This window comes from Ruegeria pomeroyi DSS-3 (assembly GCF_000011965.2).
GTDB lineage: Bacteria > Pseudomonadota > Alphaproteobacteria > Rhodobacterales > Rhodobacteraceae > Ruegeria_B > Ruegeria_B pomeroyi.
Genome location: NC_003911.12, coordinates 1,332,793 through 1,442,977 on the forward strand (window position 1 = coordinate 1,332,793; position 110,185 = coordinate 1,442,977).

Sequence of the window (110,185 nt, forward strand, 5' to 3'; positions counted from 1 at the left end):
GTAATCCACTGCCCGGTGGATATCGTCGATATCGCGCCGCGCCAGCAGGTCGGTGCGCTCGGCCATCCAGCGCTTGATCTCTCGCAGGTCCTCGGGGCTGAGCGTGCGCCCGCCCTGCGGCTTGATATCGCCGTTCTTGATATTGACCACCGCGATATGGTCCATCTCGATCCGGCGCTGGCGGTTCTCGGTGTCAACGCGAAACACAAAGGCGCCGTTGTCCCGGATCCGGAAGTAGTAGTCTGGCAATTCGGCGCCCATTCCGGTGCCTCCCGTTTCAGGTCAGTGACGCGCAAAAGCGCTGGATGCGGGTGCAGGCCTCGGTCAGGGCCGCGTCGGATGCAGCGTAGCTGACCCGGAAATTCGGCGAAAGCCCGAAGGCCGCGCCAAACACCACCGCCACGTCTGCCTCTTCCAGCAGCGCTGTGCAAAAGGTCTCGTCACTGTCGATCCGGGTGCCTTTGGGCGTCGTCTTGCCGATCAGCCCCGCGATCGAGGGATAGACATAGAAGGCGCCTTCGGGCGTGGGGCAGTCGATCCCCTCGATGGCGTTCAGCATCGACAGCACCAGATCGCGGCGCCGTTTGAACAGGGCGTTGTTGGGCGCCAGGAATTCCTGGGTACCATTGAGCGCCTCGACCGCCGCCCATTGGCTGATGGTGCAGGGGTTCGAGGTGGATTGCGACTGGATCTTGCGCATGGCTGCGATCAGTCCCACCGGGCCGGCGGCATAGCCGATCCGCCAGCCAGTCATCGCATAGGCCTTGGAGGTGCCGTTGCAGGTCAGCGTGCGCTCGTACAGGCCCGGCTCCACCTGTGCCGGCGTGCAGAATGCGAACCCGTCATAGGCAAGGTGCTCGTACATGTCGTCCGACATCACCCAGACATGGGGGTGACGCATCAGAACATCGGTCAGCCCTTTCAACTCGTCACGGCTGTAGCCCGCGCCGGTCGGGTTCGAGGGCGAGTTGAAGATGAACCATTTCGTGCGCGGTGTGATCGCCGCCTCAAGCTGCGCCGGTGTCAGCTTGAACGCGGACTCGAGCGCGGTTTCCACCACCACCGGCGTGCCGCCGCCCAGCAGCACCATGTCGGGATAGCTGACCCAATAGGGGGCGGGGATGATCACCTCGTCACCGGGATTGAGCGTTGCCATCAGCGCATTGTACAGCGTCTGCTTGCCGCCACTGCCGACCGAGACCTGGGCAGGCGTATAGCTCAGCCCGTGATCGCGCTGCATCTTGGCGCAGACCGCCTGTTTCAGCTCGATGATACCGTCGGGCGCTGTGTATTTGGTCTTGCCCGCCGCGATGGCGGCGGTTGCGGCATCCTTGATGTTCTGCGGCGTGTCGAAATCCGGCTCGCCCGCGCTCAGCCCGATGATGTCGCGGCCCCCGGCCTTCAGCTCGGCGGCCTTGGCGGTCATGGCGACGGTGGGCGAGGGTTTGACGCGGGACAATGTCGCAGACAGGAAACTCATGGCGGCCTCGGTTTGAATGTTGCGCGTCCCTGTCATAGGGTGCGCCCAACCGACGATCAAGCAGGTTGCGCAGGCAGCCGGAAAGGACCGCTATGAGTGACGAAACCGATTGGTACGGACCCGAGGCAGCCACCTTTGGAGATCGTCTGGCCGCGGCGCGAGAGGCCTCGGGCATGACCCAGGCCCAACTGGCCCGCCGGCTGGGGGTAAAGAAGGCCACGATCAACGGCTGGGAGGACGACCTGTCCGAACCGCGCGCCAACCGGCTGTCGATGCTGGCGGGGCTGCTCAATGTCTCGATCGTCTGGCTGATCACCGGCGAAGGGCAGGGCGGCGAGGCGCTGAACGAGACCGACGAAACCGCCCGCGACATGGCGGCTTTGCTGACCGAATTGCGCAGCCTGCGCGCCGATCTTCAGGCCAGCGGCCAACGTGCCGCGCGGCTGGAAAAGCAGCTGCGCCAGATCATGGAGCATTCCGCGTGAGCGAGAGCCGCGAAACCCGGATCAAACGGATGCGCATGCGCTCGATGCGGCGCGGCATCAAGGAGATGGACCTGATCCTGTCCGCCTATGCCGATCGCAGTATCGAGGCGATGGATGCGGGCGCGCTCGATCTTTATGACGCGCTGCTGCATGAGAACGACCAGGATCTCTATCAATGGGTCACGGGGCAGGTTTCTGCCCCGGACCGCTATCGGGATCTGATCGCGGATATCTCGCAAACGTTTCAAAAATAACACAGTTTTCAACTTAACTGATTCTTTGGGTTTTCGTCTCAGAGTGTTCGGCAAGCAGCAGCGAGTCGGAGAGACGGATGAGTATGGAGAGGCAGATCGCCCAGGCCGGCGCCAAAGGCTTCATGGCAAACTATCTGGAGGCGCTGTCGCTGGTCGAGCGGTTACACCGGCTGCTGCTCGATGTGATTAAGGACGAGTTCGAGCGGGTCGGCGTGCTGGAAATCAACGCGGTGCAGGCGCTCTTGCTGTTCAATATCGGCGATAACGAGGTGACGGCGGGCGAATTGAAAAGCCGCGGCTACTATCAGGGCAGCAATGTCAGCTACAACCTCAAGAAGCTGGTCGACATGGGCTATATGCACCACCAGCGCTGCGAGATCGACCGCCGCTCGGTCCGGGTCCGGCTGACCCAGCGCGGGCGCGAGATCCGCGACGTGGTGGCCGAGCTGTTCATGCGCCATGCCGAGGGGCTGCAAAGCCGGGGCGTGCTGGGTCCCGACGGGATCGAGGAGATCACCTCGGCCCTGAAACGGGTAGAGCGGTACTGGACCGACCAGATCCGGTATATTTATTGAGGCAGGACAGGCCACGGCAGGACAGGCGCGTGTAGCTGCGTCGCGGCGCGGGTGGGAAGGGCGGACAGAACCAGCCCCTCCAGCTCGCGCCGCAGCTTGCGCTCCATCGCCGCCTGATAGTCTTCGTACCCCAGCGCCACCTCGACAAAGGCATCCGGCCCCAGGATCACCCAGGCCCCGTAATAGGCCGATAGCTCTCCGATCTGGGTCTGGCGGAGGTCGGTGAAAGTGGTGCTGTCCGCCCCGATCACCAGGGCGTTGACGGTCAGGCCGCTGCCCTCGAGCGCCGCCTTTACCACGCGGGGATGCGGGCCCATGTTGTGTTTGCCATCGCCCGACAGGTCGAGCGTGCGCTTCCAGCAATCGGGCTGTTGGGCCAGCAGGGCGGCGCCGTGGTGCATCGCGGGGCCGATGGCGGTGCCCGGCGGCGCCGCGGCCCGGCGGGTGGTGCGCAGGGTGGCCGCGACCGTCTCCAGATCCGCAGCGGTGTCGATCTGGTGCCACGGCAGGATCAGGCGCTGAAACCCCGGTTCGCTCCATTCATAGACGGCCAGCCGGATCGGATGGCCGGGCATTGCCAGCAGCCGGGCCTGTACCTCGGGTGCCAGCAGCGCGGCGGCCAGCCCGTCGAGCTGCAACCGGTATTCGCGCCCATCGACCGAGCCGGACACATCCAGACCCAGTGCCAGCGCCTGCCGGCATCCGGCCCAGCCGGGTACCGGCAGCAGCAGGGCCAGCAGGGTCAGCAAGCGGATCATCGCAGCTCCCCGATCACCAGCCCGGACAGTTCCCGCTCCAGCTTGCGCCGCATGGCGCGCTCGAAATCGGCAAAGCCCTGCGCCACCTCGAGAAAGGCGCCGGGACCATGCAGGACTTCGGATCGGAAATAGGGGATCAGCTGGATCTCGGTCTCGTATTCGGCGCCGTTGATCGCCAGCCCGTTGACCGTGATGCCGTCAAACTCCGGGGTGGAATAGGCCGCGCGCGGGCCGAACCCCTCGTTATTCTCGCCATCGCCCGACAGGTCGATGGTGCGGAACAGACAGTCGGGGCCGCGCCCGAGCAGTGCCGCACCATAGGTCAGCGCGTGGCCCATCGCGGTGGGGGCTTCGGTCGTTGCACGGCGCGAGGCGCCCAGCCGGGCGGCGGCGGTTTCAAGATCGGTAGGCGTGCGGAGCAGGACCCAGTCGAGCAGCAGGTGCTGATCGTTCGGCCCGCTCCACTCATAAGCGGCAAGCGCCACCGGTTGGGGCGTCGAGAAGGCGGCCCGCACCACTTCGGGCGCACGCAGGGCGGCGGCCAGCCCCTGCCGCTGCAAGCGATCCTCGCGGGCATTGACCGAGCGCGAGACATCCAGCGCCAGGGCCAGCGCCAAGCGGCACTCGGCCGCCTGGACCGGGGGCGCCGTCACCTCCAGCGCACAGGCGACGGCGGCGGCCCGGTACATCACCAGTGGCCGGTGCTGTCCATGCTGACCCAGGGCTCGGCCGGGTCCAGCGCGGCACCGTTCTGCAGCAATTCGATCGAGATATTGTCGGGCGAGCGGATAAAGGCCATGCGCCCGTCGCGCGGCGGCCGGTTGATGGTGATGCCGTTTTCCTGCAGCATCGCGCAGGTGGCATAGATGTCGTCGACCCCATAGGCGAGATGCCCGAAATGGCGGCTGTCGCTGGGCAGCCCGTCATCGCCGTCCCAGTTATAGGTCAGCTCCAGCGGCGTCTCGTCCTGCCCGGGCGCGGCCAGATAGACCAGGGTAAACCGCCCCTCTTCACTGTCGTAGCGGCGGATTTCGCGCAGCCCGAGCAATTCGTAGAAGGCCATGGATTTTTCAAGGTCCTTCACGCGGACCATGACGTGCAGATATTTGAGCGGCATCGCTTGATTTCCTGTTCTGGGTGTCGCGTCGAAGCCTAGCGCAGTGGCCAGCAATGTCGAGACCGCCTAGAACGCGGATTGGATGCCGAAGTTCACCCCGAACCGGCGCGCATCATAAAGCGCGATGTTGCTTTCGGTGCGAGAGGCGCTGATGCGCATGGTCGGGTTGAAGCCGTAGTAATCTATCTTGTTGAAGATAAGCGTGAAATCGGCCTCGTACTTGTCTTCCTGCCGGCCATTGCGGTCATGCGGAGAGACGTCGTAATCGCGGCTGCGCGCCCAGAGTCCCAGCTGCGCGGTGGCGCCGAAGACCGGTTTGGCGAATGTGATCTGGGCGCGCAGCGCGATCTCGTCGAACTCGTCGGCGGCAACGTCCGAGGTCGCTACCGCCCCGGTCAGATTGGTCCAGAGCACGGTGCCGCCGCTGAGCGGCAGGGTATAGGACAGATCGGCGCGCACCGTGTCCTGATCGCTGCGGGTCACGCCCCATTGCCGTTCGGTGGCGATGCGGGCGTTGATCTGGCGGCCTCGCGCCAGCTTGTAGCTTTGCCCAAGACTGAACCGGGCGAACCGGGCATATTCGTTGCCGCCATACCAGCTCTGCCCGACATCGACGAAGAAACGGTATTCTCCGCGCCGGTCGAGATTGATGCCGCGCTGGCCATAGCCCAGCGTGTATGAGGCAAAGGAAAAATCGCTGGCGCTGGCAGTGGGGGCGATGGCCTTGGCCTCGGAGGACAGCGAATAGGCGCGCAGATCGACCGACAGGATCAGGTCATGCGCGCGGGTCGGCAGCTCGCGGAACCGGTATCTTGTGGTGACACCCAGCGCGTATTCGATCCCCGACAGAGCCCGGGCCGAACCGCCCAGCTGGTATTCCACCGGCTGACCATAGAGAACCTCGGACAGCTTGTAGTTCAGGAACGAGGAGCGTTGCGACGAACCGTTGTTGATGTTGCTGTCCGGCGTGATCGCAAAGGACAGCCGCGTCAGCCACGGATTGCGGGCACGTACATAGCGGAAATCGCGCACGGCGATGCGGCTCAACTCTTCCGAGGGGGCGTGTTCCACAGCGCGGCGCAGCCACCATTGCGCCAGGGTGCGGCGCTCATCCGAGGCAAGCGCCTGGGCCATGACCATCGAGCTTGCGAATTTTTGCTCGTCGGTTTCGGACAGCCGCCAGGCCTGCTGGGCCGAGCTGCGCGCCTCGTCAAAGCGGCCAAGCGTCCGCGCCGCACGAGAATGCACCAGCAGCGCCTGCCGGTCCGCCGGATCGCGCTGCAACAGGGCCTGCGCATAGCTGTAAGCCTGTTCAGGCGCCCCGATGCGGAGCGCCTGGACGGCGGTGGCGCGCAGTTCATCGGGGCTCAGTTTGACCGGCGCCTCGGCACCGGCCATGGAGGACAACAGCCCGGTCAGAAGAGCCAGAGCCGCGATGGGGCGGCGTATTTTTCCCCACGGCCGCACCACCGGCCTCAGTTGTAGACGATGAAGCCGCCGGTCTCGCGAACCGTGGGCGCCGCCGGGTCGCGGCTGGTTTCCAACACCACGACGCCGACGATCTCTTGGGCCTGATCCCCCGAGATGATCGCGTAGTAATTGCCTTCCTCGAACAGCAGGGCCTGGCCTTCGTTATTGACGAAATAGCTGGTCATCTGGCCCAGGATCTCGCCATTGTCGTCCATGACGCCGGGGCCGACCGTGAAGGTGGCGGTGGGAATCTCCCTGAGGGTGGCGTTGTTCTGGGTGTTGATCCGGTTCAGCGTGGTTTCGGTGACATCATTGCCCTGAAGGTCAAAGATGCGGCGATTGCGGATTTCGCCGCGTACCGCGTCACCCCGGGTGCCGGTGGTATCGTTGAAATCGTCAAAGTCGATGGCGATGCGGATATCGCCGGTGGTGTATTCCAGCGCGCCGATGCCATTATAGTCGCGCAAGCCCGCAACGCTGCCCGTGAACAGTGCCTGGCCGGTGGTGGGCAGGTTCACTTCGTTGTTGCGCTGATAGATGAAGCCGCCAAAACCATAGCCGACGTAGGCGCCGGTTCGCACAATGGCGAATTGCGTATTGCCCGAGGTCGAGACGCCATAGATGGCGCGGTGGCGGAACTGGTTCACCGGCTCGCCATCGAAACTGTCCAGAAACTGGGCATCCGCTTCGTAGACCGAATAGGGGCCAAGGCTGCCGACAGCGGTTCCGCGGGAATAGGTGTTGTCGCCGTCGAAACCCAGGTTGTCGACCGAGAACGTGTCATCGGCGGCATTATAGCTGACATCGCGCGCATAGCCGTTGCCGTTATAGGCCGTTTCGGTGCTGGTGGGCTCGCTCCTGAAGATGCCGGTCCTCGCGGTGGGAGAGGTTGTCCCCGGCGGAAGGGTGCGGTCGCCCTGGATCGGAGAGCCGGTATCGCCGCCCGTACCGCCGCCGCTCCCGTCTCCGGAGCCATCGCCAGTACCAAAAACGGCATCGGAGCCGCCGCACGCTGTCAGCACAACGCACGCTGCAACTGCAACGAGATGGGGTTTCATAACTGCCTGCCTCTGCTCTTTTGTCAGATAATTTTGGCCGATTGTCTGGTGTGGTCTTGCGAAAGTCAATCGCAACCTGAGCGGGTCGTTGGAAAGCGCTTCAGGGTGTCCGAAAAGCCATACTTCATATGGCGGTTTTGATGCGGCTCCTGGCCATATATAGTATTGTTGCGACTCATCTAGCGAAAGGGACCTTGATGCCGCTATCCTCTGAGCAACTGGCCGAGATCGACGCCCAGCGGGCGCATACCGCGCCGACCCGCCGTGTGGTGTCTCCGGGGATGGAGTCGCATCTCTATCGCGCGCATCCGGTGCTGGATCACGGCTTTGTCCGGGTGATCGACTATATGGGCGATGATGCGGCCATCTGCCAGGCGGCGAGGGTGTCTTATGGCACGGGCACGAAATCGGTGCAGAATGACGAGGGGCTGATCCGCTACCTGATGCGGCACTGGCACTCGACCCCGTTCGAGATGTGCGAGCTCAAGCTGCATGTGAAGCTGCCGGTCTTTGTCGCGCGTCAGTGGATTCGGCACCGCACCGCAAATGTGAACGAGTATTCGGCCCGCTATTCGATCCTGGATCGCGAATTCTATATCCCGGCGCCGGAACATGTGGCGGCGCAATCGGCGGTCAACAACCAGGGCCGGGGCGAGGCGCTGCAAGGGGAAGAGGCGGCGCGCGTGCTGGAGATTCTCAAGGCCGACAGCGCCCGCTGCTATGACAATTACGAGGCGATGATCGGGCAAGAGGGCCAGCAGGGCCTGGCGCGCGAACTGGCGCGGATGAACCTGCCGGCCAATATCTATACTCAATGGTACTGGAAGGTCGATCTGCACAACCTGTTCCATTTCCTGCGCCTGCGCGCCGATGCGCATGCGCAATACGAGATTCGCGTCTATGCCGAAACCATGTGCCGCCTGGTCGCCGACTGGGTGCCCTTTGCCTATAAGGCGTTCGAGGACTACCGGTTGGGCGCGGTGAACCTGTCGGCGCAGATGGTCGACAGCCTGCGCCGGATGCTGGCGGGCGAGGCGGTGACGCAGGAAACCTCCGGCCTTTCGGCGCGGGAATGGCGCGAGTTTCAGGACGTGATTGGCCGATAATTCGCCCGAAAGTTGAAAAAGGTCGGCTAATCTGTCATCCTCTCACCGTTTTCCGGGGGGAGGATAGATGCGTAGATCTTTTTTGGGTTTGTGTCTCGCCGTGCCGCTTGCCGCCTGTGTGCAGCATGCGGGAACGTCGGGTGGCGATACTGCCAGGCTGATATTCTTTGGGGGCGCCAATACCGAAAGGATGAACATCGTTCTGCCGGATTTTCCGACCGAACGCTGTGCCCTGCATAGACCTCGGCCAGTGTCGGCAGACGGAGACCGAGAAGCGGCGCTGTTGCGGACGGCGCTTTTGTCCATCGTGACAAACGTGCTGACCAATGCGGTGGTCGAGGGGGCGCGAAAATGGGCACAGCGCTATCAGGCGCGCTATGCTGGTTCAGCGAATTTCTCGAACTTCCGGATCGGCCGCACCACAGACGATATCCGCTGCGTCGGTATCATTCGCATGGGGCCCGAAAGTGCCGACAAAACCCGTCGCGATCTCTATTCGGCGATTGTTCTGGAACTGAAGGAGATCGGCGATGGCGCCATGTTCATCAGGCCGGTCTATTCGTATACGCCGGTGCTGAAGACCGCGACCAGCGTGCAAGCCAACGAGATCGGCTGGGCCGGGACTGCCATTACCGTGTCGGTGGCTGCAGTCAATGCGGAGGGCGAATTGGTCAGCCACTCGCAAAGCCTGGGGCTGAAACCTGCAAAGGCAAATGTCTCATCGCATCTGGAGAATGTCCGGCACACGGCGGTCCCCAAGATTTATTCCGACGGTCCCGAGGCGGGTTACGATACCGCGATCATGCCCTATTTTCAGGGGCGGCCAGTCACTTTGAGCATCGCCGTTACCGAGGTGGGCGCGGGCGCAAACGATGCCAAGGCCCTTGCCGGAGCAGTGGAGGCGAACAAGGGGGCGATCTCGACTCTGATCAGTGGGTCGCTACAGCGGGCATCCGATTGAGGCCCGAGGCGGCGATCAAGACAACAGATAACCGGCGGCCGCGCGGGCCGGCCGCCAGCTGTTGCATGACCCGGAGATCTCCGGGTGGTCCCGTTACAGTGGCTTGATGTCTCCGGCCATTTTGCGGCCGTCACGTCCGTCCAGCATTTCAAAGGACACTTTCTGATTGTCGGCAAGTCCGGTGAGGCCGGACCGTTCGACAGCCGAGATATGTACAAAAACGTCCTTGCCCCCGTCATCGGGGGCAATGAACCCGTAACCTTTTGTTGCGTTAAACCATTTCACGGTGCCGGTAGGCATGTCCCGTGTCTCCTTCTACCTTCCAGGTCACCCCTGTAATTGGCGGGGTCGCGAGCGGGCGACCGGACATGCAGACGACCGGTCCAGCATGAACACGCCGGACGCCGACAGGCCGGAAGCTCCGGCAACAAGATTACATGGTGCAGGCAAAAATCAAGAAAAAGGGGGTGCCAGCGCGAAAAATGCGCGATATTTCATCACCACGACACAGGGGGTGCCATGCTGATCTATGGGCTGAAGAATTGCGATACCTGCCGCAAGGCGTTGAAATCATTGCCTGATGCGCGGCTTGTCGATGTGCGCGCCGATGGCGTCGACCCGGCGGTTCTGAGCCGGGCCTGGGCGCAGTTCGGCGCCGATCTGCTCAATACCCGCTCGACAACCTGGCGCGGGCTGGACGCGGCCGAGCGCGCCGGCGCGCCGCTGGAACTGATCGCGCAATATCCCGCCCTGATGAAGCGGCCGCTGATCGAGGCCGGGGGGGAATTTTACCTCGGTTGGACCCCTGCCACCCGTCAGGCCCTTGGTCTGGGCTAGGCGCACCCTTATGTCGGACCGGTAGGGAATCACAGGAAAGAACCCAAGATGCGCAATGCGGCCCTTGTTCTGGGGATCATCGCCGGTCTGATCGGCATGTTGGTCGGCTTTTTCAGCTTTGGTTATGTCGAGGCGATCGAGCATTTCGGCGAGATCGACGGGCTGGCCGAGCAGCTCGAGAATGCCGATCTGGTGCAGATGACCTCGATCATCGCGCCGATGCTGGCGATTGCGGGCGGTGCCATGGCCCGGGCGCGGGCGCTGTGGGGCGGGGTGTTGCTGCTGGTGTCGGCGGCAGGGATGTATCACGCCTTTGGATTCAACGTGTTCACCATGTTTCCCATCGCCTTTGCTGCGGTGGGCGGCGTTCTCGGCGTGGCGGCGGGCAAGCCGGATGAGCCCAAGGCGCATTTCTGAATGATGCGGCCCACGCAAGACGCGTGGGCCGGCAAGGCGCTCAGGCCATGGCGGCCTGGGTGCGGCCGCGCAGCAGCGCATCGAGTGACAGCGCACCGGCGCCCTTGATCACCAGCAGGCTGAGGGTGAACACCCAGAACAGGCGCTGGTCCATGATCACACCGCTGGCCTGATTGTCGAACCAGGCACCCAGCGTGGCCAGATCGGTGGCGCCGTGGCCATAGACGTCGGTCAGCGACTGGACCACCACAAAACCGATCATTCCCAGCGCGGCCAGCCGGGTGAACAGGCCGATCACGATCAGCAGCGGCAGGATGAACTCGGCATAGGTGCCCGCCATGACCACGGCCCAATGGAACATCCCCAGTTGCGAGACGTCATAGCCGACCGCTTCGAGCTGTTTGGGGAAAATCTGGCTGTAGGCGCCGATCGAGGGGCTGAAGAGACCGAAGATGCCGTCGCCCAGCTTGGTCAGACCGGAATTCCAGTAATAGACCAGCAAGACGGCGGCAAAGGTGAACCGGGCAAATAGTGGCAACAGCCAATCTCCGGCGGTTTCCACCAGGCCGAAGACACGGTTATGGATCGAGACGAGTGGGTTCATTGTCTTGTCCTTGCTCTGTGAGTGAGATGATGGCGCCGCCCTGGAGCAGCAGGGCAAGCGTGGCGCCAAGGTCGAATTCGGGGGTCTGTTCGGCAGCGGCCTCGTAGGCCGCTCCGATGGTGGCGCCGCCTTGCAGCGCCGTGATCCAGTCGGCGCCGCCGGGGGGCAGCAGCTGCGGGATCGGGTCATATTCGGGCCGGGTGATCAGCACGTCCTGACCGCCGGGTTCGGGTTTGGGGGCGTCGTCCTCGGTGTTGAAACGCCAGATCGCGTGGATCGGCCAGGGCGAGCGCAACAGGCGCATGGCGGGGGCGAACTCCAGCCGCGCAGCCATCAGCGCCTCGGGGTCGATGGCCAGCGCCTGCGGGTCGATGGCCGTGCTGTCGGCGGCGTGATAGGCGTGACGCAGGGCCAGTTCCAGTCGCGCCACATCCGGCAGATAGCCCAGATGCGACAGCTGCTGCATCCCGGCGAGGAACTCGGGGAAGGCGGCGCCATAGAACATCATCAGCGGCGATGCGGGCGGATGGCGGCGCAGGAAGATGCCCGCAAGCCCGTCCATGTTCTGCGTGCCCAGCAGCTTGGTGATCACCGGAAAGGCCTGATGCATCGCCTCGGTCAGCGATACCGCCACATTGTTGCGATAGACATCGAAGCGACGGCCCGCTGGCCGTTCGCCCGCGTCGCACAGGCCCTGGGGCACCGCGCTGGCCGGGTCCAGCAGGGCGGTGTGGAACTGGGTTTGCGAGACGCTCATGCCGGGATGCGCTCCAGCGCCTGTTGCGCGCGCGCGGCCTCGGCCCGCAACACGGGCCAGTCCGGCACATCGGTATCCCATTCGATCAGGATCGGTTTCGGCCCCGAACGCTCAAGCACATGGTCAAGCAGCGCCCAGACCGGGTCGACCACCTCGCGCCCGTGGCTGTCGATCAGCAGCGGGCGGCCGTGGTCGTCGGTATCCTCGTCATGGCCGCCCAGATGGATCTCGCCCACATGCGCCAGCGGATAGGCGTCGATATAGCCCTGCGGCGAAAAGTCGAGATTGGTGGCCGAGACAAAGACGTTGTTGACGTCAAGCAGCAAGCCGCAGCCGGTGCGCTTTGCGATCTCGCGCAGGAAATCGGGCTCGGACCAGCTGCTTTCGGCAAAGGCGAGATAGGAAGAGGGGTTCTCCAGCAGCATCCGCCGCCCGACCACCTCTTGCACCTGGTCGATATGATCGCAGATGCGGGCCAGCGTGGCATCGGTATAGGGCAGCGGCAGCAGGTCGTTCAGGAAATGGCTGTCATGGGTGGACCAGGCCAGATGTTCCGAGAAACTGGCCGGGTTCAGCCAGCCCACCAGATGTTTCAGCCGGGCGAGGTGATCCGCATCCAGCGCGCCTTCGCCGCCGATCGACAGGCCGACCCCATGCACCGAGATTGGGAACCGCTCGGACAGGTGGCGCAGCTGCGCCAGCGGGCGGCCGCCATCGCCCATGTAGTTTTCGGCGTGGATTTCCAGCCAGCCCACCGGGCCGGGCGCCTCGAGGATTTCGGCGAAATGCTGCGGCTTGTACCCGACTCCCGGCATGGCGGGCAGGTGGGTATCGGTTCGCGAACTGTCCAGCATCTGTCCAATCCTTTGCGACAATCAGAGGGTGGGCAAGGGGGGAGAAAGAATAGGGGCGGGCCGATGCGCCGGCCCGCCCCCGCAATCTGGTGCCGGCTTATGCGGGCAGGTCGCGCTCCAGCGCTTCCAGCGAACCCTTGCGGACCGAGCCGTCTGCCTGGGCGGGCAGTTCCATGCTTTCGCAGGTGCCCGCATCGACCAGAGTCCAGGCATTGCCCTGGTAATCCACGGTCGAGGTACCGGCGCAGGTGGTGCCGGGGCCGGCGGCGCAATCGTTCTTGCCGGCCAGCGAAACGCCATAGCATTTCTCCTTGGCCTGGGCGCTGGCGGTGGTGGCGGTGCCAGCCAGTGCTGCTGCGACGGCGCCTGCGATGGCAAGGGTCTTTGCGGTGTTCGACATGTCGGTCATCCCTTCGTGATCGTGTGATATGTCTGCTTTGGACAGCTCAAAGGTAGTGTGCGGTGGGCGCCGTTTGAATTCACGACCCCGTGTCTCACATTCCCGTCAGAATTCTTGGGCAAGTGTTGCGGTAAACAAAGGGATTCTTGCGGCAAAGGCCGGAAATGTTACAGGCCAGCCCCCGGGGTGAGGGCTGGCCTGCGCGCTTTTCGTGAGAAATGTTACAGAAGGTCGGGGGGAGTCGCGGCCCGTCCGAGCTCGATTGTTACATCCGCCAGGCTCTGTACGCTGGTCTGTTTCTCACCCAGACGGCGCACGCTGACGGTGCGTTCCTCGACCTCGCGGTGGCCGACGGCCAGGATCACGGGCACCTTGCCCACCGAATGCTCGCGCACCTTGTAGTTGATCTTCTCGTTGCGGGTGTCGGCCTCGGCCCGGACGCCCGCGGCGCACAGCTCTGCCACCACTTCGCGCACATAATCATCCGCTTCCGAGGTGATCGAGGCGACCACCACCTGACGCGGCGCCAGCCAGAAGGGCAGCTTGCCCGCGTGTTCCTCGATCAGGATACCGATGAAGCGTTCGAACGAGCCCAGCGTCGCACGATGCAGCATCACGGGGCGATGCTTGGCCCCGTCGGCGCCGATATAGGTGGCGTCCAGCCGTTCCGGCAGCACGAAATCCACCTGATGGGTGCCGCACTGCCAGTCGCGCCCGATGGCATCGGTCAGCACGAACTCCAGCTTGGGGCCATAGAACGCGCCTTCGCCGGGGTTCAATTCCGGCTCGATCCCGGCGGCGCGGGTGGCCGACAGCAGCGCCGCCTCGGCCTTGTCCCAGACCGCGTCGGACCCGGCGCGGGTGTCCGGGCGATCGGAGAATTTGACCGAGAATTTCTCGAATCCCAAATCCTTGTAGATCATCGACAGGAAGTCGATGAACTCGGCGGTTTCGGATTCGATCTGATCTTCGGCGCAGAAGATATGACCGTCATCCTGGGTAAAGCCGCGCACCCGCATGATGCCATGCAGCGCGCCCGAGGGTTCGTAGCGGTTGCACGAGCCAAACTCGGCCATCCTGAGCGGCAGATCGCGATAGGATTTGAGGCCCTGGTTGAAGATCTGCACGTGGCAGGGGCAGTTCATCGGCTTGAGCGCGTTCACCGCCTTTTCGCGGGCGTGTTCCTCGTCGACTTCGACGATGAACATGTTTTCCTGATACTTCTCCCAATGGCCCGAGGCCTCCCACAGCTTGCGGTCGACCACCTGGGGCGTGTTCACCTCGACATAGCCGCCGCGCCGCTGCTGGCGGCGCATGTAGTCCTGAAGCGTGGTGTAGATGGTCCAGCCGTTGGGGTGCCAGAAGATCTGGCCCGGCGCCTCTTCCTGCATGTGGAACAGGTCCATCTCGCGCCCCAGCTTGCGGTGGTCGCGCTTTGCGGCCTCCTCCAGCATGTGCAGATGGGCCTTGAGCTTCTCCTTGCCGGTAAAAGCGACGCCATAGATGCGTTGCAGCATCGGGCGATTGCTGTCGCCGCGCCAATAGGCGCCGGCGATGGACATCAGCTTGAACGCGTCGCCGGGGACCTGGCCGGTGTGCTGCAGGTGCGGGCCACGGCAGAGGTCCTGCCAGTGGCCGTGCCAGTACATCCGGATCGGCTCGGTGCCAGGAATGGCCTCGATCAGTTCGACCTTGTAGGGTTCATTGTTGGCCTTGTAGAACTCGATCGCGCGCGTGCGTTCCCAGACCTCGGTGGTCACGGGCTCGCGCTTATTGATGATTTCCTTCATCTTTTTCTCGATCAGGCCGAGATCTTCTGGGGTGAAGGGTTCGGCGCGGTCGAAGTCGTAGTACCAGCCGTTCTCGATGACGGGGCCGATGGTGACCTTGGTGGCAGGCCAGATCTCCTGCACGGCGCGGGCCATGATATGGGCCAGGTCATGACGCACCAGCTCGTTGGCCTGGGCCTCGTCGGCCATGGTGTGAATGGCGATCTGCGCGTCAGTCGCGATCGGCCATTGCAGGTCCCAATGCTTGCCGTCGACGGTGGCCGAGATCGCCTTTTTCGCCAGCGAGGTGGAGATATCGGCGGCGACCTGCGCGGGGGTTACGCCGGCGTCATAGGATCGTGCATTGCCATCGGGAAAGGTGAGAGAGATCTGGGCCATGACTGGCGGCTCCTCGTCGGTTTGGCGCCCACTGAACGCCCGGTTGCGGGTTATGGTGTCCGCCCGATTTGGCAGGGGCCGCTGACGAAGTCAAGGCAGCAGACTTTCGCAGAAAGTCTGTGCCCAAAGTTTCGCGAAACTTTGGGCCGGCCGCGCGGTCAGCGCGCGGCAAAGATGGCATAGGCCATCAGCAGGGTGCAGACCCAGCCCGCGCTGAACAGGATCGGGCGCAGCGGCATCCGGGCATAGCCCGAGATCATGCCCGCCGCATGCAGCACCCGGACCCAGAAGAAGGCGATGGCGGTCCAGTAGGTGAGCGTCGAGAACCCGTTCATCAGTGCCAGGATCAGCACCAGCACCGCGAAGGGCATCGACTGTTCCAGCAGGTTCAGATGTGCGCGGTGCGCGCGCTGCACCCAGGGGCGCAGATTGGAAATCTGCGCCGGCCGGGCGAACGCCTCTTCCTGCGAGGGATCGGTGGCGATGCCGACCACGTAGGGGATCCAGAGCGAGGCGGCGAGGATCATCAGGCAGGTGAGAATGCCCAGTTCGGTGGGAAAGCTTTCCATCATGCGGCTCCTTTCAGCGCGGTTCCGGTTTCCAGATAGCTCTTGAGCGAGGCGGCCAGACGCGCCCAGCCTTCGCCGATCCCGTCCTGGCCGGCGGCGAGCTTGTAATGTTCGATGGTCAGCTTGCAGATCTCGCCCTGTGGTTCGATCAGATAGACCATTTCCGAGGTCGCGGCACCCGGCCCCATGAAAAGCGGTTCGAAACTCATCTCGATGCGTGATTTCGGATCCAGCCGCCGGGTCACCTGTCGCAGCATGGCGCCCCCGGCGGGGGTGATGAATTCGACCGTCTCGCCGGGCGAGACCTTGCCCTGCACCTCGTTGCAGAGGAAGTGATAGGCGGCCATCTGCTCTGTCTCGGTCAGCGCGGCCCAAAGCGCATCCTGTGTGCAGCGGATGAATGTCTGCATCATGAAATCGGGCTTTCCCATTCTGTTCTCCGTTTCCAATTTCTCTTTCAGCGCGGCCAGCCCCTGTGCCTGCGGTTGCAGGAAGGGCGCCACCCAGCGGTTGATCATGTCCTGCAGGGGCAGGGGGTTGAGGTAATGGTATTTGAACCGCCCCTCGCGCCGGGTGAGGACAAGATGCGCCTCCTCCAGCAGCTTGAGGTGTTTCATGACCCCGAACCGGGTCATGTCGAACTTGCTTTCCAACTCGCTCAGGCTTTGCCCGTCCTTCTGGCGCAGCTGGTCCAGAATGGCGCGGCGGGCGGGGTCGTTCAGAGCTTTGAAGAGTGTGTCCATGTCTGCACTATAGGTGATTCTAAAGTCACGTGACAATATGGTAACGTAATGACCCTTGCACCTGCCTGCAAAGCGTTGGAGGCTTGGGAAAAACGACCAGGAAAGGAAATGCCCGGTGAGCGATACTCTGACAACCGACCGGGGGCGCAGCATCGCCTATCACCTCTCCCCGGGCGATGGTCCCTGCATCGTGTTCCTCGGCGGGCTGAAATCGGACATGGAGGGTACCAAGGCCGTGCATCTGGAGGCCTGGGCGCGTGGGCGCGGGCATGGCTTTCTGCGGTTCGACTACTCGGGACATGGCGAAAGCTCGGGGATATTCGACGAGGGCGCGATCGGGGACTGGCATCAGGATACGCTGGCCGTAATAGATAGCCTGACCGAGGGGCCGCTGATCGTGGTCGGCTCGTCGATGGGCGGCTGGCAGGCGCTGCTGCTGGCGCGGGCGCGGGCAGACCGCATTGCGGGCATGGTCACCATTGCCGCCGCGCCGGATTTCACCGAGGACGGCTGGTGGGCCGGGTTCGACGCGGGCCAAAAGGCACAGCTGGCCGCCGAGGGCCGGGTGGAGCTGCCCTCGGACTATATGGAGCCCTATATCGTCACCCGCCGCATGATCGAGGACGGGCGCGATCATCTGGTGCTGCGTGCGCCGCTGCATCTGCCGTTTCCGGTGCGTTTCCTGCAAGGCACCGCCGATACGGCGGTGTCGGTCGATACAGCGGTGCGGCTTATGCAACATGCCACCGGGCCCGACATGCGCCTTTTGCTGGTCAAGGATGCCGATCACCGCTTCTCGGACGAGACCTGTCTGAAGATCATCGAGGATGCGGTGATCGACGTTCGGGGCCCGGCCTGATGCGGCGCCTGGGCCGCCTGTTGGGCCGCGCGCTGGCGCTGTTGGTGCTGGTGGCGGGGCTCGCCTGGTGGCTTGGCCCTTATGAACAGGTCGATCTGAAGGCACGCTTTGATCCGCGCAAGTTCGGCGAAGGTGTTCAGGTCTATTTCGAAAGCATCGAATCCCGCTTTGCCGATATCACTCCGGGGGTGGAAAAGCGGGTGATCTGGGCACCGGGGGGCTATGAGCGCCGGACCCCTTACGCGCTGGTCTATCTGCACGGGTTCTCGGCCACCTCCGAGGAGATCCGCCCGGTGCCCGATCACATCGCCCAGGCGTTGGGGGCCAATCTGGTCTTTACCCGGCTGCAAGGTCATGGACGTGGCGACGATGCGATGGCGCAGGGCAGCGCATCGGGCTGGATGCGCGACACCGCCGAGGCGCTGGCGGCGGGCCGTGCGGTGGGCGAGCGGGTGATCGTGATCGCCACCTCGACCGGGGCCACGCTGGCGGCGGCGGCGGCGCTTGACCCCGAGATGTCGGCCGATGTGGCGGCGATGATCCTGGTCTCGCCCAATTTTGGGGTGAACGATCCGCTGGCCTTTGTGCCCACCCTTCCCGGCGCGCGCTATTGGCTGCCCCGGCTGATGGGCGATGCGCGCGATGTGACCGGCCCGGATGCGGACAAGAACACCTATTGGACCACCCGCTACAGCTGGTCGGCACTGGTGCCGATGTCGGTGCTGGTTCAGGCGGTCGTCTCGCTGGATTTCGCGCAGGCCCGGGTGCCGGCGCTGTTCTGGTTCTCGGATCAGGATCGGGTGGTGCGCGCCGATCTGACCCGTGCGCTGGCCGGGCGCTGGGGCGGCCCGGTCAGGGTCGAGGCGGTTACCATGGGGCCGGGGGATGATCCGTCCTCGCATGTGATCGCGGGGGACATCATGTCGCCGGGGCAGACAGATATAGCGGTCGCGGGCATGCTCGCCTGGCTGCGCGAACAAGGAATTTATTGATGGACCAACGGGTTAGCCTGATCACCATCGGCGCCGAGGATATCGAGGCGGCTGCATCCTTTTACGAGGCGCTGGGCTGGCGCCGGGTCGAGACACCCGACGGGGTGATCGCGTTCGACCTGATCGGGCAGGTGCTGGGCCTTTACCCGCTGGCGGCGCTGGCCGAGGATATCGGGCTGCCGGTAGGAGAACTGGGGCAGGGGGCGATGACGCTGAGCCATAATTGCCCTGACCGGGAAACGGTTGATGCGCTGCTGAAGCGTGCGCAGACGGCGGGGGCCGAGATCCTCAAACCCGCGTCAGAGGTATTCTGGGGCGGCTATCATGGCTATTTCCGCGCCCCAGACGGCAGCATCTGGGAGATCGCCCATAACCCGTTTTCGGCACTTGGGCCAAACGGCGAGTTTCGCTGGAACGGATACGGCTGATGCGTCGCCCGGGCAGCATGTGGAGCCTTGAGACCCTGGGCCGCGTGCGCCTGTCGCGGCACTTTTTCATGCGCGACTTCCTTTATTCCGAGATCGGCAGTTTTCACGAGAAACAGAACATTCCCGACGACCCCGACCTGGCGATCGAGACCGGGCGGGCCTTTTGCGAAACGCTGATGGACCCGCTGGAGGAGACATTCGGCCGCATCGCGGTGCGATCGGGGTACCGATCGCCGGCGCTCAACCGGTTCGGCAATGAAAACCGGCTGAACTGCGCCCGCAACGATCATCCGCTGGAATGCCATATCTGGGACCGGGGCCGGGGAGAGGCGCGGATTGCCGGCGCCTCGGTTGTGATCCCCTGGTTTGCCGACCGCTATGCCCAGGGGCGCGACTGGCGCGATCTGGCCTGGTGGCTGCATGACCACCTGGAGTATTCCGAGGTCTGGTTCTTTCCCAAGCTCTGCGCCTTTAATCTGGTGTGGCGACCCAAACCGCTGCGCCGGATCGACAGCTATATCGCGCCGCGCGGGCGGCTGGTGGTGACCGGAGAGGAACCGCCGCTGCCACTGGCAGAGCGGCGCGCGGCCTATGCCGATTTTCCCGCCTTTCGCGGCATCGCCTATCCCTGACAGGGCTTGTCGCGCCGCGGAAAACGGCCCATTCTGCCGATGGTTGACGGGTCTGGTGCGAAAGGGAGGTATATGGGCGAGCCGCTGGTTTTCCTGCCCGGCATGTGCTGTGACGCGCGGCTGTTCGCGCCACAACTGGCCGCGCTGTCGCGTTCGCACGCGGTCACCGTCTGCCCGGTTGGACAGGCCGATCAGATCAGCCTGATTGTCGAGGACCTGCTGCCCATCCTGCCCGCGCGTTTTGCGCTGGCAGGGCTCAGCATGGGCGGCATCGTGGCGATGGAGATGATCCGGCGTGCACCCGACCGGATCAGCCGTCTGTGCCTGATGTCCACCGATGCCCAGACCGATACGCCCCAGATCGCCGCCGCGCGCGAGCCGCTGATCATCAGCGCCCGGGTCGGCAAGCTGGAACAGGCGCTGGGCCAGGTGCTGCGCCCCGAAAGCCTGGCGCCGGGGCCGGGCCGGTTGCAGGTGCTCGAGGTGATGCGCCAGATGGGGCTAGAGGCCGGGCCGGACCAGTTCGTGCGCCAGATGCGGGCGTTGCAGCGCCGCAGCGATCAGCAGGGGACCCTGCGCCGGATCAAGGTGCCGACCCTGATCCTGTGCGGCGCCCATGACCGGCTGACCCCGGTCAAGCGGCATGCCTTCATGGCCGATCTGGTTGCCCATGCGCGGCTGAGCGTGATCGAAGAGGCGGGTCATCTGCCCACGCTTGAATCGCCCGAGGTGGTGACCGAGGCATTGCAGGCCTGGCTGGCCGAGCCTCAGCGATAAAGCGCCGCGCGCCTTTCCTTGTCCAGCACTTGTGGCTTGACCACCGGTTCGCCGGTCGAGGTGTCAAAGAACGGCGTCTTGCGCCAGCGCCCCGACAGCCGCCCGGCCAGCATTCGCGTCAGCAGGCCATAGACGGCGGGGGCGATGTTGCGATGTTTGCGGCTGCCATCGGGCTGGGGCACAAAGCCATAGGCGCGGGTTCGACCCAGCGCGTCAGGATCGGCCAGCCGACGCACATTGACCCCGACAAAGGGTTTCTTGGGGGAATCGAGGGTCGTCGCCAGCGGGGTATTGCAGCATTTCGCGTACCAGCGGAACAAGCCCTTGGGTGATAGGCGCATCAGCGCAAGGTGCTCGGCGCCCCGGTCGATCACGAATCCATCCGGGCTGGTCTGAAAAATGTCGACCGGACCCGGGGCCGGGTCTGGCTGGCCGAAGTACAACTCGGCCGCGCGGCAATCGGGGCAGTGGCAGCCGACCCGGGTGCCAGCGCGGACCGCATCAGCGCTCAGATGTCCGGCCAGCGCCCCGCAGTCGCAGGCAAATTCAAGCTCGGTTGCCCGGGCCCGGCCCATGATCAGGCGGCGCTGTTCTTGTTGGCCGGGCGCAGCGATTTGCCCTTGCGGCTGTTGGTGTTCATGAAGTCGATCACCAGCGGCCGGATGTTGTCGCGCCAGCTGCGCCCGGCGAAGATGCCGTAATGGCCCGCGCCCGGCTCCAGATGGTTGGCCTTCTTGCTGTCGGCCAGCCCGGTGCACAGATCGAGCGCGGCGATACACTGGCCGGGGGCCGAGATATCGTCATTGGCGCCTTCGACGGTCATCACGGCGACATCGGTGATCTTGCTGATATCGACCTTGTGGCCATCGACGATGAATGCGTTGCGCGCGATCTCGCGCTTCTTGAACACCCGCTCGACGGTCGAGAGGTAGAATTCGGCGGTCATGTCCATGACGGCCAGATATTCGTCGTAGAACCGGTTATGGGCGTCATGGTCCGAGGCCTCGTCGCGCATGACCCGCTGGATCTGATCGGTGAACGCCTTGGAATGGCGGTCGGCATTCATCGACATGAACGAGGCCAGTTGCAGCAGACCCGGATAGACCATGCGGCCCACGCCCTTGTATTTGAAGCCGACGCGCTGGATCATCGACTGTTCCAGCTGGCCCATGGTGACGCGGCGGCCGAAATCGGTCACCTCGGTCGGGGTGGCGTCGGGGTCGACCGGGCCGCCGATCAGGGTCAGGGTGCTGGGCTGCGCCTTGGGGTCCAGCTCGGCCAGATAGGCGGTGGCGGCCAGTGTCAGGGGGGCGGGCTGGCAGACCGCGATCACATGGGTGTCAGGCCCCAGTTCGCGCATGAAATCAACCAGATAAAGCGTGTAATCCTCGACATCGAACTTGCCGGCCGAGACCGGGATATCGCGGGCATTGTGCCAGTCGGTGACATAGACCTCGCAATTGACCAGCAGGCTCTTGACGGTCGAGCGCAGCAGGGTCGCGTAATGGCCCGACATCGGCGCCACCAGCAGTACCTTGCGCGGTTGTGTCTCGCGCCCCGTGACGTTGATATGGATGAGATCGCCAAAGTCGCGCTCGACCACGGTATTGATCTCGACCAGGTGGTCCTTGCCATCCTCGCAGGTAAAGGTGCGAATGCCCCAGTCCGGCTTGACCACCATGCGCTGGAACGTGCGCTCGGTCACCTCACCCCAGGCGGACATCCAGTTGAAGACGGGGTTCGGAACCATCGAGAACAGCGGGTAGGATGCCATCGAATTGGCGGTCGCCCCCATCCATTGATTGGTATTACGAACGGTTTCCATCCAGTCGTAGGTCATCATGTAACGCATGAAACGGGCCTCCTAAGCCACACCTGGAGATTTCGGACCATTCGTCGCTTTGCCCCCCGCAATGCACGACGTTATTCTGCACAGCAGCGAGGTTAGGGGGGATTCCTTAAAATGACAACAAGTGAAGATATGCCGACGCATTTGACCGGCGAACAATTTGAACAGCTTAAGGAAAACATGACCAAGGTCGAGGAACTGTCCAAGCGGCTGGTCGAGATCATGGCTGGCAAAAAGCCCCATACCCCCGCGCTGGATGCTCCGAATCAAGAGCTTTTTGCAAAGGCAGCAACGGCCTATTGGGCCGAGGCCTGGCAGAATCCCGCCAAGTTGCTGGAACAACAGCTGGAATTCTGGGGCAAGTCGGTGCTGAACTTCGCCGAGGCCCAGCAGGCGCTGATCTCGGGCGGGGCCGAGGGGGACGAGGACGCCCCCAAGGACCGCCGCTTTTCGAACCCGATGTGGGACAACAACCCCTACTTCCGCTTCATCAAACAGCAATACCAGACCAATGCCGCCGCCCTGGCGCAGGCGGTCGCCTCGGTCGACGATCTGCCCGACAAGGACCGCAAGCGGCTCAAGTACTTCTCGCAGCAGATCATCGACATGATGGCCCCCACCAATTTCCTGGCCACCAATCCCGACGCGCTGGAACGCGCGGTCGAGACCGAGGGCCGCTCGTTGCTCAAGGGGCTGGAGAACCTGATCACCGATCTGGAGGCCAATAACGGCGAGCTGGTGGTCAAGCTGGCCGATGAAAAGGCGTTTCATGTCGGCGGCAATATCGCCACCACCCCCGGCGACGTGGTCTATCGCAACCGGATGATGGAGCTGATCCAGTACAAGCCGGCCACTGATACGGTGCACGAGATCCCGATCGTGCTGTTCCCGCCCTGGATCAACAAGTTCTACATCCTCGATCTGAAGGCACAAAACAGTTTCATCAAATGGGTGACCGAGCAGGGGTTCACCATCTTTGTGGTCAGCTGGATCAATCCGGACGCCAGCTATGCCGATGTGGGGATGGAGGATTACATTCAGGACGGGTTCCTGACCGCCATCGACGAGGTCAAGAAGATCTGCAAGGTCAAGCAGGTCAACGCGGTGGGCTATTGCATCGCGGGCACCACGCTGAGCCTGACGCTGTCGCTGATGAAGCAGACCGGCGACAAGTCGGTGAAATCCGCGACCTTCTTCACCGCGCTCACCGATTTCTCGGATCAGGGCGAGTTCACCCCCTTCCTGCAGGACGATTTCATCGACGGGATCGAGGAGGAGGTCACCCGCGAGGGCGTGCTGCGCTCGTGGATCATGGCGCGGACCTTCTCGTATCTGCGCTCCAACGACCTGATCTACAAACCCGCAATCCAAAGCTACATGCTGGGCGAAACGCCGCCTGCCTTCGATCTGCTCTATTGGAACGGCGATGGCGCCAACCTGCCGGCCAAGATGGCGGTGCAGTATCTGCGCGGCCTCTGCCAGCGCAATGAATTCGCCGGCGAGGGGTTCGACCTGATGGGCCACACGCTGCATGTGCGCGATGTGGATGTGCCGGTGATGGCAATCACCTGCGAGACCGACCATATCGCTGCCTGGAAGGACTGCTATCGCGGGGTGCAGAAGATGGGGTCGCGCTCGAAAACCTTTGTTGTGTCCGAATCCGGCCATATCGCGGGCATCGTGAACCCGCCCTCGAAGAAGAAATACGGCCATTACACCAATCCCGACCTCAAGGACGACGCCGCCACCTGGCTGGCCGAGGCCGATTTCAACGAAGGCTCCTGGTGGCCGATGTGGGCGGCCTGGCTGAAGCCGCGTGCGGGCAAGCAGATTCCGGCGCGTGACCCCGGCGATTCGCAGCACCCCAGCCTGTGCCCGGCCCCCGGCACCTATGTGGTGGCCAAGGCAAGTACCTGATTTCTCGTCATTTCCAAACTTTTTCTGCGGCGCAGCATTATTTTTCTTGAAATGCTGCGCCGCAGAAAGCATATTCCTCTCAAGCCGCAGGAAACGGGGTGGGCCCGGACCCGGCAATGAGGATTGAGACAATGGCAAAGACCCAAGACTTTACCGCGATCATGAAAGACATGATGGGCGCATTCCCCGTTGACACCAAAGCAATGGAAGACGCGTTCAAGTCGACCGCAGCCCTGAACGAGAAACTGTCGGGCGTCGCTCTGGAAGCCGCCGAGAAATCGGCCGAGATCTCCAGCAAGTGGACCAAGGAAACCCTGGCCAAGCTGAGCGACATGTCGAAAGCAAAGGCAGAGCCGGCAGACTATGCCAAGGCGATGACCGATTTCGCCAGCGCATCGGCTGAAGTTGCCGCCGAGAACATGGCCGCCTTCGCAGAAGTCGCCAAGAAAGTGCAGATGGACACCGTCGAGCTGCTGATGGCTGCTGGCAAGGACATCACCGAAGATGCAACCGCTGCCGTGAAAAAGGCCACCAACGACGTGACCGCCGCCGCCAAGAAGGCCGCAGCCGCGAAGTAAGACGACAGGCGGGGCGCACCGCTCTCCTCCCCCCTTGGTGCGATACCGCAGGGCAGGTCGAAAGACCTGCCCTTTCTTGTTGCGGGGCGCCGTTTTCCGGCCCGGAAAACGGCCTGGAAAATTCGTCGAATTTTCCCTCCCGGAATTTGTGCAAATTCCGGGGCCGCCTCTGGGGCGGCGGCATGCCGCGCCGTTTCTCTTTTCTTTTGTTCTGCGCTCGCATAGGCTCGCTGCAATGCGACAATAATGGGGAGTAACGTCGTGGCCGAACAGGAAAAACCGCTGCTGATCAAGCGTTATGCCAGCCGGCGTTTGTACAATACCGAGACCAGCGACTATGTCACACTCGAGGATATCGCCGGTTTCATCCGGGCCGGGCGCGAGGTTCAGATCGTCGACCTCAAGACCGGTGACGACCTGACCCGGCAATATCTGCTCCAGATCATCGCCGAACATGAAAGCCGCGGCGAGAATGTGCTGCCAGTCAACGTCCTGAACGATCTGGTGCGCAGCTACATGGTGCCGGGCGGCGGCATGATGCCCCAGTTCCTGCAAAGCTCTTTCGACATGCTGCGCGAAAGCCAGTCCAAGCTGATGGAGAACATGAACGCCATGAACCCGATGGCCCAGATGCCGGGGTTCGAGGCGCTCAAGGCCCAACAGGAGGCGTTCATCCGCGCCATGACCGGCGGGCTGGGCAGCACCTGGAGCGGACCGGGCAAGGAAGGCGAGGGCGACAAGGGCGAACAGGGCGAGGACCTGGACGACATCAAGAAACAGCTTGCCGAGCTGCAGCGCAAACTGTCCAAGCTCAGCTAAACGCCGCGCGCCTCAGGTGCCATAGGCGCGCGCGGGGCCGGTCACCTCGGTCATCGCGGCCAGCAGGATATCGGCCACAACATCCAGCTCGGCGCGGCTCAGCCGCACCGGCAGCCGCACGTCGCAGGCGCGCATCAACATGGCGCGGGTCTGCGGCAGTTCGGGCACCTCACCCAGAAACTGCCAGTTCCAGAAGGCGCGGGCATTGTCCTCGCTCAGGCCAAACACCTGCACCTTGACCCCGCGCCGATCCGCAGCGGCGGCAAAGGCGCGGATCTCGGCCTCGTCCAGCCCGACCAGGTTGAACTGGATCGAATCCGGGGCGCGCTGTTCGGGCGCCAGCGGGGCGGGGACGTCGATAAAGGGCGAGGTGTTCAGGCGGTCGGCGACATAGTCATGGTTGACCAGCCCGTCACGCACCCGCCGCGCCAGTTCGGGGATTTGCGGGCGGATCACCGCGGCGCTCAGGTTCGACATGCGCAGATTGTAAAGCGGCAGCTTGTTCTGCCAGCGGGCAAAGGCCTCGGCCAATTCGGGCGAGTTCTGCCCCTCGGGACCCTTGTGCTTCTTCCAGTTATGCTCGTAGGCGCCCGACATGATCACCGCGCGCGCCACCAGATCGGCGTCGTCAGTGACCAGGATGCCGCCTTCGCCGGCGTTGATCATCTTGTAGGACTGGAACGAGAAACAGCCGACCCGGCCGATGGTGCCGATATTGCGCCCGTGCCAGGTGGTGCCCAGCGAATGCGCTGCATCCTCGACCACCGGGATGCCGCGCGCATCGCACAGCGCCATGATCGCGTCCATGTCAGAGGTATGGCCGCGCATGTGGCTGATGATCACCGCCTGCACATCGCTCAGCTTGGCCTCGAAATCGGCCATGTCGATGCGATAGTTGGCGCCAACCTCGCACAGCACCGGCACGCAATCGGCATGTACGACCGACGAGGGCACGGCGGCAAAGGTAAATCCCGGGATCAGCACCCGCGCATCGCGCGGCAGGCCCAATGCCTTGAGCGACAGGAACAGCGCCGCTGAGCAGGACGACACCGCCAGCGCGTATTTCGACCCCAACAGGTTGGCGAACTCGGCCTCGAGCAGCGCAACCGGCGCATCCTGCGGCGCGGTATAGCGGAACAGGTCGCCCGATTGCATCAGCGCGTCGATGGCTTCGCGTGCTGTGGCGGGAATGGGTTCGGCGTCGTGAACGTTGGGTGGCAGTGTCATATTTGGGATTCCCGAATTCAACCTTTGGGAATTGTAAAACAGTTGCGTAACAGAACCAAGAAGATCCTGAATGGACATACAGAATTCCGCCGCGCAGGAAGAATGGGTTCCGCAGATCGAGTTGGTCCGCTGTGCGGGACGAGGACGAAGCCGCTGGCGCGGCAGGGCGCTTGTGGTGAGGGCGGCGCGGTGATCTGACCACGGGGATTTTGGAGATGGGCTTTTCTGTCTGACGATTGGGGTCTCTCAATCAACAGACAGGAGGGTCCCATGGTGGACACCAAGACAACACCGCTGCGTGCGCGGATGATCGAAGATATGCGGATCAAAGGGCTGGGCGAAGGCTCGCAGAAGGCGCATCTCAGGGCGGTTCGATATCTTGCCGAGTTCCTTGGGCGGTCGCCGGACACTGCGACGCCTGAAGACTTGCGCGCCTATCAGCTCCACATGGTCGACACGAACGTCACCCCATCGACCTACAACGCGCGACTTGTCGGGCTGCGGTTCTTTTTTGAAACGACGTGCAAGCGCTCTGAGAGGAAGGACTGCCTGCATTTTCGCACGGAGCCGCGCAAGCTACCCGTGGTGTTCAGCGCCGAAGAGGTGTCGAGATCCTCAGGGTCGCGCCTGGGCCGGGGCTGACGTATCGGGCGGCACTCAGCATTTCCTATGGCACCGGGTTGCGTGCGTCGGAGGTCTGCAATCTCAAGGTCACCGATATCGACAGCGACCGGATGCCGATCCATGTCGACCGGGGCAAAGGCGGCAAGGACCGCAAGGTGATGCTCTCGCCAGGACTGCTTGGCTTGTTGCGGGATTATTGGAAAGAAGCGCGACCCGATGGCTGGCTGTTCCCAGGCAAGCCCCGGATCAACCCGCTCTCACCCCGGCAACTCCATCGCGCCTTCAGTGCAGCCAAGCACCTGGCCGGGATCAAGAAGCCGCGCAGCCCGCTGCATGGTTTGCGCCACAGCTTCGCGACGCATCTTCTGGAGGCGGGAACGGATGTGCGCGTGATCCAGGTTCTGCTCGGCCATGCCAAGCTGAGTACGACGGCGCAATACACCCATGTGGCGACCAAGCCCCCTCTCGGGACATCGCTGCGCAATGCCCTGTCGGGCGATGGATCCGCGACACCGACAGCCCCTACGAGGTGCTTGCGCAGCTGCGGGACCGAAGGTCGGAGTGACGACCGCGGGCATTGCCGCGCCCGAAGCTGGAGGTTGCTGACATCTTTCAAATCCATGGCCCGGCGTATCGGCGGGCCAATGCAGGGCATCTGACCCTGGCGCAGTTGAAGGTCATGTCAGCGATTGAAGCCTGCCGAACGGAGGCGCTCGGCGGGCATGTGGCGGCCTGCACCAAGTGCAACCACCAGCACATCGCCTACAACAGCTGCAAGATACCATTGCCCGGCAGGCGATTTGGCAAAGCCAAATCTGCCGAGAGGGGGGCATTGCCCGAAGTGTCAGGCACCGGCGGCGCGCGACTGGATGGCGGCCCGCGCTGAGGATCTGCTGCCCGTCGAGTATTTCCACGTGGTGTTCACGCTGCCAGCCGAGATCGCACGCATAGCGCTTTGGAACAAACGGGCGGTCTATGGCCTGCTATTCAGGGCATCGGCGGAAACGGTGATGACCATCGCCGCTGATCCCAAACGTCTTGGCGCTTGCATCGGCATGACCAGCGTCCTCCACACCCGGGGATCGGCGCTGACCCATCACCCGCATATCCACATGATCGTTCCAGGCGGTGGCCTGTCCCCGGACGGCACCCGGTGGGTCGCGTGCAAACCAGGGTTCTTTTTGCATGTGCGCGTGCTGTCGCGGTTCTGCGCTACAAATGATCCCCCGGATCATTTGCTTGACGCTTGAACTCCGGCGGTTGCTTGTCAAAGGCCTCATGGCTTTGCACCGTGCAGGACAGCTGAGGTTCTTCGGTGATCTCACCGAATTGGCAGAGGCCAGTGCTCTCGCCGAATGGCTCACGCCGCTGCGCAAAACCGACTGGGTGGTCCATGCCGCCCCGGGGCTGCGCCCGTTCAGGGCTGAATTGATCCACTGGATCAATTCCTGGCCGCCCTTCACCCCTTCGGCGGACCGGAGGCCGTGCTGGCATACCTGTCACGATACACCCACCGCGTCACCATCTCGAACCGTCGCCTCGTCAGCGCTGATGCCAACACCGTGGCGTTCAAATGGAAGGATTACAGGATCAAGCGTGGTGACCGCATGAAGGTCATGCGCCTGCCAACCGAGGTCATCCGCCGCTTTCTGATGCATGTGCTCCCCGACCGGTTCCATCGTCTCCGCCACTACGGCTTCCTTGCAGGCAGTAGACGCAGAGCGAAAGTCGCCCAAATCCGTGCGCTTCTTGGAGCGACCAGATCGGCCGAGCCAGACCGGCCCGCAGATGATCCCCCGGCACCCCTCACTTTACGTGAGCCATGCCCCGACTGTGGCGGACAGATGCGCATCATCGAGACCTTCCGGCGTCGCCAAATCCCCCGAACCCGAGCGCCACCAAGAAAGCGGGCCGCATGATGAACCGCCCATCTTTTGCGCCTCCTCAGGTCCGACACGCAACATGCCGGTCAAAGGCAAGCTTTGGCTCAGTGCCATCAATGCGTCGCGATGGAACGCAGGCCGCCGCAGCAAGACCGAAAAACGGGCCCGGTCCTAAACCCAAGACATCGACGCTACGCCTCCAAACTCGGAAAAATCCGCGAAACTCCAACCGATATCAGGGACTGGGGCCTGTACTTTCCCCATAGCACGGCGCTTGCGTCCCGCCGCTTCCACCTTGTCAGATTTGTCAACGCGGGCCTGACCGCCCAACACAACACTAACGCACTGCCCCGCATCCAAAAATCTTAGACAAACCGAGCTTTCGCTGCGGCTGCGCAAATGTCGGATTCCAAGCCTTGTTCAGCGCGCGCGATCAGGCGTGTCATCAGGTTCTCGTTCGACCAATGCCTCGACCTGAACGACCACATCATCTGGAAGCGCGCCAAAAGCAAGTGCTCCGGCGAGGCCTTCGATCTGCTTCGCTGTTCGTGCGCCAGGTATGGGGATGTTCGCGCCCTCTTGCGCCCAGATCCAGCCGAGCGCGCCCTGTGCCAAGGTGCGCCCGTCCGTCGTTAACAACGCTCGGATCGCATCAAGCTTTGCCAAAAAGGTTGGGTTTACCTGACCGTTTGCGAAGTAATCAGTTCTAGGGTTTGACGTTGCCCGAATATCGTCCTTGCGCATGGCGTCACCGGCACCATAGTTCCCTCCAAGTAGTCCCATCGCCAAAGGCGACCGGATGAGGGCGACCAGGTCTTTGTCGTGGAGTGCCCGACGCATTCTCGGCGCATCGAGAAGCACATTCATCGCGTGTTCTACGGCGACAAATGCGGGCCTGTCCGCAAAAGCCACGGCGCTTTCTGAAAAATCCGTGCTCCACCCGTAGGAGCGCACTTTTCCCGCTGCACAGGCTTTTTCGACTTCCTCGAATAGCGCCTCCGCCTTCGGCACCGATAGAGAATTGAGGTGCAGTATCAACACGTCAATCCTGTCACGTCCAAGTCTGGCCAGGCTTCGGTCGATGGCGGGCAGGACGCTTGCGGGATCATCCTCGTTTTCCGTGAGCTGCTTGCTCTCTTCGATGATTCCGGTTCCGAACTTTGTCGCAATGATTGCTTCAGGCCTGCCCTTCAAGGCACGTGACAGGATGCGCTCCGCATGGCCCGCGCCATAAGCGGGCGCTGTATCAAACAAGGTGATGCCTGCATCAAGCGCCGCGTGAATGGTGCGAATGGACTCGTCGTCATCGACATTGGTGTAACCGAGCGGTTGATCACCTGCGAACATCGCGCCCCCTATTGGCCAACAGCCCATGCCCAATGGGAGAATATCAGTATCCAGAAACTTCATGTCCCGACTCCCTTAAAGCTTGCCCTCGATGAAGCCACGAATTCTTTTCGGAATCCATGAAATGCAATGTAATGGTCATTTCATGAATGAAACGAACTTTGACTGGGATGACCTACGGCTTTTTCTGGCCGTGGCGCGTGAGGGCGGCCTTGCTGCAGCAGCTGCTTCAACAGGAAAGAGTGCTCCGACACTGGGGCGACGTATGCTTAACCTAGAGCGGCGACTGGGGAGCGACCTGTTTCAACGTATGGCGCGAGGGTATGCGCTCACGGAGGACGGTCAACACCTGCTTGCGAAAGCCGCACGGCTTGAGAGCCTTGTTCTGCCCATAACGGCAATCGATCCGGAACAGGCCATACCTGTCGTTAAAGTCTCTGCCGGAAGCTGGGTGACGCATCTGCTTTGCGCGAATGTGTCCGAAATTATTGGCTCAGACCGCATACGGCTTAGGTTCATCGCCTCTGATGACGTCGCTGACATTGGACGACGCGAAGCGCTGATCGGAATTCGAAACCATCGACCGGAAGGGTCCGGGCTTGCCGGGCGCAGGATAACGCGTGTCCGTTTCGCTGTTTATGCGAGAAATCGGAAAGTAAACACGTGGGCGCGTGTCATAGCAACGACGCCTTCCGCAAAATGGGTGCGGGAAGAGGCGCGGACGGCAGACGCGATTGAGGTGACAAGCCCACGAAATGCGCTTGATCTAGCATTGGCTGGGACCGCGCGTGTTGTGCTACCCACTTTCATTGGCAGCCAGTTCGACACCCTGAAACAAGTGTCGCCTTTGATCGGAGACCTAGAACACGAGCAATGGCTTGTGACGCATCACGAGGACAGATTTGTACCTCAGGTGCGCAAAGTCATTGATCGGATTTATCTGATCCTGAAACAGGCCAAAACATCGAGTTGAGGTCACAGGGCTCGTTGCCAGCAGCAGGAAGCGGACATCGGCGCAATCTGCAGCATCGGTGGCTCTGGGCTCGAAGCGGACCAAAGCGATGCGCGGGTACCGCCAAAAAGATGGGAAGGGCAAGCCCTTCCCCATCACTGAGAGAGTGGTTCGGGTCACCCCGGGGTGCCGTGTCCGAAATGCCCGGAAATGCCGAAGGCAGGCCCGGGCATATCCGGTTCATGTCGTTCGAGAACGGATCGCCGCCGCTTAGACGTTCATCAGCAAGTGTTCGCGTTCCCAGGGCGAAATCACCTGCAGGAACTCGTTGTATTCGGCGCGTTTCACGATGCTGTAGACGCGCGCGAATTCGGGGCCGAGCACCTCGTGCAGGGCCTTGGCCTCGTCGAACAGGTCCAGCGCGTCGCCCATCACCTGCGGGATATCGCCCTCGCCGACATAGGCATCGCCTTTGAACTGCTTGCGCGGGCGCAACTCTTCCATCAGGCCCAGATAGCCGCAGGCCAGCGAGACCGCGATGCCCAGATAGGGGTTGCAGTCCATGCCCGCCAGCCGGTTCTCGATCCGGCGCGCGGCTGGTCCGGACAGGGGCACGCGAATGCCGGTGGTGCGGTTGTCGCGGCCCCATTCCAGGTTGATGGGCGCGGCGTGGTCCTTCACGTAGCGGCGGTACGAGTTCACATAGGGCGCCATCACCGCCAGCCCCGAGGGCAGGTGGTTCTGCAAACCGGCGATGAAGTGATAGAAGGCGTCCGTTTCGCCCCCCTGCGGGCCGGAAAAGATGTTCTCGCCGGTCTCCATGTCCACGATCGAATGGTGGATATGCATGGCGCTGCCCGGCTCGTTCTCGATCGGCTTGGCCATGAAGGTGGCGAAACAATTGTGGCGCAGCGCCGCCTCGCGGATCAGCCGCTTGAAATAGAACACCTCGTCGGCCAGCCGCACCGGGCTGCCGTGCCGCAGGTTGATTTCCAGCTGGCCGGCGCCGCCTTCCTGAGTGATGCCGTCGATCTCGAAGCCCTGCGCCTCGGCAAAATCATAGATGTCGTCGATCACCGGGCCGAACTCGTCGACCGCGGTCATCGAATAGGCCTGCCGCGCGGCCGCGGGACGGCCCGAACGGCCCATCATCGGCTCGATTTCCTTGGCCGGGTCGAGGTTGCGGGCGACGAGAAAGAATTCCATCTCGGGCGCCACGACCGGTTTCCAGCCCTGCGCATGATAGAGAGAGACCACCCGGCGCAGCACGTTGCGCGGGCTGAACGGGATCGGATCGCCGTCGCGGTCATAGGCGTCATGGATTACCTGCAGCGTCCAGTCGCCGGTCCAGGGCGCGGCGGTGGCGGTCGAGTAATCGGGGCGCAGGATCATGTCGCGCTCGATAAAACCCTCTTCGCCGGCGGCATCGCCCCAGTCACCGGTGATGGTCTGGTAAAAGATGCTGTCGGGCAGGTGGAAATAGTCCTGCCGTGCGAATTTGCTGGCGGGAACCGCCTTGCCGCGGGCAATGCCGGGCAGGTCCGAGATGATGCATTCCACCTCGTCCAGGCGGCGGTTTTCCAGATAGGCCTGTGCGGCCTCGGGGAGATTGTCTGTCCAGTCGGCCATGTCAGGCCCTCGCTTTCTTGTAGAAATCCGCCATGCGTTTGCCGATGGCGGGGCTATCGAGCGGGCTGTCGAGCCGCGCGGTCGCATCGTCGAGCACGGTGTCGGGCACCACGCCGCGGCCACGGGTCCGGATCAGCCCGCCGATAAAGTCGTTGTCGTATTCGGGATGCGCCTGGATGGTCCAGATCGTGTCGCCATAGGCGACCATCGCATTCCGGCAGAAGTCGTTCGAGGCCAGGACCTCGGCGCCTTCGGGCAGGGCGACGACCTGGTCCTGATGCCAGGCGTTCACGGTCACCCGCTCGCTGCCCATATCGTATTCGGTGGGGCCGATGGCCCAACCGCCCTGGAATTTCTCGACCTTGCCGCCCAGGGCCTGGGCGATGATCTGATGGCCGAAACAGACCCCGATCAACGGCTGGCCCTGATCGCGGATCTGACGGATCAGCGCCTCGAGCGGCGGGATCCAGGGGTGGTCTTCGTAAACCCCGTGGCGCGAGCCTGTGATCAGCCAGCCATCGGCGGCATCGGCACCGCTGGGAAATTGCCCGTCCACCACCGAATAGGTTTCGAATTCAAAGTTCTGCGGACCCAGCAGGCGGACAAAGAACGCGTCATAGTCGCCGGTCGCATCGACAAGCGTGTCCGGGGCGTGGCCAGTCAGGAGAATTCCGATTTTCATGTGTCACCAGTCGTGTGTGTTGCCGGATCGGGGCTCCGGCAGTGCCCATGTCGCGATCAGGTCAGACCGTGTCCAGATAGACTTCGGTTTTTTCCTTCTCGGTCAACTCCTGAAAGTAGCGGAATTCCTGCCGCTTGGTCATGACAAAGTTGCGGATCAGCTCGGGCGCGAAAATCCGCGCGACGGCCGGATCGGATTCGAAGGCGTCGATCGCCGTGTCCCAACGGTCGGGGATCTGCGCCAGGTTCGCCTTGTAGGCATTGCCCGAGATCGGCTGCGGCGGCATCTGGCCATCCTCGATCCCGTTCAGGGCGGCGCCCAGAACCGCGGCGATCATCAGATAGGGATTGACGTCGCCGCCCGCGACCCGGTGTTCGATCCGGCGCGCGACCGGGCTGCCCGAGGGGATGCGGATGGCGGCGGTGCGGTTTTCATAGGCCCAGGCGACCCCGGTGGGGGCATGGGCATTGGGCACCAGCCGGGCATAGCTGTTGTCATGAGGGGCAAAGATCAGCGTGCTTCCGGACATTGCGTCCAGACAGCCGCGCACCGCATGCAGCATGGTGTCGCTGCCGCGCTCGGTGCCATCATCAAAGACGTTGTTGCCATCCTCATCCAGCACCGAGAAATGCATATGCATGCCCGATCCGGCATAGTCCTCGTAGGGTTTGGCCATGAAGCTGGCGGCAAATCCGTGTTTGCGGGCCAGCCCCTTGACCAGCATCTTGAACAGCCAGGCATCGTCGGCGGCGCGCAGGGCGTCGTCCTGATGCATCAGGTTGATTTCGAACTGGCCGACACCGGCCTCGGAAATGGCGGTATCGGCGGGGATGTCCATCACTTCGCAGGCGTCGTAGAGCTCGGTGAAGAAATGATCAAACTGGTCGAGCGCGCGCAGCGACAGGATCTCGCCCGCCTTGCGCCGCTTGCCGGACCGGGGCGATTGCGGCACCTGAAGGTGGCGACCGCTGTCGTCGATCAGAAAGAACTCCAGCTCGACGGCGACAACGGGTTTCAGCCCGCGCGCCTTGTAGCGTTTGACAACGGTGTTCAGCGCATGGCGCGGATCGCCCTCATAGGGGCGGCCATCTTCGTGGAACATCCAGATCGGCAGCAGGCCGGTGGGCGTGTCGAGCCAGGGCATCGGCATGAAACCACGCTCGGTCGGTTGCAGAACGCCGTCGCGGTCACCCGAGGCCAGCACCAGCGGGCTGTCCTCGATATCCTCGCCCCAGATGTCGAGATTCATCACCGACAGCGGAAAGCGGGTGCCGCCCTCGATCGCCTTGTCGGCAAAGCGTCCGGGCACGCGCTTGCCGCGCGGCTGGCCGTTCAGATCGGCCGCGGCCACACGAATGGTTCTTACCTGCGGGTTCTTCCGCAGCCAGTTTTTGGCTTGCATGGGCCCTTCTCGCGCACTGTCTATTAGATTTGATCAAATTCTTACTACTAGCAAAGGGGGGCTGGCAAGCGATATTTCCGAAAGGTTTTTTGCGGCAGCTGGCGGGCTCAGAACAGCCGTGACGGACGATAGGGCGCCAGCAGCGGGTCGCTGTCCTGCTCCAGCACCTCGCGCGCGACCAGCTCGCCCACCAGCGGGCCCAGGGTGACGCCGCTGTGCATGGTGGCAAGATACAGCCCCTCGCTGCCGGGTACCGGGCCGATGGCGGGAAGACCGTCGGCAGGGACCGGGCGGGTACCCAGTGCGGCCTGTTCCAGCTGCAACCCCTCGACACCGGGCAGGCGGTTGCGCAGGCGGGTCATCAACTCGTCGATCAGGCCGCTGGCAAAGTCGAGCGTCTCGGTGGCGATGCCGCCCGAGAAGATCTCGCCCAGATAGAGGCGGCCATCGCTGGCCTGGCGGAAATGGATGTCCGAGGACATGATGATGCGGCTGATCACCGGGGCGATGGGCGCGGTGCGCAGGATCAGGCCGGGCTTGTTCTGCATCGGCAGGCCGGTCAGTGCGCCCGAGCGGATGCCGGCGGCAACCACCACCAGATCGGCGGCCATCGGGCAAAGGTCGGTGTCGATGCCGGTCACCCGCTCGCCCCGGCGCATCAGCCCGGTCACCTCGCGCCCAAGGATCAGGCGGGCGCCATTTGTGGCCGCACGGCGCAGCAGGGCGCGGGCCACCTTGTCGGGTTCGGCGGCCCCTTCTGAGGGGCACCAGATCGCCCTCTCGGGCGGGTTGGCGACGTTGGGCTCCAGCCGGGCGAAATCATCAGCGCCGATCAGGGTGACGTCATAGCCCCAGCGCGCCATGGCCTCGAGATGGGTTTCAAAGGCCTCGCCCGCGTCTTCCCACCAGATACAGCCGTTCCAGGTGACCGCGTCCGACAGGTCGAGCCTGTCGCAGAGCGCGCGAAAGCGCGCGACCGCGGCCAGGCGAAAGCGGAAGTAAGTGTCGTCTTCCGACGCGGCGGCGTTGATCCAGCCAAAGGACATGCCCGAGGCGCCCGCACCGGGACCGGCGCGGTCAATCACCGTGACACGGGCGCCGCGCGCGGCCAGCTGATCGGCAATGGAGGCGCCGACGATCCCTGCACCGATCACCACGACATGCATGAAAGCACCTTAGCGAGCGAGGTTGAGGCGGAAGCGCATCTTGGGGCGCCGTTCCGCCGGCAGGTGACGGTTGAGCCTGGTGTTAATCACCCCGAAGATACCCACCACGGCCAGTGTCAACAGGATGAAATAGAAGGCCAGGATAGGGTAGGGGACAAACGGGTTGAAGGTCTTGTCGGCGAAATAGCTGGCGTAGTACAGCGCATCGCCGCGCTGTTGCCAGGCCGGGAAGGCCGAAAAGAAGACCAGCGTGGTGGCGTGAAACAGAAAGATCGCCTCGTTGGTATAGGCGGGCCAGGCCAGCCGCATCATGGTCGGCCAGATGATGCGGCGAAAGCGGGGCCAGCCGCTCATGCCATAAGCGTCGGCGGCCTCGACATCGCCCTTGGGGATCGCACGCAGCGCGCCATAGAAGATCTCGGCCGAATAGGCGGCGGTGTTCATGAACAGCACGATCAGTGCCCCCGCCCAGGCCGAGGTCAGCAAGTCGAACATCGGATAGCTCTTCTTCAGCGACAGGAAGAAGAAATAGGCAAAGAAGAACTGGATGAAGAGCGGCGAACCCCGGAACAGGAAGATGAACCATTCCGCCGGTTTGCGCGCCCAGGGGTTGGCCGCGCTTTTGCCCAGTGCCAGCGTGACGGCCAGGAAATAACCCGAGACCAGCGCCAGCAGACCGAAATAGATGTTCCAGATCATGCCCGAACCGATCAGCGTGAACTGCTCGCACAGGGTGAAATCGGAGCGGGGCAGCAGCCGCTCGCCGATGCCGATCGAACGCAGGCCGTAATCCTGGATGGTGTCGATGCAGGATTTCATGCCGTGGCCTCCTTGCGCAGGGCCTCACCGCCGGTGGTGGCCTGGCCGTGGCTGAGGCGCACGGTCAGCCGCTCGAGCAGGATTTCCGAGATACGGGTGAAGCTGAGATAGAAGACCAGCAGGAACAGGAAATACCACATGCGCCAGTCGCCATGGGGGTAATCGGTGAATTGCGAGGTCTTGGTACCGCCGATCTCGCGCGCCCAATAGACGATATCCTCGATCCCCAGCAGGAAGAGGAGCGGGGTTGCCTTGATCAGGATCAGCCACAGGTTCGACAGGCCGGGCAGCGCATAGATCCACATCTGCGGGACCAGGATGCGCCAGAAGGTCTGGCGCCGGGACATGCCATAGGCGGCGGCGGTTTCCAGCTGGGCATGGGGCACCGCCCGCATGCCGCCGCGCAGCACATTGGCGGCAAAGGCACCGAACACGATGGCAAAGGTGATGACGGCGAGGAAGAAGGAATAGGTCTGGTGCACCCATTCCGCGGCCCGGCCCAGCGGCATCTTGGCATCGGGGCAGACGAGGAAGTCGTTGCCCTGCCGGATCGGATCGGTCCAGTCGGGGCACAGGACCTGGTGGCGGGTCCATTCGAACGCCTGATCCAGCGCGATCACGAAGAACAGGAAGAACGCGATATCGGGCACGCCACGCATAATCGCGATATAGCCCTCGCCCAGCCAGCGCAGCGGCGGCAGCGTGGCGCGCGTGGCCATGGCCCCGGCAAAGCCGACCGCCAGCGCCACCGGGGCGGTGACCAGCAGAAGGACCAGAACCTTGATGAAGGACATGTAGAAGGACAGGTGCACGCCGTTGGTCAGAAAGCAGGAGAACCAGCGGACCGTGTCCAGCGTATCGGGATCGGTGCAGTAGGAGAACATCGGCGGGCCTTTGCGGGGCAGGGCGCGGCAATGGTGGCCGCGTGGGATCGGGCCTGCCGCCAACGGCAGGCCCGCCCGCAGGGTTTATTCGTAAACGGCGGCGTCTTCGCCGAACCATTTCTTGATCATGGTGTTCAGCGTGCCGTCCTCTTTCATCGAGGTGATGGCCGCGTCGAACTTGCCGCGCAGCTCGCCGTCGCTTTCGCGCAGACCCATGCCGACACCGCCGCCCAGCGGCACGTCATCGCCCACGAACATCAGCTCGCCACCCGATTCCGCGACGATCGGAACCAGATAGTCCCGATCGGCAAAGACCGCATCGGCCTCGCCGTTACGCACGGCGGCGATGGTTTCCTCGGGCGTGGCGAATTCCACCAGGGTGGCACCGCTTTCGGCGATGTATCCGGCCTGGATGGTCGCGGTCTGGGCCGCAACGATGCCCGACAGATCGGCCCCATCAGAGGTGGCGACATAAGACGAGGCGGTCGGCGGGATATAGTTCTGGGTGAAATCGATCACCTCGTCACGCTCGTCGGTGATCGACATGCCGGCGATGATGGTGTCGTAGTTGCCCGAAACCAGGTTGGGGATGATCGAATCCCAGTCGTTCTTGACCCATTCGCAGGTCAGGCCGGCGCGCTTGCACAGCTCGTCGCCCAGCTCGCGCTCGAACCCGTCGACCTCACCGGCATCGTTGATGAAGTTGTACGGAGGATAGGCGCCTTCGGTGCCCATGCGCACGGTATCGGCCATGGCCATGCCGGCGCTCAGCGCCAGCGCGGCGGTGGTCAGAATCAGTTTCTTCATTGAGAGACTCCCATTGTCGTTGGTGTTTCGATTATGCGGCCTTGGTGACGGAAAGAAAGCCCTGCAAACGCTCGGATTTCGGCGCGGCAAAGATATCTTCGGCGGTGCCCTCCTCCTCGACCAGCCCCTGGTGGAGGAAGATGACATGGGACGAGATATCGGCGGCCATCTTCATGTCATGGGTGACCAGGATCATGGTGCGGCCTTCGGCGGCCAGGTCCCGGATCACCTTGATGACTTCCTGCTCCAGTTCGGGGTCAAGCGCCGAGGTCGGCTCGTCAAACAGCAGCGCCTGCGGCTCCATGCACAGGCCCCGCGCGATGGCCGCGCGCTGCTGCTGGCCGCCCGACAGCTGGGCCGGGTAGTTGTCGCATTTGTCGCCGATCCCCACCTTGTCCAGATAGCGCCGCGCGCTGTCCTCGACTTCGGCCCGGTCGCGGCCCAGCACCTGGATCGGCGCCTCCATCACGTTTTGCAGGATGGTCATATGGGCCCACAGGTTGAACTGCTGGAACACCATGCTCAGGTTGGTGCGGATGCGCAGAACCTGTTTGGCGTCGGCCGGGCGGCGGTGGCTGCCGGTGCCGGTCCAGCGGACCGGTTCGCCGTTGAACAGGATCTCGCCCTGCTGACTGTCCTCCAGCAGGTTGCAACAGCGCAGCAGCGTGGATTTCCCCGATCCCGATGAGCCGATCAGCGACACCACGTCGCCGCGATGGGCGGTGATATCGACACCTTTGAGGACTTCGAGCTGGCCAAAGCTCTTGTGCAGGTTCTTGATCTGGATAACGGGGGCGGCTTCTGTCACGTGGTGTCCCGGTGTCTTGTTTTGTTTGTTAGGCCGGTACTAGGTCGGAAAATCCGACACATTGCAATGTTCAAATCGACGGTTTGTACCGGTTAACCCGACGAAATGATCAGTCTGCGGGACAAATAGCAGACGGCGCTGGCGGATTGGGGACGCTCAGATAGGCTGAGGCGGGAATGTCGACCAGCCCCTCGAGATGCAGGGCCGCGCGGTCGTCCGGGTCAAGATTCGCGATCGCTGTCCGGACCGCGGCGGCAATCACGGCCCGGTCCCGGCCCGGCGCGGTGATATAGGGCAGCACCGGGGTGGGGGCGGTATGGGCCACCTCGCGCAGCCGCCCGCCCAGATCGGTATGTTCGCACAGCAGGGTCCAGGTCAGCGCATCCAGCGCCGCCAGATCGGCCCGCCCCTCGGCGACGGCAGCGGCCGAGGCCGCATGCGCGCCGCTTTCCAGCAGCGCGGCGGGGGCCAGCCCGTCCGCCTGCAGATGGGTCATCGGCGCGGCCCAGCCCGATTGCGACAGCGCCTCGTTATAGGCAAAGGTCCCGCCCACCAGCTCGGGCAGCGCCCGTGTATCGTCGACCCGCGCCACAAAGACCGAGCGGTAATGCCCCGGCGGGCAGTCTGGCAGCCCATAGTCGGGGGTGCCCACCAGTTGCAAATGGCCATGCAGCCGGGCGCGATAGGGCATGCCGCAGGTCTGTGCCAGTACCAGATCGGGGTCGCGCCAGATCGTCCAGACATCGCGCGTGCGGTCGAGCGTTTCGGGGCCATAGCCCAGTTCGGAGCGGATCAGCGCCCAGAATCGGTCATTGGCGGCCCGCAGGGGCGGCATATCATACATGCCCAGCATGGCGCTCATCGCTGTGCGGCCCGTTGCCGGGCCAGGGCGGAATCGCGGTCGTTGACGCCCAGCAGGTTCGCCACCAGCCGCAACAGCGCGTCCTCTTCCTGGGCGCGTTCTCCGTCGGCCAGCACCACCGACCAAAGTGCCTCGACAACGGCGCGGCGGTCCTCGTAGGCGACGGCCTCCTTGATGGCGCGGGTAAAGCGGACGGTATCGGGTGCCTCGGCCTCCAGCTCCTCGGCGCGGGCGCGCAGCTGCGCCGCCTCGAACGGACCCAGCCCATAGCGGGCAGCGGCGATCCGATCGATCCGGTCGCGCTCGGCCTGGGCATAGTCGTTGTCCGACCTGGCAATCCGAACCAGCAGCGCGGTCAGCGCCAGACGCGCATCGCCATCATCAAGCGGTGCGGGCTGCGGCTGGGTCAGCCGGGTCAGGAAATCTCGGAACATGGCGGCTCCATCCGGGTCTGTGGCGCTTAGCCCGCGCGCGCCAGAATACGCTCGCGCGCGCTGTCGCTGTCCTTGCGGCTAAGCCCCATGGCGATGCGCGCCTCTTCGAGGATCTTGAGTTCGCCCTCGCGCTGCTCGCCATCGGCCAGCACCACCTCCCAAAGCGCATCTAGCGCGGCAAGCCGCTCTTCGAGGCCGGTGGTCTCGCGGATCAGCTTGCCGAACGTGTCGGTCTCGGGGGCGGCGGCGTGCAGCTTTTCGCAGGTGGCGCGCACCTTGGCCGCCTCGATGGCGTTGTGACCATAGAGCCGGGCCAGGATACGGTCGATCAGACTGATCTCCTCGACCTGATAGTCGCGATCGGCCTGCGCGACGCGCACCAGAAGCGCGCCCAGGGCCAGCTCGGCATCGGGGTCGGGCAGGGGCGCGGGCGTGGGAGGGCGAAAGGCCTGAAGGAACTTTTTCAGCATGGGCGCAATCTATCCCATATCTTGGGTCCGGCCAAGCGGGATCTACCCGTCATAGCCTTCGATGATGACCAGATCTCCGGTCGAGACCGGATCGCGCAGCGCTTTTGCAGCCTGATACCCGGGACTGTCATAACAGGCCAGCGCCGCCTCGTAGCTGGGAAACTCGATCACCACGGTGCGCGCGCGCGCCTGCCCCTCGGGGGTCTGGCGCCCGCCGCCGCGCACCAGGAATCGGGCGCCGTATTCGGCAAAGGGCGCCGCGTTGGCGGCGATATAGCGCTTGTAGATCTCCATGTCGTCCACATCCACATGGGCGACCCAATATCCCTTGGGCATCACAATCTCCTTGTCGTTTCCGGCGCAGGGTGGCCCGCATCGCGGGGCGATGCAATCCCGCTTGTACCGGCGCGGGAATCGGGCAAACCTGCCCGCATGATCGTGTTTGACGGCCACAACGATGTTCTGACCGAACTGGTCCGCGCCGGCGGGCGGGCGGCGGCGGGCGGCTTTCTGAGCGGCCTGCCGGGGCAGCTCGATCTGCCGCGCGCCCGGGCGGGCGGGTTCGGCGGCGGTTTCTTCGCGCTCTGGGCACGTTCGGAGGGGGCGACGGATTTCAGCACGCTCGGGCCGGAATACGACCTGCCGCTGCCGGAACCGGTGCCCGAGGCGCAGGCCTGGGAGATGATCCGGGCGCAGGCCGATACGCTGGTTGCGCTGGAAGAGGCGGGCGCGGTACGGATCTGCACCAGTACCGCCCAGATCGCCCGGGCGCGGGACGAAGGGCTGCTGGGCGCGATCCTGCATCTGGAAGGGGCCGAGGGAATCGGCCCCGATTTCTATGAACTGGAAGAGCTCTACGCGCTGGGCCTGCGTTCGCTGGGGCCGGTCTGGAGCCGGCCCAATGCCTTTGGCCATGGGGTACCCTTCCGTTATCCCTCTGGCCCCGATATCGGGCCGGGCCTGACCGAGCGCGGCCGCGCCCTGATCGCGCGCTGTGAGGAGTTGCGAATCCTGATCGACCTCAGCCACCTGAACCTGGCCGGGTTCCGCGAGGTGGCCGCGCTGTCGAAACGGCCGCTGGTGGCGACCCATTCCAATGCCCACGCGCGGGTGCCCCATGCGCGCAACCTGACCGACGAACAACTGCGGATCATGGCCGAGAGCGGCGGGCTGGCCGGGGTGAATTTCGAATCCACTTTCCTGCGCCCGGACGGGCGCCCCGATGACGACATCCCGGCGGCCTGGCTGCTGGCGCAGTTCGATCATCTGCTGGACAGGCTGGGCGAAGAGGGGGTGGCGATCGGCTCGGACTATGATGGCTGCACACCGCCTGCATGGCTCAATTCGGTCGACAAGCTGCCGGCGCTGATCGCGGCGATGGAGCGGCACGGCTACCCTGCGGCCCGGATCGAGCGCATCTGCTGGGGCAACTGGATGCGGGTACTGGCCGAAACCTGGGGCGAGTCCGCCTGACTGTTGCAAAAATGAGCGCCTGCGGCGCGCTCTTCTGGTGCCGCGCCTTCGGCGCGGGATGCGAGGCGCTGCCTCGCGCTCCGGAGTATTGCGGACCAGAAAGAAGCCGAAACTGGGACCTGCTTCTTTCTGGTTCCAAATACCTCCGGGGGAGTCTCCGTAGGGGACGGGGGCAGAGCCCCCATCCGCCGGTCAGACCAGGCGCGAGCTTTCCTTGGCCGCGCGTACGAAATCGGCAAACAGCGGGTGCGGGTCGAAGGGTTTGGATTTCAGTTCGGGATGGTACTGGACCCCGATGAACCACGGGTGATCCGTCCATTCGACGATCTCGGGCAGACGACCGTCGGGCGACATGCCCGAGAAGCAGAGGCCTGCCTTTTCCAGCTGCTCGCGGTATTTTATATCCACCTCGTAGCGGTGGCGGTGGCGTTCCTCGATCGCGGTGCCGCCATAGACCTCGGCGACCCTGGAGCCTTCCTTGAGGACCGCGTCATAGGCGCCCAGCCGCATGGTGCCGCCCTTGTCGTCATCGACCTTGCGGCTGACCTTGTAATTGCCCTGCACCCATTCCTTGAGGTGATAGACCACCGGTTCGAACCGTTTCTTGCCGGCCTCGTGGTCGAACTCTTCGGAGCCCGCGCCGGCGATGCCGGCCACGTTACGCGCCGCCTCGATCACCGCCATCTGCATGCCCAGGCAGATGCCCAGATAGGGCACCTGATGTTCGCGGGCATATTGCGCCGCCTTGATCTTGCCTTCGGTGCCGCGCTCGCCAAAGCCGCCGGGCACTAGAATGGCATGGAAGCCTTCGAGATGGGGGGCGGGGTCTTCCTTTTCGAAGATCTCGGCATCGACCCATTCGATGCGCACCTTGACCCGGTTGGCCATGCCGCCATGGGTCAGCGCCTCGGCGATCGACTTGTAGGCGTCTTCGAGCTGCACGTATTTGCCGACGATGGCGATCTTGACCTCGCCTTCGGGGTTGTGGACGCGGTCGCTCACATCCTCCCATTTGGTCAGGTCCGGCTTGGGCGCCGGGCTGATCTGGAAGGCGTCCAGCACCGCCTGGTCCAGCCCCTCGCGGTGATAGGCCAGCGGCGCGTCGTAGATCGTGCTCAGATCTTGCGCGGCGATCACGCTGTCGGGGCGCACATTGCAGAACAGCGCCAGTTTCTCGCGTTCCTTCTGCGGGATCGGCCCTTCGGAGCGGCAGACCAGGATGTCGGGGGCCAGACCGATCGAGCGCAGTTCCTTGACCGAGTGCTGGGTCGGCTTGGTCTTCAGCTCGCCGCTGGCCTTGATATAGGGCAGCAGCGTCAGGTGCATGAAGATGCACTGGCCGCGCGGCTTGTCCTGGGAAAACTGGCGGATCGCCTCGAAGAAGGGCAGGCCCTCGATATCGCCGACCGTGCCGCCGATCTCGCAGAGCATGAAATCGACCTCGTCCTCGCCGATCGAGATGAAGTCCTTGATCTCGTTGGTGACATGGGGAATGACCTGAATGGTCTTGCCCAGATAGTCGCCGCGGCGTTCCTTCTCCAGCACGTTGGAATAGATCCGGCCAGAGCTGACCGAGTCCGTCTTGCGCGCCGCCACTCCGGTGAAGCGTTCGTAATGGCCAAGGTCCAGATCGGTCTCGGCGCCGTCGTCGGTGACAAAGACCTCGCCATGTTCAAAGGGCGACATGGTGCCCGGATCGACGTTCAGATAGGGGTCGAGCTTGCGCAGGCGGACCGAGAAGCCGCGCGCCTGCAGCAATGCGCCCAATGCGGCCGAGGCCAGCCCTTTGCCAAGCGAAGAAACGACACCGCCGGTGATGAAGATGAAACGCGCCATGAGTGTTCGGCTGCCCCCGTGAGAAGTCAGAATTCAGCTGCCCGGCGGTTTCGAAAAAACCGCAGCATCACGGGACTTCACTAATAAAGGATTCGCGCCAATTGCGCAAGAGAACCGCAAGATGCTGTTGCGGTTCTTACCAGGGATGCAAACTGTTGTGGATCAGTCGGCCTTGGGCACCAGGGGTGCATTGTCGCCCGCGCTGGGCGGCAACAGGTCGCTGCCTGCCGGAACGCTGGGCGTGGCCGGCTCGGATGTCGCGGGGGCCGGTACGCCCAGCCGCTCGATCACCGAGGTGCCTGCCGCCTTTTGCGCCGCGATGACGGTCAGGGTGATCGAGGTCAAGATGAAGGCCACCGCCAGCACCCATGTCACCTTGCTGAGCGCGGTTGCGGCCGCCCGGCCGGTCATAGCGCCACCGCCGCCGCCGCCCATGCCCAGGCCACCACCTTCGGACCGCTGCATCAACACGATGGCGATCAGGCCCAGAGCCAGGAGAAGGTGAATGATGAGGACGACGTTTTCCATGGTATTCCTGCGGCCGGTGGCGTGTACCGCGTGGTATCTATGCAAGTTTGCCCGCAGGGGCAAGCCACGAGTTTTGGATCACCTTCGGTTATGCATTTCATCACCGCAAAGAGGCTGGACAGCGGCGGGGTGGCGCGGCAGTCTCCGCCGCATGCCACATGATCATCACGACCACCCGCATTCCCTTCTTCCCTCGGACCCGGCGCTGCGCGTCAAGGCGCTCGAGACGATCCTGACCCGCAAGGGGCTGATCGACCCCGCAGCGCTGGACGAGATCATCGACACCTATCAGAATCGCATCGGGCCGCAGAACGGCGCCCGTGTGGTGGCCCGTGCCTGGGCCGATCCGGCGTTCAAGGCGGCGCTGTTGGCCGATGCCATGCCCCTGTTGACCGAGTTGGGATATTACGGGCGGCAGGGCGAACATATGGTCGTGGTCGAGAATACGCCCGAGACCCACAACATGGTCGTCTGCACCCTGTGCAGTTGCTATCCGTGGCCGTTGCTGGGCATTCCGCCGGGCTGGTACAAATCCGACGCCTATCGGTCGCGCGCGGTGCGCGAGCCGCGCAAGGTGCTGGCCGAGTTCGGAGTGAGCTTGCCTGAGGGGACCTCGGTGCGCGTGTGGGATTCGACCGCCGAGATCCGCTATCTGGTGCTGCCGATGCGCCCCGAGGGGAGCGAGGGCCTGGACGAGGCGGCGCTGGCCGCGCTGGTGACGCGCGACAGCATGATCGGCACCGGGCTGGCGCGGGTGCCGGCATGACGCGCGTTCATGACATGGGCGGGCGGTTCGGCGATGGCGTTATCACGCCCGAGCCCGATGGCATCCCTCAGCTGGCCGACTGGCAGGCGCGCGCGCTGGCGTTGACGCTGGCGGCGGGCTCGTTGGGGCAATGGAATATCGACATCTCGCGCCATGCGCGCGAGCGGCTGTCACCGGCGGATTATGGCCGCTTCAGCTATTTCGAGAAATGGATCGCGGCGCTGGCCGATCTGCTGGTCGAGGCCGGAGTGCTGACCGAGGATGACTTGCGCGGGCGGGGGGATACGGGCACGCACCCGCTGGCCGAACGCGCGCTCAAGGCCGAGGCGGTGGCGGCTGTGCTGGCGCGCGGCGGTCCGGCCGACCGCCCGTCGAACGTGGCGGCGCGGTTCGAGGTGGGGCAGATGGTGCGCACCCTGCGCCCGGCGGCGAACCGGCTGGTCGATGGCGGCCATACACGGCTGCCCGCCTATGCGGCGGGCGCGCGCGGGCGGATCGTACTCAAACACGGCAGCCATGTGTTGCCCGACAGCAGCGCGCACCGGCTGGGCGAGGCGCCCGAGCCGCTTTATGCGGTGGCCTTCCCGGCCTCCGAGCTCTGGGCCGACCCCGAGGCGCCGGGGGATGAGGTGGTGCTGGACCTCTGGCAGAGCTATCTGGAGCCGGCATGAGCGAGTGCCCCGATATCGCCGCGCCCGAGCCGGTCTTTGCCGAACCCTGGCATGCGCAGGTCTTTGCCCTGACGGTGCATCTGAACGAGGCCGGGCGGTTCACCTGGGCCGAGTGGGTGGACCGGTTTTCCGCCACGCTGAAACGCCACGGGTTGTCGCGCGATCTGGATGGCGGTGCGGATTACTTCGATGCCTGGCTCGAAACGCTCGAGACGCTGCTCAGCGAAGAGGGCACGGCAGGGCCCGAGGAGCGCGCCCGCATGCGCGCGGCCTGGGAGCAGGCCTATCTGTCAACGCCGCACGGCCAGCCGGTGCGGCTGGCGGACTGATCCGGGCGGATCAGCCCTTGTCGTCGGGGTCGGCCTGACCGACCCCGCGAAACACCGGCTTCAGCGGCAGGATCCACAGGATCCCGAGGCCGATGAAGATCACCAGCTCGACCAGCATCGGCAGCCCGTCGAACCGGGCGCGCAGCCAATCCGTCAGGGTGACCGCCACCACGATGTAAAGCGGCAGCGCCACCAGCAGGACGACCAGCGACCAGCGGCGGCGCGCCTTGTGCGACAGCGCCATCAGTCGGCGAACGGGTCGGTCACCAGGATGGTGTCCTCCCGCTCCGGGCTGGTCGAGACCATGGCGACCGGGCAGTCGATCAGTTCTTCGACGCGGCGGACGTATTTGATCGCATTGGCGGGCAGGTCGGCCCAGCTGCGCGCACCTTCGGTCGATTCCGACCAGCCGGGCATCTCCTCGTAGATCGGCGTGCAGCGGGCCTGCTGATCGGCGGCGGTGGGCAGGTAGTCGAGCCGGGTGCCGTCCAGATCGTAGCCGACGCAGATTTTCAGCGTTTCGAACCCGTCCAGCACGTCAAGCTTGGTCAGCGCGATGCCGTTGATGCCGCTGGTGGCGCAGGTCTGGCGCAGCAGCGCGGCATCAAACCAGCCGCAGCGCCGCTTGCGCCCGGTGGTGGTGCCGAATTCATGGCCACGGGTGCCCAGACGCTCGCCATCGGCATCGTCCAGCTCGGTCGGGAAGGGGCCTTCGCCCACCCGGGTGGTATAGGCCTTGACGATCCCCAGCACATAGTCGATCGCGCCGGGGCCGATGCCGACACCGGTTGCCGCCTGACCTGCAATCACGTTCGAGGAGGTGACAAAGGGATAGGTGCCAAAGTCGATATCCAGAAGCGCGCCCTGGGCGCCTTCGAACAGGATCCGCTTACCCGCCTTGCGCTTTTCGTTCAGCACCTTCCAGACCGGGGCGGCAAAGGGCAGAATCTGTGGCGCGATCTCGCGTAGCGAGACCAGCAGCGCGTCACGGTCGATCGGATCCAGCCCCAGACCCGAGCGCAGCGCGTTGTGATGCACCAGCGCCCGGTCAACCCGCAGTTCCAGCGTCGCGGCATCGGCCAGGTCGGCAACACGGATGACGCGGCGGCCAACCTTGTCTTCGTAAGCGGGGCCGATGCCGCGCCCGGTGGTGCCGATCTTGGCCACCGAATTCTGATTTTCGCGGGCGCGATCCAATTCGCCATGAAACGGCAGGATCAACGGCGTGTTCTCGGCGATCATCAGGGTTTCGGGGGTGATCTCGACGCCCTGGTCGCGGATGGTGGCGATTTCCTTGACCAGGTGCCAGGGATCCAGCACCACGCCATTGCCGATCACGCTCAGCTTGCCGCCGCGCACCACGCCCGAGGGCAGCGCGTGCAGCTTGTAGACCTCGCCGTCGATCACCAGCGTATGACCGGCGTTATGGCCGCCCTGAAAGCGCGCGATCACATCGGCGCGCTCGCTGAGCCAATCCACGATCTTGCCCTTACCCTCGTCGCCCCATTGGGCGCCGACAACGACGACATTGGCCATATCTGGTCCTTTGCTGGTGTTACAAACCCGCGCCCATATACCGGTGCGCGCGCGGCAGGGAAACCGCATTTTCGCCGCATGTGATCTGAATCACTGGACAGATTCGTCTATATGCGCGATTCTCAGCGGCAAAAAAAGAACAGGCGGTTCGGGACATGGGCATTTTCCTGCGATGGATGTTTGCCTTCGGGTTGTTGGCGCTGACCTACAACCCGACGGAGATCAATTATGTCAGATGGGCATACTGGAACTACCAGACCCATCTGTCGGTGGCGGTGTTCATGGGGCTGCTGCTGACCATCGGCTATATCATCTATCTGCGCGCGACCCTGCGCTCGATCGGCCCGTTCGGCATGGCGCTGGTCCTGTCGGTCATCGCCTCGCTCTTGTGGGTCCTGTTCGATTTCGGCCTGCTGCATCTGGACAACACCACGGTGAATGTCTGGCTGGGTATTTTCGCGCTGTCGGTGGTGCTGGGAATCGGCCTGAGCTGGAGCCATGTGCGGCGCCACCTGGCCGGGCAATCCGATGTCGACGATGTGGACGAGTAGATATCACCCCTGAAATGCAAAACGGCGCCCCTGCTACGGGGCGTCGTTTTGCATTTCTGCGTCTGTCAGAGGGTCAGCCGGCGGCGCGGCTGTCGGGGCGGAACCCGATCTGACCCGAGGCGGTGAACTGACCGTTGGCGGTTTTCTTCAGCTTGCCCTCGCGCAGGAGCTGCCCGAACGAGCGCAGCCCGTCCTCGCGGTTGAACTCCTGATCGTCGAGCTGGCGCACCTTGTTCATCAGTTGCGGGCGCGAGAACTGGTCGCGGCCCTCGACAAAGGACAGGTACGAGGCGGCGGCCTCCAGCAGCTCGTGCAGGCCGCTGGCGCCGGTTTCGGCGACGAAATCGGCAAAGCTGCCATCCGCCGAGGCTGCGGCGGCGGGCGCTTCGGCCACCAGGTTGGCCACCCGGCGCGGGCGGATCGGACCGCTGTTTGCGCCGCGCTTGATGTCGACCCGCTGTTCGGCCACCAGTTTCAGCGGGGCGGGATGATCCTCGCCGCGCGCGCGCGGGGTGTTGCCACTGGCGACGGGGCGGCGCGGGCGCACCACTTCGGACAGGTCCGTGCGATAGGCGTCCTCGCTGGAATGGCTGCCCAGCGTGCCACCGGCCGACCGTTCGGCGCGGGTCGCGGCGACCGCGGCGCGCATCTGCGAATAGGTCTCGCGGGTGCTCGACAGATCCGGGTCGTCCAGTTTCTCGTCGGCGGCAGCCAGCAGGCGCGAGATATCGTCGTCGCCACCGGCAAGCGCGGATTCGGCAATCGCGCGGCCGCTTTGATCGTCGTCCTCGGCATCCTCATCCGCCTCAGCAAACAGCGATCCGTCCACATCCGAGGTGTCTTCGTCATCGTCCATGCTCAGCAGGTCGATATCGTCATCCTCGTCCTCATCGTCTTCAGCGGTTTCGCCCACGGCGCGCTCGGCCAGATATTCCGCCTCGACGGCGGCGAGTTCGCGCAGCAGGTCGTCCTCGTCCTCGGGCGAAAGAGAGCCGGCCATCGGGGCGGCGTCCTCTTCGTCGACGGCCTCAACCTCGACAGCCTCGATCTCGGTGCGCTTGATCTTGGCGACACGCACGGCGACGCGCGGTTGCGGCTCGTCCTCGGCCTCGACCTCGGGCTTGGCGGCCTCCTCCATCACCTCCTCGGCGAGGGCCTCCTCGGCAAGAGCCTCTACGGCGATTTCTTCGGTAAGCGCCTCTTCGGCCTCTGCCATGCCGCCGGCGAAACGCGCGGCCAGCGCGCTGTCGATCTGATCGAGCGGGGCCGCGTCCTCTTCGGCCACGTCATCGGCATGTTCGTCTTCGGAATAGGCCGCCTCGGCCTGGTGCGCCTGTTCGTTGCGCGAGACCACAGCGCGGATGCGCTGCAGTTTGGCGGCAATGGAATCGGGTTCCGCAGCAACTTCGGGGGCGGGTTCGACGGGTTCAGCCAGGGGCAGGAGGTCGATCTCGGCCAGAACCTCGTCCTCTTCGTCCACCGCCTCGTCCTCGGGCAGGTTTTCGAACTGGGAGGCGATGCTGGCGAGCAGGGCATCGGCCTCCTCTTCATCCTCTGCCGCAGCGGCGATCTCTTCGGCGTCTGCCTCGAGCGCGACTTCGGCTTCCGCTTCGGTCTCTGCCTCTGCTTCGGCCTCTGCCTCGACCGCGTCTTCCGCCTCGACCTCTGCGATCACCGGTGTCTCTTCGGGCGCCGGTTCGGGGGTCAGATCACTGGGTTCGGGCGCGGGCGCTTCGGCGACCGGCTCTGTGATGGGAGCTTCGGCGACCGGCTCTGCGATGGGGGCTTCGAGGGGAGCTTCGACAGCGGCGGGCGCTGCGGGCGCAGGCTCTGCGGCGACGGGCTGTGCATCCTCGACGGCGGCCAGCGCGGCGGGCGCAGCGGCGGCTGCGCGCAGCACGATTCCCTTGTCATCGCGTCGCGCCTCGACCTGGCGGGCGATCTCGCGTTCCGCGATGCGGGCCAGCATCTCGGCATCGGGTTGCGGCGGTTCGGCGCCGAAATACCTGTCATCGGCGGCGAGGTCCCGGAAGTACTCGGCAATGGCCTTCATCGTGTCGAAGGAATCCTCGAACCCTTCCAGGGTGCAGGAAAACGTCCCATACGAGACGGTCAAGACCTTGTTGTTCTGTACCATGGGATGCTCGTCCTCTACATAGTTGTGCCTAAGCGTTTACCATCCCTTGGGCGTCAATTTCGGCCCGATTCTGTGCAAATGAGCGTATCATTTTGTGACTACAATATGTCCTGTTTCCGGAAAGGGCGACAATCCCGCCATGAAAACCGCGATTGTTGAAGCATCGGAACCAGTAACCCTGGTCGGGGGCGGTGAACTCGGCATCGGAGACCTGGAACTGGCGCTGGAGCGCGCCAGAACCCTGGTCGCCGCCGATAGTGGCGCGCTGGCGGCGCTGGCGCAAGGGCGGATGCCCGATGCGGTGATCGGGGACATGGACAGCCTGCCGGCGCTGCATCGGGTGCGCATTCCCGAGGAGCGTCTGCACCGCGTGCCCGAACAGGATAGCACGGATTTCGACAAGGCACTGCGCCATATCGCGGCGCCGCTGGTGCTGGGGGTGGGGTTTCTGGGCGCGCGGGTGGATCACCAGCTGGCCACGTTCAACGCGATGGTGCGGCATGCGGATCGGCCTTGCGCGCTGATCGGCGCGACCGAGGTAATCTTTCACCTGCCGCCCCGGCTGGAGCTGGACCTGGTGCCCGATGATGTGGTCTCGCTGTTTCCGCTGGCGTCGGTCACGGCGCGCTCCGAGGGGCTGTTCTGGCCGCTGGAAGGGCTGCATATGGCGCCCGACGGCCAGATCGGCACCTCGAACCGGGCGACCGGGCCGGTGGTGATCGAGGCGGCGGGGCCGGGATTGCTGGCGATGGTGCCGCGCGGGGCGCTGGACGGGGTTATCCGCTGGTTTCTGTCGCCGCGCTGCGGGCGGTGGCCTGCTCGCGCAGGATGACGTAGAGGCCGGCCGCCATGGTGATCAGGATGCCCAATGCCGCCAGCCCGTTGGGCAGGTCGTGGAAGATCAGCCAACCGATGGCGGTGGCGACAGGGATTTCCAGATATTGCATCGGCGCTAGCGTTGCCGAAGGCGCATAGCGCAGCGACCAGGTCATCAACAGATGCGCCGCGGTGCCGAGCACGCCGATGGCCAGCAGCAGCCAGAGTGTTGTGCCCGAGGCTGTCACCAGGGTCAGCGCCTCGACCCCTGCGGCGTGACCGATCAGCAGCACCGGGGTCAGGGCCACGCAGGCCATGACGCCCGAGACCGCCTGAAGCGCGATCGGGTCGGTGTCCTTGGCCAGTTGCCTTGTGACCAGCATGAACAGGGCAAAGACCACCGCCACCAGCAACGGCAACAGGGCGGGCAGGCCGACCTCGGCAAAGCTGGGCTGGATCACCAGAAGCGTGCCGGCAAAGCCCACGATACAGGCGCCAAGGCGGCGGGGGCCAACCTCTTCGCCCAGAACGTATTTGCCCAGCAGCAGCATGATGAAGGGCATGACAAAGGCGATGGCGATGGCATCGGCGAGCGGCAGATAGCGCAGGGCGGTGAACATGGCCCAGATGCCCACGATATGCAGTAGGGTGCGCAGGGCGGTCAGGCGCAAGAGCCGCCCGCGCAATTGCCAGGGGCGCCCGGTGGCCTGGACCAGCGGGATCAGGATCACGGCCTGAATGGCAAAGCGCACGAGCAAGAGCTGCATGGTGGGCATGGTGCCGCCCAGCAGCTTGGCCAGCGCGTCGCCCATCGGGGCAAGCACGCAGAAGCCAAGCATCAGGAAGATGCCGAGAAGGGGGCGGTCGGCGGTCATTGCGCCACGCTAGTTTCCCGGTGGGGGCGATACAAGCGGCGAACAGTCAAAGGGGCCGGAATTTTGCAAAAATTCCGGTTCAGAAAATCGCAGATTTTCTGGGCCATTTTCTGTGTCAGAAAATGGCGCCAGCCTCAGCAGTTCGGCACGTTGACCGCCAGTCCGCCCAGCGAGGTTTCCTTGTACTTCTCGTGCATGTCGGCGCCGGTCTGGCGCATCGTCTCGATCACCGCATCGAGCGGCACGAAATGCTTGCCGTCGCCGCGCAAGGCCAGCGAGGCCGCCGAGACCGCCTTGATCGCGGCCAGCCCGTTGCGTTCGATACAGGGCACCTGTACCAGCCCCTTGACCGGGTCGCAGGTCATGCCGAGGTGATGTTCCAGCGCGATTTCAGCTGCGTTTTCCACCTGTTCGGGGGTGCCGCCCATCACCGCACAGAGGCCTGCTGCCGCCATGGCGGCGGCGCTGCCGACCTCGGCCTGACAGCCGGCCTCGGCGCCCGAGATCGAGGCGTTGTACTTGACCAGCCCGCCGATGGCGGCGGCGGTCAGCAGGAAATCCTCGACATGGCTGGGGGCGGCGCCCGGCACATGGTCGAGGTAGTAGCGCAGCACCGCGGGCAAGGTGCCCGCCGCGCCGTTGGTGGGTGCGGTCACCACCTGGCCACCGGCGGCGTTTTCCTCGTTTACCGCCATGGCATAGACGCTCATCCAGTCGTTGATCGTATGCGGTGCGTTCAGGTTCATGCCGCGTTCGGCCACCAGCGCGTCATGGATGCCCTTGGCGCGGCGGCGCACATTGAGGCCGCCGGGCAGGATGCCATCGGTGGCCAGCCCGCGTTCGATACAGTTGTTCATCACTTCCCAGAGCCGCGCGGTGCCCTTGGCGAAGGAGATCTCGCAGCCGCGCGCGATCTCGTTGGCGCGTTTCATCTGGGCGATGGATTTGCCCGAGGCAGCGGCCATCTCCAGCATCTCGGCGGCGGATTTGAACGGGTAGGGCACCGGCGGGCCGTCATTGGTGTCCTTGCCCTGGGCCAGTTCCTCTTCGGTCAGCACAAAGCCGCCGCCGACCGAATAGAACACCTGCCGCAGGATCACGTCGCCCTGCGCATCGGTGGCCATCAGGATCATGCCATTGGCATGGCCCGGCAGGGTGTGGTCATAGTCGAAGACCAGGTCGCGTTTGGGGTCGAAGGCCAGCACCGGCAGGCCCTCGGGCGTTACAGTATGGGTCGCGTGGATCGCGGCCAGCGCGGCTTCGGCCTTGTCGTTGTCATAGCTGTCGGGGACAAAGCCCGCGAGGCCGAGGATGGTGGCGCGGTCGGTGGCGTGACCCACACCGGTAAAGGCCAGCGAGCCGTGCAGCGAACCCTTGACCCCATGAAACTCGAAGGGCGAGGCGCGCATCATGTCGAGGAAGCGTGCGGCGGCCACCATCGGCCCCATGGTGTGCGACGAGGACGGGCCGATGCCCACTTTGAACATGTCGAAGACGGAGAGGAACATATCAGGTAGCCGAACCTTCTGGCGGGTTTGCGTGATGGGGGGCGGTGAACGGGGTGCCGCCCAGCCCCTCAGCCACTTGCGCGGCGCGGGTGGCGGGGCGGGTTTCCAGCGCCGCAAGGATGCGGTGCAGATGGGGCGTATCGGCGGCGGCGAACCAGCTGCGGTCGGCGTCGAGCGGATAAAGCGCCAGCCAGCGCATCAGGCAGGCCAGGTACCAGCTCAGCACCGAGGGTGCCTCGGGCGACAGCCAGTCCGGCGCCTCGACCGCCACCGCATCGAGCAGGGCCAGATGAGTGCGCAGACGCGGGCGCAGGCCCGCGCGCAGAGTCTCGGCCTGGGCCTCAGCGATGTATTTGTCGGGATAGAACAGCATGCGCATATCCGCATGCAGCGTGTTCGAGGCGAAGAACAGCCATTTCAGAATGGCGCCGCGCGCCGGATCGGCGGGGGCGGGGGCCAGGCGGCCATGGGTATCGGCAAGCCAGAGCAGGATGGCGGCGGTCTCGAAGACCGGGCCTTGCGGGGTTTCCAGCACCGGGATCAGCCCGGCGGGGTTGAGCGCGCGATAGGCGGCGCCGTCCTGCGCCCGGCTGGCGCGGTCGACCAGCACGGTTTCATAGGGCAGGCCCATATCCTCCAGCGCCAGCCGGATCACCAGCGAGGCGTTGTCGGGGGCATAATGGAGGCGGTAGGGCGCGGTCATGCGCCTCGGTATAGGGCGGATCGGCGATTCCCCAATCCCTGATTGCGACGTTTCCCATCGGAAACGCGCATCTTTACATCATGTATGCACGGGGGGATGCATTGGCATCAGGCGGCCCGCGCGATGCGGCGGCGGTGCAAGGCCAGACCGGCGCGCAGGTTCAGCGTCAACAGGGTGATGTTGGTGGCGCCCGCCAAAAGCTCCAGCGCCTGCACCGCGTAAAAGAGCGTGTCGAACTGGCCCGCATTGGCGCGGATGGCCAGGAACACGGCGCTGGGCAGCAGGATCAACAGACCATTGGCGGCGATCAGCTTCATCCGGCCCGATTTGGCCGCGACTACGGGCAGGCGCCAGCCCTTGCCCAGGGCCGCACCGGTGGCGCCAGCAGTGGCCATGGCGGGGATCAGCAGCGCCATGCCGTAAAGGATCGCGATCTTGACCTGCGCGATCTGGGCATGGGTGCCAAACAGCTCGACCAGCGCGGTCGAGGTCCAGAAACAGGCGATGGTGAGCAGGGCCACGGACCCGCTCAAGGCATGCAGTTTGCGTTTCATCGCGGAATCTCCATTTGGATAGTGTGCTATTTAAATAATCTTGCATAGCACACTATGCAATGAGTAAGCCGAGCCATGGATCAGTTTCAGCAAAATTCGGCCGGGTATCTGGCCAATCACATGGCGCGGCTCTTTGCGGCGGGGCTGGCGCGGCGCATCCAGCCGCTGGGCCTCGCCCCTGCGCAGTTCATGGTGCTGCTGGAGCTGTGGCACGACGACGGGCGCACCCAGGCCGACCTGACCGCCGCACTGGATGTGGAACAGGCGACCATGGCCAATACGCTCAAACGGATGGAGCGCGACGGGCTGATCCGGCGCGAACCCTCGGAGGAGGACCGCCGCGCCCGGCTGATCCACCTGACCGACCGCGCCCGCGCGCTGGAGGCCCGCGCCAAGGCGGCGGCAGAGATGCAGAATGCGCAGGCGCTGGCGGGGCTGGAGGAGGCGGAAAGGACCGCCTTCACCGGGCTGATGCGCCGGGTCATTGCCAATATGCAGCGCGGGTAAGGCTCGGTAGCGGACGCCTGTCGGCAGGATTTGGTCTCGCAGTTGGGCGGGTCGTTGCGTATAAGGCAGACAACCAGCAACAGGGGATGCTGCCATGACCGGAGAACTCTCGCCCATCGACAAGGCGAAATTCGTTGCCGCCAAACGGGCGGCCGATCTGGTCGAGGACGGGATGCGCGTGGGTCTGGGCACCGGCTCGACCGCCGCCTGGCTGGTGCGCTGCCTGGGCGACATGGTGCGCAAGGAAGGGTTGAAGATGCGCGGCGTGCCGACCTCGACCCGGACCGCGCAACTGGCGCGAGAGGTGGGGATCGAGGTGATCACGCTGGATGAGGCGCGTTGGCTGGATATCACCATCGACGGGGCAGACGAGTTCGACGGCGACCTGAACCTGATCAAGGGCGGCGGCGGTGCGCTGCTGCAGGAAAAGATCGTGGCGACTGCCTCTGACCAGATGGTGGTGATCGCCGATCTGGGCAAGGAGGTCAGCCGGCTGGGTGCTTTTCCCCTGCCGGTTGAGGTGATCCCGTTCGGCTGGCAGACCACCCAGGCGCTGCTGGAGGAGACGCTGATCTCGATGGATGTGCTGGGGCGGACGGCGACCTTGCGGATGAATGGCGACACGCCGTTTGTCACCGACGAGGGCAATCATATCCTCGACCTTCACCTGCAACGGATCGGCAATGCCCGGCAGTTGGCGCTGGTGCTGAACCAGATCCCCGGCGTGGTGGAAAATGGCCTGTTCATAGATATCTGTGATACCGTTGTGGTGGGCCATGGCGACGGGCGGGTGGAAATCCGCGATATCAACCAGGGCACGGTCGAACATGACCGGCTCGATTTTGTCGAAAGCGACAACCTGTTTACCGATCTGGCGGATTGAGCGCGCGCTCACGCGGGCGTGATCGGCGTTGTTTTCGGCAGGGCCGGCCATATGTGAACAGCTCACGCAGGGCCGACCGGCCGGCACAGGATCAAAAGGCCGCCGCCCGCCAGGGCAGCGGCGGGACTACGAGGCGAATAGATGAGTTTTGACTACGACCTTTTTGTCATCGGCGGCGGTTCGGGCGGCGTGCGCGCGGCGCGTGTCGCGGCGGGCGAGACCGGGGCAAAGGTGGCACTGGCCGAAGAAGACCGTTATGGCGGCACCTGCGTGATCCGGGGCTGTGTGCCCAAGAAGCTGATGGTATTTGCCAGCGAATATTCCGGCATGGTCGAGGATGCGCAGGCCTATGGCTGGAACATCCAGCCGGGCGCGTTCGACTGGGACGTGTTCCGCAGCAAGCTGTATACCGAGCTGGACCGGCTGGAGGGCGTCTATCGCAACATCCTCAAGAACAACGGGGTCGAGACATTCGACATGCGCGCGCGGCTGGTCGATGCCCATACGGTCGAGCTGTCGGACGGCACCCGCAAGAGCGCCAAGCATATCCTGATCGCCACCGGTGGCCGCCCGGTCAAGCCCGAGATCAAGGGCGCAGAGCTGGCCATCACCTCGAACGAGATTTTCCATCTGGACAAGCTGCCCGAGCGGATGCTGATCGTGGGCGGCGGTTACATCGCCTGTGAATTCGTGGGCATCATGAACGGCATGGGCGTCGAGGTGACGCAGTATTATCGCGGCGCCCAGATCCTGCGGGGTTTCGATGACGAGGCGCGCGGGCTGGTCAGCGAGGAGATGTGCCAGAACGGCATCAAGCTGCATCTGGGCACCAATGTGCTGGAGATGGAACGCGAAGGCGACCGGATCCGGGTCAAGGCTACCAATGGCGACGAAGAGCTGTTCGACCAGGTGATGTTCGCCACCGGCCGGGTGCCCAATGCCGACCACCTCGGACTCGAGGGGCTGGGCGTCGAGCTTGGTCGCAAGGGTCAGATCGTGGTGGATGACTACAGCCAGACGGCGGTGCCCTCGATCTATGCGATCGGCGATGTCACCGACCGGGTCAACCTGACGCCGGTTGCGATCCGCGAGGGCATGGCCTTTGTCGATACCGTGTTCCGGGGCAAGCCGACGCCGGTCGATCACGCGCTGATCCCGACCGCGATCTTTACCCAGCCCGAGATGGGCACCGTGGGTTTGAGTGAGGAGGAGGCCGCAGCGCAGGAGCCGGTCGAGATCTATGCGACCTCGTTCAAGCCGATGCAGACCGCCTTTGCCGGGCGCAGCCAGCGGGTGCTGATGAAACTGATCGTGTCAAAGGCCACGCGCAAGGTTTTGGGCTGCCATATCGTGGCCCCGGGCGCGGGTGAAATGATCCAGCTGGTCGGCATCGCGGTCAAGATGGGCGCCACCAAGGAGGACTTCGACCGAACGGTTGCGGTTCACCCGGTTATGGCCGAAGAACTGGTCACCCTGCGGCAACCGGTCCGCAGTGCTTGATTTACGGAGCAAAATGCTCAGGTTAAGGAACAGGCCGGTCACGGCCGTGTGAACAACAAGGAGACGGAAACCAGATGGCGGGCAACTCAGGTGGCCCCTGGGGGGGCGGAGGCTCTTCCGGTGGCGGCGGAAACAGGGGAAACAATGGCGGTCAGCGGCCGCCCGAAGGTGATGGCCCGCAGATCCCCGAGATCGACGAATTGGTCAAGAAGGGCCAGGAACAGCTGCGCGTCCTGATGGGCGGGCGCGGCGGATCCGGCAACCGGGGCGGCGGCAACGGTCGCGGCACCGGCGGCGGTGGCGGCCCGGCCTTTACCCGGGGCACCGTGGGTCTGGGCCTTGTGGTTGCGCTTGGTCTCTGGGGCATGGCGAGTTTCTATACCGTCAAACCCGAAGAACAGTCGGTTGAACTGTTCCTGGGCGAGTTTTCCGGCATCGGTACCGAGGGTCTGAATTTTGCCCCCTGGCCGCTGGTCACTGCCGAGGTGATCCCGGTCAAGGTCGAACAGACCGAGACCATCGGCTCGGGCGGGCGCGGCAGCGATGCCGGGCTGATGCTGACCGGGGACGAGAACATCGTCGATATCGACTTCCAGGTGGTGTGGAACATCACCGATCCGGCCAATTTCCTGTTCAACCTGCGCGACCCGCGCCAGACCATTCAGGCGGTGTCGGAATCGGCGATGCGCGAGATCATCGCGCAGTCGGAACTGGCACCGATCCTCAACCGGGACCGTGCGGTCATCGCAGAGCGGCTCAAAGACCTGATCCAGCTGACGCTGGACAGCTATAACTCGGGCATCAACATCGTCCGGGTCAACTTTGACGGGGCCGACCCGCCAGAGCCGGTCAAGGATGCCTTCCGCGAGGTTCAGTCGGCAGGTCAGGAACGCGACCGGCTGGAAAAACAGGCCGATGCCTATGCCAATACGGTTCTGGCCGGCGCGCGCGGTGAAGCGGCGCAGGTGCTGGAAGAGGCCGAAGGCTATCGCGCCCGCGTGGTGAACGAGGCCCAGGGTGAGGCCAGCCGCTTCCTCGCGGTGCTCGAGGAATACTCCAAGGCGCCCGACGTGACCCGCAAGCGTCTCTATCTGGAGCGGATGGAGCAGGTGCTGGGCGATATCGACAAGGTGATCCTGGACGGCGAAGGCTCGGGCAGCCAGGGCGTGGTGCCCTATCTGCCGCTCAACGAGCTGCGCAAATCCAGCGACAAGGAGAACAACTGATGCGGAAATCGACCTTTCTCCTGCCCATCGTCGTGGTGCTGGTTGCGCTGGGCCTGTCGTCGCTGTTCATCGTGGACGAGCGCGAAAAGGCGCTGGTGCTGCAATTCGGCCGGGTGATCGACGTCAAGGAAGAGCCGGGACTGGCCTTCAAGATCCCGCTCATCCAGGAAGTGGTGCGCTATGACGACCGCATCCTCAGCCGCGAAGTCGGCCCGCTGGAAGTCACCCCGCTGGATGACCGCCGTCTGGTGGTCGACGCCTTTGCCCGCTATCGCATCGTCGATGTGCGGCAGTTCCGTCAGGCCGTGGGTGCCGGTGGCATCGCCACCGCCGAAACGCGGCTCGATTCGATCCTGCGCGCCAAGACGCGCGAAATCCTCGGCTCGGTCAGCTCGAACGATATCCTGAGTTCCGACCGTGCCGCGCTGATGCTGCGCATCCGCAACGGTGCCATCTTCGAGGCCCGCGATCTGGGGCTTGAGGTGATCGACGTGCGGCTGAAGCGGACCGACCTGCCCGAAGCCAACCTGAACGCCACGTTTGCCCGGATGCGGGCCGAGCGTGAACGCGAAGCCGCCGACGAGGTGGCGCGCGGTAACGAGGCGGCGCAGCGGATCAGGGCCCAGGCCGACCGGACCGTGGTCGAACTGGTCTCGGAAGCGCGCCGCGAGGCCGAGATCGTTCGCGGTGAGGCCGACGCACAGCGCAACGGCATCTTTGCCGAGGCCTTTGGCAAGGACCCGGAATTCTTCGAGTTCTACCGCTCGCTCTCGGCCTATGAAAAGGCGCTGCAAGGGGGCAACAGCTCGATGGTGATGAGCCCGGATTCCGAGTTCTTCAACTATCTGAAGTCGCCCTCGGGCCGGTCAGAATAAGCCTCAGGGCATGTCACAGACAGGGAAAGGGCCGGCCATTGCGCCGGCCCTTTTCGCGTTCTCCCGACAGTTGTCTTGATCCCCGGGCATGAATGCCGTCAAATGCGGCAAAACCGGAATTCAGGAATTGAAATGCGATTGATTTATGCCTGTTTGACGGCCCTTACCCTGGCCGCCCCGGCGTTGGCGGAGCCTGCCATCGTGCTGGGCGATACCGCCTATGACACCTATGGCAAGCGGGTCTCGGTCAGCAGCGTCGTGCGCCTGGCCACCATCACCGGCGATCGCGCCAGCATGAGCGCGACCCGCGCCTATCTGCCGGCGGGCAAGATCCTGTTGGTCGGGCGCGGCCCGCTGTGCCGCAAGCAATCGCTCGATCTGTGGTGCTTTGCCGTTACCCAGGATGGTCTGCCCGTCTATGTGCGGGCCGACAGCAAGGGCTATTTCAAGGCCGATGGCTATGACGGGTTCATCGCCGTGGCGCAGCGTCCGGGGGCAGTGCAAACCACCGATGGAAGGGTGCTGGAATACAGCAGCTCCGAGCGTTACCAGCTGGTCGATCACAGCGAGGACACGGTGACGCTGGCCGTTGGCCCCGAGAACCGCAAGCCGGGTTTTGACGCCGCCACCACGGTCGAAATCCCGCGCGAGGACAGCGATTTCGTCTTTGTCGATACCGACGAGCTGCGCAGCGACACCAGCTATGCGCCGATCCGGCCCCTGACGCGGGGCGATGCGCTGGCGCGGCTGGGGGCGGATATCATCGGCCTCGATCTGGACGCGCAAAGCTTTCGCGAGGCGCGCGATTTCTTTGAGCGTCTGCTGGTCGAAGAGAAGAATTGCAGCGACGAGATCACCCTGGAACAGAGCGCTGGCATAGAGCTGGCGGCGGGGGTTGGCGGATTGCTCTCGGCGATCGACGCCAAGCTTCAGATCACCGCGACCTACGCCAAAAGCACGAGCTATCCCAAGGGGATGCAGATGCGCGCCCTGCGCTATGTGCAGGATCTGCCCGGCGAGGGCGCGCGTTTCTTCGAGATCTGGGAACGGCTGAGTCACGAGGATGACAGCTGCAAGGGTGTCGTCTCGGCCCGGCTGACCGGGGCGGATGATGCCGAGCGCGGTGGCGAAAGCGGCGAGATCACCACCCAATCGGCCCGCGACATGGGGCTGGGGGTCAGCGAAAGCCGCAAGTTCCCCTCCTATTCCTGCGATCGTGAGTATTTCACCGCACTCGACCATCTGACCTCGGCCGACGGGCGGCTGTCGCAGGCGGCCGCCGAGCTGCTGGTCACCTATGCAATGCGCTATCAGGGCGATGGCGGTATCAAGTCCTGCCGCAACCGGGGTGCCACCGGATGAGCGGCCTGCTGCTGCTCGGCCTTGGGCTGGTGCTGATCGTCGAGGGCGCGGTCTATGCGCTGGCACCGGGTATCGTCGAACGGCTGCTGGACATCCTGCGCAGCCTGCCGCTGGCGGCGCGGCGCCAGACCGGATTGCTGAGCATGGTGATCGGTCTGATCCTTGTCTGGGCCGCCTATCAGATCGGGTTTTGACCGCTTTTGCGGACGCCGGGGCGCTCGCGCCTTCATTTCCCCGCGATCCCGAGTTGCGGGCGGAGGCAAACTGACTACATTGTTGAACGAGACAGTGACCGGGCAGGGCCGTGCCCTCCGGTCGGCAGGTAGGTATCAAGGAGACCCCCAGTGCAGCCAAAGGCACGCAGCATCGCCCGGACGCAGGACAGCAGGATGACCACAAACGCCCGGTTGATGGCGCTGGCAGGTCTGAGCGTGCTGTTCCTCCTGCTCCAGACCCTCATCGCGCAGGCAAGGCCCGAGAGCCTGGCGCCGCTGGCGGACAAGGTCAGCCCGGCGGTGGTGAACATCACCACCTCGACCCTGGTCGAAGGTTCGACCGGTCCGCAGGGGATCGTGCCCGAAGGTTCGCCCTTCGAGGATTTCTTTCGCGAGTTCCAGGATCGCAATGGCGGCGGGGACCGGCCCCGGCGCAGCTCGGCCCTTGGGTCGGGCTTCGTGATCTCCGAGGATGGCTATATCGTCACCAACAATCACGTGATCGCCAAGGCCGACGAGATCCTGATCGAGTTCTTTCCCGGCGATGGTCAGCCGGCGCGCGAATTGCCCGCCAAGGTGGTGGGCACCGACGAGAACACCGATATCGCCCTGTTGAAGGTCGAGGCGGACGGGCCGCTGAAATATGTCAAGTTCGGCAATTCCGACACCGCGCGCGTGGGTGATTGGGTGATGGCGATGGGCAACCCGCTGGGGCAGGGCTTCTCGGTCTCGGCCGGTATCGTGTCGGCCCGCAACCGGGCGCTCAGCGGCAGCTATGACGATTATATCCAGACCGATGCGGCGATCAACCGGGGCAATTCCGGCGGCCCGCTGTTCAACATGGATGGCGAGGTGATCGGGGTGAACACCGCGATCCTGTCGCCCAATGGCGGCTCGATCGGCATCGGTTTCTCGATGGCCTCGAACGTGGTCACCAAGGTGGTGGGCCAGCTGCGCGAATATGGCGAGACCCGTCGGGGCTGGCTGGGCGTGCGCATCCAGGACGTGACCGAGGACATGGCCGAGGCGATGGGGCTGGAAAAGACCGGTGGCGCGCTGATCAGCGATGTGCCCGAGGGGCCTGCCAAAGAGGCCGGGCTGAAGGCCGGCGATGTCATCGTCAGCTTTGACGGGGCCGAGGTGCGCGACACCCGCGATCTGGTGCGCCGCGTCGGCGAGAGCGAGGTCGGCAAATCGGTGCGCGTGCTGGTGTTCCGCGATGGCGGCACCCAGACCATTCTGGTGACGCTGGGCCGGCGCGAGGATGCCGAACGCGCCGGTTCCGGCTCTGAGGAAGAGGGCGAAGGCGGCCAGACCACCCCAGAGGCCAGCAAGAAAGAGTTCCTGGGCCTGACGGTCAGCGTGCTGACGGCCGAGATGCGGGCCGAACTGGGCCTGGCCGAGGATGCGACCGGTCTGGCGATTGTCGCGGTCGATGAGGCTTCGGAAGCCTTTGAAAAGGGGCTGCGCACCGGCGATGTCATCACCGAGGCGGGGCAGCAGAAAGTGGCCACGCTGGCCGATCTGGAGACCCGCATCGACGAGGCGCGCGAGGCGGGGCGCAAATCGCTGCTGCTGCTGGTGCGCCGGGGCGGTGAACCCCGCTTCGTGGCGCTGAGCCTCGGCCAGTGACACCAACAAGGATCGACAGCAAGGCGGCCGGGTTTCCCGGCCGCCTTTCGTTTGTACGGAAGGTTATGATGACGGATTTGCTTGAAACCCTGCTCGACTGCGAAACCCGGGTCTGGCAGGCGCTGGTCGATGGTGATGCCGCTGCGGATGAGGCAGCGCTCGATCCCGGTTTTCTGGGGGTCTATTCCGACGGGTTCTCGGGGCGCGCTGAGCATGCGGGACAATTGGCCGATGGCCCCACGATGACCCGGTTCGCCTTGTCGCAGGCGCGGGTACTGGACCTGGCGCCGGGCTGCGCGCTGCTCAGCTATGCGGCCCGGTTCCGCCGGGTCGGACGGGAGACCGACGAAGAGATGTATGTCAGCTCGATCTGGCGGCAGCAGCCGGATGGCACCTGGTGCAACCTGTTCAGCCAGGACACACCGTCGCTGGCCTGAGCGGGGCAAGAAAAAGAGCCATGTGCGGGGGCACATGGCTCAAGTGAGGTAACAGAGGTCGGTATGGGACGGAACACTGGGGATGCTCCCCAACCTCAGGACGGTAACCACGGACAGGTTTGCCGCGGGTGACGATTCGGGTCTGTGACCCACATCACAACGGGTGAAGAACCTGCGCCGAACGGGGTCGTTTCAGACCGGGCGCGCATCAGATCTGATCGGGGTCGGCCAGCGCACGCAGCGCCTGCGGATCGCGGATTGCCAGCGTGCCGCGCGCGACCTCGATCACGCCCATGCGCTTCCAATGGGCCAGCGTCTTGGACACCGCCTCGCGGGTCGCGCCGACATATTCGGCCAGCTCGGCCTGCGACAGCCGCACCGTGGCACCGCCCGCGTCGTGATGGGGGGCCAGGTGCAGCAGCTTGCGCGCCAGCCGGGTCGGGACCGGCAGAAACACCTGTTCGTTCAGCTGCCCGCCCATCCAGCGCATGCGTTGTCCGGCCAGCCGCACCATGTCGATTGCCAGTTCGGGATGCCGGCGCAGCTCGGCCATCACATCGGCGCTGAGCACGCGCAGCACCCGCGCCGGTTCCGCCGCGCTTACCGTGGCAGTGCGCGGGCCGGGGTCGAACAGCGCGATCTCTCCGAACACCGCGCCGGGGCCGACCAGATCGAGCGACAGCTTGCGCCCGTCCAGCGACAGGATCGAGATCTCCAACGCGCCCGACAGCACCGCATATAGCGCGTCACCCGGATCGCCCTGCTTGAACAGGGTGTCGCCGCGCGCCAGCCCGATCTCGGCGGCCTGGGCGGCCAGCATCTGCTTCAGCCGGGGCGAGGCCTCGGCCAGAAAGCCGGTTTCGGGCAGGCAAATCATATGGGTTTGGGCCTCTCACTGGTTACAGATGACGACCCTAAGCCGGGAGAGTGCGACACTCAAGCGGCGCGGTGGATCAGCCCTGTTCCTGGTCGGGGTCGATCATATGGGCCTGCAGCAGGCCGAATTGCAGCATGATGAAGCCCATCAAGAGGATCGGAAAGCCGAAGGTCTCGATCTTGACCCAGAGATCGGTGGACATGTTGCGCCAGACCAGCTCGTTTGCCACCGCCAGCCCGGTGAAGGCGCCGCACAGCCGCCGGGTCAGGATCATCCAGCCTTCGTCGCGCATCGGCAGCACATCGCCCAGCACATAGGCCAGGTAAGAGCGCCCCCGCATCAGCCCGATGCCCAGCAGGATCGCGAAGACACCATAGACCAGCGTCGTCTTCATCTTGAAGAACCGCTCGTCATTGAACCAGGCGGTGAGCCCACCAAAGAAGATCACCATGAAGGCGGTGAAGATCTGCATCCGGCTGAGCTTGCCCGTCAGTGCCCAGAGCACCCCCATCGCCGCCAGCAGGATCGGGATGAAGACCAGCGTTGCCACGATGAACCCGGAATAATCGGTGCCCGCGATCTGAAAGGTCTTTTCCTTGAGCCTCAGGTAGATCAGGAAAAAGGCCACGGTGGGGCCCAGTTCCAGCACCTGCTTGAGGATGGGGTTGATGTCTTTGTCCGCTGCCATGGGCCTCTGCCTGTCTTTTATCCACCCATCTCAACTATCACCGCACCCGCTGCGATCAACCCCATCAGGGCGATCCGGCGCGGTCCGACCGTCTCTTTCAGCACCAGCCAGCCGATCAGCGCAGCAAACACGGTCGAGGTCTCGCGCAGCACGGCGGCCTCGCCCACCTTGTCCAGCCTTGTGGCCAGCATGATCGCACCAAAGGAGAGAAAGGCGGTGATGCCCCCGGCAAAGCCGCGCAGGATCAGCGGGCCCGGTGCGGGGCGGTGGATCATCGCGCGCCAGCGCAGCCCGGCGATGACCGGAAACACCGGCCCGTCGATGAAGAAGAACCAGGCCAGAAAGGTGAACGGATCGGCGGTGGCCCGGATGCCATAGGCGTCATAGGTGGTGTAGAGCGCCACGAAGAGGCCGGTGATCACGGCCAGCCCCAGCGCGGGCATCAATGTTTCGCGCGCGGTGTCGAGAAAGATCATGTTATAGACCGCGAGGCCGAAGATCCCCGCCAGCAGGACACCGACGCCCAGCCATTGCAGGGCGGTAAAGGTCTCGCCAAACAGCAGATAGGCGCCAATCACGGTAAACAGCGGCCCGGTGCCGCGCACCACCGGATAGACCACCGTATAGGCGCCCCTGGTATAGGCCATGGCCTGAAACAGCTTGTAAAAGACATGGATCAGCCAGGCGGTGGCGAAGATGAGCCACATATGCGGCTCGGGCCAGGGCACCACGAACAGGGCAAAGGGCGCGGCCATCAGCGCATAGGCGCCGTCGATGGCGCCCCGGCTGAGCCAGGGATCGTGGCGGCCCTTTTGCAGCGCGCCAAAGACCGCGTGCAGGAAGGCGGCCATGATGGCCAGCGCCAGCGCCAGATCGTGCCCTGCCGGGGTGCCTTCGAGGGAGATCAGCCAATCGCTCATTCGTGGCCCGGCACAAGGGCCCGAAAGGGTGGGATCATGGGAACATTCCCTGCGCTTCCAGAATGGCGCGCGCCTCTCCGGCATCTATGTGGAAAGTGCCATAGCCCTCGGGCGCGGGGTTGGTCAGCGGGTCATCGTTCGGGATCAGCCGGAACACCCAGGTGTATTCCGCACCGCCGGTGTCGCGGAACACGGTGGGGCAATCAAAGATGACCTCGCGCGCGCCGCGCCAGCCGAATTCCCGCCGGGCCGCGGCCGAAGAGATACACTCGAACGACACCACCTCGCCCAGCCGCAAGCCCGCCGCAAGCCGACCAAAATGACCGTCGCCGTGAAAGACACGGGTACGCCGCTCGAACGCCTGCGTGGTGTAGAAGGCGCCGTCCCGGGGCACGGGGGCCTGCCAGCGTTTCAGATGACCCGGCAGCAGAAGGGCAAGCGTAACCAGCGCAAAGGCCGCCACCGAAATCCGCGTCAGCAGTCTGTGCCCAGGGCTGGTGTCGGACATGGCGCTACCGTGCCCCTATGCAGGCCGACCGGCTCATCCGCGCTCGAACCCGGTCAGGGCGGCGGCGAAGTCTTCGGGGTCGAAGGGGGCCAGATCGTCGATCTGTTCGCCCACCCCGATGGCATGAATCGGCAGGCCGAAGCGGTCGGCCAGCGAGACAAGGATGCCGCCCTTGGCGGTGCCGTCGAGCTTCGTCATCACCAGGCCCGAGACATCGGCCAGTTTCTGAAAGGTCTCGACCTGGCTGATGGCGTTCTGGCCGGTGGTGGCGTCGAGCACCAGAAGCGTGTTGTGGGGGGCGGTGTCGTCCTTCTTGCGGATGACGCGGACGATCTTGGCCAGTTCCTCCATCAGGTCGGCGCGGTTCTGCAACCGGCCCGCCGTGTCGATCAGCAACAGGTCGGCGCCGTCTTCCTGCGCGCGGGTCATGGCGTCAAAGGCAAGCGAGGCGGGATCGGAGCCTTCGGGCGCGGTCAGCACCGGCACGCCGGCGCGGTCGCCCCAGACCTGGAGCTGTTCGACGGCGGCGGCGCGGAAGGTGTCGCCGGCGGCGATCACCACCTTTTTGCCCGCCGCCTTGAACTGGCTGGCGAGCTTGCCGATGGTGGTGGTCTTGCCCGAACCGTTGACGCCCACGACCAGCACCACCTGCGGGCGCTTGGGGTAGAGCGGCATCGGGCGGGCGACCGGTTCCATGATACGGGTGATTTCCTGCGCCAGCAGTGCCTTGATCTCTTGTGTCGAGAGTTTGCGCCCGATCCGCCCCTCGGCCATGTTGGCGGTGACGCGCAGGGCGGTGTCGACGCCCATGTCGGCGGCGATCAGCAGCTCTTCGAGCTGTTCCAGCATGTCGTCATCCAGCGTGCGGCGCACCACGGTCGCGCCGCCGGGGCGGGCGAAAAGGCGGCCCAGCAGGCCACGGCCCGTTCCGGCTTCAGCGGGCGGGGCCGGGTCGATCGGCTGCGGTGCCTCGGGCGGCATCGGCGCCGGGGTCGGGTCGACCGGTTGGGGTTCCGGCATCTCGGGCGTGTCGGGCAGTTCCGGCACCGGTTGCGGTTCCGGGTCGGGCTGGGGGATTACCGGATCTGGCTGGGTCGCGGTGACCGCTTCCTCGACCCCGCCATCCTCGACAATGGCGTCGAGCCCCTGTTCGATCTTCGAGGACGATTTGAACAGACGGTCCTTGAGTTTCGAGAAAAACGCCATGTCCGGGCCTCCGCTTGCGGTTTAGTCTCACCTAATGCGGATTGGCGCCGGTTGCAAAGGGTCAGGTGAGCGCAAGGGCAAAGCCCATCTGCGCCCCCCAGTAGAGCGGCCAGACCAGATAAGGCGTCAGGCGCAGGGCCGGGTGACCGGGCGGCAGCAGGAATTTCTCGGTTGCAAGGATCATGTCCGAGGCGATGAAGGCGGCGGCAGCGGGCAGGACCCAGGCCAGCACGCCGGCCTGCGGCAGGGTCAGCGCGGCCAGACCCATGCCGAGGATGATCGGGACATAGGCCAGTACCGGCCCTTTGAGATCGCCTGCGCGGGGGGCGAGCAGGCTGGCCATGACCAGCCCGAGAGCCGCGAGGCCCGCCACCAGCGGCCATTGTGCGGCAAGCTGCCCGGTATCGCTGGCGGGATGGGTCAGGAACAGGGCGACATAGGCCAGATGACCGGCGGCAAAGGCGCCGACACCTGCCATGAAGGTCGCCTCGGTCTCGCGCGAGAGGAGCCAGTCGCCAAGCGCGCAGAGGGCCAGCGCCAGCACCAGCAGCACGGGGCCGCCCGAGACCAGCACCATCAGCGCAAGCAGTGCGACCGAGGCGGTCTTGACTGCGCTGCGCATCAGGCTGGCGGGGCGGGCGGTCATCGCCAGATAGGCCAGCGCGCAGGCGGCGGCGATCCAGAACAGGGTTTGGCTCACGGGGTCCTCCGGTCTTTGCGCCCAGTTGACGTGGGCGGCACCGGGCGAGCAAGGGGATTTTCGCGCGGGTGACGCGATGTTAAGCAGAAGCACCGATACCGAGGGAGCCCGCATGTATCGCTATATCCTTGCCAGCCTGTCGCCCTATGCGGTGCTGGGTGCGGCCTGTCTGCTGGGGGGCGGCTGGGCCTGGGGCGCGCTGATCTGGATGACCGTCTATGTGGCGGTGATGGACAAGCTGCCGGTGCGGCCGCTGGCGGCGGCCGACTGGGCGGGCGCGCAGGTCTTGCCGCTGGTGCTGGCGGGGGCGCATTTCGCGCTGCTGGCGCTGGCGATCCCGGCGCTGGTCCAGGGGGCATTGACCGGAGCGCAGGCGGTGGCATTGGGCGCGGCGGTGGCGCTCTGCTTCGGGCAGGTGTCGAATTCGAACGCGCATGAGCTGATCCATCGGGCCGACCGCTGGCAGCACTGGCTGGGGGCGGCGATCTATGTCAGCTTGCTGTTCGGTCATCACACCTCGGCCCATATGCGGGTGCATCACCTTTGGGTGGCCACCCCGCGCGATCCGAATTCGGCCCGCTTGGGGCAGGGGTTCTGGGCCTTTCTGCCGCGCGCCTGGGTCGGTTCGTTCCGAGCCGGGCTGACGGCCGAGCGGGCGCTGAGGAAGGGCCGGGGCGCGACCCCTTATCGGGCCTATCTGGCAGGGGCGGGGGCGATGCTGGCAGCGGCCTGGCTGCTGGCGGGCGGGCGCGGGATTCTGGCGCTGGTGCTACTGGCGGGCTATGCGCAGATACAGCTGCTGCTGGCCGATTACATCCAGCACTACGGGCTTGAACGCAAAGCCTTGGCCAATGGCAGATACGAACCGGCGCGCGCGCACCATTCCTGGAATGCGCCGCATTGGTACAGCTCGGCGATGATGCTGAACGCGCCGCGCCATTCCGACCATCACCAGAATCCGGGCCGCGATTTCGCGGCGCTGCGGCTGGACCCCGAGATGCCGCAATGGCCCTATGCGATGCCGATCATGGCGGTTCTGGCCACCGTGCCGCCGCTGTGGCGGCGGGTGATGGATCCGCGCGTTCACGCTGTTTGCGGAGCACGTGAGTAGCCGCACGCGCCCGCATCTGCCACACTGGGCCTCATGATGCGCTTGGCCCTGATTCTGACCCTGATGGCCCCGGCGGCGGTGGCCCAGCCGGTGATGTCGGCGGAGGAGTTCGACCGCTACACGCTGGGCAAGACGCTGTTCTACGGCTTTGACGGCACCGCCTATGGGGTGGAACGCTATCTGTCCGGGCGGCGGGTGATCTGGTCGTTCCTGGATGGCGAGTGCAAGGAAGGCATCTGGTACGAGGCGGCGGGGCAGATCTGTTTCGTCTACGAGGACCGGCCCGATCCGCAATGCTGGGTGTTCCGCGATACCGGCGGCGGGCTGGTGGCGCAGTTCGAGGGCGATCCCACCCAGACAGAGCTGTACGAGGCCGAGGAGATCGGCGAAGAGATGCTTTGTTACGGGCCGGACGTCGGGGTCTGAGGCCGATCAAAGGGGGCGCTGCCCCCATCGCCTGCGGCGATTCCCCCGGAGTATTTTCGGCGAAATGATGCGGCTCAGGTAACCCGGAGTTCGTCGTAAGGGACCATCACGTGCTGGCGGAAGGCCGGGCGCGCGCTGAGGCGCTGATAGTAGAGATGCAGATGCGGCAGCGGCGCGCGGGTGATGCCGATATCGTAATAGCGATAGAGGATATGGCCGAGCTGGATATCGGCGAGGGTGAAGGCATCTCCGGCAATATGCGCATGGCGCGACAGCTGGGCTTCGGCAAGGGCGAGCTTGGCCTCCAGCTCGGCAAGGGCGCGAGCGATGGCGGCGGGGTCGCGATCCTGCGGTGCGGTACGCACCACGCGCCAGAAGACCGGCGCGGTAAAGGCCTGGGCCACGTTCAGCTTGGCCCATTCGGCCCATTGATCCACCCGCGCGCGGCGGACCGGATCGCTCGGCCAGAAGCTGTCCTTGCCATAGCGGGTGGCAAGATAGCGCAGGATGGCACCGGTTTCCCAGATCGGCGGGTTGGTCCCGTCCTTGAGCACGGGGATGGTGCGGTTGGGATTGAGGCGCCCAAATTCGGGCGTGTCGAGCCCGCCATAGCGGTGCCCGGCGTCATGGCGAATGTGGGCCAGGTTGAGTTCACCCACACACCACATCAGCGCCTGCACATTCGACGATGTCCGGCGGCCCCAGATCGTCAGCATCAGAACAGCGAGCCCTGTTCGGGCGGTTTCTGTTTCGGCTTGCTGGCGGGTTTTGCGGGGGCGCCGCCGGTGTCGAGCGTGCCATCGGCGAATTCGATCTGCAGCGCGGCCGCCTTGGCGGCCTGCGCCCGGGTGGTCAGCAGCGCGCCCTGATCGTCGCGCACCACTGCATAACCGCGCGCCAGCGTTGCCTTGTAGCCCAGCGTCTCGCGCAGCCGGTCGGCGGATTCCAGCCTTTGGCGCAGGCGCTCGATGCGGGTGGTCTGGGCGCTGTTCAGACGGTCGGACAGCCGGGTCAGACGCTCACCCTGCGCGGCGATCTCGCGTTCCAGCGCGCGCGGCGACAGGCGCGAGCCGAGATGGGCAAGGTGGTCGCGGCGGGCACTGACCAGCGCGCGCAGGCTGGCGGGGCGCAGCGGGGCCGAGAGTTCGGCCAGCCGCAGCCGACGCCGCTGCACCCCCTGGGTGAGGGCGGCGGGCAGACGTTCGGCGGCGCGGTCGAGCCGCTGGCGCGGCGTGTCCAGCAGGCTGTCGGGCCGGGGCAGCGCGCGCGACAGGTCGCGCAGGCGCTGGGCGCGCCGCTGCACCGCATCCGAGGCCGCGCGCGACAGCCGAGCCCCCTGTTCGCCGGTCCAGGCCAGCAGTTCGAGGCGGACGGGAACGGCCATCTCGGCGGCGGCTGTGGGGGTCGGTGCGCGCCGGTCCGAAACGAAGTCGATCAGCGTGGTGTCGGTTTCGTGCCCCACCGCCGAGATCAGCGGGATCTGGCTGGCCGCCGCCGCGCGGGCGACGATTTCCTCGTTGAAGCCCCAGAGATCCTCTATCGAGCCGCCGCCGCGCGCCACGATCAGCAGATCGGGCCGGGGCAGCGCGCCACCGGGGCTGAACATGTTGAACCCCTCGATGGCGCGGGCCACCTCGGGGGCGCAATTGGCGCCCTGCACCGCGACCGGCCAGATCAGCACCTTGCGCGGAAAGCGGTCGCGCAACCGGTGCAGGATATCGCGGATCACCGCCCCTTGCGGCGAGGTGATCACCCCGATGATCTGTGGCAGATAGGGCAGGGGGCGCTTGCGTTCGGGTGCAAACAACCCCTCGGCCTCGAGCTGTTTCTTGCGCTTTTCAAGCAGCGCCATCAGCGCGCCCTGACCGGCAACCGCCACCTCGTCGACGTTCAGGTTGTATTTCGACTGGGCGCCAAAGGCGGTCAGCCTCCCGGTCACGACGACCTCCAACCCCTCTTCGGGCACCACCGACAGGCTGGCGACCTGACCCTTCCAGGTGGTGCAGGCCAGCACGTTACGGTCGTCCTTGATGTCGTAATAGAGATGGCCCGAGCGGGCCTGGAACACGCGCCCCACCTCGCCGCGCACCCGGATGCGGCCAAAGCTGCCCTCGAGCGTGCGCTTCACCTCGCCCGAGATCTCGGTGACGGTGAATTCGGGCATATTCTGTCCCGGCTGGGGATCATCAAGGAGGTCGGACAATTGGGCGCTCCGCTGGTGACTTGAGTAAGACGTCGGCGCAGCTTAGAACGCCCGACAACCAAGGCCAAGCAGATCGGAGCGCATTACATGAACATCCTCATTCTCGGCAGCGGTGGGCGCGAACACGCGCTGGCCTGGGCGGTGATGCAGAACCCCAAATGCGACAAGCTGATCGTGGCGCCGGGCAATGCGGGGATCGCGCAGATCGCCGAATGCGCCGAGCTGGACATCATGGATGGCGGGTTGGTGGCGACTTTCGCCGAGGAGAATGCCATCGACTTTGTCATCGTCGGCCCCGAGGCGCCCTTGGCCGCCGGCGTGGCCGACCGGCTGCGCGAGGCGGGGTTCCTGGTCTTTGGCCCCTCGGCGGCGGCGGCGCGGCTGGAGGCCTCGAAAAGCTTTACCAAGGAGATTTGCGATGCCGCAGGGGCCCCGACCGCGGGCTATGCGCGCTTTACCCAGGCCGGGCCTGCCAAGGATTACATCCGCGCGCAGGGTGCTCCCATCGTGATCAAGGCCGACGGTCTGGCCGCAGGTAAGGGCGTGATCGTGGCGATGGACGAGGCGACGGCGCTGGAGGCAATCGACGACATGCTGGGCGGCGCCTTTGGCGATGCGGGCGCCGAGGTGGTGATCGAGGAATTCATGGAAGGTGAAGAGGCCTCGCTTTTCGTGCTGGTGGATGGCGAGGAGGTGCTGTCGATCGGCACCGCACAGGACCACAAGCGGGTGGGCGAGGGCGATACCGGCCCCAATACCGGCGGCATGGGTGCCTATTCGCCCGCGCCGGTGCTGAGCGCCGAGGTCGAGGCGCGCGCGATGGAGGAGATCGTCAAGCCGACCATGGCCGAGATGGCGCGGCGCGGCGTGCCCTTCCAGGGCGTCCTCTATGTCGGGCTGATGATCAAGGACGGTGCGCCGCGTCTGGTGGAATACAATGTCCGCTTCGGGGACCCGGAATGCCAGGTACTGATGCTGCGGCTGGGTGCGCAGGCGATGGACCTGATGCATGCCACCGCCGAGGGCCGGCTTCGCGAGGCCCGGGTGAACTGGGCAGAGGATCACGCGATCACCGTGGTGATGGCCGCGAACGGCTATCCCGGATCCTATCAGAAAGGCAGCGAGATCAAGGGGCTGGATACCTTGCCCGAGGATAGCCGCAATATGGTTTTCCATGCGGGTACCGCCGCCCGCGAGGGCGCGATTGTTGCCACCGGCGGCCGGGTGCTGAACGTGACCGCGCGCGGCGACAGCCTCGCCGAGGCGCGTGACCGGGCCTATGCCATGGTCGAGGCGATCGACTGGCCGGGTGGGTTCTATCGCCGCGATATCGGCTGGCGTGCGCTCTGACCGGGCGGGGGGCGCTGCCCCCGGCCTACAAAATTCGTCGAATTTTGTAGGCTCCCCCGGAGTATTTGACGCGAAATGAAGGGGGAGCGGTGCGGCCCGGAGAGAGGTTTTCATTCACCTTGGTCGCACGATATGATCGGGACAGGGAGGAACGGCATGCCGGGACCGGTCGACAAGGATCTGTTGGACAACGCCTATGCCACGCGCGAATTGCGCGGGCTGGCCTTTGACTGGGTGCCGGTCGGCATCGTGGTGACCGAGGCGCGGGTGATCCGCGAGGTCAATCACCGCTTCTGCTCCATGTTCGGCTATGAGCGCGAGGAGTTGCTGGACCGGCTGTTTGTGTTCCTCTACCCCTCGGACGAGGAGTTTCAGAACATCCTGCATCGCGGCGACAAGGATCTGGGCGAGGGCAATCTCTATTGGGACGAGCGGGTGATGCGGCGTCGCGATGGCGAGCTGTTCTGGTGTCGGGTGCGCGGCCAGACCTTTACCCCCGAGGAACCGCTGGCGCGCGCGGTCTGGACCTTTGCCGACCTTTCCGAGATCCGCCGTTATCAGCCGCTGAGCCGGCGCGAGCGCGAGGTCTATTCGCTGCTGGGCGAGGGAAAGACAAGCAAGGAGATCGCGCGCGAACTGGACCTCAGCTATCGCACGGTCGAGGTGCACCGGGCGCGGCTCTTGAAGAAGTTCGGGGTCAGCAATACCGCCGCCCTGTTCCAGTCGCTGGGCGATATCGGCGGCGAACATGTGGTGCCGTCCGCCGGGTGATCGGCCCTCATCGTGTCTTGCAGGACAGGGCGGCGGCAACGGCACCGGCCGAGAAGGCGCCAAGAGCGCGGCTTTGCCACTCGTCGTCATGGCGCAGCGCGACGACCTGACGCCAATCGGCGCTGGCCAGAATGATCTCGGGGCCGCTGCCGCAATCGCGCAGCCCGCCGGTTATGAATTCCTCGCCGATGCGATGGTTGGTCAGGCCGCGCAGGCTGGCGATCTGGGTCAGGCTGCCGTCACGGTAGCGCCAGATGCGAAGGGTCTTTGCCAGGTGCGGGCGGTCGACATAGGCGATTTCCATGAACCCGTCGCCGTCCAGATCGGCGGCGCCCAGAACCGCCAGCCAGCGGTTGCGGGTCCCGATCGGCGGAGTCGCGGCCAGAAGGCGGGCGCGACGGTCATAGATTTCAAGCCGGGCGCCGTCGTTTACCGTGCTGCGCACGGCGATCACCTCGGGCAGGCCGTCGCCGTCCAGATCGGCCAGATGCGGCGCGATATCCTCGAACACCGCGCCGGGGGGCAGGGTGGCCTCTGCCGGGCAGGTGATGCGGGGATCGCCGGGGCGCGAGACATGGATGGTCAGCGCCTTGGCATCCTTCAGCCCGCCCAGCACGCCATGGCCGTATTCGTCGGTCTCCACCGCATAGGCGGCATGGAACCGCAGATCCGCGTCGCGCGGGGCCCAGGCCTCGTGCCGGCCCGCAGCGGTGCGGTTGGAGAAGGAGGTCTCGGCCCCGCGCCCGGGCAGGCCGTGCTCGGCATAGCGCGCCTCGCAGGCCCAGGCGCCGACCGGGGCCAGCCACAGGCACCACGTCAAAGCCGCGCCGCGCAACAGCGTGTGCAAAGGGCGCAGCGGTCGACGCGGCGCCTTGTCTGAATTGCGCGCAATGCCGTCGGGAAACCCGGTCCCTGCGGGGGCCGGCATCGCGCCGGTCATCAGATCTGCTTTTCGGGCATCTGCACCACGAGACCGTCCAGTGCATCGGTGACCTTCAACTGGCAGGTCAGGCGCGAGCGGGCCGGGTCGGGCTCGTAGGCGAAATCGAGCATGTCTTCTTCCATGTCATCCTTGGCGGGCAGTTTCTCGACCCAGTCGGGATGGATATAGACATGGCAGGTGGAACAGGCGCAGGCGCCGCCGCAATCGGCCTCGATGCCCGGGATGTTATTGTCGCGGGCGCCTTCCATCACGGTCAGGCCGTTGGCGACCTCGACCGTGTGCTGGGTGCCGTTATGCTCGATATAGGTGATCTTTGCCATGGCTCGGATGTTCCTTTGTGACGTTGCGCTGACTCCAATAGCCAAGCCATTTAGGTCTGGCCAGCCCGTTTTGCCAGCCGGACCGGTCTCTTCCTGATTTGGCGTGCACGCGCCCCGGTCTTGCGGGGCTTTGCGCGGGCCCCCGAGATGGGGTAGAGTGAGCCAAAAGCCCAAGAGGCCCGAGCATGATGTCACGATCCGCCCTTTTCTGTGCGCTGGCCCTTGTCGGGCTGAGCGGTTGCGATACCGGCTTGCCGGATGTGGATGCTCTGCGCGAGCCGGAAGTGTCGCGTTTTACCGCCGAGGCGCCGCCGGGGGCGGCGCCGGGCACCTGCTGGGGCAAACAGGTGACTCCTGCGATCATCGAAACGGTGACCCATCAGGTGATGCTGCAACCGGCCGAGATACAGAGCGACGGCAGCGTGTTGCAGCCGGCGGTCTACAAGACCGAGACCCGCCAGGAGATCGTGCGCGAACGCAAGGAAACCTGGTTCGAGACGCTCTGCGCGCAGGAGTTGACGCCCGATTTCGTCGCCTCGGTGCAGCGGGCGCTGGCGGCGCGTGGCTTCTATCGCGGTGCGCCCAGCGGCGAGATGGATGCCCGCACCCGGGCAGCGGTGCGGCGCTATCAGGAACCGCAGGGGCTGGACAGTGGCATTCTCTCGCGCGCGGCGGCGCGCGATCTGGGGCTGGTGGCGGTCGATCGCGGCTGACGGCGCCGGTTTTCACATGAAAACCGGCCCGGAAAACGGCACGTTTTCCGGATCGGAATTCTTGCAGAATTCCGCCCCCGCCACGCGCGAGATTTCCTCATGACAGGATTGTGAGACGCTTTGCACAGGCTTGACGCAACGCGCGCGCGCGGCTAAAGCCCGTGTTCAGGAACCACGTGGCGATTTGTTACCGGATTGCGGGCCACGCTAAACATCACCGCTAAAAGGTCAGGATGAAAGACCCCCTTTCGCTTGACCCGCGATTGGGGTTTTTCTTTGCCCTTCTGGTTCCGGGGCCGAAAGGAACGGATATGAGCACGGATTGGAGCAAGCGCACGCAGGCAGTCCATGGCGGCACCCGCCGGAGCCAGTGGGGCGAGGTGAGCGAAGCGATCTTTCTGACGCAGGGCTTTGTTTACGAGACCGCCGAGCAGGCCGAGGCGCGGTTCATCGACTGTGGCCCGGACGAGTTCATCTATGCCCGATACGGCAACCCGACGGTTGCCATGTTCGAACAGCGCATCGCCGCGCTCGAAGGGGGCGAGGACGCCTTTGCCACCGCCTCGGGCATGGCTGCGGTCAACGGCGCGCTGGTGTCGATGCTGAAGGCGGGCGACCATGTGGTCTCGGCCAAGGCTCTGTTTGGGTCGTGCCTCTATATCCTTGAGAATATCCTGACCCGCTACGGGGTCGAGGTGACATTTGTCGACGGCACCGATCTGGAGCAATGGCGCGCGGCGGTCAGGCCCGAAACCAAGGCGGTGTTCTTTGAGAGCATGTCGAACCCGACGCTGGAGGTGATCGACATTACCGCCGTGGCCGAGATCGCCCATTCGGTGGGCGCCAAGGTGGTGGTGGACAACGTGTTCTCGACGCCCGTCTTCTCGCGTGCCATCCAGCAGGGTGCCGATGTGGTGGTCTATTCCGCGACCAAGCATATCGACGGGCAGGGCCGCGCGCTGGGCGGGGTGATCATCGGCAGCCGCGAGTTCATCCGGGGCACGGTGGAGCCCTATCTGAAACATACCGGCGGCGCGCTCAGCCCGTTCAGCGCCTGGATCATGCTCAAGGGGCTCGAGACCATGGCGCTGCGCGTGAATGCCCAGGCCGAAACCGCGCAGAAGCTGGCCGAGGCGCTGGAGGGGCACCCGGAGCTGGTGCGCACGCTCTATCCCGGGCTGAAGAGCCATGCCCAGAACGCGCTGATCCAGAGCCAGCTGGGCGGCAAGGGGGGCACCGTGCTGTCGCTCGACCTCAGGGGCGGCAAACCGGCGGCGTTCCGTTTTCTGAACGCGCTGACTATCCCGGTGATCTCGAACAATCTGGGTGATGCCAAATCCATCGCCACCCATCCCGCCACCACCACCCATCAACGGTTGAGCGAGGCGCAGCGGGCCGAGCTGGGCATCACGCCGGGCCTGATCCGTTTCTCGGTCGGGCTCGAGGATGCGGGCGACTTGCTGGCTGATCTTCGGGCTGCTCTCGACTCTTCCGCCGGCTAGCAGGGAATCGCCGGAGGTGCCGTCACCTCCGGCCTCCGCCCGGGCTGCCAAAATGCCGCACAAGCGTCGTTTTCCATCGGTTTTCTTGATCCACTCGGCAATATCCCGCGTAATCAGGTGGATTGGAACGCCGGGCCGGTCCATATTGATGGACGGACAAGACCGAGGATGTGTGCGATGAACCTACACCCCCGCGATATCGACGAGACACCCGACCGCGACGCAGCCGCCGCCGCGCTTGCGGTGTTGCGCCGCTGGGCCTCGGGTGCCACCAGCACCGAGATCAGCGAGCTTGACCCCTCGGTCGCACGGCTGCTGCCGGATGCGGCCCTGTCGAACTATCCCGATCTCAGCCGGCAGTACCCAGAGGATTTCACCGTCGATGCAACCTATCGCGCCGGGCTGCCTGACCTGCAGAACGGCCCGTCCAGCCTGATCCGCGGGGCAAAGCAGCAGATCCAGCATGTGGGCATCTCGAATTTCCGCCTGCCGATCCGCTTTCACCGCAAGGAGGGCGACGACCTGACGCTGGAAACCTCGGTGACCGGCACCGTCAGCCTGGAGGCGGGCAAGAAGGGCATCAACATGTCCCGCATCATGCGGTCCTTCTACAAACATGCCGAGCGCACGTTCAGCTTTGAGGTGATCGAGGCCGCGCTGGACGATTACATGACCGATCTGGACAGTTTCGACGCGCGTATCCAGATGCGGTTCTCCTATCCCGAGCGGATCGAAAGCCTGCGTTCGGGGCTGAGCGGCTATCAGTACTACGATATCGCGCTGGAACTGGTCGAACAGGGCGGCGAGCGGCTCAAGATCATGCATCTGGACTATGTCTATTCCTCGACCTGCCCCTGTTCGCTGGAACTCAGCGAACATGCGCGCTCCAGCCGGGGGCAGCTGGCCACGCCGCATTCGCAGCGCTCGGTCGCGCGGCTGTCGGTGGTGGTGGATGGCGATGCCAGCTGTCTGTGGTTCGAGGATCTGATCGCGCTGTGCCGCCGGGCGGTGCCGACCGAGACGCAGGTGATGGTCAAGCGCGAGGACGAGCAGGCATTCGCCGAGCTGAACGCCGCCAACCCGATCTTTGTCGAGGACGCGGCGCGGCTGTTCTGCGCCGAGCTGCTGGCCGACCACCGGATCGGCGATTTCCGGGTGGTCGCGAGCCACCAGGAAAGCCTGCACAGCCATGATGCGGTCTCGGTCCTGACCGAGGGGGCGACCTTTGCCACCGCCAGTCTCGATCCGCGCCTCTTCGCCACGCTGTTCCACGTCGGATAGCCGGTTTCTTGGGCAGGGGGCCGGGGATCGGCGGGTTTTTGCCGCGCTGCGGCATTTTTTGCTGCACAAGCATGGGTTGTATGCCGTAGACTGGCGCTGATGCAGATTCGCGCCTGTGGGGTGATCCCGCTTGCGGTTCGGGTGCTGCATCCGCCCCGACCTGTCTGATGGAGTAAGATGGCGATGCTACAGATGACCTCTCCGCTGCATGTCCAGGCCGCCGCGTTCCGGCTGGCCGGTTATGCGATCAGCAACCAGCTGCGCGTGATGCAGATCCTGTCTCGCGCGGCGCTGAATGCGCCGCTTGCGCAGGTGCAGGCGCTGCAGGCGGCCGCATCGGTTCCCGCGCCCAGAAAGGCGACCCCGGCCCGGGCACAGGCACCGGCAGCCAAACAGGCCGCAGCCAAGTCCGCCGCACCCGCCCCTGAACAGAGCCTCGCCCCTGAACCGACCCTGGCGCCCGAACAGGCCGCTGCCGTGGTCGCAAAGGCGCCCGAGGCAGAGCGCGCGGCAACACCCGCTCCCGCCGCTTTGGCCGCAGTCGAGACGGAGGACGCGGCCGCACCGGTAGCGGCCGAGCCGGCCACAGCAGCCCCCACAGCGCTGCAGGCGCCCGCGCCCGAGACGGCCAAGGCGTCGATTGCGGCGGCGCATCCGGCCCCGCGTCGGCGGCGCAAGCCCGCGACCCCGGCGCCCTTGCCGTCCAAGGGGCAGCCCGCGGGCAAGTGAGGGGCGCGCAGCCGCTTGACTCCGGCGGCGCGGGGCGCCAACCCTGCGCCTCATGTTGGACATGCGCCCCGTCGGATATGTGATCGGCCTGCTGGTTGCCATTCTTGGTGCCACCATGGTGTTTCCGCTTGCCGCCGACCTGATCGAGGGGCGCGGCGAGTGGCCGGTCTTTTTGCAAAGCGGTGTGATCACCGTGCTGACCGGGGCGATTCTGGCGCTGAGCTGCGCCAATGGCGTGCGCGAGGGTCTGACCATCCAGCAGACCTTTCTGCTGACCACGCTGGTCTGGGTGGCGCTGCCCCTGTTCGGCGCTTTGCCCTTCATGTTCGGCGCCACCGAGCTGCGCTTTGTCGATGCGTTCTTCGAGGCGATGTCGGGCCTGACCACCACCGGGTCGACGGTGATCTCGGGGCTGGACGGATTGCCGCGCGGATTGCTCTTGTGGCGCGGGGTGCTGCAATGGCTGGGGGGGATCGGCATCATCGTGGTGGCGATGGTGTTCCTGCCCGAACTGCGGGTGGGGGGCATGCAGATCTTCCGCTCGGAAGGGTTCGACACGATGGGCAAGATCCTGCCCCGTGCCCAGGAAATCGCCGGCCAGATCACCGTGATCTATGTGGCGCTGACATTTGCCTGCGCGCTGGTCTATGGCGCGTTGGGAATGAGCTTTTTCGATGCGCTGGTGCATTCGCTGACCACGATCTCGACCGGTGGATTCTCGAATTATGACGCCTCCTTCGGCACCTTTTCGGGCCTGCCGGAATACGCGGCCTCGGTCTTCATGATCCTCGCGGCGCTGCCCTTCGTGCGCTATGTGCAGATGGTGAACGGGCATTCGGCGCCGCTGTTCCAGGACAGCCAGGTGCATGTGTTCCTGATCGTGATCGCGCTGCTGGTCGGGGTGACCACCGTGGTGCTGACCACGGTGTTTCCCCATCACGTGGAACAGGCCTTTCGCGAGGCGCTGTTCAACATCACCTCGATCATCTCGGGCACAGGGTACGCCAGTGTCGATTACATGGGCTGGGGCGGGTTTCTGGTCACCATGTTCTTTGTCATCGGTCTGATCGGAGGCTGTGCCGGATCGACCGCCTGTTCGGTGAAGATCTTCCGCTATCAGCTGCTCTTTGCCTCGATCAAGGTACAGTTGCAGCGGATCCGTACGCCGCACGGGGTGTTTCTGCCCCGGTTTCAGGGCCGCCCGATCGGGCCGGATGTGCTGGGCTCGGTGATGAGCTTCTTTGTGTTCTTCATCGTGACCCTGGGTGTTCTGGCCTGGGGGCTGGCGCTGACCGGGCTCGATTTCATCACCGCGCTGTCGGGGGCCGCGACGGCGATTGCCAATGTGGGTCCGGGGCTGGGCGAGCAGATCGGGCCGGCGGGTAACTTCGCAGGGCTGAACGACGCCGCGAAATGGATGCTGAGCGTGGGCATGCTGATCGGGCGGCTCGAGGTGATGTCGGTCTATGTCCTGTTCACCGTGCAGTTCTGGCGGGCCTGAACGGGGCTAGCCGTTTTCCGTCACGGAAAACGGCCCGGAAAACAGGTGTTTTCCGGGCCGGAATTTTTGCAAAATTCCGGCTCTGCCGGACCGTCGGGGGTCAATCCCAGCAGCTGACCAGAACCGTCATGCCGCTGGCACGCCGGTTCAGCTCGTCCGGGGTGATCCGGCCTGCTGTCTCGGCCTGCTGCGCGCCCATTCCGGCCGCGCTCAGCACATCGCGCAGGGCCTGCGCCTTGGCGGCGAAGCTCACGCCACGGGGCAGTTGCTGGCCCGTCGCGGGTGCGGGCAGCAGCATGCCCACCACCGTACCCTGATCGTCGATCACCGGACCGCCGGCATCGCCGGTCTGCGCCATCAGGCCCAGTCGGGCCAGCTCGGTCTCGCCGCGCAGCCCCTTGACGTCGTCAAGCGTACCGAAGGTCAGTGTCGGGGCGCCCAGGATGCCTTCGTAGGAATAGCCAGCCACGGTAATGTCGGCCCCCAGACGCGGCATTTCCTGGCCCAGCCCGGCCACCACCATCGGGGCCAGCGCCTGTTCGGGCCGCAGCACCGCCACCCCCAGCCCGGCATCGCGATCGACCACCTGCGCGCCATAGCTGCCGTCAAGCGTCACCCGGGTACAGCCCTGCACCGCCTCGGCCACCGTCAGCACGGTGCCCTTGCCATCGACATAAAAGCCCGAGCGCGACAGGCGCGGTTTGCGGATTTCCAGCCCCGAAACCAGGTCGACGCTTTGCACCGCGTCGCCACCCGCCGCCGGATCGAGCACACCGTCGGTGCGGGCAAAGCTTGCCCGCATCGCGGCCAGCACCCGGGCACGGCGATCCTCGTCGCCGGTGGGCCAGATCAGGGTAAAGCCCTTGATCTCACCGCCGCTCAGCGCCGCCTCGGTATAGGAGACGATGCCATTGCCGCGCCCCTCAAGGGTGAAGCTGTCGCTGCCCCGCTCACGCGGGCCATCCAGCGGCACGATCTCCAGCGTCTGCATGATGTCATAAAGCCCATAGAGCGTTGCCTTGTCGCCCGGCTGGCTGATCAGCAGCACCTGTGCGCCCAGCTCGCCGGACGCATCGAAATGGGCAAAGGGCGCCTCGTAGCGGCTGAACCGGACCACGCCCAGGGGCAGGTCCATCTCGATCCCGGCTGCGGTGTCGCGGTGACGTGCCATACCGGTCGAGATCAGCGGCGCGTTATACTGATCCATCAGCACCTTGCGCTGGCGGGTGGTCAGAACGCCGGTTGCCTCGAACCCGTTGAACCCTTGCCAATCGGCCATCGAGCGGCGGGTGCCGGCGCCAAAGGCACCGTCGATCGCGGCATTGTAGAAACCGGCCGCCTGCAGCGCGATCTGCAGTGCCTGCCGCTCTTCCCGGCTCAGCGCCTGTTCGCTGCGGCGGGCCTGGGCGGGGGTTTCGTCCGCCGGTTCCGGCTGAACCTGCGGCGTTGCTTCGGCCACCGGTTCGGGCGCGGTCTGTTCGACCGGCGCCACCGCCGCACCCCGGTTCAGCAGATCCGAGCCGACGGGCCAGAACTGTTGCCCCAGCGCGCCCGACAGGGCGATGAAACTGTCACCGGGAATGCGCCGCTCGGCCCGATAGACCCGCAGCACCTGTTCGGCATCCTCGCGCAGATAGGGGCCCAGCACGATGCCGTACCAGCCCCCGCCCAGCGAGAATCCGGCCACATCCGAGAGGTCGGCGGCATAGGTCTGGGCACGCTCCTGTGCGGTGCGCAGATTGGGTTGCGCCTCGATCTGCACCCAGACCACCTCGTCGGCGGATTGCTGGGCCAGTGCGGCAGAGGAAATCAGATAAAAAAGCGAAAGAACGGCGATCAGCGGTCTTATCATTGTTGGGTCTCGTACCTTCAAATACGTATCGTCCCCGCAGGTTATGCAGGAAATCGCGGCAATTGCCATGGGGCAGGCGCGCGGTGCGGGGCGGTGTGGCGATATCAGCGCAGCCGCCAGCGCCGGGACCGGGCAGATGTGCCGTTGACGCTGGGGGGGCGGTTGCATAGGAAAGGCGCGATCCTATCGCCATCCAGCGCCCGAGGCCGCCATGACCCATCCGACCCCCACCGCTCCGCGCTCGTTCCAGGAGATCATCCTGCGGCTGCAGACCTATTGGGCGTCCAAGGGCTGCGCCATCCTGCAACCCTATGACATGGAGGTGGGCGCGGGCACGTTCCACCCGGCCACCACCCTGCGCGCGCTGGGCAGCAGCCCCTGGGCCGCCGCCTATGTGCAGCCCTCGCGCCGTCCCACCGACGGGCGCTATGGCGAGAACCCGAACCGGTTGCAGCATTATTACCAGTACCAGGTGCTGATCAAACCCAGCCCGCCCGATCTGCAAGAGCTGTACCTCGGCTCGCTGGAGGCGATCGGCGTCGACATGGCGCTGCATGACATCCGCTTTGTCGAGGACGACTGGGAAAGCCCGACGCTGGGCGCCTGGGGCCTGGGCTGGGAGGTCTGGTGCGACGGGATGGAGGTGAGCCAGTTCACCTATTTCCAGCAGGTCGGCGGCCATGACTGCGCGCCGGTCTCGGGCGAGCTGACCTATGGTCTGGAGCGTCTGGCGATGTATGTGCTGGGCATCGACCACGTGATGGACATGCCCTTCAACGATCCGCAATCGCCCATCCCGCTCAGCTATGGCGACGTGTTCAAGCAGACCGAAGAGGAATACGCGCGCTGGAACTTCGACGTGGCCAATACCGAGGTGCTGCTGAGGCATTTCGAAGAGGCCGAGGCCGAATGCGCCGCGATCCTGGCGCAAACCCATGACGATCCCAAGACTGGCAAGCGCATCGTGATGGCGCATCCGGCTTATGACCAGTGCATCAAGGCATCCCATATCTTCAACCTGCTCGATGCGCGCGGCGTGATCTCGGTGACCGAGCGGCAGGCCTATATCGGCCGGGTGCGGGCGCTGGCCAAGCAATGCGCGGATGCGTTTGTGCAGACGACCGCCGGGGGCTATGCTGCGGCCTGAGGATAACGGGGCAGGGGCAACCGCCATGGATCAGGCAACTCGCGACTCTTATGAAGAGAAGCTGCGCAAGGCGCGGCGGCGGCTGAAACGCCACGTCCGGACCGCCCAAAGCGAGGGCTTCATGACCGGGGCCGCCGCGATGCTGCGCCCGGGTGATGTGGTGATCGACTGCGGCGCCAATGTCGGCGATGTGACGGCGGTTTTGTCCGCGACCGGCGCCACCGTCCATTGCTTCGAACCCGACCCTTATGCCTTTTCCCTGCTCGAAGAGCGCTTTGGCGAGGCCACGAATGTGCATCTGCACAATCAGGCCGCCGGGGTGGCGGCGGGCAGCATCGGCCTGATGCGCGCCGAAAGCTTTGGCGAAGACCCCAGGAAGAACACGGTGATGAGCACCACACTGCCCGGAGGGCGGGGCATCAGCGCGCAAGCGGAGGATGTGATCGAGGTCGAGATGATCGACTTTCCCGCCTTTTTGTCCGGGCTGATCGCCGAACATGGCGATATCGCCATGCTCAAGATGGATATCGAAGGGGCCGAGCTGGACATCCTGGAAGCGATGGAAGAGCGCGACCTGTTCGATTCGGTCCGGGTCACGCTGGTCGAGACCCATGAACGCAAATTCCCCGATCTGCGCCCGCGCTTTCGCGCGCTGAAAGAGCGGATCGGAGAGAAATACGCCACCAGCAAGGTCAATCTCGACTGGATCTGAGATCAGGTCCGGTCGGTCAATCGGAGAAACCCATGACAGGCAAGGTCTTGGTCATTGTGCTGCTGCTTTGCGGCGCGGCTGCGGGCGCGGCGATGTACTATTTTCAGGTCTACGGCTTTTATTACGAGGTCGCGGCCAGACCGGGACAGGATGTGGCGCTGATGCCTCTGGGCGGCGATGCCCCCCGGCCCATCGCCTATGACGGATTTCAGGCCATCGACGCCGACAGCTCGCCCATTCGCTATCGCGCCTGCTTTACCACGGATCTGAGCCTTGATGCGCTGAGTGCCGCTTATGAACCTGTCGAGGCGCCAGAGCCGCTGACCGCCCCCACCTGGTTTGGCTGCTATGATGCCGCGGCCATTGATGCCGCACTGAAAGCAGGGACGGCGCGGGCCTATCTGGGGGCCAAGAACATCCATTACGGGGTGGACCGGATCGTTACGGTAACAGAGGAGGGGCGCGGCTATGTCTGGCACGTGCTCAACAATTGCGGGAAGAAGGCCTATGATGGCACCGTGGTGGGCGAGGAATGTCCGCCGCGCCCCGAAAACTGAGGCGACAGGCGCGGGCAGGTGACCGAGACGCTGCACATATCCGCCTTCATGACCGTGACCCTGGGTCTGGCAGTCTATCTGGTGGGGGTGCGCATCAACGACCGGTTGCCGTTTCTGGAACGCTTCAGCATCCCCGAGCCGGTGACCGGTGGTTTGCTGGCCTCGCTGGTGGTGCTTGGGCTGAATTCCGTGTTCGGGATCGAACTGGCCTTTGACCTGACCGGGCGCGATTTCCTGCTGGTGCTGTTCTTTACCGGGATCGGGCTGAACGCGAGGCTTGGTGATCTGATCGCGGGCGGCAAACCGCTGGCGATCCTTTTGGTGCTGACCCTGCTGACCATCCTGGCGCAGAACGTCATCGGGGTGCTGGGCGCGGTGGTGTTCGGCTTCCCGCCGCAGGCGGGGGTGCTGTTCGGCTCGGCCGCGCTGATCGGGGGGCACGGCACCGCCATCGCCTGGGCGCCCGAGGTGGCGCAGGCGACCGGCCTGGCCTCGGCTACCGAGCTGGGGGTCGCGGTGGCGACGCTGGGCCTGGTGATCGCGGCGCTGATCGGCGGCCCGATCGCCACCTATCTGGTCGAGAGCCGCAAGCTGACCCCGAACCGCCCGGACGAAGAGCTGACGGTCGGCCTGCCCAACGAGATGGACGAGGAGCCACCGCAGATCGACCACAAGTCGCTGATGCGGGTGCTCTTGACGCTGAACGTGGCGATCCTGCTGGGCTATGGCTTGCAGGAAAGCATCGAGGAGTTGGGCCTGAAACTGCCGCTTTTCGTGCCCTGCCTGCTGTCGGCCATCGTGGTCGGCAACCTGCGCACGGCGCTGTTCCCACGTGCCCTGCGCGTGTCGCGCACGCCGACGCTGGCGCTGATCTCGGAATTCGCGCTGGGCGCGTTTCTGGCGATGTCGCTGATGAGCCTGCAACTCTGGACCATCGCCGAGACCGGCCTGGCACTGGCGGTGATCATCGCCGCGCAGACGCTGTTTGCCCTGGGCTTCATCCTGCTGGTGTTGTTCCGCGCCATGGGCGGCGGTTACCGCGCGGCGGTGCTGGCGGCGGGGTTCGGTGGCTTCGCGCTGGGCGCCACGCCTACCGCGATTGCAAATATGACCGCCGTAACCAAGCGCTATGGCCCGTCGCCTCTTGCCTTTATCGTGCTCCCCCTTGTATCCGCCTTCTTTGTGGATATCGCCAATGCGGTCGTCATCCAGATGATCGTCAATTTCTAAGGACCGACCATGCCCGACCTGCTGATCGAACTGTTTTCCGAGGAAATCCCCGCCCGCATGCAGGCGCGTGCCGGTGAGGACCTGAAAAAGCGGATCACCGACGGTCTGGTCGAGGCGGGGCTGACCTATGCCTATGCCGCCGCGCTCAGCACCCCGCGCCGCCTGGTGCTGGCGGTCGAGGGGCTGCTGGACGCAAGCCCCACCCAGCGCGAAGAGCGCAAGGGCCCCAAGGTCGGCGCGCCCGAGCAGGCGGTCGAGGGCTTCCTGCGTGGCGCCGGCATCAGCCGTGACCAGCTGGAAGAGCGGGAAACGCCCAAGGGCGCGATCTATTTCGCCACCATCGAAAAGCCGGGCCGCCCGGCGGCCGCGATCGTGGCCGAGGTGCTGGAAGACACCATTCGCAATTTCCCCTGGCCCAAGTCGATGCGCTGGGGCGCGGGCTCCTTGCGCTGGGTGCGGCCCCTGCAGTCGATCCTGTGCATCCTGACCACCGAGGCCGGGGCCGAGGTGGTGCCGCTCGATATCGACGGGATCAAGGCAGGCGACAGCACCGCGGGCCACCGCTTCATGGCGCCGGCCCGGTTCTCCGTCACCTCGTTTGAGGATTATCAGGTCAAGCTGAAACGCGCCTTCGTGGTGCTGGACCCGGCAGAGCGGGCCGAGCATATCTGGAACGACGCCCAGAACATGGCCTTTGCCGCCGGGCTGGAACTGGTCGAGGACAAGGGCCTGCTGGCCGAGGTCGCGGGCCTGGTCGAGTGGCCCGTCGTGCTGATGGGCCAGATCGGGAGTGAGTTCTTGGACCTGCCAGCGGAAGTGCTGCAAACCTCGATGCGCGAGCATCAGAAGTTCTTCTCGGTCCGCAATCCGAAGACCGGCCGGATCGAACGCTTTGTCACCGTTGCCAACCGCGAGACCGCCGACAATGGCGCCACCATCCTTGCGGGCAACCAGAAGGTGCTGTCGGCGCGTCTGGCAGATGCCAAGTTCTTCTGGGACAACGATCTGCGCGCGGCGCATGCGGGCATGGATGCCTGGGTGCAGGCGCTGGAAAACGTGACCTTCCACAACAAGCTTGGGAGCCAGGGCGACCGTATCCGCCGCATCGCCGCACTGGCGCGCGAGCTGGCCCCGGTGGTGGGTGCCGAGGCGGATCAGGCCGAACAGGCCGCGACCCTTGCCAAGGCCGATCTGAGTTCCGAGATGGTCTTTGAATTTCCAGAACTTCAGGGGCTTATGGGGCGTTATTACATCGCTGCCTCAGGTCAGGACGCCGCCATCGCCGCTGTCGCGCAGGACCATTACTCGCCGCTTGGCCCCTCTGATGAGGTGCCCACCGCACCGCTTTCGGTCATCGTGGCACTGGCGGACAAGCTCGACACGCTGACAGGCTTCTGGGCCATCGACGAAAAGCCCACCGGCTCGAAAGACCCCTTCGCGCTGCGCCGCGCGGCGCTGGGCGTGATCCGGCTGGTGCTGGCCAATGACCTGCGCCTGCCGCTGGATCGGTCCATCGACGCGCAACTGCTGCGCCACAAGTACCACGCCAGCAACGGCGAGGCCGCGCTGCGCGACCTGATCGAAGAAATCGCCGATCACGGCGTCTTCGGCGCCGCCTTCGAAACGATCAAGGAGAAGCTGGGCGATGCGGGCGCGCTCGAGGCACTGGCAGGCGATGTGCCCGATCTTTCCGCTGACCTGCTCGCCTTCATCCACGACCGGCTCAAGGTCTTCCTGCGCGACGAGGGCATCCGCCACGACGTGATCGACGCCTGTATCGCGATGGCGGGCAATGATGACCTCAACCTGCTGGTCAAACGCGCCCGCGCGCTCAATACGGTGATCGCGACCGAAGATGGCGAGAACCTGGTGCAGGGCTTCAAGCGCGCCAACAACATCCTGACCCAGGCCGAGGAAAAGGACGGGGTCGAATATTCCTTTGGCGCCGATATCAAATTCGCCGAGGCCGACAGCGAAAAGGCCCTGTTCGCCGCGCTCGAACAGGCCGAGTCGAAAATCAACGTCGCGCTCAAGGCCGAGGATTTCGCCGCCGCCATGACGGCCATGGCCGCCCTTCGCGCGCCGGTGGATGCTTTCTTTGATCAGGTGCAGGTCAATTCCGACAATCAGGTGGTACGCCGCAACCGCCTGAACCTGCTCAGCCAGATCCGCAAGGTCTGCTCCAGTGTCGCCGACCTGACCCGTATCGACGGCTGAGGCATCCGACGCGCCATCCCCTTGTGGCGCGCATCGGGCCTTGTCAGGCGCTCGGTCTGCCGTGGCCCCGCTCTGCTGCTTCTTTCTGGTCACAAATACTCATAGCCCCGGCAGCCACGGGTGCTGCCTGTGCGCACATGGTGCTTGCGCCGTCTTCAAACGCCCTTATTCTGCACGCAAACGAGGGGTGCCGCAGTGCAGAATAATCCGAACACCACGCTGATCACATCAACCGCTCCGGTGGCCACCTCCACCCATGGCGGGCGGGCCAAATGCCTGCAGCGACTGGTGCGGCTCGACCTTCCGGTGCCGCGCACGGTGGCGCTGTCCTTTGGAGCGGTGCATGACATCGCGCAGGGCCAGTTGCCCGATATCGCCGCCATCGTCAGCCAGTTCGATCCGACCGCACTGCTGTGTGTACGTCCCAGTTCCGAGGACCCCGATTGGGGCGGGCCGGGCGCGGTGCTCAACATCGGCATGAACGATGCCCGCTTTGTCGAACTCAGCGACCGTATGGGGGCCGAGGCGGCGGCGGCGCTCTATCTGCGCTTCGTGCAGACCTTTGCCATTCACGTGGCCCGGCTTGACCCGGATGTCTTCGACGAGATCGAGGCCGACGGGCGCGAGGGGCTGCGCCAGTCCTTGCGCGCCTATGAGGACGAGACCGACGAGAGCTTTCCCCAGGACCCGGGCGAGCAGCTGGCCGCCGTGCTGCGCTCGATGGCGCGCGCCTGGGAGGGCACTTCGGCCCGGCTGTTGCGTCAGGCCAAGGGGGCGCCCGCCGATGCCGGGCTGGGCCTTGTGGTGCAGGAAATGATCCCCGGCCTCGGCCAGGGCGAATGCGGCTCGGGCGTGCTGCAACTGGTCGAGCCGGCCACCGGCCTGCCTCAGATCACCGGCCGCTACCTGAGTCAGAGCCAGGGCCGCGACGCGCTGGGGGCAGGGGCCGAGGCGCTCTATCTCGAAAAGGACCCGCGCGGCATCTCGCTCGAGGATGTGGCGCCCGAGGCCTTTGCCGCGCTCAAGCAGCACGCGGCGCTGATGCGCGAGAAGCTGCGCGAGGAGATGCAGGTCGAATTCGTCATCGAATCCGGGCGCGTGCACATTCTCGACGGGGTGCGAGTACCCCGCAGCGCCCGCGCGGCGCTGCGCATCGCGGTGCGGCTGGCCGAGGACGGCATCATCCCGCAGCAAGAGGCTGTGATGCGCATCGACCCGCATTCGGTCAACGAGTTGTTGCACCGCCAGGTGCACCCGCAGGCCAGGCGCGATGTGCTGACCACAGGGATCGCGGCCAGCCCGGGGGCCGCCACCGGCAAGATCGTGTTTACCGCCGCCGAGGCGCAGGCGAGTGCGGCGCGCGGCGAGCCCTGCGTGCTGGTGCGCCGCGAGACCTCGCCTGAGGATGTGCGCGGCATGCATGCCGCCGTGGCGGTGCTGACCGAACGGGGCGGCATGACCAGCCACGCGGCGGTGATCGGGCGCGGCCTGGGCCTGCCCTGTATCGTCGGCGCTTCGGATATGGAGTTCCAGACCAAGGCACGCCAGATCAAGGCGCCTGACGGGCGGGTGTTTCGCACCGGCGATATCCTGACCATCGACGGCAGCACCGGTCAGGTGCTGGCCGGCCAGCCCGAGATGATCGACGCGGCGCTGGATGACAGTTTCCAGACCCTGATGGCCTGGGCCGATGCCGAACGCGATATCGGCATCCGCGCCAATGCCGACACGCCTGCAGATGCCCAGGCCGCGCGCAATTTCGACGCGCAGGGCATCGGGCTGTGCCGGACCGAGCATATGTTCTTCGAGCCGGGCCGGTTGACGGTGATGCGCGAGATGATCTTTGCCGCCACCCCCTCGGGGCGCAAGGCGGTGCTGGAGCGGCTGCTGCCGATGCAGCGGCAGGATTTCGTGCAGCTGTTCCGTATCATGGAGGGCAAGCCGGTCTGCATTCGCCTGTTCGATCCGCCGCTGCATGAATTTCTGCCCACCACCCGCAGCGGCCAGCGCGAACTGGCCGAGGCGCTGGACCTGCCGGTCAGTGACGTGACCCGCCGGGTCGAGGCGATGAGCGAATACAACCCCATGCTGGGCCTGCGCGGCGTGCGGCTGGGGGTCACCGTGCCCGAGATCTATGACATGCAGGCCCGCGCCATCTTCGAGGCCACTCTCGAGGCCAGCCGCAAGGGCGAACCGGTGGTGCCCGAGGTGATGATCCCGCTGGTTTCGGCCAAGCGCGAGGTCGAGCTGGTCAAGGCCCGCATCGACGCGGTGGCCTCGGCCGTTGCCTCCGAGCGGGGTCAGGAATTCGACTATCGCCTGGGCGTCATGGTGGAAACCCCGCGCGCCTGCCTGCGCGCCGACGAGATCGCCGCCTGTGTTTCGTTCCTCAGCTTCGGCACCAACGACCTGACCCAGATGACCTATGGCCTGTCGCGCGACGATGCCGGGCGGTTCATGTCGGCCTATGTACGCCAGGGCGTGTTTTCCGAGGACCCGTTCCATGTGCTGGATCGGGACGGGGTGGGCGAATTGCTGAAACTGGGGGTCGAACGGGGCCGCCGGGGCCAGCCCGGGGTGACCGTTTCGGTCTGTGGTGAACATGGCGGAAACCCCGAATCAATCGCCTTTTGCCGGGCGGCGGGGTTCGACTATGTCTCTTGTTCACCCTTCCGGGTGCCAGTCGCGCGACTGGCCGCCGCGCAGCTGGCGATTTCGGATAAACTTGGTATTTCAAGCGACTAGAGTGTCAATATCTAGTGGTTTTCGGGGCGTGTATGGGTCTTGCATTTTTGCAGGCCTGCCTTCGAAATTCCTTGTAAATTTGCAAAAACTGGATCTTTGCGCCCGTCTGGAGTATGGGCTTTCTGCGCCGACTGGGGAGGAACCGGCGCGCGACGCTTGATTTGGGGTAGAAGATGAAGAGATTTGTTCTGACAGTTTTACTGTCGGCTGCTGTCACGCTGCCGGAATTCGCGTTTGCTGATCGCGGGTCCGAGGCCGTCGGTGCCGCCGAGCAGGCCGAAGCGCCCCGCAAGGGCAAGAGCTTTCGCAACTACCTCAGGGCGCTGCTGCCCAAGCCCGAGGAAGAGGCCCCGGTGACCGCGGTCGATTTCTCGCGCTCGTGGATCGACCAGCAGCCTCGCGCCGAGGGCGGCGAGCAATGGCAATGCCTGGCCGAGGCGCTGTATTTCGAAGCGCGGGGCGAGACCATCAAGGGTCAGTTCGCAGTGGCCGAGGTGATCCTGAACCGGGTCCAGAGCGAGCGCTTCCCGAACACGCCCTGCGGCGTCATCCGGCAGGGGACCGGGCGCAAGTATCAGTGCCAGTTCACCTATACCTGCGACGGGCGCAAGGAAGTCATCGCCGAGAAACAGGCCTATGAGCGGGTGGCCAAGGTCGCGCGCCTGGCCATGGACGGGGCCGCCGAGAGCCTGACAGACGGGGCCACCTATTACCACACCACCGCCGTGCGCCCCAGCTGGGCCCGCCGGTTTACCCAGACGACCAAGATCGGCGTGCACCTGTTCTATCGGCAGGGCCAGCGCACCGCGAGCAACTGAGTGACGCCGCCGCGTCGCAACCCTGCTGGCAGGGGCGCGGCGCAGGGCTATATTGCGGGCCACGAGGGAGGCCCGCGATGACATTCACCCGCCGACATGTTCTGAAGACAGCCACCGCCTGCGCGCTGATGCCACGTCTGGCTGAGGCCGCGCCGATCACGCTGACCGCCATGGAGGCCCGCCAGCAGATCGCGCCCGAAGGGTATCCCGACACCGCGATCTGGGGCTATGAGGGCGGCGCGCCGGGCCCTGAAATCCGGGTCGCGCAGGGCGGACGTCTCAGCCGCCGCCTGATCAACCGGCTGCCGCAGCCCACTGCCGTGCATTGGCACGGTATCCGCATCGACAATGCGATGGATGGCGTGCCGGGCCTGACGCAGCAGGCGGTGCCGACCGGGGGCAGTTTCGATTACGATTTCACCCTGCCGGACGCGGGCACCTATTGGTACCACTCGCACAACCGCTCGATGGAGCAGGTGGCGCGCGGGTTGCATGGCCCGCTGATCGTGGACGAGGCCAGTGCGCCCGATATCGACGGTGAGCACGTGCTGGTGCTGGATGACTGGCGGCTCGACCCGGACACGGCCGCGATCGGCGCGAATTTCGACAATGGCCACGACCTGAGCCATGCCGGGCGCATTGGCAACCTTCTGACCGTGAATGGCCGGTTCGACCCCGCCTTCAGGGCCAGACCTGCCGAGCGCCTGCGCCTGCGCCTGATCAATGCCGCCAATGCGCGGGTCTTCGAGGTCGGGCTGGACGGCATGCAGGGCTGGATCGTGGCGCTGGACGGGATGCCGCTGGAGGAACCGCTGGTGGTCAGCGGCGCCTTTCCGCTGGCCCCGGCGCAGCGGGCCGACCTGATCGTGGATATCACCGCCGAGACTGGCGCCAGTGCCAGCCTGCTCAGCATCGAGCGCGACGGCGGCTATGGGTTGTGCCGGTTCGACGTCTCGGGGCAGGGCGCGGGCGCGGCCCGCGCGGCGCCGGCGCCGCTGCCGCCCAACCCGCTGCCGGTCATCGAGGGGCTGGCCGACAGCCCGCTGCACCAGATGCGGCTGCAGGGGGGCGCGATGCGCTGGCTTGACAGCGCCCTGCTGGGCGAGACCGAGATGAGCGGGCGCGAACTGGCGCAGCTGGGCAAGTTCTGGGCGCTCGACGGCCGCGCCGACCGGTCCGCGACCCCGTTCCTGGAGGCCGCGCGCGGCAGCCTGCACCGGATCGCCTTTGTCAACGAGACCGGTTTCGATCATGGCATGCATCTGCATGGCCATCATTTCCGCCTGATCGCCCCCAATGGCGCGCTGGGTCCCTGGCGCGACACGGTGCTGGTGGCGCCGGGCGAGACCCGGCAGATCGCGCTGGTCGCCGACAATCCGGGCGACTGGCTGTTGCATTGCCACATGCTGGGCCATGCGGCGGCGGGCATGACAAGCTGGTTTCGCGTCACCTGATGCCGCATTCGAGAACTGGTATGGCGCATGTCGCCCTGCTATAGGCTGGTTAAGCGCCTATTGAGGGCAGACTGACACGACCCCGGAAAGGCCCGCCCGATGAGTTCCGAAATCCGCCTTGCCTTTGCCCATCCTTCGGAACGCTCCGAAGCGACGGCATCGCGCGGTCCTTTGGACCGTATCTCGCTGCGTGACCATGTGGTCGAGGTCGAGATCGGCGCCTTTCAGGCCGAGCGGGGCACCACCCAGCGCATCTGTTTCAACGTGGTGGTCGAGGTGATGCCGCTGACCGGCCCCATCGACGACGATGTCGACCGCATCCTGTCCTATGACCGGGTGACCGAGGCGATTGCCCGCGCCCTGGCCGAAGAGCGGCTTAACCTGCTTGAAACCCTGGCCGCGCGGGTGGCCGAGCTGATCCTGCACGAGCCCCAGGCGGTGCGTGTCTTTGTCCGCATCGAAAAGCTGGATCGCGGCCCCGGCGCGCTGGGGGTCGAAATCGTGCGCGGGCGCGACAAGCTGCATGTGGATCAGAACGAGGATCTGCGCCCGCACCCGCGCCTTGTCTACCTGTCCAACGCGGCGATCGATTCAGCGCATCTCAAGGGCTGGATCGACCAGCTGGAACATCGCGAGCGGCCGCTGATCATCTGCGTCGGCGCCTCGTCCCTGGCGGTGCCGCAGACCGGTCACGCGATGACCCAGCGGCGGATCGACCTGCTGGCCATCGAGCAGAACGCCTGGCGGCTGGCGGCGCGTGATCTGCGCTGCAAGGTGGTCTCGACCCGGACCGAGCTGGACTGGGCCATGAAGAACGGCCAGATCTGCGTCTGGGCACCCTCCAAGATCGTGCTGGACGCGGTGGATGGCCCCTCGGCCAAACCTTCCGAGGCGGTGGCACTGGCGGCCTGGTTCGCCGCTACCTTCGAGGCGGGCGAGATGCTGGTGATCGGTGCGGCCCTGCCCGAGGGGACCGAGGTGCCGCTGCGTGCGGTACCGGTGGAGCAGGCCGAGTTGTGAGCGACTACTTCCGCCCCCTGGTACAGCAGGGCGCGAAACGGCCCAGCGACGCGGTGACGCTGGCGGGCGGCGCGCTTTGGTTCACCCATGCCGAACATCTGCGCCGCGACCGGCCGGGCAGGGTGATCGCCGCCGCCGATATCCCGCCGGATCAGATGGAGCGCTTGACGGCCGGGCGCGCGGCGCTGGCCGGGCTCGACATGGGGCAGGCGCATCTGATGGGTATCCTCAACGTCACGCCCGACAGTTTCTCGGACGGAGGACGCCATTTCGGGATCGAGGCCGCCCGCCGCGTCGCGCTGGAGATGGTGGCGCAGGGGGTCAGCCTGCTGGATGTGGGGGGGGAATCGACCCGGCCTGGCGCGCTCGAAGTGCCCGCCGAGGACGAAATCCATCGTACCGCACCGGTGATCGAGGCGATCCGGGCCGAGACCGGCACCGCCATTTCGATCGACACCCGCAAGGCCAGCGTGGCCGAGGCGGCGCTGGCCGCCGGTGCCAGCCTGGTGAACGATGTGTCGGGGTTTACCTTTGACGCCGCTTTGGCGCCGCTCTGCGCCGAGACGCGAACACCGGTGTGCATCATGCATGCGCAGGGCGATCCGGCGACCATGCAGCAGGACCCGCATTACGATGATGTCCTGCTCGATGTGTATGATTTTCTGGCCGCACAGGTGGACCGGCTGGTCGCGCGGGGCATGGCGCGCGGTCAGATCGTGATCGACCCGGGTATCGGGTTCGGCAAGACGCAAGACCACAATCTGACCCTGCTGCGCAACCTGTCGCTGTTTCACGGTATCGGCTGCCCGATCCTGCTCGGGGTCTCGCGCAAGCGCTTCATCGGCACCATCGGCAAGGAACCGCGCGCGCAGGCGCGCGGGCCGGGCTCGATTTCCGTTGGTTTGGCGGGGCTTGCGCAGGGGGTCCAGATTTTGCGCGTGCATGACGTGGCCGAAACGGCACAGGCCTTGCGCCTGTGGGCCGCCGTCCGGTAAAGCTTGCTCCACAGGGGGTAAACAGAAAGTGAGGCGGTATGCGTAAGCTGTTCGGAACCGATGGGGTGCGGGGCACCGCGAATACCCATCCGATGACCGCCGAAATGGCGCTCAGGATCGGCGCGGCCGTCGGGCGCTATTTCCGGCGCGAGGCTGGCGGCGTGCATCGTGTCGTCATCGGCAAGGATACCCGCCTGTCTGGCTACATGTTCGAGAACGCGTTGACCGCGGGCCTTGCCTCGACCGGCATGAACGTGCTGCTGCTGGGGCCTGTGCCCACACCCGCCGTTGGCCTGATGACCCGTTCGATGCGCGCCGATCTGGGCGTGATGATCTCGGCCAGCCACAATTCAGCCGAGGATAACGGTATCAAGTTCTTCGGTCCCGACGGGTTCAAGCTGTCCGATCAGGCCGAGATGGAGATCGAGGAGATGGTCGCGACCGGCGTGCGGCTGGCGCAGGCGCATAATATTGGCCGTGTGCGCCGGGTGGATGATGCGCGCTTTCGCTATGGCGAGCGGGTGAAATCCTCGCTCACGCGCGGGCTGCGGCTCGACGGGCTCAAGGTGGTGGTGGATTGCGCCAACGGGGCCGCGCATCGCACCGCACCTGAAATCCTGTGGGAACTGGGTGCCGATGTGGTGCCGATTGGGACGTCGCCGGACGGTCTCAACATCAACCGTGGCTGCGGCTCGACCTGTCCGCGCACCGCGTCCGAGGCGGTGGTGGCCCATGGCGCGGATGTGGGGATCTGCCTGGACGGGGACGCCGACCGGGTCATCGTGATCGATCAACTTGGAAATGTTGCCGATGGCGACCAGATCATGGCGCTGTTGGCGGCGCGCTGGGCGGCCGAGGGCCGATTGCAGGGCGGCGCCCTGGTGGCGACCGTGATGTCGAACCTGGGGCTTGAACGGTTTCTGGGCGATCGCGGCATCGGGCTGGAGCGGACCGCGGTCGGTGATCGCTATGTGGTCGAGCGGATGCGCGAAGGTGGCTTCAACCTGGGGGGCGAGCAATCGGGCCATATCGTGATGAGCGACTTCGCCACCACGGGTGACGGGCTGATGGCGGGCTTGCATTTCCTGGGCGAGATGATGCGGTCTGGTCAGCCCTCCTCCGAGTTGGTGCGCCAGTTCGTTCCGGTCCCGCAACTGCTCAAGAACGTGCGGTTTGCAAAGGGGCAGACCCCGCTTGACGCCGCATCGGTGCAATCGGCGATAGCCGAGGCCGAGGGGGTGTTGAACGGCTCTGGGCGTCTGTTGATCCGCAAGTCGGGCACCGAACCGCTGATCCGGGTGATGGCCGAGTGTGAGGACGAGGCGCTGCTGACCAGGGCGGTCGACAGCGTGGTCGAGGCGGTGGCCGACGCGGTCCAGGCTTGAATTAAGCTGTCGCCCTGCGCATCCTGCCCCCGATCATCAGGGAGAATTCGGGATGTTTCGTTCTTTGACCACCTTTGCCTTGCTGCTTTCGGCCGGAATGGCCCAGGCCGGGATGACGGTCGATCTGCTGCCGCCCTGGGACGGCAAGAAGATTCCCAAGGGCCAGCATTGCCAGTTGCAGGGCGGCAAGGGCGCGACGCCGCCGATGCAGGTTGCGGGCATTCCTGCCGGCACGGTGATGCTGGTGGTGGAATATAACGACAAGACCTACAAACCGCTGTCCAGCAAGGGCGGGCATGGCACCATCGGCTATCCGGTCAAGGGGGCCAGCGCCAAGCTGCCCGCGGTGCCGGGCATGACCGCGAAACTGCCCGGTGGGGCTCGGGTTGTGGCCCCGGCGCGCAGCACCGGTGAATACGCCTCCAAGGGCTATTTGCCGCCCTGTTCGGGCGGGCGTGGCAACACCTATGAGGCGGTGGTGCAGGCGGTGGGTGCCGACGGCAAGGTGCTGGAGCGGGTCAAGCTGAAGATCGGCCGTTATTGACGGGTGAACAGCCGCCTGAGCGCGCCATACTGGCTGAGCCCGACCCCGCCCAGGATCAGCAAGAGCGACCAAAGCAGCACCGGCGGCAGCGGCTCTCCCAGCAGGGCCGCGCCCAGCAGGACCGACCAGATCGGCACCTGATAGTTGGTCAGGCTCATGAACACCGGCCCGGCGCTGCGGATCAGGGTGACACGCAACAGATTGGCCGCGGCCGTGGGCACCATGCCCAGGAACACGATCAGGCCCAGCGTGCGCAGATCGGTGGAGGGCGGCGGGCCTTCGGCGATCCAGGCCATCGGCAGCACCGCGACCACCCCGATCAGCAACAGCACGGTTGACAGGCCCATCGGATCGACCGCCGGCAGCCGTCGCATCAGGATCGAGGCCACCGCATAACAGGCGGTCGCCGCCAGACAGGCCAGCCGCCCGGGCAGTTCCAGCGCGGCGCCGCTGCTCTCGAACGCCTGCGCGCCCATCAACAGCGCAACCCCGGCAAAGCCGATGGCAAACCCCAGCGCGCGGCGCCAGGTCATCCGCTCGCCCGGGACAAAGAAATGCGCCAGCGGCAGCACCATCAGGGCGATCGAGGCCATCGAAACGCCGGTAAACCCGGCCGTCACATATTGCTGGCCCCAGGCGATCAGCGAGAAGGGCACCGCCGAACTGAGCAGCGCGATGATCACGAGCGAGAGACGCTCTGACCCGCTGAGCGGCGCCGAGAACAACCGCCCGCCCATCGCGCGCCAGACCAGGGTGCTGAGCAGCGCCCCGAAACAGACCCGCCCGGCGGCCAGCCAAAAGGGCGTGATCCCCTCGAGCGCCAGTTCGTTGATCAGAAAGGTCCCGCCCCAGACAAAGCCCAGCGTCGCCACCATCGCCCAGCTTTTCGCCGTTATGTCAGGGGATTGGGTCACGGGTGGCCTTTCGCTGGGATCCGCTCACTTGACCCCGCTCCGGTGCCGGGGTCAATCCGGAACGCTTCGTTCGGTAACGAAAACGGGCGCCACAGGGGCGCCCGTTTCGATGGGTCTGAACCCGGATCAGTTCTTCGACTTGTCGACCATCTTGCCGGCCGAGATCCAGGGCATCATGTCGCGCAGCTTCTGGCCGACCTGTTCGATCTGGTGCTCGTCATTGGCACGGCGCGAGGCTTTGATGGTCGGCTGGCCAACCGCGTTTTCCAGCATGAAGTCGCGGACGAACTTGCCCTGCTGGATGTCGGTCAGAACCGCCTTCATCGACGCCTTGGTCTGCTCATAGGGCAGGATGCGCGGGCCGGTGACATACTGGCCGTATTCGGCGGTGTTCGAGATCGAGTAATCCATGTTGGCGATGCCGCCTTCATAGATCAGGTCGACGATCAGCTTCACCTCGTGCAGACATTCGAAATAGGCCATTTCCGGAGCGTATCCGGCCTCGACCAGGGTCTCGAACCCGCAGCGGATCAGCTCGACCAGACCACCGCACAGCACGGCCTGCTCGCCGAACAGGTCGGTTTCGCATTCCTCGCGGAAGTTGGTCTCGATGATGCCCGAACGGCCGCCGCCGATGGCCGAGCAGTAGGACAGGCCGATTTCCAGCGCCTTGCCGGTGGCATCGGTGTGAACGGCCACCAGGCAGGGCACGCCGCCGCCCTTGGTGTATTCGCCGCGCACGGTGTGGCCGGGGCCCTTGGGCGCCATCATGATGACGTCGACGCCTTCCTTGGGCTCGATCAGGCCGAAATGCACGTTCAGGCCGTGGGCAAAGGCAATCGCCGCGCCGGGACGGATGTTGTCATGCACGTATTTCTTGTAGGTCTCGGCCTGCAGTTCGTCGGGCATGGTGAACATGATCACGTCGCACCAGGCCGCCGCTTCGGCGATGCCCATGACGGTCAGCCCTTCGCCTTCGGCTTTCTTGGCCGAGGCCGAGCCTTCGCGCAGGGCGACGACCAGGTTCTTGGCACCGCTGTCGCGCAGGTTCAGCGCGTGGGCGTGACCCTGCGAGCCATAGCCCAGGATGGCCACTTTCTTGTCCTTGATCAGGTTGATGTCGCAGTCACGATCGTAATAGACGCGCATGATGCCGGTCCTTTCTGTTTCGGTTGCCGCGTTTCTATCGGCTGTGACGCCGAGGTTCGAGAGGAATGAGGTTGAGATTTCGCCGGTTTGATGAAAGATAATTCGTCAAGTTTGGGAAATACGGAAAATTCATGCTCGATGATATCGACCGCCGCATTCTGCGCCATTATCAGGCCGACCCGAGCCTCAGCGCCGGTGAACTGGCCGAGCGCTGCCGGATCACGTCGGGCGTCTGCTGGCGGCGGATCGAAAAGATGCAGGCGGCCGGCATCATCCAGGGGCAGGAGGCGGTGATCGACTGGGCGGCGCTGGGCTTTGCGGTCGAGGTCAGCCTGCGTGTCACGCTCGACAAGACCCAGCCGCGCGCCTTTGACGATTTCATCGAGGCCGCCCGCAAGGTGCCCGAGGTCATCGAAATCCAGACCTTTCTGGGCCGGGTCGATGTGCGCCTGTCGGTGATTGCGCGGGACATGGCCCATTACCAGCAGCTGTATCGCGACCGCATCCTGACCCTGCCGCATATCGCCGATATCGAGGCGCTGATGCATATCGCGCGGCTCAAGCGGGACGAGGTGCTGCCGGTATGACGGAACTCGACGAGATCGACCGCAAGCTGCTGCGCGCGCTGGCCCAGGATGCGACCCAAAGCGCGGGTGCGCTGGGGCGCCGCTTTGGCCTGTCGCAACCCGCCACCTGGCGGCGCATCCGCAGGCTGGAGGAGGCGGGCGTGATCAAGGGCCGCCGCCTGCGCCTGAATGCCGAGGCGCTGGGATTTGGCGTCACCGTGTTTCTGGGGGTCAAGCTGGCACGCAAGGGCCGCGTCAGCCTCGAGGATTTCGAACGCGCCGTCAGCGCCATCCCCGAGGTGCAGACGGTCGAGCATGTGCTGGGCCTGTACGATTACCGCCTGCGGGTGGTGGCGCGCGATCTGAGCGATTTCGAACGCATCCTGCGGCGGCGCATCATGACCCTGCCCGGGGCGGGCGAGGTCGAGGCCAACGTACTTCTCAGCGAGGAGCGCCTGCCGGGGCCGATCGGTTAATAGGCGGTCCGAACGCGAAAGCCCGGGTGATGGGTCAGCCGGGCAAAGGTCACCGGCTGACCCTTCAGCCAGGTGGTGCGCTCCATCTGCATCACCGGCATGCCGACCGAGGTCGACAGGAACTCGGCCAGGCGGCTGTCGGCGCCGATGGCGCCAAAGGCGATCTCGGCATCGGTAAAGGGAATCGCGGTCATCAGCCATTCGGTGGGGCCGATCCGACTCAGATCCGCCTGCTCCATCGCGGGCACGGCGGCCAGGCTGACCCAACGTTCCTCCAGCTGGAAGGGCCGGTTATCGGCGTAATGCATGCACAAAAGATGCAGCACGCGGGTGCCAGGGGGTAAACCCAGTTGCGAGCTCAGCCAGGCCGGCGCGGCGATCTCCGCCCGCTCGACCAGGGCATAGCGGTAATCGCCGTTCTGCTCCTCGACCACGCGGCGGGCCAGCGAGATTTCGAAACGGGCCTGGCGCACGGGCGCCGTCTTGACCCGGGTGCCGCTCTTGCGTTTGCGCTCGACAAATCCCTGTTCGGCAAGTTCGCGCAATGCCCGGTTCACGGTGGCCCGGGCGCAGCCGAATTCCTCGGCCAGGTCCGACTCGGTCGGAAGCAATGTTCCCTGCGGCCAGATCCGGCTTTCGATCCGGCGTTTCACCTCGTCACGGACGGCATGAAAGCTGGTTCGCTTCTGCTGTTTCAAGGGTAGGTTGTCCTCTGCCTGTATTGCGTGTGTGTTTGTGCCCGCATTTAGCGGAAGCTGTAAAGGGGAGTTGATCCTAACTAGCGTCATATCTGGTTCAAGCACAGGCATATTCAATTCAACATCGCGATACCGGGAAAATCGTGGTTAACACATGTGAGACCTTGTGCCAGCTGACCGGCGTTTGATGTCGCCGCTTCGAGGTTTGTGCGGTTGGTTGACACAAATCCGGTCACGTTTGGCATCATTTTGCCGTGAGATCAGGAAGCGGGTTGGGACGGTCGCCGTTTCCGGTTCACGATTCGCCTTTGTTCGACCAAAGCCGCCTTTCGTCCATCTGGCGGCCCCCAAAGGTGACGCGCCTCTGTTTCTTCTGTTCGAAAATACCTTGGGGTCCGGGGCAAAGCCCCGGCTCCGTTCGCGCGGCCAATCGGCGCAGGACACGCGGGTGCTTTACCCGGCCCTGCAAAGGCGCCATGAAAGACGCCGGAACAAGGAGAGGAGCCCGCCATGGCCGCATTACTGGAGACTGTCGACCCCGAGGGGCTCGAGGAATTCTCGGTCGTTTTCACCGACCGTTCGCTCAATCACATGTCGTCGGTGTTCCAGCAGGTGATGCGCGACATTTCCGGGATGCTGGGCGCGGTCTATAATACCGACGCGGTCGCGGTCATTCCAGGCGGTGGCACCTATGCGATGGAGGCGGTCGCACGCCAGTTCGCCCGGGGCGCACGGGTGCTGGTGGTGCGCAACGGCTGGTTCTCGTATCGCTGGAGCCAGATCATCGAGACCGGCGGGTTGACCGCCGAAACCACGGTGATGAAGGCGCGCCGCAGCGGCAATGAAAGCACCGCGCCCTTTGCGCCGGCCCCGATTGAGGACGTGGTGACGGCTATCCGCGAGCAGAAACCCGATGTGGTCTTTGCCCCGCATGTGGAAACTGCCGCCGGGGTGATCCTGCCCGATGACTACATCACCGCCATGGCCGCCGCCGCGCATGAGGTGGGTGCGCTGATGGTGCTCGACTGTATCGCCAGCGGCTGTGTCTGGGTGGATATGAAGGCGACCGGCGTCGACGTATTGATCTCGGCCCCGCAAAAGGGTTGGAGCGCCTCGCCCTGCGCCGGACTGGTGATGCTGTCCGAGCGCGCAGAGGCGCGGCTGGCCGAGACGCAGTCGGACAGTTTCGCCATCGACCTCAAGAAATGGCGCGACATCATGAAGGCCTATGAAGGCGGCGGTCACGCCTATCACGCCACCATGCCCACCGACGCGCTGCGCGCCTTCCGCGACACCATGGCCGAAACCCGCGACTATGGGTTCGAACGGCTGCGCGAGGCGCAATGGGCGCTGGGCAACGGCGTGCGCGCGCTGCTCAGGGACAAGGGCATCGTTTCGGTCGCCGCCGACGGCTTCGGCGCTCCTGGCGTCGTGGTGAGCTATACCAGCGATCCCGATATCCAGAACGGCAAGAAATTCGCCGCGCTGGGCATGCAGATCGCCGCCGGTGTGCCGCTGCAATGTGACGAGCCGGCCGATTTCCGTACCTTCCGGCTGGGCCTGTTCGGCCTCGACAAGCTCTATGATGTCGAGGGCACGATTGCCCGGTTGAAGCGGGTGCTGGACCAGGTGCTCTGAAACGCTCCTCCGCCCTTGCGGGCGTCCTCGCTGCGAAGACGCCCGCAAGGGCGGATTGAGCGTTCTAGCGTACGCCCAGACCCATCTGCATCAGGGTTCGGCGGACCGGTGCCAGCGAATAGAGCGCGTTGAGCCCCATAGCGCGCGCGTCCCGCAAGGGACGCGCCTCGACCATTGAGGCGCGATTGAGCAGGTCGATGCCCTTCACCCGCAACTCGATCTCGGCGTGGCGCGCCTTGTGATAGGCCGCCAGCATCTGCGCATCGCCCAAGTCCTCGGGCCGGGCCTGCGCCAGCTCCAGCAATGAACGCAGGTCGCCCAGCGACATGTTCAGCCCCTGGGCGCCGATCGGCGGCACCACATGCGCGGCCTCGGCCATCAGCGCGATACGCTCGCCCGAGAGCCGTTCTGCCGATTGGCTGATGATCGGCCAGATGGTGCGGCGCGAGGCCAGTTTCAGCGGCCCGAACAACCCGCAGGAGCGTTCGGTCATCGCCGCCTCAAACGCCTCGGGCGCCATGTCCAGCAATTCCAGCGCCTTTGGTCCACGCTCCATCCAGACCACCGCAGACGAGGGCTGCCCCTGCCAGTCGGGCAGTGGCACCAGCGTGAACGGTCCGCCCGACCGGTGGATTTCGGTCGAGACATTCTGATGGGCAATCGGGTGGGTGACGGCAAAGGCCAGTGCCTTTTGCCCATAGCGGGTGGTCTTGACCCCGATCCCCGCCGCCTCGCGCATGGGCGAGCTACGTCCGTCCGCAGCCAGCACCAGCTTGCAGGTGACGCGGGACCCGTCGCTCAACCCCACCCGTGCCTCGGCGGTGCGGGTGAACAGGCTGCTGGTGGCGGTGCCGGGGCGGAAATCCACATTGGGCAGTTCGGCCAGCCGCGCCACCATCTCGCGCCGGAGCAGCCAGTTGGGCAGGTTCCAGCCAAAGGGCCTGTCGCTCAGATCGGCGGCGTTGAAATCGCGCACCACACGCGGTTCGGGCACCTCGCCGCCCGCATCGACGATGCGCATGATCTGCAAGGGCGCGGCATGATCGGCCAGCCGGGCCCAGAGGCCGCAATTGTCCAGCAGCACCTGCGCCGGTTGCAGAAAGGCGGTGGTGCGCAGATCCGATCCATCCACGTCGCGTTTGGTCACCGGCGGGGCCGGATCGACGCAGATGACCGAAAATCCGGCGCTGCCAAAGGCCGCCGCCGCAGTCAGCCCGGCGATGCCGCCGCCGGAAATCAGGATGTCGCAGCTCTCGTGCATGGGCAGGCTCCGTCTGTTGCGCGGCACCCTATGCCGGAACACGCCCAGGTTCCAAGCGACATCCTGTCCGGGCGCGCTCACCCCCGGGTGATCAGGATCAGCAGCGTCCAGATCACCGGCACCAGTGCCAGTGCGGGGATATAGAGTCCGGGAATGCCAAACAGCAGGATCGCGATGCCCCACAGGCTGAGCCCGGCAACAATGGCGTAATAGATGTTGTCGCTGTCACCATAGGCCACTTCCTTGGCAATGCGCCCCAGAAGCGGCACGGAAAACAGCAGGCGCTGGCCCAGGGGCAGGTTGCGGGGCAGGTCGATGGCGCTCATGTCAGGTCCTTTCTGAAATCTGTCAGGGGTCAGATAGGTGTTAGAACCTGAGTCAAAAGATCACCTTTTGCCGCAGTGCAGCGCGATGCCGCAGCCCCTGCGGCGCGGCGCCGCTTGCCAACGGGACAGACCCGAGACGCGCAGCCGGGCATATTCTGTGCTATCATCCGGAAATTGTATTAAAGGCGGAGATTTCCCATGACGCTGAAATATGCGCGCGGTCCGGTCAGCTACCTTTACCGCGACGTTGAAAAGAACGGCAAGACCAGTCGCCGCAAGGTCAAACAGGTGCTTTGGGGCGACTGGATCGACGTGCGCGATCCCATCGATGCCACCTGGGCCCATGTCCGCTATGGCAAGAAACCCTATCTGATGAAACGCGCCGAGTTGCAGGACGAGCGGGTGCTGGAGCTGATCTTTCTCGACATCGGGCAGGGCGACGCCTGTATCCTGACCGAGCCGGGCCACCATCACCCGCCCCGGGTGATGGTGATCGACGCCGGGATCGGGCGCAATACCAACGGGTTTCTGAACTGGCGGTTCCGCGATTTCGACAATTCGGGCCAGATCCATGCCGCCATCGTCACCCATCCGGATGCCGACCACTATCGCGGCTTCCAACCGATCTTCGAGAACCGCCGCCTGCGGATCGACCATGTCTATCACAGCGGGCTGGTCGAGCGGGTTGGAGACGATCTGCTGGGACCCGAGCAGGGCGGTTATCTGAGCGATATCGTGGCCAGCGACGCACAGCTGCGCCCGCTGCTGGCCGATCCGGCGCGGCGCGGACGCAAGCTTTATCCCAAACTGATGCAAACCGCGCTGGAGACCGACCGGATCGGCCCTGTCACCGCGCTCACTACCACCCATGCGGTACAGGAGAACGGGCGTGCCTGGCTGCCGGGGTTTGCCCCCGCTGATGGCGGGCTGATAACCATCGAGGTTCTGGGGCCGGTGGTCGAACCCGATGCCGCAGGCCAGCCGCGCCTGCGCGCCTTTGGCGACAGGCCGACCTCACGGTCGATGGATGAAGGCAAGACCAAGAACGGCCATTCGGTGCTGTTGCGGCTGGATTTCAACGGGTTCCGGGTGTTGTTCGGCGGCGATCTCAACACCTCGGCAGAGTGCTTTCTGATGCAGCATTATGGCGGCGTGCCGGTCTCGGCACCGCTGGCGGCAAGCGCGGCGGAACTGGCGGCCATCGCCCGGCCCGAGGCCATCGCCGCCGCCGGTGAACGGTTCGGTGTCGATCTGATGAAGATCTGTCATCACGGGTCCTCGGACGTGACCGAGGAGTTTCTGCAGGCCGCCCATGCCGCCGCCTATGTGGTCTCGTCAGGCGACGAGGAGGGGCATGTGCATCCGCGCCCCGACTTGTTGGGTCTGTTGGGCAAGATGGGCGCCGGGGCGCGGCCCCTGCTGCTGTCGACCGAGCTTCTGCGTTCGACGCGCGAGCGTGAGCGGGACGACCTGCGCCCGACGCTCGACCGGCTGAACGGGCGGATCGAGGCAGAGCTGGCCAGGGGCGCGGCGGCGGATGCAACTGCGCTGAAAGAGATGCGCGCGGCCAAGCGCAAGCTGCTGGACGAGGTGTTCCGCCGCAATGTCGGCGTCTACGGTGCCATCAACCTGCGCACCGACGGGCGCGACGCGGTGATCGCCTTTCGCAAGGAAAAGGCGCCCGCGCACCGGCGCTGGTTCTATTACGAGATGCGGCGCGACCCTGACAGCGGCGGTTTCCTGCCCGTGCTGGGTGACGGGCACTGAGCGCCGTCAGGTCAGCCGCGAGAGAAAGGCGGTCAGATCGTCGGTATGGTGGTGGATGTGGTCGGCCGGATGCGGATCGGGGGCCACATGCACCGTGCGCATCCCCATCTCGTGCGGGGCGGTCAGATTGCGGGGGTCGTCCTCGAACATGGCGGCGCGCTCGGGGATCACCCCGTCGCGGGTGAACACCTCTTCGAATGCGGCGCGCTCGGGCTTGGGTCGGTATCCCGCGTGCTCGACCCCATAGATGGCATCGAAGAGGCCGGTCAGCCCGCGCGCGGCCAGCACCCGCTCGGCATAAGGCGCCGAGCCGTTGGTATAGACGATGCGGCGGCCGGGAAGGGCGCGGATATGGCTGGCCAGCGCGGTGTCGGGGGTCATGTGGCTCATGTCCACCTCATGCACCGCCACCAGATAGGGATCGGGGTCGAGCCCGTGTTCGCGCATCAACCCGGCGAGCGTGGTGCCGTATTGCCGCCAATAGTGCGCGCGCAGGCGGTCGGCCTCGGCCCGGGTGACGCCGAGCGCCTCCATCACATAGGCTGTCATCCGCACTTCGATCTGGTCGAACAGACGCATCGCGGGCGGATAAAGGGTGTTGTCCAGATCGAACACCCAGGTCGTCACATGAGAGAAAGCTTCGCGCACCATGGCCCGGATCTAGGGCAGATAGCGCGTGTGCGCAATGGCAGGGTTGATCCGGGCGGGTCCCGGCGGATACACAAGTCCGAACAGGGAGAAGAGAACAGCAATGACCCAGGGCCGCCCGGCGCAGAAAGACGCCTATCACCTGATCCTCGAAGCTATCGACAGCGGCATCTACAAACCCGGCGACCGGTTGGTGGAAAGCGAGTTGGCCGAACGGTTCGGGGTGTCGCGCACACCGATCCGCGAGGCGCTGCAACGGCTTGAGACCCAGTCGCTGCTGGAACGCGATGGGCGCTCGATGATCGTGGCCTCGCTGGACCATAACCAGATGGCCGAGCTCTATCAGGTGCGGCGCGAGCTGGAGGGGCTGGCGGCGCGGCTGGCCGCGCGCCATGCCACCGCCGAAGAGATCGCGGTGCTGCGCGACATGGTGGTGGCCGATGACAAGCTGGTGGGCAACCCGCAAGCGCTGAGCCGGGCCAACCGGCGGTTTCACGAACAGATCCATCTGGCCTCGCACAACCGTTACCTGGTGCAGCAGCTTGACCTGGTGCACCGGACCATGGCGCTGATGGCGACCACCTCGCTGGCCGCCGAAGGGCGCGGCGAGATCGCGCAGAACGAGCACAAGGGGATCGTCGAGGCCATCGCCGCGCGCAACGAGGACGCGGCCGAAAAGGCGCTCAAGGACCACATCTCGATCGCCTTCATGACCCGCCTCAAGCTGGACGCCGACAGCCGCGAGCGACGCTGACGGGGGGTGGGGGGCAGGATTTCGACGAAATCCTGCTGACAGGGTTTTAATGAAAACCCTGTTGGCGCGCGCCCTCCAGGGAACTGCCCGGCGGCGGGGCTGGTTTTTCCTCGCAGGCCTGGCCGTGCTGGGTCTTGTCCCAAAAATAGGGATTGACCATCAACTCGTAGAGCGCCTTGTAGGCCGCCAGCACACCGAGTGGAAAGTATAGCGGCATGGTCAGCGCCCAGGGGATCAGGAACCGCCGCTGGGCGCCGGACACGGCGACCAACCCGATTGCCAGCCCCAGAAGCTCGGTCGCCCCGAAAATCGCGGTGCACAGGAACAGCACCGGCGCCGACAAGACACCCTCCATGGGATGGGGCAGACCGAACAGGATCAGCCAGAAGGACCACAGCACCGGCGCCAGCAGGAACTGGCCCAGCGTTCCAAGGAAAAACGCCTGAACCCCCAGAAACCGCCGCGTGCCCAGATCGGACCACAGGCGCAGCGGCGCGCGCATATGCACCAGATAGGTGACCATGAACCCCTTGAGCCAGCGCGAGCGCTGCTTGACCCAGGGCCAGGGGCGGAAATTCGCCTCTTCATAGGTCACCGTGTCGATCAGTTCGGTCCGGTATCCGGCCCGGCAGAGGCGCACGCCCAGGTCGGCATCCTCGGTCACGTTATGGGCGTCCCAGCCGCCCAGCTCCTCAAGCACGCGGCGGCGGAAGAACAGGGTCGTTCCGCCCAGCGGCACCACCAGGCCCAGACGGGCGATTCCGGGCAGGACGATGCGGAACCAGCTGGCATATTCGATGGTGAAACAGCGCGCCCGCCAGCTGCTGCGCGGGTTGTAGTAATCGAGGATGCCCTGCAGGCAGACCACCTCCTGGGGCGCCTGGGCGAAATGGGCCGCCACATGTTCGAGCTGGTCGGCCACCGGCGCGTCCTCGGCATCCCAGACGCCGACGATCTCGCCCCGGCAGAAATCGAGCGCATAGTTCATCGCCCGCGGCTTGGTTGTGAGCCCCTGATGGCCGGGAACCTCGATCACCCGCATCCAGGCCGGTAGGGTGCATTGGGACAGGGTCTGGCGGGTCACTTCGTCCTTTTCCTCGAGCACCAGAATGACATCCAGCAGCGCCTTGGGATAGGTCAGCCGGCTGAGCCGGGTAACCAGCGCGGTGGCGATCTCGCGCTC

At 65.0% G+C, this 110,185-nt stretch carries 115 protein-coding genes, 2 pseudogenes and 1 riboswitch (2 of these 118 running past the window's edge); of the genes and pseudogenes, 59 read left to right on the plus strand and 58 right to left on the minus strand.

What is annotated here, in order from left to right; all coding sequences use genetic code 11:
• Positions 1 to 261, minus strand: the 5' portion of a protein-coding gene (locus SPO_RS06435) for a hypothetical protein (protein ID WP_011047004.1). The gene continues 141 nt to the left of window position 1, outside the view; 261 of the gene's 402 nt are visible here — the first part of the coding sequence; it begins with the start codon at positions 259 to 261; the stop codon falls past the left edge of the window.
• Positions 262 to 277: 16 nt separating this feature from the next.
• Positions 278 to 1,480, minus strand: a complete 1,203-nt coding sequence (locus tag SPO_RS06440; RefSeq protein WP_011047005.1) for a pyridoxal phosphate-dependent aminotransferase — start codon at positions 1,478 to 1,480, stop codon at positions 278 to 280.
• A gap of 92 nt (positions 1,481 to 1,572) precedes the next feature.
• Between SPO_RS06440 and SPO_RS06445 the strand changes: the two genes are divergently transcribed.
• From SPO_RS06445 to SPO_RS06455, 3 genes are all read left to right on the plus strand, one after another.
• A complete protein-coding gene (locus SPO_RS06445) occupies positions 1,573 to 1,965 on the plus strand; it encodes a helix-turn-helix domain-containing protein (RefSeq protein WP_011047006.1) in 393 nt (130 codons plus the stop codon).
• A complete protein-coding gene (locus SPO_RS06450) occupies positions 1,962 to 2,219 on the plus strand; it encodes a succinate dehydrogenase assembly factor 2 (protein WP_011047007.1) in 258 nt (85 codons plus the stop codon). Before SPO_RS06445 ends, SPO_RS06450 begins: the two co-directional genes overlap by 4 nt.
• An 83-nt stretch (positions 2,220 to 2,302) precedes the next feature.
• Positions 2,303 to 2,794 (plus strand): MarR family winged helix-turn-helix transcriptional regulator, encoded by a 492-nt coding sequence (locus SPO_RS06455; RefSeq protein WP_044028039.1) that lies wholly within the window; start codon positions 2,303 to 2,305, stop codon positions 2,792 to 2,794.
• Here SPO_RS06455 and SPO_RS06460 read toward each other — a convergent pair.
• From SPO_RS06460 to SPO_RS06480, 5 genes are all read right to left on the minus strand, one after another.
• Entirely contained in the window at positions 2,788 to 3,552 is a 765-nt protein-coding gene (locus SPO_RS06460) for a DUF1194 domain-containing protein (RefSeq protein ID WP_011047009.1), read from the minus strand. The two genes, SPO_RS06455 and SPO_RS06460, sit on opposite strands and share 7 nt — an antisense overlap.
• The gene (locus tag SPO_RS06465; RefSeq protein ID WP_044028040.1) at positions 3,549 to 4,241 is read right to left on the minus strand and encodes a DUF1194 domain-containing protein; all 693 of its coding nucleotides are present in this window, start codon (positions 4,239 to 4,241) and stop codon (positions 3,549 to 3,551) included. Before SPO_RS06465 ends, SPO_RS06460 begins: the two co-directional genes overlap by 4 nt.
• A complete protein-coding gene (locus tag SPO_RS06470) occupies positions 4,241 to 4,669 on the minus strand; it encodes a VOC family protein (protein WP_011047011.1) in 429 nt (142 codons plus the stop codon). The genes SPO_RS06465 and SPO_RS06470 overlap by 1 nt, the downstream gene beginning before the upstream one ends.
• Positions 4,670 to 4,735: 66 nt before the next feature.
• Positions 4,736 to 6,067, minus strand: a complete 1,332-nt coding sequence (locus tag SPO_RS06475; protein WP_044028041.1) for a surface lipoprotein assembly modifier — start codon at positions 6,065 to 6,067, stop codon at positions 4,736 to 4,738.
• A gap of 77 nt (positions 6,068 to 6,144) precedes the next feature.
• Positions 6,145 to 7,161 carry a hypothetical protein gene (locus SPO_RS06480; protein ID WP_051420328.1) on the minus strand — a complete coding sequence of 339 codons (1,017 nt, stop codon included), beginning with the start codon at positions 7,159 to 7,161 and terminating at the stop codon, positions 6,145 to 6,147.
• Positions 7,162 to 7,394: 233 nt separating this feature from the next.
• On the opposite strand from SPO_RS06480, the gene thyX reads away from it, so the two are divergent.
• Together thyX and SPO_RS06490 are read left to right on the plus strand one after the other, a co-directional pair.
• The gene (gene thyX / locus SPO_RS06485; RefSeq protein ID WP_030003195.1) at positions 7,395 to 8,303 is read left to right on the plus strand and encodes an FAD-dependent thymidylate synthase; all 909 of its coding nucleotides are present in this window, start codon (positions 7,395 to 7,397) and stop codon (positions 8,301 to 8,303) included.
• Between the two features lie 100 nt (positions 8,304 to 8,403).
• Positions 8,404 to 9,264: a hypothetical protein gene (locus tag SPO_RS06490; protein WP_144083971.1), complete on the plus strand. Its 861-nt coding sequence runs from the start codon at positions 8,404 to 8,406 to the stop codon at positions 9,262 to 9,264.
• Between the two features lie 93 nt (positions 9,265 to 9,357).
• On the opposite strand, the gene SPO_RS06495 is transcribed toward SPO_RS06490, so the two are convergent.
• Positions 9,358 to 9,564, minus strand: a complete 207-nt coding sequence (locus SPO_RS06495; RefSeq protein ID WP_011047016.1) for a cold-shock protein — start codon at positions 9,562 to 9,564, stop codon at positions 9,358 to 9,360.
• A 219-nt stretch (positions 9,565 to 9,783) separates the two neighbouring features.
• Here SPO_RS06495 and SPO_RS06500 point away from each other — a divergent pair, with 219 nt between their 5' ends.
• Together SPO_RS06500 and SPO_RS06505 are read left to right on the plus strand one after the other, a co-directional pair.
• Complete coding sequence (locus SPO_RS06500; protein ID WP_011047017.1) at positions 9,784 to 10,101, plus strand: ArsC/Spx/MgsR family protein; 318 nt, start codon at positions 9,784 to 9,786, stop codon at positions 10,099 to 10,101.
• Between the two features lie 48 nt (positions 10,102 to 10,149).
• On the plus strand, positions 10,150 to 10,518 hold the full coding sequence (locus SPO_RS06505; RefSeq protein WP_011047018.1) for a hypothetical protein: 369 nt from the start codon (positions 10,150 to 10,152) through the stop codon (positions 10,516 to 10,518).
• 40 nt (positions 10,519 to 10,558) lie between these two features.
• Here SPO_RS06505 and SPO_RS06510 read toward each other — a convergent pair whose 3' ends face one another.
• The 7 genes from SPO_RS06510 to SPO_RS06540 form a co-directional block, all read right to left on the minus strand.
• The gene (locus SPO_RS06510) at positions 10,559 to 11,122 is read right to left on the minus strand and encodes a DoxX family protein (RefSeq protein ID WP_011047019.1); all 564 of its coding nucleotides are present in this window, start codon (positions 11,120 to 11,122) and stop codon (positions 10,559 to 10,561) included.
• Complete coding sequence (locus tag SPO_RS06515) at positions 11,097 to 11,879, minus strand: HvfC/BufC N-terminal domain-containing protein (RefSeq protein WP_011047020.1); 783 nt, start codon at positions 11,877 to 11,879, stop codon at positions 11,097 to 11,099. The genes SPO_RS06510 and SPO_RS06515 overlap by 26 nt, the downstream gene beginning before the upstream one ends.
• Positions 11,876 to 12,733 carry an MNIO family bufferin maturase gene (locus SPO_RS06520; protein WP_044028044.1) on the minus strand — a complete coding sequence of 286 codons (858 nt, stop codon included), beginning with the start codon at positions 12,731 to 12,733 and terminating at the stop codon, positions 11,876 to 11,878. The genes SPO_RS06515 and SPO_RS06520 overlap by 4 nt, the downstream gene beginning before the upstream one ends.
• Before the next feature lie 97 nt (positions 12,734 to 12,830).
• Positions 12,831 to 13,133, minus strand: coding sequence for a BufA1 family periplasmic bufferin-type metallophore (locus SPO_RS06525; RefSeq protein WP_044029107.1), 303 nt, complete (start codon positions 13,131 to 13,133; stop codon positions 12,831 to 12,833).
• A gap of 221 nt (positions 13,134 to 13,354) precedes the next feature.
• Positions 13,355 to 15,301 carry a threonine--tRNA ligase gene (thrS, locus tag SPO_RS06530; RefSeq protein ID WP_011047023.1) on the minus strand — a complete coding sequence of 649 codons (1,947 nt, stop codon included), beginning with the start codon at positions 15,299 to 15,301 and terminating at the stop codon, positions 13,355 to 13,357.
• A 158-nt stretch (positions 15,302 to 15,459) separates the two neighbouring features.
• A complete protein-coding gene (locus SPO_RS06535; protein ID WP_044028045.1) occupies positions 15,460 to 15,870 on the minus strand; it encodes an MAPEG family protein in 411 nt (136 codons plus the stop codon).
• Positions 15,870 to 16,613 carry an ArsR/SmtB family transcription factor gene (locus SPO_RS06540; RefSeq protein ID WP_011047025.1) on the minus strand — a complete coding sequence of 248 codons (744 nt, stop codon included), beginning with the start codon at positions 16,611 to 16,613 and terminating at the stop codon, positions 15,870 to 15,872. The genes SPO_RS06535 and SPO_RS06540 overlap by 1 nt, the downstream gene beginning before the upstream one ends.
• A gap of 115 nt (positions 16,614 to 16,728) precedes the next feature.
• Between SPO_RS06540 and SPO_RS06545 the strand changes: the two genes are divergently transcribed.
• The 5 genes from SPO_RS06545 to SPO_RS06565 all read left to right on the plus strand — a co-directional run bounded on the left by SPO_RS06545 (position 16,729) and on the right by SPO_RS06565 (position 20,301).
• A complete protein-coding gene (locus tag SPO_RS06545) occupies positions 16,729 to 17,472 on the plus strand; it encodes an alpha/beta fold hydrolase (protein ID WP_011047026.1) in 744 nt (247 codons plus the stop codon).
• Entirely contained in the window at positions 17,472 to 18,464 is a 993-nt protein-coding gene (locus SPO_RS06550) for an alpha/beta hydrolase (RefSeq protein ID WP_011047027.1), read from the plus strand. The genes SPO_RS06545 and SPO_RS06550 overlap by 1 nt, the downstream gene beginning before the upstream one ends.
• On the plus strand, positions 18,464 to 18,892 hold the full coding sequence (locus SPO_RS06555; protein ID WP_011047028.1) for a VOC family protein: 429 nt from the start codon (positions 18,464 to 18,466) through the stop codon (positions 18,890 to 18,892). The genes SPO_RS06550 and SPO_RS06555 overlap by 1 nt, the downstream gene beginning before the upstream one ends.
• Before the next feature lie 17 nt (positions 18,893 to 18,909).
• A complete protein-coding gene (locus tag SPO_RS06560; protein WP_044029111.1) occupies positions 18,910 to 19,524 on the plus strand; it encodes a hypothetical protein in 615 nt (204 codons plus the stop codon).
• A 72-nt stretch (positions 19,525 to 19,596) separates the two neighbouring features.
• Positions 19,597 to 20,301, plus strand: coding sequence for an alpha/beta fold hydrolase (locus SPO_RS06565; protein WP_011047030.1), 705 nt, complete (start codon positions 19,597 to 19,599; stop codon positions 20,299 to 20,301).
• Here SPO_RS06565 and SPO_RS06570 read toward each other — a convergent pair.
• Together SPO_RS06570 and phaZ are read right to left on the minus strand one after the other, a co-directional pair.
• On the minus strand, positions 20,292 to 20,876 hold the full coding sequence (locus tag SPO_RS06570) for a DUF6151 family protein (RefSeq protein ID WP_011047031.1): 585 nt from the start codon (positions 20,874 to 20,876) through the stop codon (positions 20,292 to 20,294). The genes SPO_RS06565 and SPO_RS06570 overlap by 10 nt on opposite strands.
• A gap of 2 nt (positions 20,877 to 20,878) precedes the next feature.
• Positions 20,879 to 22,153, minus strand: coding sequence for a polyhydroxyalkanoate depolymerase (phaZ, locus tag SPO_RS06575; protein ID WP_011047032.1), 1,275 nt, complete (start codon positions 22,151 to 22,153; stop codon positions 20,879 to 20,881).
• Between the two features lie 111 nt (positions 22,154 to 22,264).
• Here phaZ and SPO_RS06580 point away from each other — a divergent pair, with 111 nt between their 5' ends.
• The 3 genes from SPO_RS06580 to phaR all read left to right on the plus strand — a co-directional run bounded on the left by SPO_RS06580 (position 22,265) and on the right by phaR (position 25,464).
• The gene (locus SPO_RS06580; RefSeq protein ID WP_011047033.1) at positions 22,265 to 24,067 is read left to right on the plus strand and encodes a PHA/PHB synthase family protein; all 1,803 of its coding nucleotides are present in this window, start codon (positions 22,265 to 22,267) and stop codon (positions 24,065 to 24,067) included.
• A gap of 131 nt (positions 24,068 to 24,198) precedes the next feature.
• Positions 24,199 to 24,645 (plus strand): phasin, PhaP, encoded by a 447-nt coding sequence (locus SPO_RS06585; protein WP_011047034.1) that lies wholly within the window; start codon positions 24,199 to 24,201, stop codon positions 24,643 to 24,645.
• A gap of 261 nt (positions 24,646 to 24,906) precedes the next feature.
• Entirely contained in the window at positions 24,907 to 25,464 is a 558-nt protein-coding gene (gene phaR / locus SPO_RS06590; RefSeq protein ID WP_011047035.1) for a polyhydroxyalkanoate synthesis repressor PhaR, read from the plus strand.
• A gap of 12 nt (positions 25,465 to 25,476) precedes the next feature.
• On the opposite strand, the gene SPO_RS06595 is transcribed toward phaR, so the two are convergent.
• Positions 25,477 to 26,691 (minus strand): DegT/DnrJ/EryC1/StrS family aminotransferase, encoded by a 1,215-nt coding sequence (locus SPO_RS06595; RefSeq protein WP_044028047.1) that lies wholly within the window; start codon positions 26,689 to 26,691, stop codon positions 25,477 to 25,479.
• Between the two features lie 270 nt (positions 26,692 to 26,961).
• Here SPO_RS06595 and SPO_RS06600 point away from each other — a divergent pair.
• Both SPO_RS06600 and SPO_RS06605 read left to right on the plus strand, forming a co-directional pair.
• Positions 26,962 to 27,788: pseudogene (locus tag SPO_RS06600) on the plus strand (tyrosine-type recombinase/integrase); the annotation flags it as partial.
• Positions 27,789 to 27,892: 104 nt separating this feature from the next.
• A pseudogene (locus tag SPO_RS06605) lies at positions 27,893 to 29,234 on the plus strand (IS91 family transposase).
• A gap of 384 nt (positions 29,235 to 29,618) precedes the next feature.
• Here SPO_RS06605 and SPO_RS06610 read toward each other — a convergent pair.
• Positions 29,619 to 30,608, minus strand: a complete 990-nt coding sequence (locus SPO_RS06610; protein WP_011047037.1) for an aldo/keto reductase — start codon at positions 30,606 to 30,608, stop codon at positions 29,619 to 29,621.
• 82 nt (positions 30,609 to 30,690) lie between these two features.
• Here SPO_RS06610 and SPO_RS22460 point away from each other — a divergent pair, with 82 nt between their 5' ends.
• On the plus strand, positions 30,691 to 31,518 hold the full coding sequence (locus SPO_RS22460; protein ID WP_011047038.1) for a LysR family transcriptional regulator: 828 nt from the start codon (positions 30,691 to 30,693) through the stop codon (positions 31,516 to 31,518).
• Between the two features lie 249 nt (positions 31,519 to 31,767).
• On the opposite strand, the gene SPO_RS06625 is transcribed toward SPO_RS22460, so the two are convergent.
• The 12 genes from SPO_RS06625 to SPO_RS06680 all read right to left on the minus strand — a co-directional run bounded on the left by SPO_RS06625 (position 31,768) and on the right by SPO_RS06680 (position 41,796).
• Complete coding sequence (locus SPO_RS06625) at positions 31,768 to 33,126, minus strand: glutamine synthetase family protein (RefSeq protein ID WP_011047039.1); 1,359 nt, start codon at positions 33,124 to 33,126, stop codon at positions 31,768 to 31,770.
• 1 nt (position 33,127) lies between these two features.
• On the minus strand, positions 33,128 to 33,808 hold the full coding sequence (locus SPO_RS06630; RefSeq protein WP_011047040.1) for a type 1 glutamine amidotransferase: 681 nt from the start codon (positions 33,806 to 33,808) through the stop codon (positions 33,128 to 33,130).
• Positions 33,809 to 33,869: 61 nt separating this feature from the next.
• Positions 33,870 to 35,210, minus strand: a complete 1,341-nt coding sequence (locus SPO_RS06635) for a glutamine synthetase family protein (RefSeq protein WP_011047041.1) — start codon at positions 35,208 to 35,210, stop codon at positions 33,870 to 33,872.
• Between the two features lie 107 nt (positions 35,211 to 35,317).
• Positions 35,318 to 36,376: an NAD(P)/FAD-dependent oxidoreductase gene (locus SPO_RS06640; RefSeq protein WP_011047042.1), complete on the minus strand. Its 1,059-nt coding sequence runs from the start codon at positions 36,374 to 36,376 to the stop codon at positions 35,318 to 35,320.
• 9 nt (positions 36,377 to 36,385) lie between these two features.
• A complete protein-coding gene (locus tag SPO_RS06645; protein ID WP_011047043.1) occupies positions 36,386 to 37,195 on the minus strand; it encodes an ABC transporter permease in 810 nt (269 codons plus the stop codon).
• Positions 37,192 to 38,079 carry an ABC transporter permease gene (locus SPO_RS06650; RefSeq protein ID WP_011047044.1) on the minus strand — a complete coding sequence of 296 codons (888 nt, stop codon included), beginning with the start codon at positions 38,077 to 38,079 and terminating at the stop codon, positions 37,192 to 37,194. Before SPO_RS06650 ends, SPO_RS06645 begins: the two co-directional genes overlap by 4 nt.
• 84 nt (positions 38,080 to 38,163) lie before the next feature.
• On the minus strand, positions 38,164 to 38,886 hold the full coding sequence (locus tag SPO_RS06655) for a transporter substrate-binding domain-containing protein (protein ID WP_044028053.1): 723 nt from the start codon (positions 38,884 to 38,886) through the stop codon (positions 38,164 to 38,166).
• Positions 38,887 to 38,917: 31 nt separating this feature from the next.
• Complete coding sequence (locus tag SPO_RS06660) at positions 38,918 to 39,694, minus strand: ABC transporter ATP-binding protein (protein WP_011047046.1); 777 nt, start codon at positions 39,692 to 39,694, stop codon at positions 38,918 to 38,920.
• 109 nt (positions 39,695 to 39,803) lie between these two features.
• A complete protein-coding gene (locus SPO_RS06665) occupies positions 39,804 to 40,556 on the minus strand; it encodes a phosphate/phosphite/phosphonate ABC transporter substrate-binding protein (protein ID WP_011047047.1) in 753 nt (250 codons plus the stop codon).
• The gene (locus SPO_RS06670; RefSeq protein WP_011047048.1) at positions 40,553 to 40,990 is read right to left on the minus strand and encodes a TerB family tellurite resistance protein; all 438 of its coding nucleotides are present in this window, start codon (positions 40,988 to 40,990) and stop codon (positions 40,553 to 40,555) included. The genes SPO_RS06665 and SPO_RS06670 overlap by 4 nt, the downstream gene beginning before the upstream one ends.
• Positions 40,991 to 41,016: 26 nt before the next feature.
• Positions 41,017 to 41,460 (minus strand): TerB family tellurite resistance protein, encoded by a 444-nt coding sequence (locus SPO_RS06675; protein ID WP_011047049.1) that lies wholly within the window; start codon positions 41,458 to 41,460, stop codon positions 41,017 to 41,019.
• Between the two features lie 42 nt (positions 41,461 to 41,502).
• Entirely contained in the window at positions 41,503 to 41,796 is a 294-nt protein-coding gene (locus tag SPO_RS06680; RefSeq protein WP_030003196.1) for a DUF1330 domain-containing protein, read from the minus strand.
• 96 nt (positions 41,797 to 41,892) lie between these two features.
• Here SPO_RS06680 and SPO_RS06685 point away from each other — a divergent pair, with 96 nt between their 5' ends.
• Complete coding sequence (locus SPO_RS06685) at positions 41,893 to 42,933, plus strand: dipeptidase (protein WP_011047050.1); 1,041 nt, start codon at positions 41,893 to 41,895, stop codon at positions 42,931 to 42,933.
• Between the two features lie 192 nt (positions 42,934 to 43,125).
• Here SPO_RS06685 and SPO_RS06690 read toward each other — a convergent pair whose 3' ends face one another.
• Together SPO_RS06690 and secG are read right to left on the minus strand one after the other, a co-directional pair.
• Positions 43,126 to 44,769, minus strand: a complete 1,644-nt coding sequence (locus SPO_RS06690; protein WP_011047051.1) for a CTP synthase — start codon at positions 44,767 to 44,769, stop codon at positions 43,126 to 43,128.
• 162 nt (positions 44,770 to 44,931) lie between these two features.
• Entirely contained in the window at positions 44,932 to 45,297 is a 366-nt protein-coding gene (gene secG / locus SPO_RS06695) for a preprotein translocase subunit SecG (protein ID WP_011047052.1), read from the minus strand.
• Positions 45,298 to 45,448: 151 nt separating this feature from the next.
• On the opposite strand from secG, the gene nthA reads away from it, so the two are divergent.
• The 3 genes from nthA to SPO_RS06710 are packed head-to-tail and all read left to right on the plus strand — an operon-like array spanning position 45,449 to position 47,063.
• Positions 45,449 to 46,063 carry a nitrile hydratase subunit alpha gene (nthA, locus tag SPO_RS06700; protein WP_011047053.1) on the plus strand — a complete coding sequence of 205 codons (615 nt, stop codon included), beginning with the start codon at positions 45,449 to 45,451 and terminating at the stop codon, positions 46,061 to 46,063.
• On the plus strand, positions 46,060 to 46,734 hold the full coding sequence (gene nthB, locus SPO_RS06705) for a nitrile hydratase subunit beta (RefSeq protein WP_011047054.1): 675 nt from the start codon (positions 46,060 to 46,062) through the stop codon (positions 46,732 to 46,734). The genes nthA and nthB overlap by 4 nt, the downstream gene beginning before the upstream one ends.
• Positions 46,731 to 47,063 (plus strand): nitrile hydratase accessory protein, encoded by a 333-nt coding sequence (locus SPO_RS06710; RefSeq protein WP_011047055.1) that lies wholly within the window; start codon positions 46,731 to 46,733, stop codon positions 47,061 to 47,063. The genes nthB and SPO_RS06710 overlap by 4 nt, the downstream gene beginning before the upstream one ends.
• Before the next feature lie 10 nt (positions 47,064 to 47,073).
• On the opposite strand, the gene SPO_RS06715 is transcribed toward SPO_RS06710, so the two are convergent.
• Both SPO_RS06715 and SPO_RS06720 read right to left on the minus strand, forming a co-directional pair.
• Complete coding sequence (locus tag SPO_RS06715; RefSeq protein WP_011047056.1) at positions 47,074 to 47,307, minus strand: DUF2842 domain-containing protein; 234 nt, start codon at positions 47,305 to 47,307, stop codon at positions 47,074 to 47,076.
• On the minus strand, positions 47,307 to 48,599 hold the full coding sequence (locus SPO_RS06720; RefSeq protein ID WP_011047057.1) for an adenylosuccinate synthase: 1,293 nt from the start codon (positions 48,597 to 48,599) through the stop codon (positions 47,307 to 47,309). The genes SPO_RS06715 and SPO_RS06720 overlap by 1 nt, the downstream gene beginning before the upstream one ends.
• Positions 48,600 to 48,754: 155 nt before the next feature.
• Here SPO_RS06720 and SPO_RS06725 point away from each other — a divergent pair, with 155 nt between their 5' ends.
• Complete coding sequence (locus tag SPO_RS06725) at positions 48,755 to 49,150, plus strand: DUF6524 family protein (protein WP_011047058.1); 396 nt, start codon at positions 48,755 to 48,757, stop codon at positions 49,148 to 49,150.
• A gap of 73 nt (positions 49,151 to 49,223) precedes the next feature.
• On the opposite strand, the gene SPO_RS06730 is transcribed toward SPO_RS06725, so the two are convergent.
• Complete coding sequence (locus tag SPO_RS06730; RefSeq protein WP_011047059.1) at positions 49,224 to 51,287, minus strand: hypothetical protein; 2,064 nt, start codon at positions 51,285 to 51,287, stop codon at positions 49,224 to 49,226.
• Positions 51,288 to 51,426: 139 nt separating this feature from the next.
• Here SPO_RS06730 and SPO_RS06735 point away from each other — a divergent pair, with 139 nt between their 5' ends.
• Positions 51,427 to 52,119 (plus strand): thiamine diphosphokinase, encoded by a 693-nt coding sequence (locus SPO_RS06735; RefSeq protein ID WP_011047060.1) that lies wholly within the window; start codon positions 51,427 to 51,429, stop codon positions 52,117 to 52,119.
• On the opposite strand, the gene SPO_RS06740 is transcribed toward SPO_RS06735, so the two are convergent.
• From SPO_RS06740 to SPO_RS06755, 4 genes are all read right to left on the minus strand, one after another.
• Complete coding sequence (locus SPO_RS06740; RefSeq protein WP_011047061.1) at positions 52,064 to 52,978, minus strand: DMT family transporter; 915 nt, start codon at positions 52,976 to 52,978, stop codon at positions 52,064 to 52,066. The genes SPO_RS06735 and SPO_RS06740 overlap by 56 nt on opposite strands.
• A gap of 134 nt (positions 52,979 to 53,112) precedes the next feature.
• Entirely contained in the window at positions 53,113 to 54,486 is a 1,374-nt protein-coding gene (locus SPO_RS06745) for an L-serine ammonia-lyase (protein WP_011047062.1), read from the minus strand.
• A 1-nt stretch (position 54,487) separates the two neighbouring features.
• Positions 54,488 to 55,189: a glutathione S-transferase family protein gene (locus SPO_RS06750; protein WP_011047063.1), complete on the minus strand. Its 702-nt coding sequence runs from the start codon at positions 55,187 to 55,189 to the stop codon at positions 54,488 to 54,490.
• 107 nt (positions 55,190 to 55,296) lie between these two features.
• Complete coding sequence (locus tag SPO_RS06755; protein ID WP_011047064.1) at positions 55,297 to 55,743, minus strand: hypothetical protein; 447 nt, start codon at positions 55,741 to 55,743, stop codon at positions 55,297 to 55,299.
• A 75-nt stretch (positions 55,744 to 55,818) separates the two neighbouring features.
• On the opposite strand from SPO_RS06755, the gene SPO_RS06760 reads away from it, so the two are divergent.
• The 9 genes from SPO_RS06760 to SPO_RS06800 all read left to right on the plus strand — a co-directional run bounded on the left by SPO_RS06760 (position 55,819) and on the right by SPO_RS06800 (position 64,380).
• A complete protein-coding gene (locus SPO_RS06760; protein WP_011047065.1) occupies positions 55,819 to 56,250 on the plus strand; it encodes a MarR family winged helix-turn-helix transcriptional regulator in 432 nt (143 codons plus the stop codon).
• Between the two features lie 94 nt (positions 56,251 to 56,344).
• Positions 56,345 to 57,133, plus strand: a complete 789-nt coding sequence (gene rpiA, locus SPO_RS06765) for a ribose-5-phosphate isomerase RpiA (RefSeq protein WP_011047066.1) — start codon at positions 56,345 to 56,347, stop codon at positions 57,131 to 57,133.
• 141 nt (positions 57,134 to 57,274) lie between these two features.
• Complete coding sequence (gor, locus tag SPO_RS06770) at positions 57,275 to 58,633, plus strand: glutathione-disulfide reductase (RefSeq protein WP_011047067.1); 1,359 nt, start codon at positions 57,275 to 57,277, stop codon at positions 58,631 to 58,633.
• A 74-nt stretch (positions 58,634 to 58,707) separates the two neighbouring features.
• Positions 58,708 to 59,859, plus strand: a complete 1,152-nt coding sequence (hflK, locus tag SPO_RS06775; protein WP_011047068.1) for an FtsH protease activity modulator HflK — start codon at positions 58,708 to 58,710, stop codon at positions 59,857 to 59,859.
• Positions 59,859 to 60,734 carry a protease modulator HflC gene (hflC, locus tag SPO_RS06780; RefSeq protein WP_011047069.1) on the plus strand — a complete coding sequence of 292 codons (876 nt, stop codon included), beginning with the start codon at positions 59,859 to 59,861 and terminating at the stop codon, positions 60,732 to 60,734. Before hflK ends, hflC begins: the two co-directional genes overlap by 1 nt.
• A gap of 153 nt (positions 60,735 to 60,887) precedes the next feature.
• Positions 60,888 to 62,096 carry a hypothetical protein gene (locus SPO_RS06785; RefSeq protein WP_144083972.1) on the plus strand — a complete coding sequence of 403 codons (1,209 nt, stop codon included), beginning with the start codon at positions 60,888 to 60,890 and terminating at the stop codon, positions 62,094 to 62,096.
• Positions 62,093 to 62,290, plus strand: a complete 198-nt coding sequence (locus SPO_RS06790; RefSeq protein WP_011047071.1) for a DUF2065 domain-containing protein — start codon at positions 62,093 to 62,095, stop codon at positions 62,288 to 62,290. Before SPO_RS06785 ends, SPO_RS06790 begins: the two co-directional genes overlap by 4 nt.
• Before the next feature lie 195 nt (positions 62,291 to 62,485).
• Positions 62,486 to 63,943: a DegQ family serine endoprotease gene (locus SPO_RS06795; protein ID WP_011047072.1), complete on the plus strand. Its 1,458-nt coding sequence runs from the start codon at positions 62,486 to 62,488 to the stop codon at positions 63,941 to 63,943.
• Positions 63,944 to 64,011: 68 nt separating this feature from the next.
• Positions 64,012 to 64,380, plus strand: coding sequence for a nuclear transport factor 2 family protein (locus SPO_RS06800; protein WP_030003197.1), 369 nt, complete (start codon positions 64,012 to 64,014; stop codon positions 64,378 to 64,380).
• Positions 64,381 to 64,588: 208 nt separating this feature from the next.
• Here the strand turns inward: SPO_RS06800 and SPO_RS06805 are convergent, their stop codons facing one another.
• From SPO_RS06805 to SPO_RS06830, 6 genes are all read right to left on the minus strand, one after another.
• On the minus strand, positions 64,589 to 65,257 hold the full coding sequence (locus SPO_RS06805; RefSeq protein ID WP_011047074.1) for a Crp/Fnr family transcriptional regulator: 669 nt from the start codon (positions 65,255 to 65,257) through the stop codon (positions 64,589 to 64,591).
• A 76-nt stretch (positions 65,258 to 65,333) separates the two neighbouring features.
• Positions 65,334 to 65,945, minus strand: coding sequence for an inner membrane-spanning protein YciB (locus SPO_RS06810; protein ID WP_011047075.1), 612 nt, complete (start codon positions 65,943 to 65,945; stop codon positions 65,334 to 65,336).
• A gap of 17 nt (positions 65,946 to 65,962) precedes the next feature.
• On the minus strand, positions 65,963 to 66,865 hold the full coding sequence (locus SPO_RS06815; protein WP_011047076.1) for a DMT family transporter: 903 nt from the start codon (positions 66,863 to 66,865) through the stop codon (positions 65,963 to 65,965).
• Positions 66,866 to 66,899: 34 nt separating this feature from the next.
• On the minus strand, positions 66,900 to 67,373 hold the full coding sequence (locus tag SPO_RS06820; protein ID WP_030003198.1) for a hypothetical protein: 474 nt from the start codon (positions 67,371 to 67,373) through the stop codon (positions 66,900 to 66,902).
• Positions 67,374 to 67,406: 33 nt separating this feature from the next.
• Positions 67,407 to 68,579 (minus strand): signal recognition particle-docking protein FtsY, encoded by a 1,173-nt coding sequence (gene ftsY, locus SPO_RS06825; protein ID WP_011047077.1) that lies wholly within the window; start codon positions 68,577 to 68,579, stop codon positions 67,407 to 67,409.
• A 61-nt stretch (positions 68,580 to 68,640) separates the two neighbouring features.
• Positions 68,641 to 69,279 (minus strand): lysoplasmalogenase, encoded by a 639-nt coding sequence (locus SPO_RS06830; protein ID WP_011047078.1) that lies wholly within the window; start codon positions 69,277 to 69,279, stop codon positions 68,641 to 68,643.
• Positions 69,280 to 69,391: 112 nt separating this feature from the next.
• Between SPO_RS06830 and SPO_RS06835 the strand changes: the two genes are divergently transcribed.
• Together SPO_RS06835 and SPO_RS06840 are read left to right on the plus strand one after the other, a co-directional pair.
• Entirely contained in the window at positions 69,392 to 70,390 is a 999-nt protein-coding gene (locus SPO_RS06835; RefSeq protein WP_044028060.1) for an alkane 1-monooxygenase, read from the plus strand.
• A 33-nt stretch (positions 70,391 to 70,423) separates the two neighbouring features.
• Positions 70,424 to 70,816, plus strand: coding sequence for a hypothetical protein (locus SPO_RS06840; RefSeq protein ID WP_011047080.1), 393 nt, complete (start codon positions 70,424 to 70,426; stop codon positions 70,814 to 70,816).
• 74 nt (positions 70,817 to 70,890) lie between these two features.
• On the opposite strand, the gene SPO_RS06845 is transcribed toward SPO_RS06840, so the two are convergent.
• Positions 70,891 to 71,532, minus strand: coding sequence for a glutathione S-transferase family protein (locus tag SPO_RS06845; protein WP_011047081.1), 642 nt, complete (start codon positions 71,530 to 71,532; stop codon positions 70,891 to 70,893).
• Positions 71,532 to 73,019, minus strand: a complete 1,488-nt coding sequence (gene xseA / locus SPO_RS06850; protein WP_044028062.1) for an exodeoxyribonuclease VII large subunit — start codon at positions 73,017 to 73,019, stop codon at positions 71,532 to 71,534. Before xseA ends, SPO_RS06845 begins: the two co-directional genes overlap by 1 nt.
• An 87-nt stretch (positions 73,020 to 73,106) precedes the next feature.
• Here xseA and purD point away from each other — a divergent pair, with 87 nt between their 5' ends.
• Both purD and SPO_RS06860 read left to right on the plus strand, forming a co-directional pair.
• Positions 73,107 to 74,369: a phosphoribosylamine--glycine ligase gene (gene purD, locus SPO_RS06855; RefSeq protein WP_011047083.1), complete on the plus strand. Its 1,263-nt coding sequence runs from the start codon at positions 73,107 to 73,109 to the stop codon at positions 74,367 to 74,369.
• Between the two features lie 156 nt (positions 74,370 to 74,525).
• Entirely contained in the window at positions 74,526 to 75,140 is a 615-nt protein-coding gene (locus tag SPO_RS06860; RefSeq protein WP_011047084.1) for a LuxR C-terminal-related transcriptional regulator, read from the plus strand.
• Between the two features lie 7 nt (positions 75,141 to 75,147).
• Here SPO_RS06860 and SPO_RS06865 read toward each other — a convergent pair whose 3' ends face one another.
• Positions 75,148 to 76,080, minus strand: coding sequence for an FG-GAP repeat domain-containing protein (locus tag SPO_RS06865; protein WP_011047085.1), 933 nt, complete (start codon positions 76,078 to 76,080; stop codon positions 75,148 to 75,150).
• Complete coding sequence (locus tag SPO_RS06870) at positions 76,080 to 76,403, minus strand: 2Fe-2S iron-sulfur cluster-binding protein (RefSeq protein WP_011047086.1); 324 nt, start codon at positions 76,401 to 76,403, stop codon at positions 76,080 to 76,082. The genes SPO_RS06865 and SPO_RS06870 overlap by 1 nt, the downstream gene beginning before the upstream one ends.
• Positions 76,404 to 76,588: 185 nt before the next feature.
• On the opposite strand from SPO_RS06870, the gene SPO_RS06875 reads away from it, so the two are divergent.
• The 5 genes from SPO_RS06875 (at position 76,589) to SPO_RS06895 (ending at position 82,129) form a co-directional block, all read left to right on the plus strand.
• Positions 76,589 to 77,116: a peptidoglycan-binding domain-containing protein gene (locus tag SPO_RS06875; RefSeq protein WP_011047087.1), complete on the plus strand. Its 528-nt coding sequence runs from the start codon at positions 76,589 to 76,591 to the stop codon at positions 77,114 to 77,116.
• Between the two features lie 166 nt (positions 77,117 to 77,282).
• Positions 77,283 to 77,360, plus strand: a riboswitch (SAM riboswitch).
• 67 nt (positions 77,361 to 77,427) lie between these two features.
• Positions 77,428 to 78,618 (plus strand): O-succinylhomoserine sulfhydrylase, encoded by a 1,191-nt coding sequence (gene metZ, locus SPO_RS06880; protein WP_011047089.1) that lies wholly within the window; start codon positions 77,428 to 77,430, stop codon positions 78,616 to 78,618.
• A gap of 177 nt (positions 78,619 to 78,795) precedes the next feature.
• Positions 78,796 to 79,899 (plus strand): GTP cyclohydrolase FolE2, encoded by a 1,104-nt coding sequence (gene folE2, locus SPO_RS06885; protein WP_011047090.1) that lies wholly within the window; start codon positions 78,796 to 78,798, stop codon positions 79,897 to 79,899.
• A 177-nt stretch (positions 79,900 to 80,076) separates the two neighbouring features.
• Positions 80,077 to 80,628: a hypothetical protein gene (locus tag SPO_RS06890; protein ID WP_044028063.1), complete on the plus strand. Its 552-nt coding sequence runs from the start codon at positions 80,077 to 80,079 to the stop codon at positions 80,626 to 80,628.
• Positions 80,629 to 80,680: 52 nt separating this feature from the next.
• Positions 80,681 to 82,129: a TrkH family potassium uptake protein gene (locus tag SPO_RS06895; protein ID WP_011047091.1), complete on the plus strand. Its 1,449-nt coding sequence runs from the start codon at positions 80,681 to 80,683 to the stop codon at positions 82,127 to 82,129.
• Positions 82,130 to 82,229: 100 nt separating this feature from the next.
• On the opposite strand, the gene SPO_RS06900 is transcribed toward SPO_RS06895, so the two are convergent.
• A complete protein-coding gene (locus tag SPO_RS06900; RefSeq protein WP_044028064.1) occupies positions 82,230 to 83,981 on the minus strand; it encodes a serine protease in 1,752 nt (583 codons plus the stop codon).
• Positions 83,982 to 84,192: 211 nt separating this feature from the next.
• On the opposite strand from SPO_RS06900, the gene SPO_RS06905 reads away from it, so the two are divergent.
• The 12 genes from SPO_RS06905 (at position 84,193) to SPO_RS06960 (ending at position 98,805) form a co-directional block, all read left to right on the plus strand.
• The gene (locus SPO_RS06905) at positions 84,193 to 85,128 is read left to right on the plus strand and encodes a glycine--tRNA ligase subunit alpha (protein WP_011047093.1); all 936 of its coding nucleotides are present in this window, start codon (positions 84,193 to 84,195) and stop codon (positions 85,126 to 85,128) included.
• 25 nt (positions 85,129 to 85,153) lie between these two features.
• Complete coding sequence (locus SPO_RS06910) at positions 85,154 to 85,840, plus strand: FkbM family methyltransferase (protein ID WP_011047094.1); 687 nt, start codon at positions 85,154 to 85,156, stop codon at positions 85,838 to 85,840.
• A gap of 32 nt (positions 85,841 to 85,872) precedes the next feature.
• Positions 85,873 to 86,397, plus strand: coding sequence for a DUF6446 family protein (locus SPO_RS06915; protein ID WP_030003200.1), 525 nt, complete (start codon positions 85,873 to 85,875; stop codon positions 86,395 to 86,397).
• Between the two features lie 18 nt (positions 86,398 to 86,415).
• Complete coding sequence (gene gltS / locus SPO_RS06920; protein WP_011047095.1) at positions 86,416 to 87,627, plus strand: sodium/glutamate symporter; 1,212 nt, start codon at positions 86,416 to 86,418, stop codon at positions 87,625 to 87,627.
• A gap of 9 nt (positions 87,628 to 87,636) precedes the next feature.
• A complete protein-coding gene (glyS, locus tag SPO_RS06925) occupies positions 87,637 to 89,844 on the plus strand; it encodes a glycine--tRNA ligase subunit beta (RefSeq protein ID WP_011047096.1) in 2,208 nt (735 codons plus the stop codon).
• A 195-nt stretch (positions 89,845 to 90,039) separates the two neighbouring features.
• Positions 90,040 to 92,589, plus strand: coding sequence for a pyruvate, phosphate dikinase (gene ppdK / locus SPO_RS06930; RefSeq protein ID WP_030003201.1), 2,550 nt, complete (start codon positions 90,040 to 90,042; stop codon positions 92,587 to 92,589).
• A 173-nt stretch (positions 92,590 to 92,762) separates the two neighbouring features.
• Positions 92,763 to 93,407: a cell wall hydrolase gene (locus SPO_RS06935; protein WP_011047098.1), complete on the plus strand. Its 645-nt coding sequence runs from the start codon at positions 92,763 to 92,765 to the stop codon at positions 93,405 to 93,407.
• 77 nt (positions 93,408 to 93,484) lie between these two features.
• The gene (locus SPO_RS06940) at positions 93,485 to 94,861 is read left to right on the plus strand and encodes a multicopper oxidase family protein (protein ID WP_011047099.1); all 1,377 of its coding nucleotides are present in this window, start codon (positions 93,485 to 93,487) and stop codon (positions 94,859 to 94,861) included.
• 99 nt (positions 94,862 to 94,960) lie between these two features.
• Positions 94,961 to 95,881 (plus strand): dihydroneopterin aldolase, encoded by a 921-nt coding sequence (locus SPO_RS06945; protein ID WP_011047100.1) that lies wholly within the window; start codon positions 94,961 to 94,963, stop codon positions 95,879 to 95,881.
• Positions 95,878 to 96,876: a dihydropteroate synthase gene (folP, locus tag SPO_RS06950; protein WP_044028067.1), complete on the plus strand. Its 999-nt coding sequence runs from the start codon at positions 95,878 to 95,880 to the stop codon at positions 96,874 to 96,876. The genes SPO_RS06945 and folP overlap by 4 nt, the downstream gene beginning before the upstream one ends.
• Before the next feature lie 38 nt (positions 96,877 to 96,914).
• Positions 96,915 to 98,261 carry a phosphoglucosamine mutase gene (glmM, locus tag SPO_RS06955; RefSeq protein WP_011047102.1) on the plus strand — a complete coding sequence of 449 codons (1,347 nt, stop codon included), beginning with the start codon at positions 96,915 to 96,917 and terminating at the stop codon, positions 98,259 to 98,261.
• A 52-nt stretch (positions 98,262 to 98,313) separates the two neighbouring features.
• Positions 98,314 to 98,805, plus strand: a complete 492-nt coding sequence (locus SPO_RS06960; RefSeq protein WP_051420329.1) for a hypothetical protein — start codon at positions 98,314 to 98,316, stop codon at positions 98,803 to 98,805.
• Here SPO_RS06960 and SPO_RS06965 read toward each other — a convergent pair.
• Together SPO_RS06965 and ilvC are read right to left on the minus strand one after the other, a co-directional pair.
• Positions 98,799 to 99,719, minus strand: a complete 921-nt coding sequence (locus tag SPO_RS06965; protein ID WP_011047103.1) for a DMT family transporter — start codon at positions 99,717 to 99,719, stop codon at positions 98,799 to 98,801. The genes SPO_RS06960 and SPO_RS06965 overlap by 7 nt on opposite strands.
• 126 nt (positions 99,720 to 99,845) lie before the next feature.
• Positions 99,846 to 100,868 carry a ketol-acid reductoisomerase gene (gene ilvC / locus SPO_RS06970; RefSeq protein WP_011047104.1) on the minus strand — a complete coding sequence of 341 codons (1,023 nt, stop codon included), beginning with the start codon at positions 100,866 to 100,868 and terminating at the stop codon, positions 99,846 to 99,848.
• A 131-nt stretch (positions 100,869 to 100,999) separates the two neighbouring features.
• Between ilvC and SPO_RS06975 the strand changes: the two genes are divergently transcribed.
• Both SPO_RS06975 and SPO_RS06980 read left to right on the plus strand, forming a co-directional pair.
• Positions 101,000 to 101,455, plus strand: a complete 456-nt coding sequence (locus tag SPO_RS06975) for an Lrp/AsnC family transcriptional regulator (RefSeq protein WP_011047105.1) — start codon at positions 101,000 to 101,002, stop codon at positions 101,453 to 101,455.
• A complete protein-coding gene (locus SPO_RS06980) occupies positions 101,452 to 101,910 on the plus strand; it encodes an Lrp/AsnC family transcriptional regulator (protein WP_011047106.1) in 459 nt (152 codons plus the stop codon). Before SPO_RS06975 ends, SPO_RS06980 begins: the two co-directional genes overlap by 4 nt.
• Here SPO_RS06980 and SPO_RS06985 read toward each other — a convergent pair.
• Positions 101,907 to 102,608, minus strand: a complete 702-nt coding sequence (locus SPO_RS06985; protein WP_011047107.1) for a GntR family transcriptional regulator — start codon at positions 102,606 to 102,608, stop codon at positions 101,907 to 101,909. The two genes, SPO_RS06980 and SPO_RS06985, sit on opposite strands and share 4 nt — an antisense overlap.
• A gap of 510 nt (positions 102,609 to 103,118) precedes the next feature.
• On the opposite strand from SPO_RS06985, the gene SPO_RS06990 reads away from it, so the two are divergent.
• Positions 103,119 to 104,246, plus strand: coding sequence for an aminotransferase class V-fold PLP-dependent enzyme (locus SPO_RS06990; protein WP_011047108.1), 1,128 nt, complete (start codon positions 103,119 to 103,121; stop codon positions 104,244 to 104,246).
• 64 nt (positions 104,247 to 104,310) lie between these two features.
• On the opposite strand, the gene SPO_RS06995 is transcribed toward SPO_RS06990, so the two are convergent.
• Together SPO_RS06995 and SPO_RS07000 are read right to left on the minus strand one after the other, a co-directional pair.
• On the minus strand, positions 104,311 to 105,507 hold the full coding sequence (locus SPO_RS06995; RefSeq protein ID WP_011047109.1) for a UbiH/UbiF family hydroxylase: 1,197 nt from the start codon (positions 105,505 to 105,507) through the stop codon (positions 104,311 to 104,313).
• 77 nt (positions 105,508 to 105,584) lie between these two features.
• Positions 105,585 to 105,833 carry a hypothetical protein gene (locus SPO_RS07000; RefSeq protein ID WP_011047110.1) on the minus strand — a complete coding sequence of 83 codons (249 nt, stop codon included), beginning with the start codon at positions 105,831 to 105,833 and terminating at the stop codon, positions 105,585 to 105,587.
• A 198-nt stretch (positions 105,834 to 106,031) separates the two neighbouring features.
• On the opposite strand from SPO_RS07000, the gene SPO_RS07005 reads away from it, so the two are divergent.
• Complete coding sequence (locus tag SPO_RS07005) at positions 106,032 to 107,600, plus strand: ComEC/Rec2 family competence protein (protein ID WP_011047111.1); 1,569 nt, start codon at positions 106,032 to 106,034, stop codon at positions 107,598 to 107,600.
• 6 nt (positions 107,601 to 107,606) lie between these two features.
• Here the strand turns inward: SPO_RS07005 and SPO_RS07010 are convergent, their stop codons facing one another.
• A complete protein-coding gene (locus SPO_RS07010) occupies positions 107,607 to 108,251 on the minus strand; it encodes a pyrimidine 5'-nucleotidase (protein ID WP_011047112.1) in 645 nt (214 codons plus the stop codon).
• A gap of 100 nt (positions 108,252 to 108,351) precedes the next feature.
• On the opposite strand from SPO_RS07010, the gene SPO_RS07015 reads away from it, so the two are divergent.
• Entirely contained in the window at positions 108,352 to 109,002 is a 651-nt protein-coding gene (locus tag SPO_RS07015) for a GntR family transcriptional regulator (protein ID WP_011047113.1), read from the plus strand.
• 46 nt (positions 109,003 to 109,048) lie between these two features.
• Here SPO_RS07015 and SPO_RS07020 read toward each other — a convergent pair whose 3' ends face one another.
• Positions 109,049 to 110,185, minus strand: partial view of a glycosyltransferase family 2 protein gene (locus SPO_RS07020; protein ID WP_051420428.1) — the 3' portion only. Its footprint extends 798 nt past the window's final position; only the last 1,137 of its 1,935 coding nucleotides appear in the window; its start codon lies off the right edge, out of view — the gene reads right to left on this strand; its stop codon occupies positions 109,049 to 109,051.

Excerpts from the sequence above, each read along its gene's own strand:
- SPO_RS06505 (WP_011047018.1), top strand. The coding sequence starts at position 10,150 with ATGCGCAATGCGGCCCTTGTTCTGGGGATCATCGCCGGTCTGATCGGC.
- SPO_RS06870 (WP_011047086.1), bottom strand. The coding sequence starts at position 76,403 with ATGGCAAAGATCACCTATATCGAGCATAACGGCACCCAGCACACGGTC.
- SPO_RS06750 (WP_011047063.1), bottom strand. The coding sequence starts at position 55,189 with ATGACCGCGCCCTACCGCCTCCATTATGCCCCCGACAACGCCTCGCTG.
- gor (WP_011047067.1), top strand. The coding sequence starts at position 57,275 with ATGAGTTTTGACTACGACCTTTTTGTCATCGGCGGCGGTTCGGGCGGC.
- SPO_RS06905 (WP_011047093.1), top strand. The coding sequence starts at position 84,193 with ATGACCCATCCGACCCCCACCGCTCCGCGCTCGTTCCAGGAGATCATC.
- SPO_RS06465 (WP_044028040.1), bottom strand. The coding sequence starts at position 4,241 with ATGTACCGGGCCGCCGCCGTCGCCTGTGCGCTGGAGGTGACGGCGCCC.
- SPO_RS06835 (WP_044028060.1), top strand. The coding sequence starts at position 69,392 with ATGTATCGCTATATCCTTGCCAGCCTGTCGCCCTATGCGGTGCTGGGT.
- SPO_RS06890 (WP_044028063.1), top strand. The coding sequence starts at position 80,077 with ATGGCGATGCTACAGATGACCTCTCCGCTGCATGTCCAGGCCGCCGCG.
- SPO_RS06805 (WP_011047074.1), bottom strand. The coding sequence starts at position 65,257 with ATGATTTGCCTGCCCGAAACCGGCTTTCTGGCCGAGGCCTCGCCCCGG.
- SPO_RS06915 (WP_030003200.1), top strand. The coding sequence starts at position 85,873 with ATGACAGGCAAGGTCTTGGTCATTGTGCTGCTGCTTTGCGGCGCGGCT.
- SPO_RS07005 (WP_011047111.1), top strand. The coding sequence starts at position 106,032 with ATGACGCTGAAATATGCGCGCGGTCCGGTCAGCTACCTTTACCGCGAC.
- SPO_RS06845 (WP_011047081.1), bottom strand. The coding sequence starts at position 71,532 with ATGCTGACGATCTGGGGCCGCCGGACATCGTCGAATGTGCAGGCGCTG.
- SPO_RS06725 (WP_011047058.1), top strand. The coding sequence starts at position 48,755 with ATGGGCATTTTCCTGCGATGGATGTTTGCCTTCGGGTTGTTGGCGCTG.
- SPO_RS06550 (WP_011047027.1), top strand. The coding sequence starts at position 17,472 with ATGCGGCGCCTGGGCCGCCTGTTGGGCCGCGCGCTGGCGCTGTTGGTG.
- SPO_RS06990 (WP_011047108.1), top strand. The coding sequence starts at position 103,119 with ATGGCCGCATTACTGGAGACTGTCGACCCCGAGGGGCTCGAGGAATTC.
- SPO_RS06440 (WP_011047005.1), bottom strand. The coding sequence starts at position 1,480 with ATGAGTTTCCTGTCTGCGACATTGTCCCGCGTCAAACCCTCGCCCACC.
- SPO_RS06585 (WP_011047034.1), top strand. The coding sequence starts at position 24,199 with ATGGCAAAGACCCAAGACTTTACCGCGATCATGAAAGACATGATGGGC.
- SPO_RS06470 (WP_011047011.1), bottom strand. The coding sequence starts at position 4,669 with ATGCCGCTCAAATATCTGCACGTCATGGTCCGCGTGAAGGACCTTGAA.
- SPO_RS06515 (WP_011047020.1), bottom strand. The coding sequence starts at position 11,879 with ATGAGCGTCTCGCAAACCCAGTTCCACACCGCCCTGCTGGACCCGGCC.
- SPO_RS06690 (WP_011047051.1), bottom strand. The coding sequence starts at position 44,769 with ATGGCGCGTTTCATCTTCATCACCGGCGGTGTCGTTTCTTCGCTTGGC.
- ftsY (WP_011047077.1), bottom strand. The coding sequence starts at position 68,579 with ATGGCGTTTTTCTCGAAACTCAAGGACCGTCTGTTCAAATCGTCCTCG.
- SPO_RS06520 (WP_044028044.1), bottom strand. The coding sequence starts at position 12,733 with ATGCTGGACAGTTCGCGAACCGATACCCACCTGCCCGCCATGCCGGGA.
- SPO_RS06960 (WP_051420329.1), top strand. The coding sequence starts at position 98,314 with ATGTTTCGTTCTTTGACCACCTTTGCCTTGCTGCTTTCGGCCGGAATG.
- SPO_RS06645 (WP_011047043.1), bottom strand. The coding sequence starts at position 37,195 with ATGAAATCCTGCATCGACACCATCCAGGATTACGGCCTGCGTTCGATC.
- metZ (WP_011047089.1), top strand. The coding sequence starts at position 77,428 with ATGAGCACGGATTGGAGCAAGCGCACGCAGGCAGTCCATGGCGGCACC.
- SPO_RS06760 (WP_011047065.1), top strand. The coding sequence starts at position 55,819 with ATGGATCAGTTTCAGCAAAATTCGGCCGGGTATCTGGCCAATCACATG.
- SPO_RS06945 (WP_011047100.1), top strand. The coding sequence starts at position 94,961 with ATGAGTTCCGAAATCCGCCTTGCCTTTGCCCATCCTTCGGAACGCTCC.
- secG (WP_011047052.1), bottom strand. The coding sequence starts at position 45,297 with ATGGAAAACGTCGTCCTCATCATTCACCTTCTCCTGGCTCTGGGCCTG.
- SPO_RS06895 (WP_011047091.1), top strand. The coding sequence starts at position 80,681 with ATGTTGGACATGCGCCCCGTCGGATATGTGATCGGCCTGCTGGTTGCC.
- SPO_RS06940 (WP_011047099.1), top strand. The coding sequence starts at position 93,485 with ATGACATTCACCCGCCGACATGTTCTGAAGACAGCCACCGCCTGCGCG.
- SPO_RS06840 (WP_011047080.1), top strand. The coding sequence starts at position 70,424 with ATGATGCGCTTGGCCCTGATTCTGACCCTGATGGCCCCGGCGGCGGTG.
- SPO_RS06540 (WP_011047025.1), bottom strand. The coding sequence starts at position 16,613 with ATGGACACACTCTTCAAAGCTCTGAACGACCCCGCCCGCCGCGCCATT.
- hflC (WP_011047069.1), top strand. The coding sequence starts at position 59,859 with ATGCGGAAATCGACCTTTCTCCTGCCCATCGTCGTGGTGCTGGTTGCG.
- SPO_RS06570 (WP_011047031.1), bottom strand. The coding sequence starts at position 20,876 with ATGGGCCGGGCCCGGGCAACCGAGCTTGAATTTGCCTGCGACTGCGGG.
- rpiA (WP_011047066.1), top strand. The coding sequence starts at position 56,345 with ATGACCGGAGAACTCTCGCCCATCGACAAGGCGAAATTCGTTGCCGCC.
- SPO_RS06980 (WP_011047106.1), top strand. The coding sequence starts at position 101,452 with ATGACGGAACTCGACGAGATCGACCGCAAGCTGCTGCGCGCGCTGGCC.
- SPO_RS06675 (WP_011047049.1), bottom strand. The coding sequence starts at position 41,460 with ATGCTGAAAAAGTTCCTTCAGGCCTTTCGCCCTCCCACGCCCGCGCCC.
- SPO_RS07000 (WP_011047110.1), bottom strand. The coding sequence starts at position 105,833 with ATGAGCGCCATCGACCTGCCCCGCAACCTGCCCCTGGGCCAGCGCCTG.
- SPO_RS06875 (WP_011047087.1), top strand. The coding sequence starts at position 76,589 with ATGATGTCACGATCCGCCCTTTTCTGTGCGCTGGCCCTTGTCGGGCTG.
- SPO_RS06665 (WP_011047047.1), bottom strand. The coding sequence starts at position 40,556 with ATGAGCGCCATGCTGGGCATGTATGATATGCCGCCCCTGCGGGCCGCC.
- SPO_RS06630 (WP_011047040.1), bottom strand. The coding sequence starts at position 33,808 with ATGAAAATCGGAATTCTCCTGACTGGCCACGCCCCGGACACGCTTGTC.
- thyX (WP_030003195.1), top strand. The coding sequence starts at position 7,395 with ATGCCGCTATCCTCTGAGCAACTGGCCGAGATCGACGCCCAGCGGGCG.
- glmM (WP_011047102.1), top strand. The coding sequence starts at position 96,915 with ATGCGTAAGCTGTTCGGAACCGATGGGGTGCGGGGCACCGCGAATACC.
- SPO_RS06745 (WP_011047062.1), bottom strand. The coding sequence starts at position 54,486 with ATGTTCCTCTCCGTCTTCGACATGTTCAAAGTGGGCATCGGCCCGTCC.
- SPO_RS06910 (WP_011047094.1), top strand. The coding sequence starts at position 85,154 with ATGGATCAGGCAACTCGCGACTCTTATGAAGAGAAGCTGCGCAAGGCG.
- SPO_RS06635 (WP_011047041.1), bottom strand. The coding sequence starts at position 35,210 with ATGCAAGCCAAAAACTGGCTGCGGAAGAACCCGCAGGTAAGAACCATT.
- SPO_RS06625 (WP_011047039.1), bottom strand. The coding sequence starts at position 33,126 with ATGGCCGACTGGACAGACAATCTCCCCGAGGCCGCACAGGCCTATCTG.
- SPO_RS06790 (WP_011047071.1), top strand. The coding sequence starts at position 62,093 with ATGAGCGGCCTGCTGCTGCTCGGCCTTGGGCTGGTGCTGATCGTCGAG.
- SPO_RS06650 (WP_011047044.1), bottom strand. The coding sequence starts at position 38,079 with ATGTTCTCCTACTGCACCGATCCCGATACGCTGGACACGGTCCGCTGG.
- purD (WP_011047083.1), top strand. The coding sequence starts at position 73,107 with ATGAACATCCTCATTCTCGGCAGCGGTGGGCGCGAACACGCGCTGGCC.
- SPO_RS06755 (WP_011047064.1), bottom strand. The coding sequence starts at position 55,743 with ATGAAACGCAAACTGCATGCCTTGAGCGGGTCCGTGGCCCTGCTCACC.
- nthA (WP_011047053.1), top strand. The coding sequence starts at position 45,449 with ATGCCACATGATCATCACGACCACCCGCATTCCCTTCTTCCCTCGGAC.
- SPO_RS06935 (WP_011047098.1), top strand. The coding sequence starts at position 92,763 with ATGAAGAGATTTGTTCTGACAGTTTTACTGTCGGCTGCTGTCACGCTG.
- SPO_RS06865 (WP_011047085.1), bottom strand. The coding sequence starts at position 76,080 with ATGACCGGCGCGATGCCGGCCCCCGCAGGGACCGGGTTTCCCGACGGC.
- hflK (WP_011047068.1), top strand. The coding sequence starts at position 58,708 with ATGGCGGGCAACTCAGGTGGCCCCTGGGGGGGCGGAGGCTCTTCCGGT.
- SPO_RS06655 (WP_044028053.1), bottom strand. The coding sequence starts at position 38,886 with ATGAAGAAACTGATTCTGACCACCGCCGCGCTGGCGCTGAGCGCCGGC.
- SPO_RS06860 (WP_011047084.1), top strand. The coding sequence starts at position 74,526 with ATGCCGGGACCGGTCGACAAGGATCTGTTGGACAACGCCTATGCCACG.
- SPO_RS06560 (WP_044029111.1), top strand. The coding sequence starts at position 18,910 with ATGTGGAGCCTTGAGACCCTGGGCCGCGTGCGCCTGTCGCGGCACTTT.
- SPO_RS06800 (WP_030003197.1), top strand. The coding sequence starts at position 64,012 with ATGACGGATTTGCTTGAAACCCTGCTCGACTGCGAAACCCGGGTCTGG.
- thrS (WP_011047023.1), bottom strand. The coding sequence starts at position 15,301 with ATGGCCCAGATCTCTCTCACCTTTCCCGATGGCAATGCACGATCCTAT.
- SPO_RS06670 (WP_011047048.1), bottom strand. The coding sequence starts at position 40,990 with ATGTTCCGAGATTTCCTGACCCGGCTGACCCAGCCGCAGCCCGCACCG.
- SPO_RS06680 (WP_030003196.1), bottom strand. The coding sequence starts at position 41,796 with ATGCCCAAGGGATATTGGGTCGCCCATGTGGATGTGGACGACATGGAG.
- SPO_RS06565 (WP_011047030.1), top strand. The coding sequence starts at position 19,597 with ATGGGCGAGCCGCTGGTTTTCCTGCCCGGCATGTGCTGTGACGCGCGG.
- phaZ (WP_011047032.1), bottom strand. The coding sequence starts at position 22,153 with ATGCGTTACATGATGACCTACGACTGGATGGAAACCGTTCGTAATACC.
- SPO_RS06795 (WP_011047072.1), top strand. The coding sequence starts at position 62,486 with ATGACCACAAACGCCCGGTTGATGGCGCTGGCAGGTCTGAGCGTGCTG.
- SPO_RS06510 (WP_011047019.1), bottom strand. The coding sequence starts at position 11,122 with ATGAACCCACTCGTCTCGATCCATAACCGTGTCTTCGGCCTGGTGGAA.
- SPO_RS06720 (WP_011047057.1), bottom strand. The coding sequence starts at position 48,599 with ATGGCCAATGTCGTCGTTGTCGGCGCCCAATGGGGCGACGAGGGTAAG.
- SPO_RS06740 (WP_011047061.1), bottom strand. The coding sequence starts at position 52,978 with ATGACCGCCGACCGCCCCCTTCTCGGCATCTTCCTGATGCTTGGCTTC.
- SPO_RS07015 (WP_011047113.1), top strand. The coding sequence starts at position 108,352 with ATGACCCAGGGCCGCCCGGCGCAGAAAGACGCCTATCACCTGATCCTC.
- SPO_RS06475 (WP_044028041.1), bottom strand. The coding sequence starts at position 6,067 with ATGGCCGGTGCCGAGGCGCCGGTCAAACTGAGCCCCGATGAACTGCGC.
- SPO_RS06735 (WP_011047060.1), top strand. The coding sequence starts at position 51,427 with ATGAAAACCGCGATTGTTGAAGCATCGGAACCAGTAACCCTGGTCGGG.
- glyS (WP_011047096.1), top strand. The coding sequence starts at position 87,637 with ATGCCCGACCTGCTGATCGAACTGTTTTCCGAGGAAATCCCCGCCCGC.
- SPO_RS06975 (WP_011047105.1), top strand. The coding sequence starts at position 101,000 with ATGCTCGATGATATCGACCGCCGCATTCTGCGCCATTATCAGGCCGAC.
- SPO_RS06995 (WP_011047109.1), bottom strand. The coding sequence starts at position 105,507 with ATGCACGAGAGCTGCGACATCCTGATTTCCGGCGGCGGCATCGCCGGG.
- SPO_RS06535 (WP_044028045.1), bottom strand. The coding sequence starts at position 15,870 with ATGGAAAGCTTTCCCACCGAACTGGGCATTCTCACCTGCCTGATGATC.
- SPO_RS06730 (WP_011047059.1), bottom strand. The coding sequence starts at position 51,287 with ATGGTACAGAACAACAAGGTCTTGACCGTCTCGTATGGGACGTTTTCC.
- SPO_RS07010 (WP_011047112.1), bottom strand. The coding sequence starts at position 108,251 with ATGGTGCGCGAAGCTTTCTCTCATGTGACGACCTGGGTGTTCGATCTG.
- SPO_RS06525 (WP_044029107.1), bottom strand. The coding sequence starts at position 13,133 with ATGTCGAACACCGCAAAGACCCTTGCCATCGCAGGCGCCGTCGCAGCA.
- SPO_RS06610 (WP_011047037.1), bottom strand. The coding sequence starts at position 30,608 with ATGAAGTTTCTGGATACTGATATTCTCCCATTGGGCATGGGCTGTTGG.
- SPO_RS06710 (WP_011047055.1), top strand. The coding sequence starts at position 46,731 with ATGAGCGAGTGCCCCGATATCGCCGCGCCCGAGCCGGTCTTTGCCGAA.
- folE2 (WP_011047090.1), top strand. The coding sequence starts at position 78,796 with ATGAACCTACACCCCCGCGATATCGACGAGACACCCGACCGCGACGCA.
- ilvC (WP_011047104.1), bottom strand. The coding sequence starts at position 100,868 with ATGCGCGTCTATTACGATCGTGACTGCGACATCAACCTGATCAAGGAC.
- SPO_RS06580 (WP_011047033.1), top strand. The coding sequence starts at position 22,265 with ATGACAACAAGTGAAGATATGCCGACGCATTTGACCGGCGAACAATTT.
- nthB (WP_011047054.1), top strand. The coding sequence starts at position 46,060 with ATGACGCGCGTTCATGACATGGGCGGGCGGTTCGGCGATGGCGTTATC.
- SPO_RS06500 (WP_011047017.1), top strand. The coding sequence starts at position 9,784 with ATGCTGATCTATGGGCTGAAGAATTGCGATACCTGCCGCAAGGCGTTG.
- SPO_RS06810 (WP_011047075.1), bottom strand. The coding sequence starts at position 65,945 with ATGGCAGCGGACAAAGACATCAACCCCATCCTCAAGCAGGTGCTGGAA.
- SPO_RS06460 (WP_011047009.1), bottom strand. The coding sequence starts at position 3,552 with ATGATCCGCTTGCTGACCCTGCTGGCCCTGCTGCTGCCGGTACCCGGC.
- SPO_RS06595 (WP_044028047.1), bottom strand. The coding sequence starts at position 26,691 with ATGACACTGCCACCCAACGTTCACGACGCCGAACCCATTCCCGCCACA.
- SPO_RS06820 (WP_030003198.1), bottom strand. The coding sequence starts at position 67,373 with ATGTCCGACACCAGCCCTGGGCACAGACTGCTGACGCGGATTTCGGTG.
- SPO_RS06685 (WP_011047050.1), top strand. The coding sequence starts at position 41,893 with ATGATCGTGTTTGACGGCCACAACGATGTTCTGACCGAACTGGTCCGC.
- SPO_RS06900 (WP_044028064.1), bottom strand. The coding sequence starts at position 83,981 with ATGATAAGACCGCTGATCGCCGTTCTTTCGCTTTTTTATCTGATTTCC.
- SPO_RS06555 (WP_011047028.1), top strand. The coding sequence starts at position 18,464 with ATGGACCAACGGGTTAGCCTGATCACCATCGGCGCCGAGGATATCGAG.
- SPO_RS22460 (WP_011047038.1), top strand. The coding sequence starts at position 30,691 with ATGAATGAAACGAACTTTGACTGGGATGACCTACGGCTTTTTCTGGCC.
- SPO_RS06495 (WP_011047016.1), bottom strand. The coding sequence starts at position 9,564 with ATGCCTACCGGCACCGTGAAATGGTTTAACGCAACAAAAGGTTACGGG.
- SPO_RS06715 (WP_011047056.1), bottom strand. The coding sequence starts at position 47,307 with ATGGCGCTGTCGCACAAGGCGCGCCGCCGCTGGTCGCTGGTCGTCCTG.
- SPO_RS06815 (WP_011047076.1), bottom strand. The coding sequence starts at position 66,865 with ATGAGCGATTGGCTGATCTCCCTCGAAGGCACCCCGGCAGGGCACGAT.
- SPO_RS06455 (WP_044028039.1), top strand. The coding sequence starts at position 2,303 with ATGGAGAGGCAGATCGCCCAGGCCGGCGCCAAAGGCTTCATGGCAAAC.
- SPO_RS06640 (WP_011047042.1), bottom strand. The coding sequence starts at position 36,376 with ATGCATGTCGTGGTGATCGGTGCAGGGATCGTCGGCGCCTCCATTGCC.
- SPO_RS06445 (WP_011047006.1), top strand. The coding sequence starts at position 1,573 with ATGAGTGACGAAACCGATTGGTACGGACCCGAGGCAGCCACCTTTGGA.